The 111,675-nt window shown below is 70.5% G+C and carries 124 protein-coding genes, 1 tRNA gene and 2 pseudogenes (2 of these 127 cut by a window edge); 76 read left to right on the top strand and 51 right to left on the bottom strand.

The genetic code is table 11. The features are described from left to right. A protein-coding gene (locus LV457_RS02790; RefSeq protein ID WP_232168852.1) for a hypothetical protein crosses the window boundary here: on the top strand, positions 1 to 84 show its 3' end. It extends 900 nt beyond the left edge of the window; only the last 84 of its 984 coding nucleotides appear in the window; its start codon lies off the left edge, out of view; it ends in the stop codon at positions 82 to 84. 3 nt (positions 85 to 87) lie between these two features. Here the strand turns inward: LV457_RS02790 and LV457_RS02795 are convergent, their stop codons facing one another. Continuing rightward, entirely contained in the window at positions 88 to 582 is a 495-nt protein-coding gene (locus tag LV457_RS02795; RefSeq protein WP_232168853.1) for a hypothetical protein, read from the bottom strand. Then, the gene (locus LV457_RS02800) at positions 579 to 836 is read right to left on the bottom strand and encodes a hypothetical protein (RefSeq protein ID WP_232168854.1); all 258 of its coding nucleotides are present in this window, start codon (positions 834 to 836) and stop codon (positions 579 to 581) included. The genes LV457_RS02795 and LV457_RS02800 overlap by 4 nt, the downstream gene beginning before the upstream one ends. 49 nt (positions 837 to 885) lie before the next feature. Here LV457_RS02800 and LV457_RS02805 point away from each other — a divergent pair, with 49 nt between their 5' ends. The 33 genes from LV457_RS02805 to LV457_RS02965 all read left to right on the top strand — a co-directional run bounded on the left by LV457_RS02805 (position 886) and on the right by LV457_RS02965 (position 30,913). Next, positions 886 to 1,572: a hypothetical protein gene (locus LV457_RS02805; RefSeq protein ID WP_232168855.1), complete on the top strand. Its 687-nt coding sequence runs from the start codon at positions 886 to 888 to the stop codon at positions 1,570 to 1,572. A gap of 93 nt (positions 1,573 to 1,665) precedes the next feature. After that, positions 1,666 to 2,007, top strand: a complete 342-nt coding sequence (locus LV457_RS02810; protein ID WP_232168856.1) for a hypothetical protein — start codon at positions 1,666 to 1,668, stop codon at positions 2,005 to 2,007. Beyond that, complete coding sequence (locus LV457_RS02815; RefSeq protein WP_232168857.1) at positions 2,004 to 2,159, top strand: hypothetical protein; 156 nt, start codon at positions 2,004 to 2,006, stop codon at positions 2,157 to 2,159. Before LV457_RS02810 ends, LV457_RS02815 begins: the two co-directional genes overlap by 4 nt. Next, the gene (locus LV457_RS02820) at positions 2,156 to 2,584 is read left to right on the top strand and encodes a hypothetical protein (RefSeq protein ID WP_232168858.1); all 429 of its coding nucleotides are present in this window, start codon (positions 2,156 to 2,158) and stop codon (positions 2,582 to 2,584) included. Before LV457_RS02815 ends, LV457_RS02820 begins: the two co-directional genes overlap by 4 nt. Further along, positions 2,581 to 2,937, top strand: a complete 357-nt coding sequence (locus LV457_RS02825) for a hypothetical protein (RefSeq protein WP_232168860.1) — start codon at positions 2,581 to 2,583, stop codon at positions 2,935 to 2,937. Before LV457_RS02820 ends, LV457_RS02825 begins: the two co-directional genes overlap by 4 nt. After that, positions 2,934 to 3,305: a hypothetical protein gene (locus LV457_RS02830; RefSeq protein ID WP_232168862.1), complete on the top strand. Its 372-nt coding sequence runs from the start codon at positions 2,934 to 2,936 to the stop codon at positions 3,303 to 3,305. Before LV457_RS02825 ends, LV457_RS02830 begins: the two co-directional genes overlap by 4 nt. After that, on the top strand, positions 3,305 to 3,949 hold the full coding sequence (locus LV457_RS02835; RefSeq protein WP_232168864.1) for a molecular chaperone DnaJ: 645 nt from the start codon (positions 3,305 to 3,307) through the stop codon (positions 3,947 to 3,949). The genes LV457_RS02830 and LV457_RS02835 overlap by 1 nt, the downstream gene beginning before the upstream one ends. Before the next feature lie 379 nt (positions 3,950 to 4,328). Then, positions 4,329 to 4,904 carry an ATP-binding protein gene (locus tag LV457_RS02840; RefSeq protein ID WP_232168866.1) on the top strand — a complete coding sequence of 192 codons (576 nt, stop codon included), beginning with the start codon at positions 4,329 to 4,331 and terminating at the stop codon, positions 4,902 to 4,904. A gap of 145 nt (positions 4,905 to 5,049) precedes the next feature. Then, the gene (locus LV457_RS02845; protein ID WP_232168868.1) at positions 5,050 to 5,580 is read left to right on the top strand and encodes a hypothetical protein; all 531 of its coding nucleotides are present in this window, start codon (positions 5,050 to 5,052) and stop codon (positions 5,578 to 5,580) included. Continuing rightward, positions 5,558 to 7,306, top strand: coding sequence for a hypothetical protein (locus LV457_RS02850; protein ID WP_232168870.1), 1,749 nt, complete (start codon positions 5,558 to 5,560; stop codon positions 7,304 to 7,306). Before LV457_RS02845 ends, LV457_RS02850 begins: the two co-directional genes overlap by 23 nt. A gap of 60 nt (positions 7,307 to 7,366) precedes the next feature. Beyond that, complete coding sequence (locus LV457_RS02855) at positions 7,367 to 8,821, top strand: hypothetical protein (protein ID WP_232168872.1); 1,455 nt, start codon at positions 7,367 to 7,369, stop codon at positions 8,819 to 8,821. 15 nt (positions 8,822 to 8,836) lie between these two features. Then, on the top strand, positions 8,837 to 10,081 hold the full coding sequence (locus LV457_RS02860) for a head maturation protease, ClpP-related (protein ID WP_232168873.1): 1,245 nt from the start codon (positions 8,837 to 8,839) through the stop codon (positions 10,079 to 10,081). 35 nt (positions 10,082 to 10,116) lie between these two features. Continuing rightward, positions 10,117 to 10,572 carry a hypothetical protein gene (locus tag LV457_RS02865; RefSeq protein ID WP_232168874.1) on the top strand — a complete coding sequence of 152 codons (456 nt, stop codon included), beginning with the start codon at positions 10,117 to 10,119 and terminating at the stop codon, positions 10,570 to 10,572. 31 nt (positions 10,573 to 10,603) lie between these two features. Then, positions 10,604 to 11,542: a hypothetical protein gene (locus tag LV457_RS02870; RefSeq protein ID WP_232168875.1), complete on the top strand. Its 939-nt coding sequence runs from the start codon at positions 10,604 to 10,606 to the stop codon at positions 11,540 to 11,542. Then, the gene (locus tag LV457_RS02875; RefSeq protein WP_232168876.1) at positions 11,539 to 12,114 is read left to right on the top strand and encodes a hypothetical protein; all 576 of its coding nucleotides are present in this window, start codon (positions 11,539 to 11,541) and stop codon (positions 12,112 to 12,114) included. The genes LV457_RS02870 and LV457_RS02875 overlap by 4 nt, the downstream gene beginning before the upstream one ends. Before the next feature lie 28 nt (positions 12,115 to 12,142). Next, positions 12,143 to 12,607: a hypothetical protein gene (locus tag LV457_RS02880; RefSeq protein ID WP_232168877.1), complete on the top strand. Its 465-nt coding sequence runs from the start codon at positions 12,143 to 12,145 to the stop codon at positions 12,605 to 12,607. Beyond that, entirely contained in the window at positions 12,607 to 13,311 is a 705-nt protein-coding gene (locus LV457_RS02885; RefSeq protein WP_232168880.1) for a hypothetical protein, read from the top strand. The genes LV457_RS02880 and LV457_RS02885 overlap by 1 nt, the downstream gene beginning before the upstream one ends. After that, on the top strand, positions 13,311 to 13,562 hold the full coding sequence (locus LV457_RS02890) for a hypothetical protein (protein WP_232168882.1): 252 nt from the start codon (positions 13,311 to 13,313) through the stop codon (positions 13,560 to 13,562). The genes LV457_RS02885 and LV457_RS02890 overlap by 1 nt, the downstream gene beginning before the upstream one ends. Continuing rightward, positions 13,559 to 13,990: a hypothetical protein gene (locus LV457_RS02895; RefSeq protein WP_232168883.1), complete on the top strand. Its 432-nt coding sequence runs from the start codon at positions 13,559 to 13,561 to the stop codon at positions 13,988 to 13,990. The genes LV457_RS02890 and LV457_RS02895 overlap by 4 nt, the downstream gene beginning before the upstream one ends. Positions 13,991 to 14,006: 16 nt before the next feature. Beyond that, the gene (locus LV457_RS02900) at positions 14,007 to 14,549 is read left to right on the top strand and encodes a hypothetical protein (RefSeq protein ID WP_232168884.1); all 543 of its coding nucleotides are present in this window, start codon (positions 14,007 to 14,009) and stop codon (positions 14,547 to 14,549) included. A 29-nt stretch (positions 14,550 to 14,578) separates the two neighbouring features. Next, complete coding sequence (locus tag LV457_RS02905) at positions 14,579 to 14,944, top strand: hypothetical protein (protein WP_232168885.1); 366 nt, start codon at positions 14,579 to 14,581, stop codon at positions 14,942 to 14,944. 6 nt (positions 14,945 to 14,950) lie between these two features. Continuing rightward, positions 14,951 to 15,691, top strand: coding sequence for a hypothetical protein (locus LV457_RS02910; RefSeq protein WP_232168887.1), 741 nt, complete (start codon positions 14,951 to 14,953; stop codon positions 15,689 to 15,691). Then, positions 15,684 to 15,989, top strand: a complete 306-nt coding sequence (locus tag LV457_RS02915) for a hypothetical protein (protein ID WP_232168888.1) — start codon at positions 15,684 to 15,686, stop codon at positions 15,987 to 15,989. Before LV457_RS02910 ends, LV457_RS02915 begins: the two co-directional genes overlap by 8 nt. Positions 15,990 to 16,103: 114 nt before the next feature. After that, positions 16,104 to 20,603: a phage tail tape measure protein gene (locus LV457_RS02920; protein WP_232168889.1), complete on the top strand. Its 4,500-nt coding sequence runs from the start codon at positions 16,104 to 16,106 to the stop codon at positions 20,601 to 20,603. Further along, positions 20,600 to 21,691, top strand: coding sequence for a hypothetical protein (locus LV457_RS02925; protein WP_232168890.1), 1,092 nt, complete (start codon positions 20,600 to 20,602; stop codon positions 21,689 to 21,691). The genes LV457_RS02920 and LV457_RS02925 overlap by 4 nt, the downstream gene beginning before the upstream one ends. Next, the gene (locus LV457_RS02930; protein WP_232168891.1) at positions 21,688 to 23,430 is read left to right on the top strand and encodes a hypothetical protein; all 1,743 of its coding nucleotides are present in this window, start codon (positions 21,688 to 21,690) and stop codon (positions 23,428 to 23,430) included. The genes LV457_RS02925 and LV457_RS02930 overlap by 4 nt, the downstream gene beginning before the upstream one ends. Next, the gene (locus LV457_RS02935) at positions 23,430 to 23,996 is read left to right on the top strand and encodes a hypothetical protein (protein ID WP_232168892.1); all 567 of its coding nucleotides are present in this window, start codon (positions 23,430 to 23,432) and stop codon (positions 23,994 to 23,996) included. Before LV457_RS02930 ends, LV457_RS02935 begins: the two co-directional genes overlap by 1 nt. Beyond that, positions 23,993 to 25,129, top strand: a complete 1,137-nt coding sequence (locus LV457_RS02940; RefSeq protein WP_232168893.1) for a hypothetical protein — start codon at positions 23,993 to 23,995, stop codon at positions 25,127 to 25,129. The genes LV457_RS02935 and LV457_RS02940 overlap by 4 nt, the downstream gene beginning before the upstream one ends. A gap of 10 nt (positions 25,130 to 25,139) precedes the next feature. Then, a complete protein-coding gene (locus LV457_RS02945; protein ID WP_232168894.1) occupies positions 25,140 to 27,113 on the top strand; it encodes a hypothetical protein in 1,974 nt (657 codons plus the stop codon). A gap of 102 nt (positions 27,114 to 27,215) precedes the next feature. Next, a complete protein-coding gene (locus tag LV457_RS02950) occupies positions 27,216 to 29,066 on the top strand; it encodes a hypothetical protein (RefSeq protein WP_232168895.1) in 1,851 nt (616 codons plus the stop codon). Continuing rightward, the gene (locus LV457_RS02955; RefSeq protein WP_232168896.1) at positions 29,063 to 30,496 is read left to right on the top strand and encodes a hypothetical protein; all 1,434 of its coding nucleotides are present in this window, start codon (positions 29,063 to 29,065) and stop codon (positions 30,494 to 30,496) included. The genes LV457_RS02950 and LV457_RS02955 overlap by 4 nt, the downstream gene beginning before the upstream one ends. Before the next feature lie 10 nt (positions 30,497 to 30,506). Then, positions 30,507 to 30,728 (top strand): hypothetical protein, encoded by a 222-nt coding sequence (locus tag LV457_RS02960; RefSeq protein ID WP_232168898.1) that lies wholly within the window; start codon positions 30,507 to 30,509, stop codon positions 30,726 to 30,728. After that, positions 30,725 to 30,913: a hypothetical protein gene (locus LV457_RS02965; protein WP_232168900.1), complete on the top strand. Its 189-nt coding sequence runs from the start codon at positions 30,725 to 30,727 to the stop codon at positions 30,911 to 30,913. Before LV457_RS02960 ends, LV457_RS02965 begins: the two co-directional genes overlap by 4 nt. A gap of 166 nt (positions 30,914 to 31,079) precedes the next feature. Here LV457_RS02965 and LV457_RS20165 read toward each other — a convergent pair whose 3' ends face one another. Next, positions 31,080 to 31,274 carry a helix-turn-helix domain-containing protein gene (locus tag LV457_RS20165; RefSeq protein ID WP_232168903.1) on the bottom strand — a complete coding sequence of 65 codons (195 nt, stop codon included), beginning with the start codon at positions 31,272 to 31,274 and terminating at the stop codon, positions 31,080 to 31,082. Beyond that, positions 31,271 to 31,480: a hypothetical protein gene (locus LV457_RS02975; RefSeq protein WP_232168905.1), complete on the bottom strand. Its 210-nt coding sequence runs from the start codon at positions 31,478 to 31,480 to the stop codon at positions 31,271 to 31,273. Before LV457_RS02975 ends, LV457_RS20165 begins: the two co-directional genes overlap by 4 nt. A 427-nt stretch (positions 31,481 to 31,907) precedes the next feature. On the opposite strand from LV457_RS02975, the pseudogene LV457_RS20075 reads away from it, so the two are divergent. The 9 genes and pseudogenes from LV457_RS20075 to LV457_RS03020 all read left to right on the top strand — a co-directional run. Beyond that, positions 31,908 to 32,240 (top strand): annotated as a pseudogene (locus LV457_RS20075) (M23 family metallopeptidase); the annotation flags it as partial. Between the two features lie 111 nt (positions 32,241 to 32,351). After that, positions 32,352 to 33,218: a peptidoglycan-binding domain-containing protein gene (locus tag LV457_RS02985; protein WP_232169218.1), complete on the top strand. Its 867-nt coding sequence runs from the start codon at positions 32,352 to 32,354 to the stop codon at positions 33,216 to 33,218. Then, positions 33,218 to 34,519: a peptidoglycan-binding protein gene (locus LV457_RS02990; protein ID WP_232168906.1), complete on the top strand. Its 1,302-nt coding sequence runs from the start codon at positions 33,218 to 33,220 to the stop codon at positions 34,517 to 34,519. Before LV457_RS02985 ends, LV457_RS02990 begins: the two co-directional genes overlap by 1 nt. Positions 34,520 to 34,548: 29 nt before the next feature. Then, entirely contained in the window at positions 34,549 to 34,929 is a 381-nt protein-coding gene (locus LV457_RS02995) for a hypothetical protein (protein WP_232168907.1), read from the top strand. Next, positions 34,926 to 35,495 carry a hypothetical protein gene (locus tag LV457_RS03000; RefSeq protein ID WP_232168908.1) on the top strand — a complete coding sequence of 190 codons (570 nt, stop codon included), beginning with the start codon at positions 34,926 to 34,928 and terminating at the stop codon, positions 35,493 to 35,495. The genes LV457_RS02995 and LV457_RS03000 overlap by 4 nt, the downstream gene beginning before the upstream one ends. A gap of 4 nt (positions 35,496 to 35,499) precedes the next feature. Beyond that, positions 35,500 to 36,192: a hypothetical protein gene (locus tag LV457_RS03005; protein ID WP_232168909.1), complete on the top strand. Its 693-nt coding sequence runs from the start codon at positions 35,500 to 35,502 to the stop codon at positions 36,190 to 36,192. Next, positions 36,179 to 36,535 (top strand): hypothetical protein, encoded by a 357-nt coding sequence (locus LV457_RS03010; RefSeq protein WP_232168910.1) that lies wholly within the window; start codon positions 36,179 to 36,181, stop codon positions 36,533 to 36,535. The genes LV457_RS03005 and LV457_RS03010 overlap by 14 nt, the downstream gene beginning before the upstream one ends. Before the next feature lie 27 nt (positions 36,536 to 36,562). Then, positions 36,563 to 37,132, top strand: a complete 570-nt coding sequence (locus LV457_RS03015) for a hypothetical protein (RefSeq protein WP_232168911.1) — start codon at positions 36,563 to 36,565, stop codon at positions 37,130 to 37,132. Further along, positions 37,129 to 37,296, top strand: coding sequence for a hypothetical protein (locus LV457_RS03020; protein WP_232168912.1), 168 nt, complete (start codon positions 37,129 to 37,131; stop codon positions 37,294 to 37,296). The genes LV457_RS03015 and LV457_RS03020 overlap by 4 nt, the downstream gene beginning before the upstream one ends. 5 nt (positions 37,297 to 37,301) lie before the next feature. On the opposite strand, the gene LV457_RS03025 is transcribed toward LV457_RS03020, so the two are convergent. From LV457_RS03025 to LV457_RS03070, 10 genes and pseudogenes are all read right to left on the bottom strand, one after another. Continuing rightward, positions 37,302 to 37,502, bottom strand: a complete 201-nt coding sequence (locus LV457_RS03025; RefSeq protein ID WP_232168913.1) for a hypothetical protein — start codon at positions 37,500 to 37,502, stop codon at positions 37,302 to 37,304. Next, positions 37,495 to 37,653, bottom strand: coding sequence for a hypothetical protein (locus tag LV457_RS03030; protein WP_232168914.1), 159 nt, complete (start codon positions 37,651 to 37,653; stop codon positions 37,495 to 37,497). Before LV457_RS03030 ends, LV457_RS03025 begins: the two co-directional genes overlap by 8 nt. Positions 37,654 to 37,691: 38 nt before the next feature. Beyond that, positions 37,692 to 37,838 carry a hypothetical protein gene (locus tag LV457_RS03035; protein ID WP_232168915.1) on the bottom strand — a complete coding sequence of 49 codons (147 nt, stop codon included), beginning with the start codon at positions 37,836 to 37,838 and terminating at the stop codon, positions 37,692 to 37,694. Then, positions 37,835 to 38,539, bottom strand: a complete 705-nt coding sequence (locus tag LV457_RS03040; RefSeq protein WP_232168918.1) for a DUF4352 domain-containing protein — start codon at positions 38,537 to 38,539, stop codon at positions 37,835 to 37,837. Before LV457_RS03040 ends, LV457_RS03035 begins: the two co-directional genes overlap by 4 nt. A gap of 66 nt (positions 38,540 to 38,605) precedes the next feature. After that, positions 38,606 to 39,199, bottom strand: coding sequence for a tyrosine-type recombinase/integrase (locus LV457_RS03045; RefSeq protein WP_232169219.1), 594 nt, complete (start codon positions 39,197 to 39,199; stop codon positions 38,606 to 38,608). A gap of 18 nt (positions 39,200 to 39,217) precedes the next feature. After that, a pseudogene (locus LV457_RS20170) lies at positions 39,218 to 39,643 on the bottom strand (hypothetical protein); the annotation flags it as partial. Positions 39,644 to 39,667: 24 nt separating this feature from the next. After that, entirely contained in the window at positions 39,668 to 40,423 is a 756-nt protein-coding gene (locus LV457_RS03055) for a class I SAM-dependent methyltransferase (protein WP_232168920.1), read from the bottom strand. Further along, on the bottom strand, positions 40,420 to 41,412 hold the full coding sequence (locus LV457_RS03060; RefSeq protein WP_308192158.1) for a methylenetetrahydrofolate reductase C-terminal domain-containing protein: 993 nt from the start codon (positions 41,410 to 41,412) through the stop codon (positions 40,420 to 40,422). Before LV457_RS03060 ends, LV457_RS03055 begins: the two co-directional genes overlap by 4 nt. 39 nt (positions 41,413 to 41,451) lie before the next feature. Continuing rightward, positions 41,452 to 42,552, bottom strand: a complete 1,101-nt coding sequence (locus LV457_RS03065; protein ID WP_232168922.1) for a serine/threonine-protein kinase — start codon at positions 42,550 to 42,552, stop codon at positions 41,452 to 41,454. A 43-nt stretch (positions 42,553 to 42,595) separates the two neighbouring features. Continuing rightward, positions 42,596 to 43,594 (bottom strand): oxygenase MpaB family protein, encoded by a 999-nt coding sequence (locus tag LV457_RS03070; RefSeq protein ID WP_232168924.1) that lies wholly within the window; start codon positions 43,592 to 43,594, stop codon positions 42,596 to 42,598. A gap of 69 nt (positions 43,595 to 43,663) precedes the next feature. On the opposite strand from LV457_RS03070, the gene LV457_RS03075 reads away from it, so the two are divergent. The 5 genes from LV457_RS03075 to phoU all read left to right on the top strand — a co-directional run bounded on the left by LV457_RS03075 (position 43,664) and on the right by phoU (position 49,580). Next, entirely contained in the window at positions 43,664 to 44,260 is a 597-nt protein-coding gene (locus tag LV457_RS03075; protein WP_232168925.1) for a TetR/AcrR family transcriptional regulator, read from the top strand. A 110-nt stretch (positions 44,261 to 44,370) separates the two neighbouring features. Then, positions 44,371 to 45,366: an acyl-ACP desaturase gene (locus LV457_RS03080; RefSeq protein ID WP_232168926.1), complete on the top strand. Its 996-nt coding sequence runs from the start codon at positions 44,371 to 44,373 to the stop codon at positions 45,364 to 45,366. After that, the gene (gene dusB, locus LV457_RS03085; RefSeq protein ID WP_255701589.1) at positions 45,363 to 46,571 is read left to right on the top strand and encodes a tRNA dihydrouridine synthase DusB; all 1,209 of its coding nucleotides are present in this window, start codon (positions 45,363 to 45,365) and stop codon (positions 46,569 to 46,571) included. The genes LV457_RS03080 and dusB overlap by 4 nt, the downstream gene beginning before the upstream one ends. A 190-nt stretch (positions 46,572 to 46,761) precedes the next feature. Next, positions 46,762 to 48,840, top strand: a complete 2,079-nt coding sequence (locus LV457_RS03090) for an LCP family protein (protein ID WP_232168927.1) — start codon at positions 46,762 to 46,764, stop codon at positions 48,838 to 48,840. Between the two features lie 71 nt (positions 48,841 to 48,911). Beyond that, on the top strand, positions 48,912 to 49,580 hold the full coding sequence (phoU, locus tag LV457_RS03095) for a phosphate signaling complex protein PhoU (protein ID WP_232168929.1): 669 nt from the start codon (positions 48,912 to 48,914) through the stop codon (positions 49,578 to 49,580). Positions 49,581 to 49,741: 161 nt separating this feature from the next. On the opposite strand, the gene pstB is transcribed toward phoU, so the two are convergent. From pstB to LV457_RS03125, 6 genes are all read right to left on the bottom strand, one after another. Then, positions 49,742 to 50,518 (bottom strand): phosphate ABC transporter ATP-binding protein PstB, encoded by a 777-nt coding sequence (gene pstB / locus LV457_RS03100; protein WP_232168931.1) that lies wholly within the window; start codon positions 50,516 to 50,518, stop codon positions 49,742 to 49,744. Between the two features lie 10 nt (positions 50,519 to 50,528). Further along, positions 50,529 to 51,443 carry a phosphate ABC transporter permease PstA gene (gene pstA, locus LV457_RS03105; protein WP_232168933.1) on the bottom strand — a complete coding sequence of 305 codons (915 nt, stop codon included), beginning with the start codon at positions 51,441 to 51,443 and terminating at the stop codon, positions 50,529 to 50,531. Then, positions 51,440 to 52,489 (bottom strand): phosphate ABC transporter permease subunit PstC, encoded by a 1,050-nt coding sequence (gene pstC / locus LV457_RS03110; RefSeq protein ID WP_232168935.1) that lies wholly within the window; start codon positions 52,487 to 52,489, stop codon positions 51,440 to 51,442. The genes pstA and pstC overlap by 4 nt, the downstream gene beginning before the upstream one ends. A gap of 89 nt (positions 52,490 to 52,578) precedes the next feature. Continuing rightward, complete coding sequence (pstS, locus tag LV457_RS03115) at positions 52,579 to 53,679, bottom strand: phosphate ABC transporter substrate-binding protein PstS (protein WP_374198702.1); 1,101 nt, start codon at positions 53,677 to 53,679, stop codon at positions 52,579 to 52,581. Positions 53,680 to 53,781: 102 nt separating this feature from the next. Beyond that, on the bottom strand, positions 53,782 to 54,705 hold the full coding sequence (gene mshD, locus LV457_RS03120; protein WP_232168936.1) for a mycothiol synthase: 924 nt from the start codon (positions 54,703 to 54,705) through the stop codon (positions 53,782 to 53,784). Beyond that, on the bottom strand, positions 54,702 to 55,487 hold the full coding sequence (locus LV457_RS03125; protein WP_232168937.1) for a response regulator transcription factor: 786 nt from the start codon (positions 55,485 to 55,487) through the stop codon (positions 54,702 to 54,704). The genes mshD and LV457_RS03125 overlap by 4 nt, the downstream gene beginning before the upstream one ends. A 151-nt stretch (positions 55,488 to 55,638) precedes the next feature. Here LV457_RS03125 and lmeA point away from each other — a divergent pair, with 151 nt between their 5' ends. From lmeA to LV457_RS03155, 7 genes are all read left to right on the top strand, one after another. Continuing rightward, complete coding sequence (gene lmeA / locus LV457_RS03130) at positions 55,639 to 56,436, top strand: mannan chain length control protein LmeA (protein ID WP_232168938.1); 798 nt, start codon at positions 55,639 to 55,641, stop codon at positions 56,434 to 56,436. Then, the gene (locus LV457_RS03135; RefSeq protein ID WP_232168939.1) at positions 56,433 to 56,852 is read left to right on the top strand and encodes a thioredoxin family protein; all 420 of its coding nucleotides are present in this window, start codon (positions 56,433 to 56,435) and stop codon (positions 56,850 to 56,852) included. The genes lmeA and LV457_RS03135 overlap by 4 nt, the downstream gene beginning before the upstream one ends. A 50-nt stretch (positions 56,853 to 56,902) precedes the next feature. Further along, entirely contained in the window at positions 56,903 to 56,971 is a 69-nt protein-coding gene (locus tag LV457_RS20260; protein ID WP_374198720.1) for an Ms5788A family Cys-rich leader peptide, read from the top strand. A gap of 71 nt (positions 56,972 to 57,042) precedes the next feature. Next, positions 57,043 to 57,504, top strand: coding sequence for a DUF4395 domain-containing protein (locus LV457_RS03140; RefSeq protein ID WP_232168940.1), 462 nt, complete (start codon positions 57,043 to 57,045; stop codon positions 57,502 to 57,504). A 34-nt stretch (positions 57,505 to 57,538) separates the two neighbouring features. Further along, complete coding sequence (locus LV457_RS03145) at positions 57,539 to 58,372, top strand: sulfurtransferase (RefSeq protein ID WP_232168941.1); 834 nt, start codon at positions 57,539 to 57,541, stop codon at positions 58,370 to 58,372. A 2-nt stretch (positions 58,373 to 58,374) separates the two neighbouring features. After that, positions 58,375 to 58,677, top strand: a complete 303-nt coding sequence (locus LV457_RS03150; protein ID WP_232168942.1) for a DUF1416 domain-containing protein — start codon at positions 58,375 to 58,377, stop codon at positions 58,675 to 58,677. A 154-nt stretch (positions 58,678 to 58,831) separates the two neighbouring features. Beyond that, on the top strand, positions 58,832 to 59,482 hold the full coding sequence (locus LV457_RS03155; RefSeq protein ID WP_232168943.1) for an FABP family protein: 651 nt from the start codon (positions 58,832 to 58,834) through the stop codon (positions 59,480 to 59,482). Positions 59,483 to 59,738: 256 nt separating this feature from the next. Here LV457_RS03155 and LV457_RS03160 read toward each other — a convergent pair whose 3' ends face one another. After that, positions 59,739 to 60,581, bottom strand: coding sequence for an aminodeoxychorismate lyase (locus LV457_RS03160; RefSeq protein ID WP_232169225.1), 843 nt, complete (start codon positions 60,579 to 60,581; stop codon positions 59,739 to 59,741). A 58-nt stretch (positions 60,582 to 60,639) separates the two neighbouring features. On the opposite strand from LV457_RS03160, the gene LV457_RS03165 reads away from it, so the two are divergent. Both LV457_RS03165 and LV457_RS03170 read left to right on the top strand, forming a co-directional pair. Continuing rightward, positions 60,640 to 61,746, top strand: coding sequence for a folate-binding protein YgfZ (locus tag LV457_RS03165; protein WP_232168944.1), 1,107 nt, complete (start codon positions 60,640 to 60,642; stop codon positions 61,744 to 61,746). A 136-nt stretch (positions 61,747 to 61,882) separates the two neighbouring features. Continuing rightward, entirely contained in the window at positions 61,883 to 62,050 is a 168-nt protein-coding gene (locus tag LV457_RS03170; RefSeq protein WP_232168945.1) for a DUF3073 domain-containing protein, read from the top strand. A gap of 24 nt (positions 62,051 to 62,074) precedes the next feature. On the opposite strand, the gene purM is transcribed toward LV457_RS03170, so the two are convergent. Next, on the bottom strand, positions 62,075 to 63,145 hold the full coding sequence (gene purM, locus LV457_RS03175) for a phosphoribosylformylglycinamidine cyclo-ligase (protein ID WP_374198703.1): 1,071 nt from the start codon (positions 63,143 to 63,145) through the stop codon (positions 62,075 to 62,077). A gap of 204 nt (positions 63,146 to 63,349) precedes the next feature. Here purM and LV457_RS03180 point away from each other — a divergent pair, with 204 nt between their 5' ends. Further along, complete coding sequence (locus LV457_RS03180) at positions 63,350 to 64,714, top strand: DUF2867 domain-containing protein (protein ID WP_232168946.1); 1,365 nt, start codon at positions 63,350 to 63,352, stop codon at positions 64,712 to 64,714. Between the two features lies 1 nt (position 64,715). Here LV457_RS03180 and purF read toward each other — a convergent pair whose 3' ends face one another. The 10 genes from purF to LV457_RS03230 form a co-directional block, all read right to left on the bottom strand. Next, positions 64,716 to 66,281: an amidophosphoribosyltransferase gene (purF, locus tag LV457_RS03185; RefSeq protein WP_232168947.1), complete on the bottom strand. Its 1,566-nt coding sequence runs from the start codon at positions 66,279 to 66,281 to the stop codon at positions 64,716 to 64,718. A 215-nt stretch (positions 66,282 to 66,496) separates the two neighbouring features. Continuing rightward, positions 66,497 to 66,877, bottom strand: a complete 381-nt coding sequence (locus LV457_RS03190) for a sterol carrier family protein (protein WP_232168948.1) — start codon at positions 66,875 to 66,877, stop codon at positions 66,497 to 66,499. A gap of 566 nt (positions 66,878 to 67,443) precedes the next feature. Next, positions 67,444 to 68,079, bottom strand: a complete 636-nt coding sequence (locus LV457_RS03195; RefSeq protein WP_232168949.1) for a CPBP family intramembrane glutamic endopeptidase — start codon at positions 68,077 to 68,079, stop codon at positions 67,444 to 67,446. Continuing rightward, positions 68,076 to 69,842, bottom strand: a complete 1,767-nt coding sequence (locus tag LV457_RS03200; RefSeq protein ID WP_232168950.1) for an alpha/beta-hydrolase family protein — start codon at positions 69,840 to 69,842, stop codon at positions 68,076 to 68,078. Before LV457_RS03200 ends, LV457_RS03195 begins: the two co-directional genes overlap by 4 nt. Continuing rightward, on the bottom strand, positions 69,839 to 72,136 hold the full coding sequence (gene purL, locus LV457_RS03205) for a phosphoribosylformylglycinamidine synthase subunit PurL (protein WP_232168953.1): 2,298 nt from the start codon (positions 72,134 to 72,136) through the stop codon (positions 69,839 to 69,841). Before purL ends, LV457_RS03200 begins: the two co-directional genes overlap by 4 nt. Positions 72,137 to 72,166: 30 nt before the next feature. Next, entirely contained in the window at positions 72,167 to 73,426 is a 1,260-nt protein-coding gene (locus LV457_RS03210) for a M18 family aminopeptidase (protein WP_232168954.1), read from the bottom strand. Positions 73,427 to 73,431: 5 nt separating this feature from the next. After that, positions 73,432 to 74,031, bottom strand: a complete 600-nt coding sequence (locus tag LV457_RS03215) for a bifunctional 2-polyprenyl-6-hydroxyphenol methylase/3-demethylubiquinol 3-O-methyltransferase UbiG (RefSeq protein ID WP_232168955.1) — start codon at positions 74,029 to 74,031, stop codon at positions 73,432 to 73,434. A gap of 7 nt (positions 74,032 to 74,038) precedes the next feature. Further along, positions 74,039 to 74,713 carry a phosphoribosylformylglycinamidine synthase subunit PurQ gene (purQ, locus tag LV457_RS03220; protein ID WP_232168956.1) on the bottom strand — a complete coding sequence of 225 codons (675 nt, stop codon included), beginning with the start codon at positions 74,711 to 74,713 and terminating at the stop codon, positions 74,039 to 74,041. After that, positions 74,710 to 74,949: a phosphoribosylformylglycinamidine synthase subunit PurS gene (gene purS / locus LV457_RS03225; RefSeq protein WP_232168959.1), complete on the bottom strand. Its 240-nt coding sequence runs from the start codon at positions 74,947 to 74,949 to the stop codon at positions 74,710 to 74,712. The genes purQ and purS overlap by 4 nt, the downstream gene beginning before the upstream one ends. Before the next feature lie 66 nt (positions 74,950 to 75,015). Continuing rightward, a complete protein-coding gene (locus LV457_RS03230) occupies positions 75,016 to 75,681 on the bottom strand; it encodes an ATPase (RefSeq protein WP_232168962.1) in 666 nt (221 codons plus the stop codon). Between the two features lie 89 nt (positions 75,682 to 75,770). On the opposite strand from LV457_RS03230, the gene LV457_RS03235 reads away from it, so the two are divergent. Then, positions 75,771 to 76,409 carry an MBL fold metallo-hydrolase gene (locus tag LV457_RS03235; RefSeq protein WP_232168963.1) on the top strand — a complete coding sequence of 213 codons (639 nt, stop codon included), beginning with the start codon at positions 75,771 to 75,773 and terminating at the stop codon, positions 76,407 to 76,409. On the opposite strand, the gene LV457_RS03240 is transcribed toward LV457_RS03235, so the two are convergent. The 3 genes from LV457_RS03240 to LV457_RS03250 all read right to left on the bottom strand — a co-directional run bounded on the left by LV457_RS03240 (position 76,410) and on the right by LV457_RS03250 (position 79,416). Further along, positions 76,410 to 78,050 (bottom strand): FAD-binding dehydrogenase, encoded by a 1,641-nt coding sequence (locus LV457_RS03240; protein WP_232168964.1) that lies wholly within the window; start codon positions 78,048 to 78,050, stop codon positions 76,410 to 76,412. Positions 78,051 to 78,077: 27 nt separating this feature from the next. Continuing rightward, positions 78,078 to 78,782 (bottom strand): DUF2334 domain-containing protein, encoded by a 705-nt coding sequence (locus LV457_RS03245; protein WP_232168965.1) that lies wholly within the window; start codon positions 78,780 to 78,782, stop codon positions 78,078 to 78,080. A gap of 139 nt (positions 78,783 to 78,921) precedes the next feature. Further along, positions 78,922 to 79,416 (bottom strand): glutathione peroxidase, encoded by a 495-nt coding sequence (locus LV457_RS03250; RefSeq protein WP_374198704.1) that lies wholly within the window; start codon positions 79,414 to 79,416, stop codon positions 78,922 to 78,924. A gap of 68 nt (positions 79,417 to 79,484) precedes the next feature. Here LV457_RS03250 and LV457_RS03255 point away from each other — a divergent pair, with 68 nt between their 5' ends. Next, complete coding sequence (locus LV457_RS03255; RefSeq protein WP_374198721.1) at positions 79,485 to 81,092, top strand: DHA2 family efflux MFS transporter permease subunit; 1,608 nt, start codon at positions 79,485 to 79,487, stop codon at positions 81,090 to 81,092. Here LV457_RS03255 and LV457_RS03260 read toward each other — a convergent pair. The 3 genes from LV457_RS03260 to LV457_RS03270 are packed head-to-tail and all read right to left on the bottom strand — an operon-like array spanning position 81,089 to position 84,685. After that, positions 81,089 to 81,652 carry a TetR/AcrR family transcriptional regulator gene (locus tag LV457_RS03260; protein WP_232168967.1) on the bottom strand — a complete coding sequence of 188 codons (564 nt, stop codon included), beginning with the start codon at positions 81,650 to 81,652 and terminating at the stop codon, positions 81,089 to 81,091. The genes LV457_RS03255 and LV457_RS03260 overlap by 4 nt on opposite strands. Positions 81,653 to 81,677: 25 nt before the next feature. Continuing rightward, positions 81,678 to 83,813 (bottom strand): S9 family peptidase, encoded by a 2,136-nt coding sequence (locus LV457_RS03265; RefSeq protein WP_232169228.1) that lies wholly within the window; start codon positions 83,811 to 83,813, stop codon positions 81,678 to 81,680. After that, complete coding sequence (locus tag LV457_RS03270) at positions 83,792 to 84,685, bottom strand: phosphoribosylaminoimidazolesuccinocarboxamide synthase (RefSeq protein WP_232168968.1); 894 nt, start codon at positions 84,683 to 84,685, stop codon at positions 83,792 to 83,794. Before LV457_RS03270 ends, LV457_RS03265 begins: the two co-directional genes overlap by 22 nt. Positions 84,686 to 84,737: 52 nt before the next feature. Here LV457_RS03270 and LV457_RS03275 point away from each other — a divergent pair, with 52 nt between their 5' ends. Then, positions 84,738 to 85,379 carry a hypothetical protein gene (locus LV457_RS03275; protein WP_232168969.1) on the top strand — a complete coding sequence of 214 codons (642 nt, stop codon included), beginning with the start codon at positions 84,738 to 84,740 and terminating at the stop codon, positions 85,377 to 85,379. A 1-nt stretch (position 85,380) separates the two neighbouring features. Here LV457_RS03275 and purB read toward each other — a convergent pair whose 3' ends face one another. Continuing rightward, positions 85,381 to 86,799, bottom strand: a complete 1,419-nt coding sequence (gene purB / locus LV457_RS03280) for an adenylosuccinate lyase (RefSeq protein ID WP_232168970.1) — start codon at positions 86,797 to 86,799, stop codon at positions 85,381 to 85,383. Between the two features lie 32 nt (positions 86,800 to 86,831). Here purB and relZ point away from each other — a divergent pair, with 32 nt between their 5' ends. Continuing rightward, a complete protein-coding gene (gene relZ / locus LV457_RS03285; RefSeq protein ID WP_232168971.1) occupies positions 86,832 to 88,544 on the top strand; it encodes a bifunctional ribonuclease/(p)ppGpp synthase in 1,713 nt (570 codons plus the stop codon). Here the strand turns inward: relZ and LV457_RS03290 are convergent. Both LV457_RS03290 and LV457_RS03295 read right to left on the bottom strand, forming a co-directional pair. Further along, positions 88,541 to 89,971, bottom strand: a complete 1,431-nt coding sequence (locus LV457_RS03290; RefSeq protein WP_232168972.1) for an APC family permease — start codon at positions 89,969 to 89,971, stop codon at positions 88,541 to 88,543. The genes relZ and LV457_RS03290 overlap by 4 nt on opposite strands. A 46-nt stretch (positions 89,972 to 90,017) precedes the next feature. Then, complete coding sequence (locus tag LV457_RS03295; RefSeq protein WP_232168973.1) at positions 90,018 to 90,638, bottom strand: TetR/AcrR family transcriptional regulator; 621 nt, start codon at positions 90,636 to 90,638, stop codon at positions 90,018 to 90,020. 81 nt (positions 90,639 to 90,719) lie between these two features. Here LV457_RS03295 and LV457_RS03300 point away from each other — a divergent pair, with 81 nt between their 5' ends. Continuing rightward, positions 90,720 to 91,616 carry an alpha/beta hydrolase-fold protein gene (locus LV457_RS03300; protein WP_232168974.1) on the top strand — a complete coding sequence of 299 codons (897 nt, stop codon included), beginning with the start codon at positions 90,720 to 90,722 and terminating at the stop codon, positions 91,614 to 91,616. Here LV457_RS03300 and LV457_RS03305 read toward each other — a convergent pair. The 7 genes from LV457_RS03305 to LV457_RS03335 form a co-directional block, all read right to left on the bottom strand. Continuing rightward, positions 91,613 to 92,401, bottom strand: a complete 789-nt coding sequence (locus LV457_RS03305; protein WP_232168975.1) for an SDR family oxidoreductase — start codon at positions 92,399 to 92,401, stop codon at positions 91,613 to 91,615. The genes LV457_RS03300 and LV457_RS03305 overlap by 4 nt on opposite strands. Positions 92,402 to 92,431: 30 nt before the next feature. After that, complete coding sequence (gene purD / locus LV457_RS03310) at positions 92,432 to 93,703, bottom strand: phosphoribosylamine--glycine ligase (RefSeq protein WP_232168976.1); 1,272 nt, start codon at positions 93,701 to 93,703, stop codon at positions 92,432 to 92,434. Between the two features lie 90 nt (positions 93,704 to 93,793). Further along, positions 93,794 to 95,029 carry a hypothetical protein gene (locus LV457_RS03315; protein ID WP_232168977.1) on the bottom strand — a complete coding sequence of 412 codons (1,236 nt, stop codon included), beginning with the start codon at positions 95,027 to 95,029 and terminating at the stop codon, positions 93,794 to 93,796. Beyond that, on the bottom strand, positions 95,019 to 95,453 hold the full coding sequence (locus tag LV457_RS03320; protein ID WP_232168979.1) for a carboxymuconolactone decarboxylase family protein: 435 nt from the start codon (positions 95,451 to 95,453) through the stop codon (positions 95,019 to 95,021). Before LV457_RS03320 ends, LV457_RS03315 begins: the two co-directional genes overlap by 11 nt. A 2-nt stretch (positions 95,454 to 95,455) precedes the next feature. Then, a complete protein-coding gene (locus tag LV457_RS03325; protein ID WP_232168980.1) occupies positions 95,456 to 96,295 on the bottom strand; it encodes an NAD(P)-dependent oxidoreductase in 840 nt (279 codons plus the stop codon). Between the two features lie 64 nt (positions 96,296 to 96,359). Next, positions 96,360 to 97,121: an SDR family oxidoreductase gene (locus tag LV457_RS03330; protein WP_232168981.1), complete on the bottom strand. Its 762-nt coding sequence runs from the start codon at positions 97,119 to 97,121 to the stop codon at positions 96,360 to 96,362. A gap of 10 nt (positions 97,122 to 97,131) precedes the next feature. After that, on the bottom strand, positions 97,132 to 98,601 hold the full coding sequence (locus tag LV457_RS03335) for an aldehyde dehydrogenase (protein ID WP_232168982.1): 1,470 nt from the start codon (positions 98,599 to 98,601) through the stop codon (positions 97,132 to 97,134). A 139-nt stretch (positions 98,602 to 98,740) separates the two neighbouring features. Here LV457_RS03335 and LV457_RS03340 point away from each other — a divergent pair, with 139 nt between their 5' ends. Genes LV457_RS03340 through LV457_RS03365 form a run of 6 tightly spaced genes read left to right on the top strand, consistent with a single transcriptional unit; the run spans position 98,741 to position 103,508 of the window. After that, positions 98,741 to 99,337: a TetR/AcrR family transcriptional regulator gene (locus LV457_RS03340; protein ID WP_232168983.1), complete on the top strand. Its 597-nt coding sequence runs from the start codon at positions 98,741 to 98,743 to the stop codon at positions 99,335 to 99,337. Beyond that, positions 99,334 to 100,566, top strand: a complete 1,233-nt coding sequence (locus LV457_RS03345; RefSeq protein WP_232168984.1) for a cytochrome P450 — start codon at positions 99,334 to 99,336, stop codon at positions 100,564 to 100,566. Before LV457_RS03340 ends, LV457_RS03345 begins: the two co-directional genes overlap by 4 nt. Beyond that, a complete protein-coding gene (locus tag LV457_RS03350) occupies positions 100,566 to 101,390 on the top strand; it encodes an SDR family oxidoreductase (protein WP_232168985.1) in 825 nt (274 codons plus the stop codon). Before LV457_RS03345 ends, LV457_RS03350 begins: the two co-directional genes overlap by 1 nt. Then, positions 101,387 to 102,745, top strand: a complete 1,359-nt coding sequence (locus LV457_RS03355; protein WP_232168987.1) for a cytochrome P450 — start codon at positions 101,387 to 101,389, stop codon at positions 102,743 to 102,745. Before LV457_RS03350 ends, LV457_RS03355 begins: the two co-directional genes overlap by 4 nt. A 5-nt stretch (positions 102,746 to 102,750) precedes the next feature. After that, entirely contained in the window at positions 102,751 to 102,954 is a 204-nt protein-coding gene (locus tag LV457_RS03360) for a ferredoxin (RefSeq protein ID WP_232169229.1), read from the top strand. A 14-nt stretch (positions 102,955 to 102,968) separates the two neighbouring features. Next, entirely contained in the window at positions 102,969 to 103,508 is a 540-nt protein-coding gene (locus LV457_RS03365) for a nuclear transport factor 2 family protein (protein WP_232168988.1), read from the top strand. Here the strand turns inward: LV457_RS03365 and LV457_RS03370 are convergent. Continuing rightward, complete coding sequence (locus tag LV457_RS03370; RefSeq protein WP_232168989.1) at positions 103,472 to 104,902, bottom strand: NAD(P)-binding protein; 1,431 nt, start codon at positions 104,900 to 104,902, stop codon at positions 103,472 to 103,474. The genes LV457_RS03365 and LV457_RS03370 overlap by 37 nt on opposite strands. A 62-nt stretch (positions 104,903 to 104,964) precedes the next feature. Between LV457_RS03370 and LV457_RS03375 the strand changes: the two genes are divergently transcribed. The 6 genes from LV457_RS03375 (at position 104,965) to LV457_RS03400 (ending at position 109,596) form a co-directional block, all read left to right on the top strand. Continuing rightward, positions 104,965 to 105,360 carry an HIT family protein gene (locus LV457_RS03375; protein WP_232168990.1) on the top strand — a complete coding sequence of 132 codons (396 nt, stop codon included), beginning with the start codon at positions 104,965 to 104,967 and terminating at the stop codon, positions 105,358 to 105,360. Positions 105,361 to 105,502: 142 nt separating this feature from the next. Next, entirely contained in the window at positions 105,503 to 106,234 is a 732-nt protein-coding gene (locus tag LV457_RS03380) for a hypothetical protein (RefSeq protein WP_232168991.1), read from the top strand. Between the two features lie 25 nt (positions 106,235 to 106,259). Continuing rightward, positions 106,260 to 106,331, top strand: a tRNA-Thr gene (locus LV457_RS03385). Positions 106,332 to 106,433: 102 nt separating this feature from the next. After that, positions 106,434 to 106,784 carry a hypothetical protein gene (locus tag LV457_RS03390; RefSeq protein ID WP_308192159.1) on the top strand — a complete coding sequence of 117 codons (351 nt, stop codon included), beginning with the start codon at positions 106,434 to 106,436 and terminating at the stop codon, positions 106,782 to 106,784. Between the two features lie 120 nt (positions 106,785 to 106,904). After that, a complete protein-coding gene (locus tag LV457_RS03395) occupies positions 106,905 to 109,109 on the top strand; it encodes a DUF4185 domain-containing protein (RefSeq protein ID WP_232168993.1) in 2,205 nt (734 codons plus the stop codon). Between the two features lie 4 nt (positions 109,110 to 109,113). After that, entirely contained in the window at positions 109,114 to 109,596 is a 483-nt protein-coding gene (locus tag LV457_RS03400; RefSeq protein ID WP_232168996.1) for a hypothetical protein, read from the top strand. On the opposite strand, the gene LV457_RS03405 is transcribed toward LV457_RS03400, so the two are convergent. Continuing rightward, positions 109,593 to 110,426, bottom strand: coding sequence for an SDR family oxidoreductase (locus tag LV457_RS03405; protein ID WP_232168997.1), 834 nt, complete (start codon positions 110,424 to 110,426; stop codon positions 109,593 to 109,595). The genes LV457_RS03400 and LV457_RS03405 overlap by 4 nt on opposite strands. A 66-nt stretch (positions 110,427 to 110,492) precedes the next feature. Beyond that, on the bottom strand, positions 110,493 to 111,395 hold the full coding sequence (locus LV457_RS03410; RefSeq protein WP_232168998.1) for an enoyl-CoA hydratase: 903 nt from the start codon (positions 111,393 to 111,395) through the stop codon (positions 110,493 to 110,495). A gap of 122 nt (positions 111,396 to 111,517) precedes the next feature. On the opposite strand from LV457_RS03410, the gene LV457_RS03415 reads away from it, so the two are divergent. Further along, positions 111,518 to 111,675: the 5' portion of a hypothetical protein gene (locus LV457_RS03415; protein WP_232168999.1), read on the top strand. The gene runs 7 nt beyond the window's last position; 158 of the gene's 165 nt are visible here — the first part of the coding sequence; the start codon lies at positions 111,518 to 111,520; its stop codon lies beyond the right edge, outside the window.

Raw genomic sequence — 111,675 nt, forward strand, 5'->3', positions numbered from 1 at the left:
ACGCCGCAGCCCGCACCGCCGCCAGGAACGCAGCACGGACGCGACGGCGATCAGTGGCTCGACGCAAGATACGACGACCGCTGACGCCTACCCGTGGGGCGGTACAAATCCGAAGCACTCGCACTTGAAGCAACGGCCTCCGGGTCCCTCGTGGTGCCAGCTCGCGCAGGAGCATGCCGCGCAGGACGGCACATTCGCCTCGGGGTCGCGGTACCAGGCCAGCATTTCGGCTGCCCGCCAGTCCCGGTGCTGACGTGACCGGATGTCCATCGCGAGCCACGCAGCGGCGTCACGCGCGCCGGCGCGGCGGCATTCATCGGAGTCGTCTGTGGCGCACACCACCGTCCCGTCGAAAGCCTGCAGGCCGGGTCTCGGGCCGGCGAGCCATGGACTCAGCGACGGGGCGATCTCATCGATGACGCCGATGAGGTACTCGTAGACCTTCGCCTTCTCCTGCAGCTGCGCGTTTTCCCGCGTCGCATGGGCCAGGTCCTCTTCAGCTGCGTAGGCGCGCGCCCAGCCGATTCTGCGCTGCCGCTCCAACGCGGCCACCATGACGTCGATCGAGTCATCCGACGTCACGGCGCGACCTTGCCGAAACGCTGGTAGGCGGCCTGCCGGCTGATGCCGAGCGCGGTGCCGATCATGGCCCAGGTGTCGCCGGCCTGGCGGGCTGCGGTCACCGCGGCGAGCAGCTCGGCGTCGGCGTCGCCGAGGGCCTTCGCCGCCGCGGCGATGCGGCGCATGTGCCGGCCGTCGCGGGCGTCGGCCGGGTTGACGTCGAGGCTGTCGAGCCACGCCTCAGCACTGGTGGCCTCAGTGGTCTTGTCGCGCATCATCACCTTTCAGAGGTAGTCGTAGAACTATCGGGCGGAGCACGTCGGCGTGGATGATCCGCGCGAGCGCATCGGTCACGACGACGATTTCGAGCAGGCGACCGGTGCGGTCGGCACCGATGACGAACTGGCGGATCTCGCCGTCGTAGTCCTACTCGATGACGCGGATGGCGTTGGCGACGGCGTGCAGCATGTCGGCGTCTTCGATGCCGTGCTTCCAGGCGCTGTCCGTGAATCCGCATATGTAAATGAGACGTTTACACGGCCTCGGTTGTCAAGATGTTGTTTACAACATCGGGAGGGTTCTTCGCGGTCGGCGGACCGCCGGTTTGTCCTTCGATGTTCGCAAACTCACAGAGTGCCCAACACCACGCCGAAGCCCGCCAAGAGCACCACGGCGAAGGGCCTCGGCTACGACCACCAGGTGCACCGCGACCGGCTGCTGCTGCGCCACGTCGACGGCTCACCGTGCTGGTGGTGCGCGCACCCGATGTTCCGCGACCCGACACGGAACTGGGACGGCAAACCGCTGCACGCCGAGCACTCCCGCAGCCGCGCAGTGCACGGCGTTGCCGGCAACCGCGCCGACCGCCTCATGCACGACACCTGCAACAAGCGCCGAGGGGACGGAACCCGAGATGACCAGCGACCTGCACTCAACCCCGACCAACCCGGCGGCCTCGACAGCTCCTCCGACCTGCTCGGCGACCTCGTCTACTTCGACTGGCCCGCATGACCTCTGGCTGCTGCTGATCGCCGGCCTGTCGCTCGCCGTCCTCGTCGGCACCGGCGTCGCCTGGGCGATCATCACCACGCTGGAGGTGATCCGGTGAGCAGGGCGGCCGTCGAGCACGTCGTCACCCCGCGCGAGACACGGAACTACTCCGGGAAGCGACGGTTCTTGCCGACCTGCTCGTGCGGCTGGATCGGCATCGCCGCGAAGACCCCGGGAACCGCGGCCCGCGTCGCGGCCCGAGACCACATCGACCGGCTACCGAAGCCCTGCCCCACCCCACGGAAGCGCCGGTTCCGCACCGAAGACGCCGCCGAGCGTGCCCTCGAACTGTTCTGGCGGACCTCCGGCAAGGGCAAGACGATGCCGTGCCGCACCTACCGGTGTCCGTGCGGCGGCTGGCACACCACCGCCAAGCCGCTCAGGCAGCGCGCGTGAGCAAGGAATCGAAGCCGGCCGACCTGTGGCGCCAACTCGACAGCTCCGCCGCCGACCGGCCCCGCGAGTTCTGCCCCGGGTGCGGCTACTTCCGCGTCGCCCACGGCACCCACCGAGCCGACTGCACCGCCGAGAGGACAGCAACCCGATGACACCACCGTTCGCCCGCACCGTCGTCTACCGGCACCCGTGCGACTGCCCGACCGCCAGCCGGCCACTCAGGGAAGGCGAGCACGCCGAGCACCGCTTCGACGTCGACGGCGAGCCGTTCCCGTGGCACATCACCGAAGACGGCGCCACCTTCGCCAAACACCCGACCGGCGTCTACCTGATCACCGTCACGGTGCTCGCGATCGAACGCTCCAACAGGCAGCCGGTCCAGTTCGCGCAGAGCTGGTGGAACGACCGCAGTCGCTGGTTCACCCTCGGCGGCCGCCCGTTCCCGTGGGCAGTCGCCGGCCCCATCACCTACCGCGTCGACCCCCATTCGATCGGGCAGCTAGAGCTCACCTTCATCGCCGAGGACGTCGACGCCGACGTCGCGATCCCCGACCTCGACGAGGTGACCGTGCCGTGACCGGCGGCCACCTTCCGCGGATCGTCCCCGCCGACGACCCCGACACCTACACGCGCGGCGGCCTGCAGGTCCCGGTCCGTTTCCGGGTGCCGGTCACCGTCACCTGCGCGGCCTGCCAGTTCACGCGGCTGCGGCTGAAGGTGCTCAGCAACAGCCACCTCGGCCGCCCGGCCGCCGAGCGGCTCCTCACCGAGTACCTGACCGCCCTGGGGTGGACGCGTCTCCGCGACGGCGGCGCCGACATCTGCCCCGAATGCGCCGGCACCAGCCGCGACGTCTGCGAGTTCTGCCGCGACTACACCGGCGGACACGCACGCACCTGCCCCACCCAGCTACCCGGGTCGCTGCTGTGACCCGGGCCGCCACCCTTCCCGACGAGGTGGAGGTGTACGTCGGGCCGGACCTGGACCGCTTCGCCACCACCCGCTTCGGCCGCGTCGGGACGGCGCCGCGATTCGTCGACGGCGAACCCGTCGAGGACGTGCCGCCGATCGTGCTGTTCGTCGTCGACTGCGTCGCCGCGGCGCTACAGGACCGGCAGTGCCGCCGCTCATGGGCTCGGTGCCGCTGCCGCACCAGCGACGTGACTACCACCGCGACGCGCGACGGCTTCGTCCGCATCAGCACCGCCACCCGCACCTGGGTGTGGGAGCTGTACCCCGTCCGCTGGTCCCACGGCCGCAACCAGCCACCCTGCTACCTCGGCGTCTGGAGAGACTGATGAACTACCCGCCCGGCATGACGCTGCGCCCACTCGACGGCTGGCCGAAAGCGTTCACCAGCGACCGCAAACCGTCCCGCTTCGAGGCGAAGTTCTCCGACACGCTGGAGCTCCTCGGCCGCGAACTCCGCATGATCGACCCGGACGATCGCTACTACCCGCCCTCGGTACTGCAGATCGCGCTCCGCGAACAGGACCTCCGCCGCACCGACGGAATGCCCCGCGTCCAGGCGGTCACCGCGCACCCCGGGGTCATCCTTAACATCGAACCCCGCAACCGGCCCGCCGTCTCGTTCCCGTGCGACACCTTCACCCACTGGCACGGCAACCTCCGCGCGATCGCGCTCACCCTCGAACCGCTCCGCAAGATCGACCGCTACGGCGTCGCCGACACCGGCCAGCAGTACCGAGGCTGGCAGGCCATCGAAGCGCCGCAACAGAAACCGGTGACCGAACTCGTCGCGTTCCTTGCCGCCGTCGCCGACGAACCGACGCCCGTCGCCGACACCTCACCGGAGAACCTGCGCCGCATCCACCGCCGCGCCCAACGCAACGCCCACCCCGACCGCAACTCCGGCAGCCGACTCACCTGGAACGAGGTCGAGCACATCGCCGACCAGCTCCGCCGGATGGGCTGGCTGTGACCGCACCCCACCACCGAACCACCCCAACCAGCCGCATCCCCGCCCCCGTCCGCCGAGACCTCCACGAACGAGCCCTCGGCTGCTGCGAACTCTGCGGCCGACACGGCGCCACCAACGCCCACCACCGCATCAACGCCAGCCAAGGCGGACCCGGCCTACTCGGCAACCTGCTCCTACTCTGCGGAAGCGGCACCACCGGCTGCCACGGCTGGGTCACCGCCAACCCCCTACGCGCACGCCGCCTCGGCTACTCCGTCCGCTCCACCTTCGAGCCCTGCGACACACCTGTGCTCCGATGGTCCCGCTTCATCGGTCAACGTGAGTGGGTGCTCCTCGACCACCGCGGCGGCATCACCCCCACCGAACGCAGGCCCACACCATGAAGGGCTACTGCGCCGAGTGCGGCAAGTACCGCGACATCCTGCCCGCCAACAACCCGGCCTACGACGTGCTGTGCGTGCCATGCCGCAGACGCAAGAGCGCACGCGACCGCCTCAGCCCACCACCTCAGCGTGCAGGCCAGGTGCGCTGCACCGTGGTCATCGGCCCACCAGCATCAGGCAAGACCACATGGATACATCAGCACGCACAACCCGGCGACCTCGTCATCGACTTCGACGCCATCACCCGCGCACTCTCAGGCCCACACGCAACAGGCTGGACCGTGCCATCACCACTGATCGGCAAGGCAGCGTTCGACGCACGAGCAGCAGCCATCCGTGTCGCCTTCCGCGTGCGCACCGAACCGAACCACGCCTGGCTCATCCACGCATGCCCAACAGCAACCGCCCTGTCCGACTACCAACGACGCGGCGCGAGCATCGTGGTGTGCGACCCCGGCCGCGACGTCGTCCTCGCGCGGATCGCCGCCGAGCGCCCGGCCGACAAGGTGAAGGTGGCGCTGCACTGGTACGACGAAGCCCGTCCGAGCTACCCCGCGGGGTTGGTAGCGTGACCCTCAGCCGCCTGACGCGTGACGCCCCCGCCGCCGGCCCCCCCACCCCCGAAAAAGTTGAGGCCCCCCGTGGGCTGACTCTCCGGCGCGGTAGTCAGAATTTTTTTCAGCGGGTCGGCGATTTTTCGGCCGAGGTGGCCCCCTGATGGCCCGCAGCGGCGCGGCGGCGGACGCGCCCGCTTCGGCGCCTCCAGCGGCGTCGGCGGCCGGGAAATCGGCTGCCAGGACGGCTGCGAAACGGGCGGCCACGGGCACGAAACGGGCGGTCACCGGGCCTCGTCGGGTCCGGAAGAGGTGGGCGCCCACCGCCGGCGCCCGGCTTCGGGCCGACCTGTGGCGCGATACGGATCCCGGCGGGATCAAGGTGCTCGTCGAGCAGGCGTGCCGCGTCGCTGACCGCCTCGAAACGCTCGACCGGACGCTGCGCGGGGACGCCGGCGCGATGATGAGCCTCGACCTGGGCCGGATCCTCGTCGAGGAGACGCCGCCGGGCGACCGGAAGGCGTTCTACGTCGAGGTGGCCGTGAAGGTCGACGCCGCCGCATCGGAGGAGCGCCAGCAGGCGAAGCTGTTCGCGTCGCTGCTGTCCGACATCGCTCGGCAGCGCGCGCTGCTGCCGCCGGCGCCGACGGGCGGCGGCGACGGTGAGGGCGATGACGACGACCTCGACCTCTGAGCCGACGCGCCGGCCGCAGAAAGCGCAGGCCACGAAGAGAAAGCCGGCGCCGAGTCCTGGACGTGCTGCGGGTCGCGCGCCGCCGGCCAACCGCACCGATCAGCATGGGCCGCCGCCGTGGGTCGGGGAGTGGCCGCGGCTCGACGGCCCGCAGGATCCGCGCTACCACTGGTCGCACCCGGACGCGGCGACGGCCGACGACACCGACAGCATCAAGGCGGCGAAGTTCACCGCGCGGGTCACGCGGTCACGGTGCCTGCCCTGGCAGTGGTCGGAGCTGCGCGGCATCACGCTGCGCAACGACGAGGGACTGTGGCTGCACCGCGAGGCGTGTCTGGTCGACACGCGCCAGCAGGGCAAGACGTGGATCGTCGTCGCGCGGATCCTCTACGGCCTGTTCTACCTCGGTGAGACCAGCGTCTACTCAGCCCAGCGCGGCCAGACCGCCGACGCGGTGTTCGCCCGCGTGGTGTCGATCATCGAGAGCCGGCCGGCGCTGTTCGCGCGGCTGGTGTCCAAGACGGGCGGCAAGCAGGGCCGCGGCGACGTCGTCGTGCGGGCCCGCAACGGCAAGATCGCGCACCTGCGCTGCGGTGTTCGCTCGACCGACCTCGGCCGCGGCCTCGACCAGATCGACCTCGTGGTGTTCGACGAGGCGTACAACCTCACCGAGGCCGAGGTGGCGGCGCTCACCGGCTCGCAGATCGCCAGCTCGAATGCGCAGACGATCTACACCTCGACGGCTCCTGTCGCGTCGATCCACCCGTTCTGCGAGATCTTCGGCGGCGTGCGGGAGCGCGGGAAGGCCGGCCACCACGATCCGGAGCGCGGCGACCCGCTGCTGTGGTACTCGGAGTACTGCGCCCCTGACCCGCCGCGCGACGAGCGGGCCCGCGCCGCCGCGCGCCTCGACCGCGAATTGTGGCGGCTCGCCTCCCCGTCGCATGGCGTGATCAGCAAGGACCGCGACATCGACGCGATCCGCAAGGTGCTGTGTGTGAACGCCGCCGGCGTCGCATTGTGGGAGGCGGACTACCTCGGCTGGGGCGAGTGGCCGGCCACCGAGGAGGCCCGCGAGCCGGTCATCCCGATCGAGGAGGTGTGGGCCAACTTGGTGGACCTGGCGCCCGAGCTCGTCGGGCAGATCGTGATCGCGGTGTCCCGAACTCAGGACCGGCAGCGGTGGGCGTTCGCGGCCGGGCAGCGCACGTCGACCGGCGCGGTGGCGTTGGAGCTTGGCCGCTTCGAGGTGATGAACATCGGGCAGGCCGCCCGCTATCTGCTGCTGCTGATCCAGCGGTTCGACCCGCCCGAAGTTGTCATCGAAGGGCACGACCCGGGCGTCGACCTCGTGCCGGTGATGCGCAAGCTCGGCGTCGACATGCGCGTCACCACCGCGAACGAGTTCTCGATCGCGACGTCGGCGTTCATCGACCACGCGGTTGCCGGGGATCTGGTGCACACCGACCAGCCGATCATCCGCGAGGCGCTGGAGCGGGCGGCGATGCGCGAACTGCCACGTGGGGACCGGGTTTTCGACACCCGTGAAGGGTCGATCGCGCAGCTTGTGGCGTTCGCGTTGGCGCTGTGGGGAGTCCTGGAATTTGCCGAGGAGGACACCCCGGCCGCGTTGCCGGTGGGCGCGCACGGCACCGCGCCGGCCGACGAGTTCGCAGAATTCGGGGCGACAAGTAGCCATTTCGCGAGCTGGGACCTGTCAACCTAGCCGGTAATGGCGAATCACACGGCTGTTATTTCGCGGCCTCGGCCTAAGCCGGCGCGCTCGATGAGCGGGTTGCGGCGGCCCGAGGCGACGGCCCGTGTGCAGACCGCGATGCCGCTCGGTGAGCGCGGCTACGTCAACGGCGGCGGAAACCACAACGCGTGGCTGGCGTGGGATCCGTTCGAGAAGGTGCCGCAGCTGCAGCACCCGGAGAGCGTCGGCGTGTTCCTCGACATGGACAACGACGACTCGCGGGTGACGTCGCTGCTGGAGTCGATGAGCCTGCCGATCGTGTCGGCGAAGTGGCGGATCGACCCGAACGGCGCCAACGCCGACGCGGTGCAGCTGGTGTCGCGTGTGCTGCGGGTGCCGGTCGTCGGTGAGGACGCCGTCGCTGACGGCGGCCGACTGCGCGGCAGGTTCTCGTGGCTCGGCCACTTGCAGGACGTCGCCAGCCCGGTTCCGCAGTTCGGGCACGCCGTCTTCGAGCAGGTGTATCGGCGGGAGGCGGACGGCCGCGTCGTGCTGCGCAAGCTCGGCCCCCGTCCGCAGTGGACGATCCAGGCGTTCAACACCGCGATGGACGGCGGCCTCGAGTCGGTCCGGCAGATCGCGCCGGCGTCGAGCGAGCGGGTCCTCTACGGCCTTAACCCGTTCGACATCCCCGTCAACCGGCTCGTCGTGTACTCGCGTAACAAGCGGCCCGGCCGGTGGGAAGGCCGCTCGGTGCTGCGGTCCAGCTACAAGCACTGGCTGCTGAAGAACGAGCTCCTCAAGATCGAGACCGCGGTCGCCCGCCGCAACGGCATGGGCGTCCCGGTCGGCACCGCGAGCAAGCCGAACGACCCGGTCGAGGTCGCGGCCATGCAGCGCATCGCGTCCGGATTCATGGGCGGCCTGCACTCCGGTGTCGGCCTGGCCGCCGGCCAGTCCCTCACCCTGCTCGGCGTGCAGGGCAACCTGCCGAACATCCGGTCGGCGATCGAGTACCACGACAAGGCCATCGCGCTGTCCGGGCTCGCGCACTACCTCAACCTCGACCGCGGCGGGTCGTTCGCGCTCGCCGCCGTGCAGGAACGCCCCTTCGTGCAGGCACTCAACGCGGCCGCACTGTCGTACGCCGAGATCGCCCAGGCGCACATCATCGAGGACCTCGTCGACCTGAACTTCGGGACCGACGCCCGCTGCCCGCGGCTGGTGTTCTCCGCGATCGGCTCCCAGCAGGACAGCACCGCGGCGTCGCTGAAGATGCTGGTCGAAGCGGGCCTGCTCGCACCTGACCTGCGGATTGAGCGGGCGCTGCGCCAACTGCTCGACCTGCCCGCCAAGCCGGACCCCGACGACCCCGACGCCGAACCGCCCGCCGGCGACACCACCGACCCCGACGACGCGCCCACACGCCCGGACGACCCGGACGACGATGCCGACGGGCGCGCCGCTGACGCGCTGGCCGCGATCGGCGCGCTGCTGCGCCCGCGGGCAGACGTGTGGCTCGGCGCCGGATCGATCGGCTACTGAGGAGACGACGACACGATGCCCGACAGCACCCGCCAGTGGTTCACCTTCATCGCCGCGAAGGCCGACACCAGCAAGGACAGCAAGCGGGCGACGCTGCACATCTACGACGTGATCGGCGCTGACCTGTTCTTCGGCGGCGTCGACGTCAACGAGTGCGTCGCCCTGATCGAGGGCCTCGACGACGACACCGAGCTCGACGTGCGGATCAACTCTCCCGGCGGCGCGGCGTGGGACGGCCTGGCGCTGGCGAACGCGATCATGCGCCACCCCGGCAAGACCACCACGCACGTCGACGGGCTTGCCGCGTCGGCCGCGTCGCTGATCGCGCTGGCCGGCGACGACGTCGTCATCTCCAAGTACGGGCAGATGATGCTGCACAACGCCCGCGGCGGCCTGTACGGCACCGCCGAGGAGCTCACCGCCGCGGCCAAGCAGCTCGACAAGCTCAACGGGTCGATGGCGGCGTTCTACGCCGACCGCGCCGGCGGTGACACCGCGGTGTGGGCGCGGGCGATGAAGCGTGAGACCTGGTACGACGCCGCCGAGGCGAAAGACGCCGGCCTGGCTACCGAGATCGACGAATCCGGCAAGCGCGACGAGGTCGAGGCCGCCGCCGCGGCGTCGATCGCGAAGGCCGCCGCGCTGTTCAAGTACGCAGGCCGTCAGGCCGCCCCCGCACCGTCGGCGCGGGTAGAGGACGGGCCCACGGGCCCCGACACCAAAGGAGGGGCCTCCGTGGCTACCAGCAAGACTGTCCTCGACGCTCTCGGATTGCCCGAGGACGCCACCGATGAGGAAGTGACCGCCAAGATCGCCGAGCTGAACAAGGGCGGCGACGGCACCGGTGCGGCGGGCGGCGCGCAGCCCGACGACGACAAGGTCGACGCGGCCGAGGTCAAGCAGCTCACCGACGCTGCCGCCAAGCTCGGCCTGACGATCATCGATCCCGGCACGCTGGCTGCGCTGCAGGCCAACTCGGAGCTCGGCGCGAAGGCGCACGCCAAGCTCGAAACGCAGCGCATCACCGCCGCCGTCGACGCCGCCATCGGCCTCGGCAAGATCCCGCCGGCGCGCCGCGACCACTTCGTCGCGCTGATGCGCGCCGACGAGGTCGGCACCACCAAGCTCCTCGCCGAAATCCCGGCGGAGACCGCGGTGCCGATGACCGAACTCGGCCACGCCATGACCCCCGCGGCGCAGGCCGGGTCGGGTGACGGCGACGTCGCCGAGGACCCCAAGTACAAGGCGTGGCAGGTCTGACGGGCCGCACGGATCACTGAGGAGGACACCGAACTATGCCCGGAACCATTCAGGTCACCAAGACGGGGCCGCGGACTTACTCGCCGCTGGCCGGCCAGGTCGTGCGCGGCGGCCGGCTCGTCGAATTCGGCGCCGGCGGCCGCATCCGCGAAGCGCAGGCCGGCACGCTCAAGTACGCCGGGGTCGCGCTCACCGACGCGATCGCGCCGGAGGACGTGAACACCCAGGCGACCACCGATTCGACGGGGCGGCCGGTGCTCAACACCGCCATCCTGCCGACCACGGTCGCCTGCGCGTACGGCGGCGATGAGGTGCCCGTCATCTACGCGGCTAACGCCAATCAGGGCGACCTGCTGGTCGCCGCGGCGAACGGCACGGTCACCCCGGCCGGCGCCACCCCCGATGCCCGCACGATCGTCGGCCGCTGCACGCAGCCCGGCGGCGTGACCGTCAGCACCAACCCGCGCGGGCTCGCCCGCCTGGCGATCTGACCCCACCCGGTCGAGACAGGAGACGAAAGACATGCCCACTGGAGTCGTGAGCATCAGCGACGGACCGCGCACCACCGTCGCGGACCTCATCGGTTCGCCGATGATGGTGCCGACCAAGCAGAAGGAGCTGATGACGAATGTGTTCATCAGCGAATCGATTCTGCGCAACGTCGGCGGCAACCCCGCCGGGCTGGTCGGCTACACCGAAGGCGACCCGACGTTCCTCGTCGGCGACGTCGAGGACGTGGCCGAGTTCGCCGAGATCCCCGTCACCTACGGGGAGATGGGCGTGCCGCGCGTGGCGATCGCCAACAAGCGGGGCCTCGGCATCCGGATCTCCCGCGAGATGCGCGACGAGAACCGCATCGGCGCCGTCAACAAGCAGATGACGCAGCTGCGGAACACGTTCGTGCGCGCCGACGACCGGGCGGCGCGCGCGCTGCTGCTGTCGAACGCGGTCCCGACGATGCCGGTGGCGAACGCGTGGGACACCGCGAACGGCAACCCGCGCATCGACCTGGCGCTCGCCATCAAGGAGGTGTCGTTCGCGACGCCGACCGGCAGCGTCGCCAGCGCCGAGGAGTGGGCCGGTTTCCAGCCCGACACCATCGTGCTCAACCCGGGCATCCTGCCGGTGCTCCTCGACAACGAGAAGTTTCTGAAGGTGTACAACGGGGCCACCGCCGGCGACAGCCCGCTGCTGACCGGTCAGCTGCCCGGCTCGATCTTCGGCCGCACCATCATCGGGTCGCTGTCCTTCCCTGAGGACCGCATCCTGGTGTGCGAGCGCGGCACCATCGGGTTCTACTCCGACACCCGGCCGCTGGAATTCACCGGCGTGTACCCGGAGGGCAACGGCCCCAACGGCGGACCAACCGAGACGTGGCGCTCGGACGTCACCCACAAGCGGGCCATGGCCCTCGACCAGCCCAAGGCCGGTATCTGGCTGACGGGCCTGGTGACCCCGTGAGCGCCCCGAAGGCCGGCACCTACGTGCTGGCGGGCGCCGCGTTCTACCGCACCGAGGGCGACGGCGACGACGCCGTGCGGCGCCGCTACAAGCGCGGCGACCGGGTGCAGCTGTCGAAGGCCGAAGCCGCCCGGCTCGCGGTGCCGACGCGGCTCGCCCCGGCCGCGTTCGTGCCGGCCTCCGACGACGTCCAAGTCGTACCGGGCGATGACCTGATCAGCTCGCCGCACCCGGCGGTCAACCGGGTCAGCGAGGCCAATCAGCTCGTCGCCGAGGCGAACACCGGCCTGAACACCGTCACCGAGGGCGGCGCGGTGCTCAGCGCCGATCAGGTCGCCAGCGAGGTGTCGGCGCCGCTGGTGACCGGTGCGGGCGCAGGGAACGTCGTCCCGGTGGGCGACGTGTCCGGTGCGGCCCCGTCGCCAGTCACCGATAGCGGCGCGCCGGCCAAGAGCGCCACCCTCGACGCGTGGAAGGCGCACGCGGTGAAGGTCGGCGCGGTCACCGAGGCAGAGGCCGGCGACATGACCAAGCCGCAGCTGCAGGAGGCCGTGGCCCGCAAGGCCCGGTAGGCACTGGCACCAGGAGGAGCCCGACCGAGTGGACACCCAACCGTTCCTCACGGCCGCAGAGTTCGCGCAGCTGATCGCTCCGCGGGTGCTGACGGCCGGTGAAACGGCGCTCGTCGGGCTCCTCGTCCAGGCCGCCGCGGACTGGATCCGCGACCCGTCGCGGCGGCCGGGCCTGGCGCGCACCGACCCGCTGGGCGCCACGCAGGCCAAGCTCATCACCTACGAGGTCGTGAGCGCGGCGCTCGGCGCCGCGGGCGTCGACCCGCAGCTCGGCCCGCGGGTGCGGCAGGTGATGAGCAACACCGACGGCCGCCAGCTGTCGGTCACCTACGCCGACGCCGCGCGACTCCTCGAATTCGACGACCGGCACCTCGCGGCGCTCGGCCTATCGACCTCAGCCGCGCCGCAGGCGTTCTTCGGCAACGACCGCACCGGCGCCTACGGCGCGTCGTTCGCCGACGCGTTCACCGAGCCCGGACCGAGGCGGTGGTAGTGACCTCACCGCTGAACCTGCTGACCGCTCTCGGCCCGGACACCGTGGAGCTGGTCCGCCGCGTCCCCGTCACCGCCGGCACCCCGCCGGCACCGGTGCTCGACGCATGGAACCGCCCGCAGGTCACGAACGTCTACCTGACCAAGCACGGCTGCTCGTTCACCGTCACCGGTGGCACCGAGGAGGTGGCGGGGTCGACCATCGCGGTGCTCGACGCGACCGGCGCGCTGCCCGTCGACGCCGACACCGAGGCGCTCGCGCCCGGCGACGCGATCCGCTTCCAGGGCCGGGTGTTCGAGCTCACCACCCCCGGCGTGCGGCACGACGGCCCGCTCGGCCGGCCTAGCCACGTACGGGTGTTCGCCCGGTGGGCAGGTGAGGCCGGGCTCGGCGAGCAGGTCACCGTGATACCTGCCGGCGGCCGCCACGACGGCGTCGTCAGCCCCGACGGCGCCCCCATCGCGCTGATCGCCCGGGCGGTCATGCCCGGCAACACAACCGTGCGGTACCGCGACAGCAGCGCCGCCGCGGTCACCGCCGACTTCACCGTGGTGCTCGACGTCGACGCGCCGGTCAACGACGGCGACTGGCTGATTGTCCGCGGCCGCGAGTGCCGGGCGGTCATCGAGCGGCAGGAATCGCAGTGGGCGGCCCGCCGCGAGCTGGTCGTGCTGGCGCAGTACCGCGGCGGAGGGCGGACCTGATGGCGCCGCGCCGCCGCAAGGAGGGCTTCGTCCGCGACGCGAAAGCCATCGGCCGGATCGCCCGGCAGGACCGCGGCCTCAAGGCGTTCATCCACGACATCGCCGCCCAGGGCGCCGAACGCGCTGGCGGGCACGTCGAGGACTACGTCACCGACCGGTCGGTGTCCGCCGTCGTCGTCGGCGCCGAAGACCAGGCGAAAGACGGCGCCGCCACCAAGGCCGCCGGCGAACTCGGCTGGCCGATCCGATGAGCGGGCTGTGGGTGCAGGCCGACCCGGTGCCCGCCGTGCTGGCGCGGCTGCGGCACTTCTTCATGCTTCCGTCCACGATCGCCGAACTCGGCGGCGCGTGCCGCGTCGAGGACGGCCAGGACGGAATCCCCGACACCTGGTCCCTACGCACCGACCCACCCCTCGTCACCGTGTTCGACGACGGGGGTCCCGTCACCTACCCCTACAAGCGCGACCCAACCATCAGGGTGCTCGTGCGGGCCCGCGGATCGCGTCTGGCGATCCGCGTTGCTGCCCTCGCGGACGGCTATCTTCGCGCGCATCTACCCGATGGAATGGCAACTATCCGGCGTGGTGGCTCGGCTTTCGTGACGACACGAGATCCGGACACCGGAGCGGACCTCGCTTCGTTCACCCTGCCGGCGGTTGTCCCGACGATCGAGTACTAGACAAGGAGCAACGCCGATGGCCGGCAACCCCGCAAACGTGTCGAAGCGCCTCTTCTCCGAGGCTGACGTCCTGATCTACCCGAACGCCGTGCTGGCATCGGCCGACATCCCGGCCGCGGTCACCGACCCGTTCCCGAACACCACCGGCAAGTGGGAGTTCCTCGGCCTGCTGGTCGGCGACGCCGGCATCGAGCAGTCCCGGCAGTGGGACGAGACCGAGATCCCCGCCTGGGGGTACGGCACGATCATCGTCGCGAGCAAGGACTTCTCGCACACCACCACGGTGTCGGCTCTGGAGGACAACCCCACGGTGCAGAAGATCCTGTGGCCGGGCTCGACCGACACCAGCATCGTGGTGCCGCAGCCGCTGCACGCGTTCTTCGCGATCGAGAAGCGCACCGCCGCCGCCCAGGTGAACCGGCTGATCTCGACGATGCCGGGCCGGTTCTGGTCGGAGACCATCACCGACGCCGAGGGCAACGCGGCGCCGCGCGAGATCACCATCCGCGTGTTCCCGAACTCCGCCAAGGAGCTCTACAAGGCGCAGAAGAGCGCCTAACCACCACGGACTGAAGGAGAGAAGGAATCGTGCAGACGGTCAAGGCAAAGAAGGCGCTCCCCGGTTACACCGAGGGGTCGGTGTTCCAGGTCGACGAAAACTCCGCCGCGGTGCTCAAGGAGCGCGGCGACGTCGAATTCGTCGAGGACTCTGCGCTGACGGCGGCGGGCGGCGCGTTCAACGTGAACACCAGCCGCAACGGCGCGGTCACCCAGCTCGTCGAGGCCGACCCGCCTCCGACGGCGCCGGCCGGCGTCACCCGCAACAGCAAGCACGCCGACCTCGTCGAGGCGGCCAAGGCGGCGAAGGTCACCGGCGACGACGGGCAGCCGCTCGACGACGCCGCGGTCGAGGCGCTGACCAAGGCCGAGCTCGCCGACAAGCTCGGCCTGTAACCGGCGGTGCCGAGCGACGCCGCTCGGCTGGAAGCGCAAGGCGCCACCGACGCCGGGGTGCTGTTCCGCGGCCGCGTGATCAGGGTGCCGCTGTCTCTCGACGAGTGGCCGCTCGCCCTGATCCGCGGCGCCCGCTGGGTCGAGGCCGTCGACGCGCTCCTGGCCGGCCAGTCACCGGGCAGCGCCAACCCGCTCATCGATGACTACCGCGAGCTGTCCGACGCGATGGCCGCCGCGGTCGGCGTGGCCCGGCTACCGGAGAAACCCGACGCCCCCGACCAGTGGTTCGGCGACATCCCGCAGCTGCTGCGGCTCCTCCACGACCAGGAGGAGGACGTCGAGCTCGACCTGCGCCGCATCGGCGTCGACTACCGCGACCGGTTCCGCGGCACCCTCACGCTCCGCCAGATCTGGGTGTACATCCGCCGGTCGCTGTCGACGTCGGCGATCGCGGTCGGCGACAACGACGGCAAACACGTCTGGACAGAATCCGACTTCATCAGGGCGTCGAACTACCAGGCCCTCACCGGACAGATCTATCCCGGCCGGCCACTCAAACCGGAGGAACGCGAGCGGGCCATCGAAGCTATGCAAGCGCAGGCCGCCCACGTCGCTAAGTTGAGGGAACGCCAGGCCCACTACCAGCCGCAACCGCCGCCTGCGGCCGCACCGGGCCTACCCGCAGCAATGCAGGAGGCGGTAGCCAACCGGCGGCGCGAACTAGGAGAGACCGACTCGCATGGCTAAGAGCAACACCGCCGTCCAGGCCGTCCCCGACGCGCCCACCGAGACGCCCGAGGACCTCAACAGCGCCGTCGTCACCCTCGAATGGAAGGGCGAGACTTTCACGCTGCCCAAGCGGCGGGGCCGCTGGCCGATTCGCGCGGCGCGGGAGTTCGGCCGCGAGAACTACTTCGAGGCGATCATCGCGCTGATCGGGGAAGACGGCTACGACCGGCTCGAATGGGTGTGCCCGTACGTCGACGACATCAACGACTTCGCCGACTACGCCGGCCGCACGATCAACACCGAATGCGTGCCGTAACCCCCACCTGAAGGCGCCGGCCGCCTGCCCACTTCACCCCCTCCCTCACCCCCCACACCTCGACCCGCCCGAGAGAGCAGACACCACCGACGCGATCCCTGAAGGCGGTGACGGGTGGCGCTCGACTCCATCGGCTACTACGCGCTGCCGGTGATCCCCTCGTTCGAGGGGATGGATCGCAACGTCAACACGCAGATGCGCAAGTCGTTCGGCGGCCTGGGCAAGCAGCTCGGCCGCGACGTCGGGCTGAACGTCGGTCAGGGATTGAAGCAGTCCGCGGGGCAGGTGCAGTCCGCGGCGCGGGCGCACGTCGACGCGCTCGACAAGGTCAAGGACGCCACCGGCAAGCTGCGCGCCGAGGAGGCGAAACTGCAGGCGGCGCGCGGCAACGCCGGCGCCCGCGCCCAGGCCGTCGGCACCGCCGAACGCCGGCTGCGCGAATTGCGCGCCAGCGGCAACGCGACCGCCAAGCAGCTCGAAACCGCGGAACGGCAGGTGGCGACCGCCCGCGAGCGGGCCCGCAACGCGGCCGCGCAGGCGACCAGCGCCGAGCAGCGCACCGAGGCTCAGCGCCGCCGCGAGACAGCCGCCGCCCGCGAAGCGAAACGCGCCGAGGACGACCTCGCCCGCGCGCGCCGCACCGCCAGCTCAGCCGGATCCGCCGGCAGCGGGATCGGGAACCCGTTCAAGACCGCCGAGCGGTCGCTGTCGAGCAGCGGGTCGGGGCTCTCAGCGCTGGCCGGCGGGATCGGCACGAAGGTCGGCGGCGCGTTCATGGGCGCGATGGCCGCGGTGGTGAGCGTCGCCGCTGTCGGCGCCCTGTTCAAGAGCGCGCTCGACGTCGGCATCGACTTCGAGCGCCAGGTCAACATGTTCAGCGGCGTCACCAATAGCGGCGCCGAGGGCATGGGCAAGATGCGCGAGGCGGCGCGCGCCCTGGGCACCGACGTCACCTTGGCCGGCACGTCGGCGAGCGACGCCGCCGCCGCTATGGTCGAGCTCGCCAAGGGCGGCATGACCGCGCAACAGGCGATGGACGCCGCCCGCGGCACCTTGCAGCTGTCCACCGCGGGCCAGATCGACGCCGCCGAAGCGGCGAAGATCCAGTCCGCTGCGATCAACATGTTTCAGCTCAACGCGTCCGACGCGACGCGTGTCGCCGACTTGCTCGCCGCGTCGGCGAATGCGAGTTCCGCCGACGTCTCCGACCTGGGCATCGCGTTGCAGGCCGGCGGCTCCGCGGCGTCCGGGTTCGGGGTGTCGATCGAGGACACCCTCACGGCGCTGACGATGTTCTCGCGGATGGGCATCAACGGCTCCGACGCCGGCACGATGCTCAAGACGTCGCTGCTCGCGATCACCGACCAGGGCAACCCGGCGCAGGGCGCGATCCGCGAGCTCGGGCTCGCGCTGTACGACGCGCAGGGCAACTTCGTCGGCGTCGAGTCGATGATGAAGCAGGTCGCCGAAGCGTCGAAGCGGATGACCGCCGAGCAGTTCCAGGCGAACACGGCGATCCTCTTCGGGTCGGATGCGATGCGCGCATCGATGGTGGCCGCGCAGGGCGGCGCGGAAGCCTGGGATTCCGCCGCCGCGGCGGTCACCCGGCAGGGCGCCGCCGCCGACATGGCCGCAGCGAACATGCAGGGCTTGCCGGGTGTTACGGAAGCGCTGTCCAACGCGTGGGAGGGCTTCAAGCTCAAGCTGTTCGACGTCATCGACGGGCCGCTGATCACCATCGGGAATTGGTTCACCAACCTGATGAGCGGCGGCGGACCTGATTGGCTCCAGGAGTACGGCAACAAGTTCCGCGAGGTGTTCGGCGAGCTCGGCGACATCCTTCGGCCCGCGTTCGAGCAGATCAAGCAGGGGTTCGCCGGCATCGGCAACTTCTTCCGCGACGCGTTCGGACCCGAGTACGTCGAGCAGTTCGGCAAGATCAAGGGCCCACTGCTCGACCTCGGCAAACAGATCGTCGCCACCTATACGGAGGCGGCGCCGGTGCTGAAAGTCGTCGCCGGCATCATCGGCGGCGCGCTGCTCGGCGCGCTGAAGCTCCTCGGCACCGCCTACCCGATCATGCTCAAGGGCTTCACCGGCGGCCTGCAGGTCGCGCAGACCTTCTACGCCGGCATCAAGGCGGTGTGGAGCGGGCTGACCGCCGCGTTCAACGTCGGCAAGGCGATCTTCACCACCACGTTCGACGTCATCAAGGGCGCGATCTCCGTCGCGTGGAGCGTCATCTCGCCGGTCATCGACGCGCTCAAGGCGGCGTTCGGGTTCCTCGCCGACGCCGCCCGCTATGCGTTCGACACGGTGATCCTGCCGATGTGGCACAACCTGCAGCTCGCCTTCCAGGGCGCGATGGTGGTGCTCACACCGGTTTGGGACGCCATCAAGGCGGGACTGTCGGCGATCGGTGACGCCGCCACCTGGCTGTGGCAGAACGCGATCGTCCCGGCCTGGGAAGGCATCAAGAGCGCGTTCACCACGGCCTGGGGTGTCATCTCGCCGGTCTTCACCTGGATTAAGGACGCGTTCCAGTCGACCGCCGACTTCATCGGCGGCGTCTGGAACGGCGTAGCCGGCACCATCAAGACGGTCTTCGACAGCATCATCAACGCCATCAAGGGCCCGCTGCGGTGGATGGGCGGCATTCTGCAGAAGGTGCCGCTGAAGGTCGGCCTGATGGAGGTTCCCGGCGCGCAGATCGCCCACGACCTCGGCAACACTCTGGCCGGGTTGCGCGAGGGCGGCGTCGCCGGCCGCCGCCGCGACGGCCGGCTGTACGGGCCGGGCACCGGCACGAGCGACTCGATCCTCGGCGTCGACTCGCGCGGCTATCCGACGGCGCTGGTCTCCACCGGCGAAGGCGTCGTCAAGACCGATGCGATGAAGCGGGGCGGCAGCCCGCTGGTGAAGGCGCTCAACGCCGGCTGGGTGCCGCCGCCGGGCCTGCTGCACGCGATGCTGCCCGGCTACCGCAGCGGCGGCGTCGTCAGCGACGACGAGATCGCCCGAATGGGCGGCGGCACCGTCAACCGATCCATCCTCGAGGCGGTCCGCGAACGGAACCCGTCCGCGCGGCTCAACAGCGCGAAGACCGACCACGACGACGACGGCGGCTTCCATCCCAAGGGCATGGCGATTGACCTCGACCCGAGCCGGGAGAACCTTGAAGCGCTCTGGGCGATCCGCGACCAGCTGACCCAGATCATCTACGACGACCCCGACAAGGTCTGGTACAACGTCAACGGCGAGCGCGCCGAAGGCGCCGAGGCCCGCGCGATCTACGGCGAAGCCACGATGGCGCAGCACCGCACGCACATTCACGCCGCCGCCGCTCGCGAGCTCCGCCTGTCGAGGAGTGACAGCGGGTCGCTGCCCGGTCTCGACGCCCTCGATCCTGGCGCGGGACCGGAAGAGATCGCCCGGCACATCGCCGCCGAGGGGATGCGCCGCGGCTACGACCCCGAGACCATCAAGGCGGCGATCGCCGCCGGGCTGAAAGAGTCCGGGCTCGACCCGACCGTGACCAACGCGACTGGCCACGAGTCGCTTTTCCAGACCAGCTCCGACAAGGGCGTCGGCCACGACCCGCGTGACCAGATCAAGTGGTTCTACGACACTCTCGACAAGCTCGGCGGTCCCGGCGCCTCGTCAGGTGATCCGTACGGACTGATCGCCGACCGGGTGGAGATCGGCGGCTACTCAGGGGCCACGCTGCGCAGCGAGCAGGGCGGCCGGGCGTCTCAGCTGTACGGCTCCGTCGCGCCGGGCCTCTCGACGGTCGACCCCTACGGCGGATCGTCTTCGACCGGCGGCGACAGCAAGGCGGTCCGCGAAGCTGAGCAGCGGCTCGCCGATAAGGAGCAGGCGATCGCCAACGCGGAGCGCGTCCTGAGCGAGCGGGAGCAGAAGCTTCGCGAACTGCCTGACGACGCGAGCGAGTCGCAGCGCATGGCCGCCGAGCGCCAACGCGACGAGGCGCAACAGAAACTCGACCGCGCGAATCGGGAACGCGACGACGCGGCGAGCGACCTCGACGTGGCCCGCTCGAAGGCGGCCAGCGACACCTCGGGCAGCTCATCGACGGGCGGCGGCGGCGACAGTGAGGACAGCCAGCTCGGCGAACTGGGCTCCATCGGCAAGACGTTCCTCGACGAGATGTTCGGCTTCGGTGACCTCTTCCCGAACCCGGCCGACCTCGGGATCGTGAAACTCGCCAGCGCGCTGATGGGCATCAAGTACACCCCGCAGGGCAAGGGCTTCCCGTGGCAGACCGGGTACGCCAACGGCGACGGCACCCCGTGGTCCGGCAGCCCCGTCAACCCGCTGCAGGGCCTGGTCGACCAGGCCGCCGGCGGGCAGCTGCCGCTCGGCGTCATCCCGGGCGTCTCCTCGGTGCTGCCCGACCTCGGCTCACCTGCCGACCTGGCCGGCCAGCACGCCGGCAGTGGAGCCCCGCCGGGACCGGTCGACCAGTCCACCAACGTCACCATCAACAACCCGCAGGGCACGCCGCAGGAGAACGAGCAGCGGATCCGCCGCACCCTGCTCAAGACGCCGCGCTACGGCACCTACACGCAGAACCCCGGGGTGATGGGGACGTGACGTCAGCGCTGATCAGCGACCGCCGCGTGGTGCCGTGGCGAGACCTGTCGCCGGCGGCGCGCGCCGAAGGCGTGTCCTGCGCGTGGATCGGCTCCGACGGCCGCTACTGGCCGCTCACCGGACAGATGGCCGGCACCGAGGGCGCGTTCATCACCGGCCCGATCGACGGCATGGTGCACGTGCCGTTCGAGGGCGTGTGGACCACACCGGCGTACGGGCCGCCCCGCTTCGAGCGCACCGTCGACGGGCGCCGCGAGATCTCGTTCACCCTCGGCCTGATGTCGAACACCGAACTCGGCTGGTACGACACCGAATCCCGGTTCTGGGCGGGCTGCAAGAAGGACGCGACCGGATGGTTCACGGTCACCACCCGCCGGCACGGGCAGCTGTGGATCCCGATGCAGCTCCTCGAAGCGCCGAAGTGCGCGCTGCCTGATGACCCCGCCTACCAGCGGGTCGCGCTGCACGAGGTGATCCTCGCCGCTGACGGCGAACCGCGGTGGCGTCGCCCCGACGTCGCGCCGCCGCCGTTCATCCGGCCGGCCGGCGGCCCGAACCTCGGCAAGATCCGCATCGCGAACCGCAGCACCGAGCCGCAGTGGCCGATCTTCTTCGTCTCCGCGCCCGGCAAGGTGTGGCTGCCCGACGGCCCGAACGCCTTCACCACCGGTGAGCGCAACCCGCTCGACGACTGGCCGCGCATCGGGAAGCTGTTCGGGATCCCGTTCGTCGACGAGATCCTCGGCACGTTCACCCGCAGCCGCGACGCCAACATGATCGAAATCCCGGAGCTCGAACCCGGCGAGCACGCGATCATCGACACCGACCCCACGCACCGGATCGCGATCACCGCCAAGGACCCGGTCGACAACCTGCTCAAGAAGTTCATCCGCAAGAGCGAGCTCCTCGACTGGCTGCTCGGCGAGTACGGCGACAGCGGGCTGCCGCTGCTGCAGCGGTTCCGCGGCCAGGGATTCTCGGTGCCGATCCCGCCGCGCTCGACCGCGACGCTGCCCGTCGTGCACGAGCAGCCCGGCGGCAAGATCTGGTGCCAGCTGCCGCAACGCTTCGAGAGCGCGCTCGCATGACCGCCATCCTCGACCGCGTCGTGTCCGCGATCGGCGGCGCACTCGATCCGCGCACCGAAGCCGGCGAACTCACCCCCGAGCTGCGGATGCACCTGCTGGAGCGCCGCTTCGCCTACATGAACCGGCGCACCAAAGCGCCGCTGATCCGGCTGTGGGACAAGGAGTTCAACTTCATCGCCCGCGTCGAGAACCTCGACAAGTGGGACTGGGAGGAACTCGCCCAGGACGACGGCGAAGCGCACATCACGTTCTCCGGCCGCGACATGGACTGGCTGCGCGAGGTCCTCACCTACCAGATCGACGACGACGAGGACATCCACGTCACCATCGACCCGGACCCCGACAAGCCGCACGACTGGCGGATGCGGTGGGGCGGCAAGGTCGTCACCATCGAGGGCGAAGACACCGCCGGCGCGGCGTCCGTCACCACGCTCAACTGCATCTCGAACCGCCGTCACCTCAAGGGCATCTACCTGGCCGCGAACCCCATCTTCCCGATGGAGGTGCAGTTGCCGAAGATGTTCCTGTGGGGCGGGCCGACCGTCTCCACCTGCGCGATCTCCACCTTCATCAACTGCTTCCGGCTCTTCACCCTCAACGGGTTCTACCCGATCCCCCGGAACCTGTTCGCGCCCGAGACGTGGCTGCAGAACCTCTCGCCGCTCAACTGGCCGGTCCAGGTGATGCCGGTCAACCCGATCCTCGACCAGTCCCGCTGGTGCACCATCGGCGCCCGCTGGAAAGACGCCCACACCGTGCTCTCGCCGGTCATGCAGGACGCCGGCGTCATCTGCCGCGCCTACACCTGGCTGCCCGGCGACCCGCCGCCGTACACGATGTTCGGCGACGAGCTCGCCGAGGTCCTCAAGCCCACCCGGGCGTGCGTCATCCTCAGCTTCGAGAACAAGAGCGGCGTCACCGGCCCGACCGGCACCCTCGTCGACGGCGCGCTCAACCTGTTCGCCGCCACCCTCGACGACCTGATCACCGAAACGATCATCCCGCTCGACACCGACCGGGACACCGAGACCGACCCGTTCTTCCGCAAGCTGCTGCTCGTCGCACCGCAACCGACACCGTTCGTGCACCGCGACGTCGGCTACGGCAACGTCCGCAGCTCGAAGTTCGTCATCCACAAATCGCAGGCCACCGACATCATCGTCGGCGGCAAGAGCCCACAGTGGGTCAACCAGGCCATCACGTTCGCGATCCGCTACGGGATCTCACAACTGGCGCAGGTGGTGCTCGGCCAAGAAGCGCCGGGCGTCGAGGGCCTCGACAACATCTATCAGGGCCAGCTCGACGACGTGTTCGTCGCGTTCCAACGGTTCGTCAACCCGCTGCGCTCCAGTAAGGCCGGCAGCTACGCGTTCCGGGAGTACTTCCACCAGGGGCACGGCTCCGCCTACACCCTGAACGCAGTCCAGGACATCGCCGCCGGCGACCACGCCATGAAGGCGTACCGGTCGCAGAAGTTCGACGTCGGCGACGGGCAGCCCTACATCCTCGGCGAGGACTACTGGCTCGGCGACCGCGTCGCGGCGGAGATCCGCGGCGTCACCTACACCGAGAACGTGTGGGCGATCCGCGCCGAGGGATCACGCACCGACGTCGGCCGCCCGATCATCTCGTTCGGCGACGACACCCGCGAGGAGGACCCGGTGGCGCGCGGGTTCCGCACCATGAGCAACATCGCCAATTTCGCCGCGCTGCTGGCCGGATCCGGGGACCTGTTCTGATGAGCAAAGCGGCGCGGCTGAGGCGCGAGAAGACCAAGGGCAAGCTCGTCTTCGCGGGGTTTCCGTACGACCGGGAGTTCACCCAGGCTGAGCTCGACGGGCTGTTCGCGCGGTGGGACCGGCTCAAGGAGACGCTTCGCGACGCCGTCGGCCCGCAGGGCTGGGGCATGGGTGTGCCCGAGGACCTGCTTCAGCAGCTCGCGCTGCACCAGGCGCTCGCCGGCGTCGACGTCGACTCGGCGTACCCGCCCTACGACGACGCCACCGGCCGCGGCGCGTTCATCCGGCCGGTCCGCAACCCCGACGGTCTGCACACCGACTCGCTGCGCTGGGTGCTGACCAAGCACGACAAGCCCGGCGACCGCGAGCGCGACACCCAGGCCGAGGCGCGGGCCCGGATCAAGGCGATGCAGGAATCAGCTATGCGCGGTGTCGCCCCCGAGGTGCGCGACGCTATGCGCGAGATGTTCGCTGCCGGCACCGAATGGGCGGAAGACCAGAACAGACCCGCGGCCGATCCTGAGCCGTGGGCCGAGAAGATCGAGCGTGAGAGGAGCCCCGAGTGACGGCCCCAACACTGGGAATGATCCCCACCGAGCCCCTGTTCGTCGGCGAGCGGTTTGTGCGGCTGCTGTTCTACATCGCGCCGCGCAACCCCGGCGACCCGCAGACCATCGTCGGCACCCTCACCCTGATGCCCGGCGAAGACAACATCGTCCTCGACGCCATCAAGGGCGACAAGGGCGACAAGGGCGACCCGGCGCCGTTCTGGCGACCCGAGTGGAACTCGACGATCACCCTCGTCGCGGACCTGCCGCCGAGCTCCGGTCCGAACGCGCTCACCTCCTCCGACGCCGGCCGCGCCTGGTACATCGACGGCTACTGGCACATCTGGACCGGCACCGGCTACCGCGTGCTGCTCGGCGCGATTCCCGGCCCGCCCGGCCCGACCCCGGACCTGTCGATCACCGCGCGCGGCGTGCAGCCGCCCGCCGGGGCCATCAGCTACCCGCTGGCCCTCAACGTCGCCGAGAGCGGCACCACGCTGGCGCCACACTTCACCGTCGACGTGCCGCTCATCCCCGGCCCGCCCGGGCCTTCGACGTCGATGCTCGGCGCGCCCGACGTGTACGGCCCGTTCCAGGAGGGGCAGGGCGTCGCCTACTCGGAGACGGCGGGCGGCGCAAACAAGCCCGGGTTCAAGCCGGCGCCCGCCTCCCCGGTGGTGAAGAAATTCTCGGTTCCCGAGGCGTCGTTCGGGCCGGCGATGACCTACACCGGCACGCACAACCTGATCGCCACGCTGATCGTGCCCGGCCAGGACCGGGCCTACACGCCGGAGTTCGACGGGCACATCCGGTGGAAGCGCGGCGGGTTCCTGAACAACGCTCAGGTCGAGGTGCACGTCCGGTATCTGCCGCAGGGCTCGTCGAGCGCCCCGGAGACCGGGCAGCTGTGCGCCCGCGCGCTCTACGACCCGTCGACCCTCGACGCCGAGACCATCGCGCACGTCCGCGAGCACTGGTCGGACACCTCGGACCCGAGCCGCGCGGTCGCACCGGACAGCGCGGTGGGCCGCATCGCCGCCGGACAGGCAATGGTCTACTACGTGCTGCTCGTGCGGGTCGGCGGCAACGGATCGATCGTGTACAGCAACGTCGGGTCGCACCTGACGGCGAAGCTCTTCGCGGTGAGCTGACCGGGACCGCATGACCGCTGTCACCCGCCGCGGCGCCCACCGTCTCGCCGACCCGAACCTCGCGCGGGGGGCCGGCGAGACGTCGCTGCGCAACCCGAACCGGTCACCGCTGGACTACCAGAACGCGCTGCAGCAGACCGCGATGCGCGGCGGTGAGGCCATCAAGCAGGCGATCAGCGAGGGGACCGCGGCAGTCATCGAGCTGCTGCGCGACGCGACGGGACTCGACTTCACGACCTTCGAGACGTTCATCGCCTCCTTACGTGACCGCACCGGCCTCGACCTGGCCGAGCTCGACGGCATCCTCGCCGGCCTGATCACTTTCGACTGGCTCGACCGACTGGTGCAAGGCAGCACCGACGACCCCGGATTCCCGTACGAGCTCCCCATCACGTGGGAATGGGAGACCGGCGCGCCGCTCACCGGCGCCGCCGCCTGGTTCGTGAACTTCCGCAAGTTCCTCAACGACTTCGACCTCAGCATCGACCCGGCCGACTTCGATCCACTCGACCTCGCCGCCCAGTTCAGCGAACACATCCTCGAACCGATCGGCCGACTCGCCACCGCGACCGGGCTCAACGCCGTCGCCACGACGGTCAACCAGATCGGCGACATCGTCAACGGCCTGATCGTCACACCGATCAACACCACCGTCGCAAACTTCGCCACCTGGTTCGCGTCGCTGCTCGGGTTCCAGCAGACCACCAACCAGACCATCGTCAACCAGCAGAACCAGACGAACACCATCGTCACCGCCAGCTACCGCAACCCCGCGTGGGTGTGCCGATACCCGATCGGCGACGTCACCTACCCGGAGTTCTTCAACGCCCGCATCGATGTTCTTGGTGAGACCGATCCGGGCGGCGACGACGGCCACCAGCACGGGTTGAGCGGCTCCGACGAAAACGGCTTCTACGACGCATTCGCGGCGACCGTGAACTGGGACTTCGGTGCCGGGGTGAGCCGCGGCGGCTACATCACCATCAGCAACACCACAGTGATGGACACCGTCGGGTTCATCGGCCGCAACGTCGGCGGAACGTCGCTCAACAACGTGTTCGCCGAGGTGTTCCGGGAGACCGGGACAGGCGGGCTGGCCCGCGTCTCGTCAGTCAACGTCGCCCCGCTGTTCACTGCCGACCCCAGCTACATCGAGGCAGCCATTCCGCAGCTCGTGGTGCACGCCGGCGACCGCTATGTCGTGCGGGTGCGGAACTCGTGCACCACGCCGGGCGCCGTCGTCGGCATCACCTGCATCCGGATCACGCCGGGCATGGTCCAATCAGCGTTCGAGACCGCCGGTCCGGTGACCGCGCAGACGTCGCTGACAGCGGCCGAAGCCGCCGCGGCGCGCAACCAGCCCGAGCAGACGTGCGCGTGGGCGCTGCTGGCTGCCAGGAACATCGCGCCGACAGAGCACTCCTTCACCGACGACTTCAACCGCGGCTCGCTCGGCGGCCTCTGGGTGCTGAAGTCCGACACCGGCGCTCAGCTGACGATTTCCGGAAACCGGATGGTCAACTCGGTCGCGTTCGGCGGCAGCAAACAGACCGGCATCTACACCGGTGCGACGGTCGGCGACGGCGCGCTGGTGCAGTGCAACGTCTACGGCACCGGCTCGGCCGGCAACACCTCGTGGGCCGGCCCGCACATGCACGCCGACAGCGACCTGTCGCAACTGGTTTGGCTGGCAGTCAGCTCCGGCATCGCACGCATCTACTCCGGTGCCCACACCGCACTTGCGCAGCGCGCCACAGCGAACGTGAGCGGTAACGACGCGCTGTGGGCCCTGGTCTACTCGCCGACCACCAACACCTACACCGCGCTGAAGAACGGCCAAGAGATCGGGCTGTCGTGGACGGATAGCGGCAACGTCATCGTGCACGACAACTCACGCCGAAGCGGCGGGGCCCGGATCGAAAAGTCCGAGTTCAGCAGCGCGCCGCAGATCGACAACTGGACGCTGCGCGACTGGGCCGCATGATGACGAACAGATCGGAGCGATAGGGCCATGACGACGCCACTACGCACAAACTTTCCCACCGGCGGCTGGACCTCGCAGGACGCGAAGGACACGAATGGCCGCGTGAACACGGTTGAGGCGGCGGTAGCGCTGAAGGCGAGCGCCTCCGACGTCTCCGCGAAGTACACGAAGCCGCCGAGCGGCATCCCGTCGACGGACCTGGCTACGTCTGTGCAGGCCGCGCTCGTGGACACGCGCACACCGACTGTCGGCTCTGTCACGTTCGCGACGCTGGCTGCTGCGCTCGTCGTCACCGCAGCCGAGTCGATCGCCGCGAACAGCAACGACGCCACCATTCCGACGTCCGCTGCTGTCGCCGCGGCGATCAGCGCCGCGGTCAACGGGTTGGTCAACGGGGCACCCGGCACGCTCGACACGATTAAGGAGGTGGCGGATGCGCTCGGCAACGACCCGAACGCCGTCACGACGCTTACCGGATTGATCGCCGCGAAGTACACCAAGCCGGTCGGCGGGATTCCCCTCACCGACCTCGCCGCCGCGGTGCAGACCACCATCGACGGCAAGTACGTCAAGCCGGTCGGGGGGATACCGTCGTCGGATCTGTCGGCGGCGGTGCAGACGCTGCTGACCGCCGCGGGGACAGCACTGCAAGCAGTGCCCGCGAATAGCGTCGGTAACGCTCAGATGCAGGACGACGCAGTCGGAATCGACGAGCTGTCGGCGAGCGGCACACCGGACACCACGAAGTTCCTGCGCGGCGACAACGTGTGGGCGGTACCGCCCGCAGGCGGCGGTGGCGGCAGCGGCGTCGACTCGCTCGACGACCTCGGCGTGACGGCATCCGCCGCCGAGCTGAACATCCTCGACGGCGCGACGCTCACAACCCAGGAGCTGAACTACGTCGACGGCGTGACCGGGCCGATACAGACGCAGATTGACGGGAAAGCCGCCGCAGCCCACACGCACGGCGTCGCGGACGTCACCGGCGCCGTGTCGACCGCGAACCGTAACCAGCCGAACGGCTACGCCGGCCTCGACGGCACCGGTAAGGTCGCCGCCGCGCAGCTCCCGTCGTACGTCGACGACGTTCTGGAGTACGCCAACACCGCGGCGTTCCCGGCCACCGGTGAGGCCGGGAAGATCTACGTCGCGACCGACACCGGCAAGACGTACCGGTGGGGCGGCTCGGCGTACGCGGTGATCAGCGACACCATCGCGCTCGGCACCACCGCCGGCACCGCGAAGCCCGGCGACTGGAAACCGGCCGCGGCGGACGTCACCGACTCCACGGTTACGGGCCGGGCGGTGCTCACCGCGGCCGACGCAGCAGCCGCCCGGTCGGCGATCGGTGCCGGCACCTCCAACCTGGCGATCGGCACCACCGGCGCCACCGCGGCGGCCGGGAACGACCCGCGGCTGTCGGACGCCCGGACCCCGGCAGCGCACACCCACCTCGCCTCGCACATCACCGACCTCACCGAGGCGATCCAGGACACCGTCGCGGCGTCGCTGGCCCAAGGCGCCAACGTCACCATCACCTACGACGACCCGAGCGGCGCCATCACGATCGCGGCGTCCGGCGGCGGCGGCGCCCGCACCGTCGCCACCATCAGCACCGCGACGACGCTCGCCGCGACCGCCGGCACCGAATACATCTACCTGCTCGCCTCGGGCGCGGTACCCACCCTGCCGACCGCGGCCGGCAACACCAGCAAATACACGATCAAGAACACCACCGCCGGGCAGATCACCCTCGCCACGACGAGCTCGCAGACCATCGACGGCGCCACCAGCTACACCCTGCTCGCCCGTGAGGCGATCGAGGTGGTGTCTGACGGCTCGAACTGGTGGATCATCGGCCGCGGCGCCGAGTACGGGCTGTGGGGCGGCACCGAAGCCGAGTACACCGCGCTCGCCACCAAGCCGGCGAAGATCGTGTACGTCACGACATGAGCGTGCGGGTAGGGGCGGCGCCGATCGCGTTCTGCCGCCGCGCCGGCGCGGCGGCGTACCAGGCGGGCGGCTACCAAGCCGAGACCGACTTCACCACCAAGGCGGTGGGCGCGTTCCCGGCGGCGTCCGACGTCGGGCTCCTGAGCTTCGTCAAGACATGGAACACCAGCAGCGCGGCCGACCCCGGGATCAGCAACCCGGGCGATGGGCCGCGCTACACCATCGGTGCCACCGCAGCATCCGCCCAGGCCGGCTACGCGACGCACAATCTTGGCGCTGACGTCACCTACATGAGCTCCGTGTTCTCGACCCGCGGCGGCTCGACCACGGGTTACAACCTGGCGTTGGTGGCGTGGACCGACCCCATGCCGTCCGGGGCGCTCAGCCAAATCTCGACGCAGCAGTCACCGTGCCACTGCCCGTTTTTGAACACCGGCTACCAGCTCGCCACCTTCGAAAGGTCGGGCGGTGTGCAGGTGCGGGCGTCGCGCACCTACGCGACCGCGATCGGCAACGGCGTCACGCAAGCCGTCTCGTGCAAGATCAACCGAGCCACGGCCACGATCACCGTGGTCGGCGCGGACGGCATCTCCACCGACCACACTCACCCGAACTTCGCCTACGCCGGCCAATACGCCTGCTGCGAGATCTACTACAACAACGCCTCCACCGACCGCCGCGTCGAAGTCTCCAACTTCAAGGCGACCTCGGCGGCGAACGGTCAGCCCGGCGCCGGCGGCTGGGTGACCACGATCTCCCTCGCGAAAGCCATCTACTTGTGGGCGACGAAGGCCTGGCCGCTCGCCTTCGTCGACACCTTCAACCGCGCCGACGCCGCCGACGTCGGCGCGCCGTGGGTCGGCCACATGAACGGCTTCAAGATCCTCTCCAACCAGGCCGTCGGCAAAGTGCTCGGATCTGGCTCGAACTCGAACTCGATGCACTGCGACATCGCCCGCGACAGCGACGACCACTACATCCGGGTCATCCTCGGCACCACCGTGCCGCAGGCGTTCGCGCTGTCGATCCGCGGCGACAACTCCACCCGCATCACCAGCTACCACCAGGCCACCGGATCGCAGTCGAGCATCCGCACCTCAACAGAGGTCAGCAACTGGTCGCCGCTGTCGGGCAACACCCAGCGCGCCGCCAGTACCGGCAACGTCGCCTTCGCCCCCGGCGACGAGGTGCTGCTCGGCGCGATCGGCACCACCTACTTCACGGTGAAGCGGACCGCCGCCGAGGTGGCCGCCAACGCCGCCGGCACCGTGCTCGCGAAGTGGACCGACACCGGCGGCGCGGCGTGGGGCGCGAATGTCGGTGCAGCGAAACGCAAGTGCGGCGTGTGGGAACAAGGCACAACCGCGTCAATGGGATTCGACTCGATCGAAATCGGCGACTACCCGGCCGGCGCCACGGCACCGACGTAGGAGGACACAAGTGGGTAAGGCAGCGCGCATCAAACGGCTCCGCGGGCAACCCGCTCAGGGGCCGCTCGACACCTACGAGGCGCAGATGCGGCACGTCAACGCCGTCGCCGCGGTGCACCACGACGCGTTCGTTCGCGGCGAATGCCCCCAAGCCGTCGACGACGACGACGGGCTGGCGGTGCTGCAGTGGCTCGGCGCCGAACGCCTACACCGAGAGGACACCAGCCGATGAGACTGCTCGCCCGCCTCGACGCCTACGGGCTCGACTGGCCGTCGTCGACCGAGGGTCACCCCGAGGATCGGTGCGGGCTGTGCGGCGACCCGGTGGTGGACCATCCCGCGGTTCCGGTGACGCGGTGGCGGCACCGCCTGCACGCCGCCCTCGACCTCCTGATGCAACGCAAGGGCTGGCCGTGAGCCCCGAGTTCGATTGGAAGTTCGGCGTCACCTGGGCGCTGGTCTGTGCGGCGTGGACGGCGTTGACGGCCGCCCATATTCTTGGGTGGTTGCCGTGAGGCGGCCATGCGCGCACGGCTACTGGTTCGGCAAATGCCCGATCTGCCGATGGCTGCTGTGGTGGTGATCACCGTTTGCCGATCCATCGCCGCACGGTCATGCGGTCGACGCCGAGCTCCTCGGCGATCTGCGTCTCGGGCACTCCCTCGGCTCGCGCTGAGCGCGCCAGCACAGCGGCGAAGCGTAACGCTTCGGCCTGGGCCGCGCGGGCGCGCGCGAGTTTCCTCCCGTGCGCCCGCCGCTCCTGCTCGGTGTAGGTCACACCGCGGCCCACTGTCCGCCGGGCTGCTGCCGGTAGGTGACCCCGGCGATGACCGCCATGTCGCCGTAGGCGGGGTTGCGCCCGGCCTGCGCGTAGGCGGCGTCGGTCGCTGCCTCGTCGTAGTCGAGGCGGTAGATGACGTCCTCCCACACGTTCTCTCCGTCGTAGTCGTTGAGCTGGTCGAGTACGGTGCTGGTGTTGTTCATGTAGACCACTCTACACCAAGGGCTGTAGACCTGTCTACACAATTGACATGAAAATCTGCCGGTGGTGCGCGGTCCGGTTCGCGGCCGGTTTCGCCGTCGGCGCCGTGCTGGTCGCGGTGTGGGTGTGGGACGGCGGCCGGTGGCTGCCCGCCCCGCCGCGTTCGCCGGCTCGACGCCTACGGCAACCGACGACCCCGACTTCCGTGAAGGACACCCCGAGGACCGCTGCCCGCTGTGTGTGAGCTGCCTATCGTCGATCACCCCACCTGGCGGCACCGGCGCCGAGCGCTTTGTCAGGCGCATTGCGACGCGGTTAGGGCAAAGAGTTACAGCCCTGTAATCCGCGTCGTGCATTCGGAAAGTCGCGGCCATACCGTGACCTCTGATGAGCCAAAACGCCACCTACTGGCCCCTCGGACAGGGGCGGATGGTCACGAGCCCGTGGGGTCCGCGCGAAGACGGCTTCCACCGAGGCGTCGACTTCGGCCGCGCCGGTGGCTCAGCGGGAATGCCGGTGTACGCGTGCCGCGACGGCCAGGTGATCCACGCCGGCGCCGCCGACGGCTACGGCGGCCCTGACCCCGCCGGCTGGCTCGTCATCGACCACCCCGCCGAGGCCGGCGGCGGCTGCACCGAGTACGGCCACATCGTGCGCGAAGTTGCGCGCGGCGCCACCGTCCGCGCGGGGCAGCGCATTGGCTACATCAACCCCGACCGGCGCACCAATGCCGGCGTCGCACCGCACCTGCACCTGTCGGTGATGCCCCGCGGCTACGACCCCTCCGCCAAGGTCGACCCGCTGCCGTGGCTCGACGGCGCACTCAACCCTGGCGCACCCGCGCCCACATCCGCACCCTCAGGAGGTACCGCGATGGGATGGACCGGAGACCCGACCTGGCTCGCGGACGTCGTCCGCCCCGCGGTCGCAAAGTTCGTCGAATATCCCGGCTGGCGTGGCCGCGGCCACGGCGACTTCAAGGACATCCGCGGCGTCATGGTCCACCACACCGGCGGACCCGCGTCCGCGCGCTCTATCGCCGAGGGCCGCCCGGACCTCGGCGGGCCGCTGTCGCAGCTGCACATCGCCCGCGACGGCACGGTGACCGTCGTGGCCGCCGGTGTCGCGTGGCACGCCGGCGCGGGATCGTATCCGTGGCTGCCGACCAACATGGGCAACTGGCACCTGATCGGCATTGAGTGCGAGTGGCCGTACCGCGGCGGAATCTCGGAGGGAAACGCCGGCGCCGAGCCGTGGAACCGCGAGCAGATCCTCGCGATGCGCAACACGGTCGCCGCTATCCTGCTTCGGCTCGGCTTCGGCCCGGACCGCGTCATCTGCCACAAGGAGTACGCCGGCCGCGCCCAGGGAAAGTGGGATCCGGGCAACTTCGGGCCCGACTGGTTCCGCGACGAGGTCGGGAGGGACATGCGCGGCTTCGTGTTTCCCGGCGAGGACGGGCCGCGGCCGGTGCCTGTTGTGACGCCGGCGCCGGTACCTGCGCCGGTGCCGCCGGTCGACAGCTACGCCGGGGTGCTGCTGCACCGGGGCATGACCGGCCCGGCCATCGCGAAGCTGCAGACCGCGCTGCGCCGCTGGTACTCGAAGCTGGCCGTCGACGGTGACTTCGGGCCCGCGACCGAAGCTGCGGTGCGCGATTTCCAGCGGCTCCGGCCGCCGCTCGCCGCCGACGGCATCGTCGGCCCGGCCACCGCCCAGCGTCTCGGGCTGGTGCTCTGATGGCCGCCGGCACCTGGTCGCCGCCGTCGAAGGTCGGCGACTACGACCCCACGATCTCCGACGCGAAGCGGTACCTGCGCCGGTTCGGCTACGGCAAGCAGCTCGACGACAGCGACCTGGTCACCGCCGAGTTCATCCGCGTGCTGCAGGTGTTCGCGCCGAAGCGCAACGACGAGATCCGCGACGGCCATCCCGCTTACGCCGGCGACCCGTACGTCCGGACGGATGGCGTTTACGACTGGACCGTCAAGACGGCGGTCGGCGTGCTGGCGCGGCAGCGTCCGCCAAAGCCTGTGACGTCGCCGGCGCGCGAGTGGCGGCCGATCTTCTTCTTCTCAGCGCCCGGCTCCGGCGCGAACAACACCGTCGGCCCATCCAACGACGTCGGCGAACGCTGCCGCATCGAGCTCGGCATCAACCACATCCGCCTCACCTTCCCGATCGGCGGCTACCTCGGGCTGATGGGAGGCGACCCCGGCCTGTCGTACCTCGAAGTGATCGCCGCCGAGGACGCTGACCTCGAACGGCAGATCGACGCGGCGATCGCCGAGATTCAGCGCCGCTACGGCGACCGGTGGGCCGAGGTCATCGAGTTCTGGTTCTCGGGCTACAGCCAGTCCGCGGACGGCATGGTCCGCGCGGTGCTGAGACTGTTTGGCGACGGCGGCCGGTTCGCGTACCTGCGGCACCGCATCAACGGGCTGTTGCTGGTCGGCAACCCGGCGCGCCAGCCCGGCCCCACGAAGATCGGTAACGCACCGAAGGGCTGGGGCATTGCCCGCCTCGTCATCCCGCCGTGGCTGCAGGCGCTCGTCGTCGACATCTGCACCGATCAGGACATGTACGCCACCGCCGAGGACGCGACTCTGCTGCCGCTGCTGTATCAGCTGTTCATCCGCGCCGAGCTCGACATGTCGTTCGTCATGTTCGCCGGCGGGCTGCTGATCCCCGTCCTGACGAGCTACCTCGGCATCGTCGGCCCGCTGTTCGGCGGCCTGTTCGGCAACGTCGGCGCGCAGATCCTCGCCGGCGCGGCCGGCATGTCGACGACGTTCCTCGGCGACGTCGTCGATACCGGCGCGACCACCGACCCGGAACTCGACCAGTTCCGAGCCGAGTTCACCCGCACCCTGTCCGCCCAGGGGCTGCTGTCCGTGCAGGGCGTCACGAAGATCTCCGGCTCACTGAAGGCGTTGACCGGTCTGCAGGCGCACGGCGAGTACTGGGTGCCGAAGCCTGAATTCGGCGGCCGCTGGGGCATCCACGCCGCCTTTGATCACGTCGCCGGCTTCCGCCGCTGACGCCACCCCACCGAGAGGAACCCACAATCATGCTCACACTGAAGGATTGGCCGACCGCCCGCCAGTGGATACAGGTCGTCGCCGTCGCCGTGCTGACCGCGCTCGCCTCGTACAACATGATCGCCAACTCGACCGTCGAAGCGGTCGCCGCGTTGATCGCCGCGGTCCTGCCGCCGGCGCTGTCGGTGTTCCACAGCCCGTCAACGCTGCGGTCCTGGTTCTACGGCGCCGTCGCCGCCGTGCAGACGCTGCTCATCGTGCTCAACGTCGCCACCGAAGCGCAGATCACCCCCGTCGTGAACATCGTGCTCGCCGTCCTGGCCGGCGGCGTCGCCGTCACGCACACCCCGACGCCGCTCGCCGCCGGACCGGCCGGAGGTGACGCCGCCCGGCTGCTCTCGGCGGCGTGACGTTCGATTCGACGGCGGGCGGCGGGCAGCCGATCGCTGCCCGTCTCAAAGCGTGGTGGCTGTCGAAGCTCGACAGCGACTCGGTGCGCGACTGGATCCCGCCGTACTGCACCGCCTGGCTGGTGTGGGCGCTGTTCGCGACGTTCCTGTTCCCGCCGGTGCCGACAATCGTCGCCACGATGGGCGACGCCGGGTACTGGGCGTGGGTATGGACCGCGGTGCCGGCCAACCTCGCGCCGATCGTGGGGCTGCGGATGCGGCATGGCGGATCCGCGATCGAGGACATGAGCGACCGGCTGCTGTTCCGCGACTGGATGGGGCTGATTTTCCAGGCCACCGGTCACGCCGTGTGCTTCGTGCTGATGGTCATGTTCCAGGTCGCCGCATGGATCGCGGCCTGGACCTACGACGGACCCGCCACCTACGCCGGCATGACAATCTTCGCCGCGTCGATGCTGCTGCCCTGGACCGGAGGAACACTGTTGCTGAGCGCCCAGACCGTCCGGAAACTGCAGCGCGGCATGCAGATCGAGCAGCAGGCGCACACCGCGGCGGTGACGCGGTGACGCCGTGAACGCGTGGGCGGTCGTGCTGGTGACCCTCGCCGTCACCCTGCTGGTAGTCCTGCCGCTCGCTGGCGCGCTCACCTTCCACCCGCAGCGGGCGCGCAACGTGAAAGCGGCCGAACGCGAAGACACCGTTCAACGGCACATCACCGAGCTCGCCGTGTACCACCCCGAGATCACAAAGAAGGCCCGCCTCGACCGGCACCCCTTCTACCTGCTGCCGCACGTCGGCGTGTGGTCGTACGCCATCTGCATTTTCGCCGGCGCGCCGGTCACCAACAACGTCGCCTCACTCGGCGCCGTCACCCGGTTCACCATGGCCGTCTGCTTCATCATCGGCGCCACGCTCATCCTGACCGGCGCACTGCTCGGCGCCCGGATCGGGCGGTGGCGGGTCATGCGGCGCGTCCACAGCCACGCGACGTCGCCGCTGCTCGGCGACGACGTCAGCCTTCCCTACTGGATCGGGATCTTCGGACTGCTGTCCGTGTCGGTCAGCATGGCGATCTACTCCTCGACCAGCTTCCGCACCACCACCGGCTCCCTCGGCGGCTGGCTGACCGCGGCCCTGGCCGTCGCCGCCGCCACCACCGTGCCCATGCTCTATCAACGAATCCGAGAGTTCGACCGCAACGACACCGCCCTCATCAACGAGGTCCGAACCCGGATAGAGCGCGACGCCGATGACGTGGAGTGAAGCCGCCCTGATCATCACCGCCGTCGCCTCGGTCGTCGGCGCCGTCTGGGTGATCGTCCGTGAACGGCGCAAGCCGACCCTCGACCTCGCCAACAGCGATCAGATCAAGGCGCAGGTCAAGAAGATCAGCGACGAAACGAACGCCCGCCGAGACTTGCGCGTGCTGCAGCTGGAGAACTGGGCCTTCGAGAAGGTCCGGCCGTGGGGCCGCGACGCAGTCACGAAATTCGACCAGCAAGGCGACCTGCTGCGCGAGCTCGCGAAGGCCGTCGGCCGCGAGGTGCCCGTCATTCACCTTGACCCGTTCCCCGAGATGCCGCCCCCGATGACGCTGCCCGACTGAGCCCACCACCCCGAAGAGGAGTCCCCCATGGCTGACATCGCCGACCTGCCCTGGTTCCTGTGCAAGGGCGACTACCGCGGCGTCGTCCCCGACACCCTCGACGTCGGGATCCGCCCCGACCAGTACCGGCCATGGGCCGAGGCCACCCTCACACCGCAGCTCGTCGATACCGGCAACCGGCTCATCACCGCGCCCGCCGGCGTCCCCGAGCTCCGCCTCACCGGGCTCAACCCGCCGCTGACCGTCCTGCTGACGCCCACCACGGCTCGGATCGAAACCGGGACGCTGCGCCTGCCGCGACTGAATGCCCCCGCCGGCGAGACCACGCCGCCGACGCAGGGCCAGATCGATGCGCAGCAGACCACCGAGGGCGTTCCGCTCATCACGAACGACGCCGCAGACACCCTCGCGCTCGGCACCCGCCGCATCGCGTGGCGCGTCGACTTCGCACCGATGACCATCCTGGCCCGGGAGTACCGCTACACCGGGTTCTGGTTCCTCGGCCCCATCGTGTCGAGCTACAACCCAGCCGACGCGAACTGGTCACCGCCAGTCGTCAACCTCACCACCGTGACGAGGTTCGAGCCCACACCATGACCGAGGTGTGCGAGGTCTGGAGCGACGGCGAACTCGCCGCCCTGGTCCTCGGCACCACCGCCATCGCGTCAGCGGCGTTCCTCGGCATCATCCTGCTGTGTGTCTGGCTCGCCGGCCGCGCCGAACGCCCCGACACCGACGCGAGGCGCGATCCAGCAGCGTGACCCGCTCAGGCGGTGAGCGTTTCCTGGGGGTCGATCACGTGCGGATCATCGATCCAGTCGGCGGGATCCAGGTGCACCCAGTCACCCTCGGTGACCGTCTCCGCCACCATCGCGTCCTCGTCATCGAGCGGCTTCGGATAGAACCGGATCTCGCCGTCGCACGTGCCGCACCGACCAGACCGCTGCCGCCGATTGAAGTCAGGCACTCCGAACCTCCCCCGCCGCGCGCCGGCGGATCTCGGCGTCGCGGTCCGCCTCGTCGATCCAGCGCCGCAGCACACGGACCTGCCACCGCGCCAACGGCACCGGCAGACCTGCAGCGGGCCGGCCGCCCAGCGGGCACAACGACACGATCATGCCGTCAGTATGCGCGCACCAGCAGACGATCAGCGGCGTTAACCGTCGAGGTCAGCGCGACTGCGCTCGTCGAGCAGCGCATCGATAGCCGCAGTAGTTGGCCGGCCGCCCTGCTCCCGGCAGGCGGCGCGCACCGTCGCCAGGAGCCGCAGCTCCCGGTCGATCGTCTCTTGATCTCGGGTCAAGCCAGGCGCACCTTCACGCCGCCGGAGAATGCGGAATCGTGCAACTCCAGCTCGGCCGGCTGAGTGCCCGGCGGCACGTCGAAGGCCATCTTGACTTCGATGGAGTTGCCGGGGTTGATCTCGCCTAGAGCGTTGCCGCCCGCGTTTAGGTACAGGTCGGCGTCGCTCGACACGCCGTACTCGCGACCGGCGGCGTCGAACAACTTCTGATTCTGGCCGAAGTAGGACTGCTGTTCGTCGCCGACGTTGCGCACCGACACGATGAGGACGATGAACTCGCCCTGCGCCGTAGCCGTCATGTAGGGGTTACCGGTCGGGTCGCTCACCGTCTTCGACCGTGTGAGGTTGACAACTTGGAACTCGAACTTGCCGTCCCGCACAGCGGATCCGACCGCCGCGACGTCACTGTCACTGTCGTTGCTCGGCGCTGCTGGCTGTCCGCTAGAGGGCGCCGGCTCGCCGCCGCCCGATGCCGACTGCTTGTCGTCGCCGCCGCCGCCGAAGATCGCACCGAGCAGGATGATCGCTAGCAGCACACCACCGGCGATCAGCAGGATGCGACGCATCCCGCGCTTGCGCTTCGGAGCCACGCCAGGCGGCGGCGCGGCGGCCGGCGCGTAGTTCTCAGTCCACTGCGTGCCGTCGAAGTACCGCTGCTGACCTGATCCGGCCGGATCAGGATGCCAGCCTGGTGCGCTCATAAACTCCCCCTGTTGTGCGTGTCCGGTGACGGCGCTCCGGCTCTATGGCCGGGGATGGTAGCCGAGCTACGCAACGCCCCGCCAAGGATCGAGCCGGTTGATCGCCTCTCGTCGGCGCTCGTCCGAGACCTTCGTATAGATCTGCGTAGTCGCGACGGAGGCGTGTCGCAGCAGCATCTGCACGGTGCGCAGGTCGGCGCCGTCATCGAGGAGTGTGGTGCCGTACCAGTGCCTCAGGCTGTGCGGAGTACCGCGGACGTCCGCGCGGCGCATGGCCTGGCCGATGATGTCGGAGACGCTCTTGCTGCGGACGTGGTCGCCGGGCCGGCGCGCGTTGGCCGGGAACCACCAGCCGCGCCGCGCCATAGTCGGCACGGTCTCTGCGATGAGGGGGTGCATCGGCACCCAAGCTCGTTTGCCGTTCTTCCCGTCGACGTGAATGCGCGCAGCACTGGCGTCGATGTCCTCACCGCGCACCTTCGCGATCTCCGACACCCTCATACCGGCCAGGGATGCGAGGAGGATCATTACGCGCGTCCGGTGATGCATTCGCGTCGTGAGCAGACGAATGAATTCGTCATCAGGTACCGGGCGCGGCACTCTTTCCGGATAGCGCGGCGCGCCGACCTTCACCATCGGATTGTCCTGACGGTAATCCATCAGGCAAAGCCAGTTGAACCACGCGCGAAGGTAGCTGTGATAGGTCGCCGCCGTCGACGCGGACCACTCGGTGTGAGTGCCTAACCACCTGACAACGTCGATAGGACGTGCGGTTTGGAGGCTGTATCCGCCTGCAGCTATCTCGTCGGAGAATTGCGCTAGAACTCGCACCCGTTCGTTGACAGTTACTTCTGAACGGCGCGCAGCTAACTGCCACAGCATCCATTCCTCTAACAGTGGGTCGCTCGTTATCGCCCCCATGGCCCCCCTCGGTCCGTTCACGGTGACGTGAGGGTTAATTCGTACCACGCGCATCTGACAGCGACTCTCACCAGTATTTTTCCGCAACTTAGGCGGCGTTCTTCGCTCTTCTAATCCGCAGGTCCCAGGTTCGAGCCCTGGTGGGGGCACCAAACGGCGGACGCAGGTCAGCGGCGGTGTCATCGCCTCTCCGCCCACAACGGCAGGTCAGCGCCGCGACAGCACCAGCAGCTCACCGGTCACCTCCTGATCGCGCAGCAGCCGGCCCATGCGCGCGGACTGCTCCTCGGCAACCTGCCACACCTCCTCGTGGCCGTGCCGCTGGGCGAGCAGGTCCTCAACCGCCTGCACACGCTGCTGCCACTCGTCCGGAGCGGACGGCAGCTCGGCGGTGCCCGACCAGCTGTCGATCCGCAGCGACGCGTCGCTGATCAGCTGCTTGAGCGACGCGACGGTCGGGAATTTGTTGCCTTCGGGCTGGCCGTCGGGATCCGAGCTGGTGGCGACGAACACCAGCAGCCCGATGCGCCCACCGGGCCGCACGACCCGTCGCAGCTCGGTCAGCAGTTCGAGCTGGGCGGTCATCGTGCACATCACGCCCAGCGACCAGCCGGCGTCAACGCTCGCGTCGGCGATCGGCAGCGCGTCCGCCGAACCTTGCACGACGGGGTAGCCGAACAGCGTCCGCGCCGCTCGGCAGGCGCCGGCCTCCGGCTCGACCAGCACCGGACGCACAGATCGGCGGTGAGCCGCGTAGGCGGCGGGTCCGCCCACCCCGGCGCCGCAGTCGAGCAGCGTGGCACCGTCGGCCAGCTCGAGCCCGTCGATGAGCCACTCGAGCGCGGCCGGGCTGCCGCTCCCCCGGCAGCCTGCGGGAATGTAGTGCTCGGGGCCGAGGGCGCGAGCAGCCTCGGCGGTCCATTCGGCCACGGTGTCGAACTCCGCCGACATGGGATCGGTCACGACGCGAACTCCGCGCGGATCCGTCGGCCGACCTCGGCCTTGATCTCCGATCCCACACCGGTGCCGCTCGCGGACGCCGACCCGGAGAGGTTGACGCCCTCGATGCCGTCGATCGCGAGCAGCGCGCGGGCCTCGGCAACCGCGGCCTCGATGCCGGCTTCCACGGGGTCGGGCGCCGCGAGCACCGACGCGACGACGTTCTCGTCGAGCGCCAGCCCCGGTAGGCCCTGCAGCACCGCGGCCGACACCAGGTCGGTGAACACGGCGACCGCGCCGACCACCGGCATCGTCAGCCCCGCCGCACGGGCGGCGGCCATGAACTCCGCCACCGTGGCCGGCGACGTCACGTGATTGAGCACCGCCAGCCGCGCTCCGGCGCGCTGCTTCTCGACCAGCCGCGCCGGCCGGGCGTGCACGGGCGGCGCGGTGGGCGTTTCGGGCACCGCGGCCACCATGCCGAGCGACGCGGCCAGCGCGACGAGCCGCGGCCCGTCCAGGTCGAAGGTCTGCGTCACGTCGGGCCGCACGTCGTAGGCGCGGCCGTCGCCGGTCACGCAGAACACCGTCTCGACGCCGATGAGCTGCAGGCCGCGCAGATCCTGCTCCAAGATGATGCGGTTGCGGTCCCGGCACGTCAGCGTGATCCACGGCCGCACCCCGCTGTCCAGCAGCAGCCGGCCCATCAGCGCGGGCGGGAAGTCGGGCCGGTTCTGGTGTTCGCCGACGAGCACGGCGTCGCACGCATCGCGCAGCGTCTCGGCGGTCGCGGCGACGTCGGCCGGGTCGAACGGCGCGCAGCTGAAGTCGGTGAGGATGAGCGGTGCGACGGCCGCGGCACCGGCCGCGGGCGGCCCGGACCACGGCACGACGTCGGGAAAGGCGCAGGGCCCGGCCCGCATCTCGCACTGGCCGTCGGGCCGCACGCCGCCGCAGGGGCCGAACTCCATCCGCTTCGGGCACGCCTCGCGCTCGTCGACACCAGCCGTCACGAGCGGTCAGATACCCGGCGGTCACCGGCCGCAACCCGCTCAGCGCTGACCGTCGTCACCCGGCTCCTTGATGTCGGGCATCTTGCTCAGCGGCGCACCCGAGGTCGTGTCGACGGTGCTGGTGCTGCGGGGCGACGTGCCGGCGGGCGGATCCGAGGACGACGAGGTGCTGGTGACCAGGACGACGACCACCGCGATGAACAAGGCGGTGAGGGCGACGGCCACCGTGGCGAGCAGGCCGGTGCGACGGCGCGGTGGCGGGACGAAGTACGGGACGAAGCCGGGTGGCGGCGCCGCAACGGCGGGCGGGGTGACCGGCGGGGGTGGCCCGGCGACGGGTGCGGCCAGCGCGGCACGCATCTGCGCCGCGGTCGCGAAGCGGTGGCGGACGTCCGGGGCGGTCGCCCGGTCGATCACCGCGACGAGGGCCGGGTCGACGTCGGGACGCAGCGCGGCCAGCGGTGGCGGTCGCTCGTCGCAGATCGCGCGGGCCAGCACGACCAGGTTGTCCTGCGGGAACATCCGCCGCCCGGTCAGCGCCTCGTAGCCGACGACGCCGAGGGAGTAGACGTCGTCGGCCGGCGTCGCGGGCAGCCCCTTGAGCCGCTCGGGGCTGAGGTAGGCGCCGGTGCCCATCACCTGGCCGGTCATCGTGTGGCTGACCTCGTCGAGCTTGGCGACGCCGAAGTCGGCGATCTTGGCCTGCCCGGTCGCGGCGAACAGGATGTTGGCCGGTTTGATGTCGCGGTGCAGGATGCCGGCGGCGTGCGCGGCCTCCAGGCCCGTCAGCACGTCTTGCAGCACGGCCCGCACCCGATCCGGGGCCAGCGGTCCGCGCGCGATCTCGTCAGCAAGCGTGACGCCGGGCAGCCGCTCCATCACGATGAACGGCGCGCCGAACTGCTCACCGATGTCGTGGATGGCGACGATGTTCGGGTGGTTCAGGCCGGCGACGGCCCGCGCCTCGGCCTCGAAGCGCATCCGGTTCTCCGGATTGCCGGCAAATTGCGGATACATCAGCTTGACGGCGACCGGCCGGCCGAGCCGGATGTCCCAGCCGTCCCGCACCTCGGCCATGCCGCCACGGCCGAGCACTCCTCGGAGCTCGTAGCGACCGCCGAGCAGTTCGGGCGCCGTCATCGCCACAACCGTAGTCGACAGCCGCCGATCCGCCGGGCGGCGCTCAGACCTTCGGGGAGTAGTGGTGTGGGCTGTCGCGGTACTGCACCGGCGGCAGGTTGCGTCGCGGGGTGTGGACCAACGGCGCGTCGGCGGGGATTCGCCCCGCGGCCTTGTCCCAGGCGGCGCGGGCGCGCGGGTGGTAGCGCCGGCGGAACGGCACCAGCTTCCACACCAGCGCGACCAGCCGGCCGAACAGCCGATGCAGCCGTTCGTCGCGACGAGACCAGCTGTAGCCCATCAGTTCTCGCACCGGCGGGTCATACAGCCCCACGGTCACCCAGACCGCGAAGGGGCCGAGCACCCGCAGCTGCGCCCGCCACAGCGCATCCGGAAGCCAGTGCAGCGACGGCGGTTTCGGCATGGTGGCGAGGTTGAGCACCTCGCGGGCGGCCCAGGTGTTCTCCAGCACGTTGCGGCACATGTGGTCCCAGTACTCGCAGAACTCCTCCCAGCTCTTCGGCACCGGCCGCATGCTCATGCCGTACATGCGGTACCAGGTGATGTGCTCGTCGAACAGCTGGCGTTTCTGCGCTTCGGTGAGGCGAGAGCCGAAGCGCTCGGCGGTCAGGATGGTGCCCATGAAGAACGTCGCGTGCGCCCAGTAGAAGACGTCGGGGTTGAGCGCGCTGTAGCGGCGGCCGCGGTCGTCGACCCCCTTGATGCCGATGTGGTAGTCGCGCACCTCGGCGCCGGTCTGTGGGGCGCGGTCGCCGTCGAACACCACGCCGCCGATCGGGTACAGCGAGCGCAGCAGCCGCGGGATGCGCTCCATGAAGAAGATCGAGTGCTGCTCGACGGCCGCGCCGAGCTGCGGATGCATGTTCTGCATCGACCCGGCCCACGGGCCCTGCAGCAGCCCGCGCCAGTCGCCGAAGAGCTTCCAGGTCAGCGAATCGGGCCCGAGCGGGTCGGGCGGGGCGTCGTAGCCGCCGGACACCGGGCAGCCGCCGGCGGGCTTGTCGGTGCCGACCGACCTGGCTTCGGTCGTATCTTGAGTCATTGGCGAGGGATCCCATCGCGAGCACAGATTGACTACATGCGTTGTCAGTATGACAGACGAGGAGCGTCGGTGTCTTCGGGTGAACGACGCGGCCGCTGGGCCGGCGTCCCGCTGGCGGATCGGCAGGCGCTGCGCCGCGACGGGCTGATCGACGCCGGCGTGCGCCTGCTCGGCGGGTCGGGCGGCCCGGCGCTCACCGTGCGCGCGGTGTGCCGAGCGGCCGGCCTCACCGAGCGCTACTTCTACGAGAGCTTCACCGACCGCGACGAGTTCGTCCGCGCGGTGTACGACGCCGTCTGCAACCGCGCAATGGAAACGCTGGCGGAGGCGACCACGCCGCGCGACGCGGTCGAACGCTTCGTCGCGCTGATGGTCGATGATCCCGAACGCGGCCGGGTACTGCTGCTGGCGCCGGAGGCGGAGCCGGAGTTGGCCAAGTCCGGTGCGGAGTGGATGCCCAGCTTCATCGCCCTGCTACAGCGAAAGCTGACCGCCATCGCGGACCCGGCCATCCAGGAGATGGTGGCGACCGGGCTGATCGGCGCCCTCACGGCGCTGTTCACCGCCTACCTCGACGGTCGGCTGACAGCCACCCGCACCCAGTTCGTCTACTACTGCGTCGACATGCTGCTCCGGCGGGTATCCGAGTACTCGACGCCGCGGTAACCGCTGCCACAGTGGGGCGTGGCGGCTTGAATGTCACCGCGGTACACAGATACATTGAGTGCTACCGCGGGGCACACATACCTCGCGCAGTGAACGATTGAGGAGGGGCCATGGCGGAGCTGACCGAACTCCAGCTGCTTCACGAGCTCGAACCGGTGGTCGAGGCGAACCTCAACCGGCACCTGCGGATGCGCAAGGACTGGAACCCGCACGACTACATCCCGTGGTCGGACGGCAAGAACTACTACGCCCTCGGCGGCCAGGACTGGGATCCAGAACAGTCGAAGCTCTCCGAGGTCGCGCAGACCGCCATGGTCCAGAACCTCCTCACCGAGGACAACCTGCCCGCCTACCACCGCGAGATCGCGATGAACTTCGGCATGGACGGGCCGTGGGGCCAGTGGGTCAACCGCTGGACCGCCGAGGAGAACCGGCACGGCATCGCCCTGCGCGACTACCTCGTCGTCACGCGCGCCGTCGACCCCGTCGAACTCGAAGAGCTGCGCATGGAGCAGGTCACCCGCGGGTTCTCCCCGGGCCAGAACCAGCAGGGCGACCTCTTCGCGGAGAGCCTGTTCGACTCCGTCATCTACGTGACGTTCCAGGAGCTGGCCACCCGCGTCTCGCACCGCAACACCGGCAAGGCGTGCAGCGAGCCCATCGCGGACCAACTGCTCGCTCGGGTCTCGGCGGACGAGAACCTGCACATGATCTTCTACCGCGACGTCAGCGCGGCGGGCCTCGACATCGCCCCGAACCAGGCGATGAAGTCGCTGCACCGCGTGCTGCGCAACTTCAAGATGCCCGGCTACACGGTGCCGGAGTTCCGCCGCAAGGCCGTCGTCATCGCCGTCGGCGGCGTGTACGACCCGCGCATCCACCTCGAGGACGTCGTGATGCCGGTGCTGAAGAAGTGGCGCATCTTCGAGCGCGAGGACTTCACCGGCGAGGCCGCCGCCCAGCGCGACGACCTGGGCAAGCTCATCGAGGAGCTGCAGGAGACCATCGACAAGTTCGAGGTCGCCAAAGAGCGTCGCCTCGAGCGCGAGCGCAAGATGGCCGAGAAGAAGGCCATGAAGAACCTGTTGGTGTCGTCGTCGGCATGACGGCCGCCGCTGGGCTGGCTGCGTTCTCTGCCCTCCGCGATTCCCCCCGTCGCTACGCGACCACCCCCGGGGTCGAGATCGGGCCGTTGGCGCTGCGCAGTCCGGTCGTGCTCGCGCCGATGGCCGGCGTGACCAACGTGGCGTTCCGCATGCTGTGCCGCGAGTTGGAGCTGCAGCGCGCCGGCACCGTCAGCGGGCTCTACGTGTGCGAGATGGTGACCGCCCGCGCGCTCGTCGAACGCCACCCGGCGACCCTGCACATGACGACGTTCGCGTCGCAGGAGCAGCCGCGGTCGCTGCAGCTGTACACGGTCGACCCGGACACCACCTTCGCCGCGGCGCGGATGATCGCCACCGAGGGGCTTGCCGACCACATCGACATGAACTTCGGCTGCCCGGTGCCCAAGGTCACCCGCCGCGGCGGCGGGGCGGCGCTGCCCTACAAGCGGCGGCTGTTCGGGCGCATCGTCGCCGCCGCGGTCCGCGGCGTCGAGGGCACGAACATCCCGGTGACGGTGAAGTTCCGCATCGGCATCGACGACGCCCACCACACCCACCTCGACGCCGGCCGCATCGCCGCCGAGGAGGGCGCCGCCGCGATCGCGCTGCACGCCCGCACCGCGGCTCAGCGCTACTCGGGCACCGCCGATTGGGCGCAGATCGCCGCGCTCAAGCAGCACGTCACCGGCGTGCCGGTGCTGGGCAACGGCGACATCTTCGACGCCTCCGACGCGCTGGCGATGATGGCGAGCACCGGCTGCGACGGCGTCGTGATCGGCCGCGGCTGCCTCGGCCGGCCCTGGCTGTTCGCCGAGCTGTCGGCCGCGTTCACCGGCCGCCCGATACCCACGCCGCCCACGCTCGGCGAGGTGGCTCAGATCATGCGGCGCCACGGCGAACTCCTCGCCGACCACTTCGGCGAGGACAAGGGCATGCGCGACATGCGCAAGCACATCGCGTGGTACCTGCACGGCTTCCCCGCCGGCGCCGACCTGCGGCGCGCACTGGCGCTGGTCACGACGCTCGACGAGCTCGACGCGCTGCTGTCGCGGCTCGACGCGGAAGTGCCGTTTCCGCCGGCGGCGACGGGACCCCGCGGACGGCAGGGCTCGCCGTCGTCGGTCACGCTGCCCGAGGGCTGGCTCGACGATCCCGACGACCTCGCGGTGCCGGCGGCCGCGGACGTCATGCACTCGGGCGGTTGAGCCGAGCCGCCATATCGAGACCCGGTCGATACTTTGGCCGGCTAGTTGTTTCTCAGGAACGCTCAGTAGCATGTGATGCGTTGCATCTCGCTCCGGTGGCGGATTCCAGGCCGGTGCTGCTAGAGACGAAGGGCACGCGGAAGCCAGCCGCGCCGGTGCACACATTCCCAGCTCGGAGGCAGGTACGGACATGAGTGACGGCGATAGCGCCACTCCTGGCCGGCGTCGTGCACCCGAGCCCGCAGCCGACAATCCGTGGGTCACCCGCACGCCGCCGCCCTCCCCGTTGGCGGCGCCGTGGGAGCGGGCGCGTGCCGCAAGTGCGGATCCCGGCGCCGACCGGCCGCGGCACGCGGACCCCGGTGAGCCCGACGACGAGCCGTCCGGGCAGCACACCGACGGCCGCGGCGTCAGCGTCGCCGATCTGATCGCGAAGGTCGGCTCCACCCCACACCGGCGGCCGCGCCGCCGAGCAGCGCCCGATCCCGAGCCCGAGGAGCCGCCGGCGGCCGCCGCGGACGTCCCGGGTGACGACGCCGCCACGGCACTGCTGCCGACGATGGCCGCCGACGACCTGCCCGACTTGACGGCCGCCTCCGACCGCTCGGAGGTCCGCGGGGAGCGGCGGCGCCGTCCCGAGCAGATCGACGCGACGGCCGTCATCCCCAAGGCCGAACCGAAGCGGGAGCGACGCCGCATGCTGGTGGCCGGCCGGGCCCTGGCCGCGTTGTTCGCCGTCGGCGCGCTCGCCGTCACCGGCGGGGCGTATCAGTGGCAGTCGGTCAAGAACCAGAGCCTCAACAACGTCGCCGCCCTGGACCCGGACTCCCGCGACATCCTCGACCCGAACGCCCAGTTCGGCGACGAGAACTTCCTCATCGTCGGCGTCGACACCCGCGCGGGCGCCAACAGCGAGCTCGGCGCCGGCGACCAGTCCGACGCCGCGGGCGCCCGGTCCGACACCGTCATGCTCGTCAACATCCCCGCCAACCGCCAGCGCGTGGTCGCCGTGTCGTTCCCCCGCGACCTGCAGATCGAGCCGATGAAGTGCCAGGCCTGGAACGCCGACACCGGGCAGTACGGGCCGGTCTACGACGAAACCACCGGCAGCTACGGGCCCGACGAGTGGTACACCGAGACCAAGCTGAACTCGGCGTACGCCTATGGCGGCCCGAAATGTCTGGTCAAGGTGATCCAGAAGCTCTCCGGCATCAACATCAACCGCTTCATGGCCATCGACTTCGCCGGGTTCTCGAAGATGGTCGACGCGCTCGGCGGTGTGGAGGTCTGCAGCACCACGCCGCTGGAGGACTACGAGCTGGGCACCGTGCTCCCCAACGCCGGCAGGCAGGTGGTCGACGGGCACACCGCGCTGAACTACGTGCGCGCCCGCCAGGTGACCACCGAGGTCAACGGGGACTACGGCCGCATCAAACGCCAGCAGCTGTTCCTGTCGTCGCTGATCCGGTCGATGATCTCGCGTGAGGTGTTCTTCAGCCTCAACAAGCTGAACAACGTCGTCAACATGTTCATCAACGACAGCTATGTGGACAACATCCAGACGAAGGACCTGGTGCAGCTGGGACAGTCGATCCAGGGCATCTCGGCGGGCCGCGTCACCTTCATCACCGTGCCGACCACCGGCGAGACCGACGAGATGGGCAACGAGATCCCCCGCGAGGACGACATCCGCGCGCTGTTCGACGCGATCATCCAGGACAAGCCCCTTCCCGGCGAGGACACCGGGCGCAGCTCGACGCCGTCGCACACCCCGACGCCCACGAGCGACAGCTCGAACTCCGGCGATGTCAGCACGGCGGCGAGCAGGTCCACCGAAACGCCGCCGGCGCAGGTGGTCAACGCGGTGACCACGGTGCCCGGCGACGTGACGGTGCGGGTGTCCAATTCGACCGGCCGCACCGGGCTCGGCGCCACGGCGGCCAGCGAGCTGCAGCAGCACGGCTTCCACGTCACCACACCCGACGACTATCCGAATTCGCTGCCGGCCACCACCGTCTTCTTCTCCGCCGGCAACGAGCAGGCCGCCGCGACCGTCGCCGCGGCGCTGCCCCACCCGCAGGTCGAGCGCGTCTCCGGGCTCGGCGGCGTCGTCCAGGTGGTGCTCGGTCCGGATTTCAGCGCCGTGTCCGCACCGCCGCCCAGCGGCTCGACGGTGCAGGTCGAGGTCCACGACGGCCCGTCGACGCTGCCCACCGACCTGCCCGAAGATCTGAGCGTCACCAACGCCGCCGACACCAGCTGCGATTGACCGCCCGGCATTCACCCGGCGTTCACCGGGTGAGCCGTGACTCGATGTGACAACCGCCGTAGGCTGGCTCCATGCGGACCGCCTACCACGAGCGTTTGGCTGCGCTGACCACGCAGCTCGGGGACATGTGCGGCCTGGCGGGGGTGGCGATGGAGCGGGCCACGCAGGCTCTCCTGCAGGCTGATCTCGTGTTGGCCGAGCAGGTCATCACCGACCACGAGCAGATCACCACGATGAGCGCCAAGGCGGAGGAGAGCGCGTTCGTGCTGCTCGCCTTGCAGGCCCCCGTCGCCGGCGATCTGCGCTCGATCGTCAGCTCCATCCAGAACGTCGCCGACGTCGACCGGATGGGTGCGCTGGCGCTGCACGTCGCGAAGATCGCCCGCCGCCGCCACCCGCAGCACGCGCTGCCCGAGGAGGTCAACGGCTATTTCGCCGAGATGGGCCGCGTGGCCGTCGAGCTCGGTCACAGCGCCCAGGAGGTGCTGCTGTCCGGCGATCCGGAGAAGGCCGCGCAGATCCGCGAAGAAGACGACGCGATGGACGATCTGCACCGCCACCTGTTCTCGGTGCTCATGGACCGCGAGTGGAAGCACGGCGTGGTCGCGGCCGTCGACGTGACGCTGCTCAGCCGGTTCTACGAGCGCTTCGCCGACCACGCGGTCGAGGTGGCCCGCCGGGTGATCTTCCAGGCCACCGGCCGGTTCCCGCAGGAAGACGAGCTGCACACCGTCCGCTGAGCGGTTTCCGGCGCGGCCGATTCGCGCGGTCCCGCGTGCGCGATCACTCGTGGCGCGGCCACTTCCACATCAGGGCGATGATGCTCACGCCAGGGCGGAATTTCGGCCGTATTTTCGCCTTGAGGCGAAGATCAACGCCCACAGGTGAGACCCAACGGGCGTCAGCCGAAGCGGCCCGAGATGTAGTCCTCGGTCGCCTTGTTGCTCGGGTTGGAGAAGATCTTCTCGGTGTCGTCGATCTCGATGAGCCTGCCCGGCTTACCGGTGGCCTCGAGGTTGAAGAACGCCGTCTGGTCGCTCACCCGGGCGGCCTGCTGCATGTTGTGCGTGACGATCACAATCGTGAAGTCCTGCTTGAGCTCTGCGATCAGGTCCTCGATCGCCAGCGTCGAGATGGGGTCGAGCGCCGAGCACGGCTCGTCCATCAGCAGCACGTCGGGCTGCACCGCGATGGCGCGGGCGATGCACAGCCGCTGCTGCTGACCGCCGGACAGCCCGCCGCCGGGCTTGTCGAGCCGGTCCTTCACCTCGGTCCAAAGGTTCGCGCCGCGCAGCGAGCGCTCGGCGGTCTCGTCGAGCACCTTGCGGTTGCGGACGCCCTGCAGCTTCAGGCCGGCGACCACGTTGTCGCGAATGCTCATGGTGGGAAACGGGTTCGGCCGCTGGAACACCATGCCGATGGTCTTGCGGACGCCGACCGGGTCGACGCCCGAGCCGTAGATGTCCTCGCCGTCGAGCAGCACCGACCCTTCGACCCGCGCGCCCGGGATCACCTCGTGCATGCGGTTGAGGGTCCGCAGCACAGTCGACTTGCCGCAGCCCGACGGGCCGATGAACGCGGTGACGCTGCGCGGCGGCACCGACATGGTGACGTCGGAGACGGCGTGGAACGAGCCGTAGTAGATGTTGACGTCTTTGAGATCGAGGCGCTTGGCCACGGGGGAGCTCCTATATCTTCTTGGGCGAGAAGAACTTGGCGACGACCCGCGCGCCGACGTTCAGCACGGCGATCAGCAGGATGAGTGTCAGGGCGGCGCCCCACAGCCGGTCGGTCGGGATGGCGTTGACGCCCGCGCCGGCCTGCGTCTGGTCGTACATCATGCCCGGCAGCGAGCCCTGGAAGCCGTTGAACAGGTCGAAGTTGATCGACGACGCGTAGCCCACGAGGATCAGCAGCGGAGCCGTCTCGCCCATCACGCGGGCCAGCGCCAGCATGATCCCGGTGACGATCCCCGACAGCGCGGTCGGGACGACGATGCGGGCGATGGTCTTCCACTTCGGGACGCCGAGCGCATAGCTGGCCTCCCGCAGGTCCATCGGCACGATGCGCAGCATCTCCTCGGTGGCGCGGACGATCACCGGCACCATCAGCAGCACCAGCGCCAGCGATACGGCGAAGCCGCTGCGCGGGAAGCCCAGCGTGGCCACCCACAGCGCGTAGATGAAGAGCGCCGCCACCACCGACGGCACGCCGGTGAGGATGTCGACCATGAAGGTGGTGGTGCGGGCGAGCCGGGAGTTGCCGCCGTACTCGACGAGGTAGATCGCGACGAACACGCCGACCGGGATCGAGATCACCGCGCACACCAGGCCCTGCAGCAGCGTACCGATCAGCGCGTGGTAGACGCCGCCGCCGGGGAGGAAGGCCGTCATGCCGGATTGGGAGTTGAACCACCACTGTTGGCTCAGCACGATGCCGACGCCCTTGCTGACGACGGTCCACAGCACCCACACGAGCGGCACCAGCGCGACGAGCACGGACGCGGTGACCAGCACCGTGGCGACGTTGTTGGTGATCTTGCGCCGGGTGGACAGCCCCTGGAACGTGGGCGCCTTGACGGGCCGGTCGAGCGTCGAGGTCACGTGACGGCCTTTCCGGCGACCGCGGCGCGGGCCAGCGAGTTGACGAGGAACGTGAGGACGAACAGCACGAGGCCGGCGGCGATGTACGCGCCGGCCTTGTATTCGTCGTTGAACTCCGCGACCGAGGACGCGATCTTGCTGGCGAACGTGTAGCCGCCGTCGAACAGCGACCAGCCGAACGCCTGCTGGGTGCCGCGCAGGATGATGAGCAGCGCGATGGTCTCGCCGAGCGCGCGGCCGAGGCCGAGCATCGCGCCGCTGATGTAGCCGGACTTCCCGAACGGCAACACGGTGGTGCGCACCACCTCCCAGCGCGTGGCGCCCAACGCGAGCGCGGCCTCGATCTGTCCGCGCGGCGTCTGCATGAACACCTCGCGGGTCACGGCGGTGATGATCGGCAGGATCATGACCGCGAGCACGATGCCGGCGGTGAAGACGGTGCCGCCGCCGGACACCGAGACCGTGCCCGTCGAGAACAGGAAGATCCAGCCGAAGTGCTCGTTGAGCCACTCCGCGAACGGCGTGATGACCGGCGCCAGCACGTACAGGCCCCAGACGCCGTAGATGATCGAGGGCACCGCGGCGAGCAGGTCGACGAGGTAGGCGAGCGGTCCGGCTACCCGCTTGGAGGCGTACTGCGTCAGGTAGATGGCGATGCCCAGGGCCACCGGCATCGCGAGCAGCAGGGCGAACACCGACACGAACACCGTCACCTGCAGTAGGTCGAGGATGCCGAAATGCATGGCCGAGGTGTCGGTGGTGATCCAGTTGCCACCGAAGGTGAAGAAGTTCTCCTCGTTGCGGCGCAGCGCCGGAACGGCCCGCCACACCAGGAAGAAGCCGATGGCGCCGATGAGCACGACGACGAAGATGCTCGCGCTCTCGGCCAACCCGCGGAACACCCGATCGCCGAGTCGCTCGCTGGCGTTTCTCGACGGATCTGTGGGGGTCGGCGTCGGTTCGGGGATCGGCACTGCGAGCGCCTCACCCGAGCCGGCGCCGAGCGGATTCGGAGTCGTCACCTCAGCATCAACCCTATCGGTCATCGGCCGACATCCATTGTCGCGCGCCGACCCGGCGCCACGCGATGTGACGCCGGGTACTGCGCCGCGCTCCGAACCACCGCCGAGATCCGTCAGGCCGAGATGGCGTCGATGGCGGTGACGAGGCGCTGCTTGAACGCGTCGGGCAGCGGCACGTAACCCGCCGCGGACAGCGACGCCTGACCCTGTCCGGCCGCCACCTTGAGGAACGACTTGACGGCCGCGGCGGTCTCGGCGTCGTACCCCTTCGAGCACACGATCTCGTAGGTGGCCAGCACCAGCGGGTAGGCCCCGGGCTCCTTGGTGGCGTACAGCGACTTCAGGTCCAGCACCAGGTCGTTGCCCTCACCGGCGAACTTCGCCGCGCTGATGGCCTTGCCGGCGGTCTCGTCGGTGAGCTCGACCGCACCGCTGCCGGTGTCGATCTGCGCCGCGCTGAGATTGCCGACGTAGCTCTTCTCGACGTAGCCGATCGAGCCCGCGGAACCGGCCACGGCCTGCTGCACGCCGGCTGAGCCGTTCGCACCCTCGCCGACGCCGCCGTTGAAGGTGCTGCCGGCACCCTGCGTCCAGGACTGCGGCGCCGCCGCCGCGAGGTACTTCTGGAAGTTGTCGGTGGTGCCCGACTCGCCGGTGCGGAAGATCGGCACGATCGGCTGGCTGGGCAGCGACTTGCCGGCGTTGAGCGCCGCGATGGCCGGGTCGTTCCAGGTCTTGATGCCGCCGTTGAAGATCCGGGCGATCACGTCGGCGTTCAGCACCAGGCCGTCGACGCCCTCGACGTTGTAGACCAGCGCGACCGGGCCGAACACCACCGGCAGGTTCCATGCCGGGTTGCCGCCACAGCGCTGCGCGGCCGGCTGCACCTGGTTCTCGGCGAGCGGGGAGTCGGAGCCACCGAAGTCGACGTTGCCGGCGATGAACTGGTTGCGGCCCGTGCCGGAGCCGGTGGCGTTGTATTCCAGCGTCTTGCCCGGGCAGGCCTGCCCCCACGCGGCGATGAAGCCGTCCATGGCGTTCTTCTGGGCCGACGAGCCCTCCGCGGTCAGCTTGTCCTTGCCGTCACAGTTGGCGTCGCCGGAGGCGCCGGACCCGCCGGCGTTGTTGTCGCTGCCGCAGGCGGTCAGGGCCGCCGCCATCGTCGCCGCGGACAACGTCGCGAGGAACGCCGTACCCAAGCTGTTGCGCTTCACCTGTCTCACTTTCCGGATTGCTGGAAGAGCCGTTGCACGCCGAAGCTAAGCGGCCGGAGTGGCCGCTTGTGCTATGCCAGGTGAACGACGGGTGAACAGCGCTCAGTGATCGCCGCGGGCGGCGTAGGCGGTGTCGACCGCGAAGACGGTGAAGCCCAGCCGCTGGTAGGTGCGCACCGCCGCGGCGTTGTCGGATTCGACGTAGAGCATGACGGTCGGATCGTCGGCCGGTGCGAGAACCGTTGCGAGGTGGTGCAATCCGACGAGCGTGAGGTAGTGGCCGAGCCGCCGGCCCTGCGCTGCCGGATCGACGCCCACGACGTACACCTCGCCCAGCGCGGGGCCGCGGACATCGCCGCGGGGCACGGTATGCACCTTCGTCCAGTGGAAGCCGAGCAGCGCGCCGGTGTCGCGGTCGAACGCCAGGAACAGCCCGTCCGGGTCGAACCACGGCTCGCCGCGCCGCTCGTCGAGGTCGGCGTCGGTCCAGCCGCCCTGCTCCGGGTGCCAGGCGAACGCGGCGTTGTTCACCCGCAGGAGCTCGGCGTCGTCCTCCGGCCCGCGGTAGGTGCGCAGCATCACCCCGGCCGGTTCGTCGACGGGCGGCAACTCCGAGAGCGGCCGGCGCATCTGCAGCAGCTCGCGGACCGCCACCAAATCCAGCGCCGCCGCCAGCCCGCGGGCGGCCGGCAGGGTGCCGTGCGCCCACGCCCGCGTACCGGGCCCGCCGCGGGCCAGCGCCGCCCGCAGCAGTGCGGTCCCGGTGCCGCGGCGGCGCGCCGCCGGATGCACGACGAGCTCAGCCATCGCCGGGTCGTCGCCGTCGGCCGCTGCGAGGTTCAGGTAGCCGACGACGTCGTTCCCGTCGGTGGCCAGCAGGTGGGCGGTGTGCTGTGTCCGCAGCGCGCGCAGCACCTGCTCGCCCACCGGGGCGACGCCGTCGGTGTCGCGCGCCGCCGCGATGACTTCGGTGACCCGCTCCCGCTGTGCGTCCGAGAGCGCGTCGCGCCAATCGACCGCGGTCACCGCGCGCGCAACGGATCCGGCCCGCGCAGCGCGTCGGGCAGGTCCTCCGGCAGCTCGTCGGGGCCGAAGTCCTCGTCGTCGTCGAAGTCGTCGGCCGCCGACGCCGCGCGGCCCCGGGCCGGCCGGACCGCCTTGTAGCCGACATTGCGCACGGTGCCGATCAGCGCCTCGTGTTCGCTGCCGAGTTTGGCGCGCAGCCGGCGGACGTGGACGTCCACGGTCCGGGTGCCGCCGAAGAAGTCGTAGCCCCACACCTCCTGCAGCAGTTGGGCGCGGGTGAAGACGCGGCCCGCGTGCTGCGCGAGGTATTTGAGCAGCTCGAACTCCTTGTAGGTGAGGTCGAGCGGCTTGCCCCGCAGCCGGGCGGTATAGGTGCCCTCGTCGATGACCAGCTCGCCGAGCGTCACCTTGCCGGCGTTTTCCTGGTTCGCGGCGCCGCCGCGGCGCCCGACCACGAGGCGTAACCGGGCGTCGATCTCGGCGGGGCCGGTGGAGGGCAGCAGGATCTCGTCGAGACCCCACTCGATGTTGACCGCGACGAGCCCGCCCTCGGTGACCACCGCGACGACCGGCACCGACGTTCCCGTGGTGCCGAGCAGCCGGCACAGCCCGCGGGCGGCCGCGAGGTCGGTGCGGGCGTCGACGATCGCGACGTCGGCCGAACCCGCCTCCAGCAGCGACGACACCTCGCTGGGGGCGGTTCGGACGGTGTGCGGCAGCAGCGACAACGACGGCAGCACGTTCTCCGGTTGCGGATCGACCGTCAGGAGCAAAAGGTCCAATGCAGCCTCCAGCGCATCGGGTGTCCGACGTCCGGGCGTACGGCCGATGTACTCCCGGAACCAGACGACGAATTCCCCCACGATAACGCGTGACCAGCAGTTCTGCGGTGCCCGGGCAGTGCGGTGCGGCGCGGTCGGCGACAATGTGCGGGTGCGGACGCTGGCGATCTCGGTGGGTGCGACGCTGCTGGCGGCGATCGTCGCGGTGGTGGGCGCCGACTTCGGCGCCGCGATCTACGCCGAGTACCGGCTGTCGCGGACCCTGCGCACGGAGGCGGGGTTGACGGCGGATCCCACCGTCGCGATCCTCGGGTTCCCGTTCACGACGCAGGCCGCGGACCACCGGTACGGCGAGGTGGAGCTGCGCGCCGCGGCGGTGGATGCGCCGGTGGTCGGCCGGTGTTCGCTGGAGGCGACGCTGCACTCGATCGACCTGCACACCTCGTCGTGGCTGATCCGGCCGGACGCGGTGCTGCCGGTCGAGAAGGTCGAGAGCCGCATCATCATCGACTCCCGTCATGTCGGGCGTTTCATGGGCATCACCGATCTGATGGTGGAGGCACCGTCGGCCGACACGAACGACGCGACCGGCGGCACCACGGAGTCGGGCATCTCCGGCAGCCGCGGCCTGGTGTTCACCGGCACTCCGCGCTCGGCCGGCCTCGACGAGCGGGTGAGCGTGTCGGTCGATCTGTCCATGGCCGGGCCCGACCAGACCACGCTGGTGTTCACCGGCACCGACGTCCTCACCGGGCCCGGCACCGCGAGCCGCGAGGTGTCCGACGCGGACCGCGCCGCGGTGCTGGCGGCGTTCAGCACGGCGCTGCCCGGCCAGCGGCTGCCGTTCGGCATCCCGCCGACGAGCCAGGGCGTGCGCGGCTCCGACGTGATCATCGAGGGCATCGCCACCCGGCGCGCCCTGCGACTCGACGAGTTCCGGCAGCCGTGACGGCGCAGTGGACCGTCGTGGTCGGCGCGATCGCTGCCCTGGCGGTGGCGGCGGCGCTCGGGGTGGTGGCCACCCGGCGCAACGGCGTGCTGCGGCCCGCTGCCGCGGTGCGGGCGGTCGACACCGGTGACCTCGGCCTCTCGGATACCGGCCCGACCGTCGTGCACTTCACCGCGGCGTGGTGCGGGCCGTGCGCGGGGGTGCGTCGGGTGATCGAGGCGGTGACGACCGAGCTCGGTGGCGTGGCGCACATCGAGATCGACATCGACGCCGACCCCGATGCGGCCCGCCGATTCTCGGTGCTGTCGCTGCCGACCACCCTGGTGTTCGACGCCGACGGCCGGCAGCGCTACCGGGCGAACGGCTCGCTGAAGGCCGCTGACCTGCGGGCGGCGTTGGCGCCGTTATTGGCCTGAGCAGGCTGTCATTGGGTATGGTGGGCGCCGTGTTCGCCCGCCTTGAGCTGATGCTCACCAAGCGCCGCGCAGTCGACCTGTGCCGCGTCGCGGGTTGTTGCTGTTGTCGTTGTCGCTGATCCGGCGCGAGCGCGCGCGGAGCGCAGTCCGTCCGGCCTGCCCCTCAGCCCATTCCAACAGGAGCACCATCATGTCCCGCAGTACCCGATCGGCAGAGGTCGACGTCCGTGGTCCGCGCTTTGCTGCCTGGGTGACCAGCGCCGTCCTGCTCGCCGGTCTGCTCGTCGCCGGTGTCGATGCCACGGCGGCCGCGGTGATCCTCGGCGCGCAGGCGGTGGTCTTCGCCGTCGGCGCCGCCGCCGGACCGCGCCGCCACCCCTACGGCGCGGTGTACGCCCGCGTCGTCGCCCCGCGGCTCGGGCCGGTGACCGAGACCGAACCCACCGCGCCGCTGCGCTTCGCCCAGCTGGTCGGGCTGGTGTTCGCGGCGGTCGCCACGGCCGGCTTCGCGGCCGGCGCCTTCCTCGTCGGTGTGGTCGCGACGGCGTTCGCGCTCGTCGCGGCCTTCCTCAACGCGGCGTTCGGCATCTGCCTGGGCTGCCGCCTCTATCCGCTGTTCGTCCGCTTCCGACGGTCGCCGTCCCTCGCCTGACCGTCGAACGACCCCTCTCCGAAAGGACCCTTCCATGGCCCGCTCCGACGTCCTGGTCACCGCTGACTGGGCCGAGCAGAACCTGCACGCGCCGAACACCGTCTTCGTCGAGGTCGACGAGGACACCAGCGCCTACGACACCGGCCACATCGAGGGCGCGGTGCGGCTGGACTGGAAGACCGACCTGCAGGACCCGGTGCGCCGCGACTTCGTCGACGCCGAGCAGTTCTCGAAGCTGCTCTCCGACCGCGGCATCTCCAACGACGACACGGTGATCCTGTACGGCGGCAACAACAACTGGTTTGCGGCTTACGCCTACTGGTACTTCAAGCTGTACGGCCACGAGAAGGTCAAGCTGCTCGACGGCGGCCGCAAGAAGTGGGAGCTGGACAACCGCCCGCTGTCGACGGAGCCCGTCACCCGCAAGCCGACGTCCTACACCGCGAAGCCGCCGAACAACGCGATCCGCGCCTTCCGCGACGAGGTGATCGCGGCCATCGGCGAGAAGAACCTCGTCGACGTGCGCTCCCCCGACGAGTTCTCCGGCAAGATCCTGGCGCCGGCGCACCTGCCGCAGGAGCAGAGCCAGCGGCCCGGGCACATCCCCACCGCGATCAACGTGCCGTGGAGCAAGGCGGCGAACGACGACGGCACCTTCAAGTCCGACGAGGAGCTGGCGAAGCTGTACGCCGACGCCGGCCTCGACGGCGAGAAGGAGACCATCGCGTACTGCCGCATCGGCGAGCGCTCGTCGCACACCTGGTTCGTCCTGCAAGAACTGCTGGGCCACCGGAATGTGAAGAACTACGACGGCAGTTGGACGGAATACGGCTCCCTGGTGGGCGCCCCGATCGAGTTGGGAAAGTAACTATGTGCTCTGCACCGAAACAAGGCCAGACCCTGCCGGCCAGCGTCGACCTGGAGAAGGAGACCGTCATCACCGGTCGGGTGGTCGACGGTTCCGGTCAGGCGGTGGGCGGGGCGTTCGTGCGGCTCCTCGACGCCTCCGACGAGTTCACCGCCGAGGTCGTCGCGTCGGCCACCGGCGACTTCCGGTTCTTCGCCGCGCCGGGCACCTGGACGCTGCGGGCGCTGTCGAAGGTCGGCAACGGCGATGCGGTGGTCGCGCCGAACGGCGCCGGCATCCACGAGGTGGACGTCAAGGTCGCCTAGCGCCAAGGAGCTGGGCAAGGCGAGCTCAGCCTGAGCCGACCGGCGGTTAGACTGGGGTCGTGGTCCTCTTCTACGAACTCCTGCTGGTCGCGTGCACCGTGGTCATCACCTGGTTCGCGCTGTACGCCGTCTACCGGCTGATCACCGACGAGTCGTGACCTCGGGCGAACCGACGCCCGGATCCGGCGACCGCGCGGTCGCGGCGGCCGCCGAGCGCGCCAAGGCCACGGCCGGCCGCAACATCCCGGTATTCGACGACCTTCCGCTGCCCGCCGACACCGCCAACCTGCGCCAAGGCGCCGATCTGCACGACGCGCTGCTCGCGCTGCTGCCGCTGGTGGGGGTGTGGCGGGGCGAGGGCGAAGGCCACGACGCCCGCGGCGACTACCGGTTCGGCCAGCAGATCATCGTGTCGCACGACGGCGGCGACTACCTGAACTGGGAAGCCCGGTCCTGGCGGCTCTCCGAGCAGGGCGACTATCAGCAGCCGGACCTGCGGGAAACCGGGTACTGGCGGTTCGTCGTCGACCCGGCCGATCCCAGCGAGTCGCAGGCCATCGAACTCCTGCTCGCGCATTCGGCCGGCTACGTCGAGTTGTTCTACGGCCGGCCCCGCAACCAGCTGTCGTGGGAGCTGGTCACCGATGCGCTGGCGCGCAGCCGGTCCGGCGTGCTCGTGGGCGGCGCCAAGCGGCTCTACGGCATCGTCGAGGGCGGCGATCTCGCCTACGTCGAGGAGCGCGTCGACGCCGACGGCGGCCTGGTGCCGCACCTGTCGGCGCGGTTGTCCCGCCACGTCGGCTGAGCACGCGGTCCGTCGCGGATCTGACCCCCGAACATGAAGCGGCCCCCGAGCCGTACGTCTCATCTGGACAAACGATGAGGGCTCGGGGGCCGGGTGACTGCGGGGAATTCGCCAGCGCCAACACGCTCAGTGATTCCTCGCGGCGGCTGCTAGCCGGCAGTCACCTCACGAGTCCATAAGTCACACAATTTCCCGGACCACCTCCTTTCCCGTGTACCAGCGAAGGTACCCGCGGAAGCGGCGGCCGACAACCGATTTACGCCCCGGCGACCGCCGCGTCGACGAGTTCGGCGAACCGCGGCGTCAGCGGTGCCGGACGCAGCGGCTCACCGTCGAGCGTGTGCACCCGCGCCTGCAGCGTAATGCTCGATACCAGCCAAACCCCTTCTGCCGCAACGAGATCGGCGACGCGCAGTGGCCGGTACTCGCACGGGTGACCGGCGGCGGTGGCGACGTCGAACAGCGCCCGCTGGGTGGTGCCGTGCAGGATCGGCTGCGTGGGCGGCGGCGTCACCAGCGTTTCGCCGAGGGCGATCACGACGGTCGAGCGCGGACCTTCCAGGACGTAGCCGTCGGAGCTGACGAACACGACGTCCCCGGCGCCGCGCGCGGCGCCGTAGCGCAGCGCCGCCATGTTCACCGCGTACGACAGCGTCTTGGCGCCGGCGAGCAGCCACGGCGCATCCGACGCCGACGTCGCCAGTCCACGATCGAGTGTCAGCGCCGCCAGCCCATCGCGCCGCACGGCGTGCACCCGCTCGGGCACGGCCGCGACGGTCAGGTAGGCGGTCGGTGGTCCGCCGCTCTCCCGGCCGCGGCTGTAAACCAGCCGCAGGGCGCCGTCGCCGTCGTCGCAGCGCGCCCACCGGTCGGCGGCCAGCAGGGCGGCGCGCCGCCAGGCGTCGAGGTCCGGCGCCGGCAGCTCCAGCTGGTCCGCCGACCGGCCGAGCCGGTGCAGATGCGCGTCGAGCCGGCACGGTCGGCCGTCCCGGACGAGCAGCGTCTCGAACACCCCGTCGCCGCGCACCGCCGCCAGATCGTCGGCGTGCAGCAGCGGAGCGGATGGATCGCAGCTCTCGCCGTCGGCCGTCACCACCACGCGAATACCGGTCACGCGCAGCAAGGGTAGCCGTGACGCCCGGTCGTAGAGTTGAGGTGTGTCGACCTCCCCTCATGCCGTCCCCGCTCCCGACTCGAGCCCAGACGCGGGCGCGGTGTGGCACTACGGCGATCCGCTGGGCGAGCAGCGCGCCGCGCTGACCGACGCCGTGGCCGTCGACCGCTCGCATCGCGCGGTGATCACGCTGACCGGCGGCGAGCGATTGAGTTGGCTGCACACCATCTCGTCCCAGCACGTCAGCGGCCAAGCCGACGGCACGGCGGTGCAGAACCTGAGCCTCGACGGGCAGGGTCGGGTGGAGGACCACTGGTGGCAGACGGAATCCGGCGGCACCACCTATCTCGACACCGAGCCGTGGCGGGGTGCGCCACTGCTCGGCTACCTGCAGCGCATGGTGTTCTGGTCGGATGTCACGGTGACGGCCGCGGCCTACGGTGTGCTGTCGCTGCTCGGGCCGGCGCTGCACGAGCCCGCCGTCCGCGAGGCGCTCGGCGTCGGGGCGCTGCCGGCGCCGTTGGTGGCCGTCGAAACCGCCGACGGTGGCCTGGTGCGCGGCATGCCGGTCGCGGCCGGCGGACCCGGCGCCGCGGTGGACGTGCTCGCCCCGCACGACCGGATCGCCGACCTGCGCCGGCGGCTGGCGGACGCCGGCGTCCGACCGGCCGGGGTGTGGGCCTACGAGGCGCACCGCGCGGCGGCCGTGCGCGCGCGGTTGGGCGTCGACACCGACGACCGGACCATTCCCCACGAGGTCGGCTGGATCGGCCCGGCCGTCCACCTGGACAAGGGCTGCTACCGCGGCCAGGAGACCGTCGCCCGGGTGCACAACCTCGGCAAGCCGCCGCGGATGCTGGTGCTCACCCACCTCGACGGCTCCGCCGGTGACGGGCGTCGGCCGGCGCCCGGGGATCCGGTGCTGGCGGGCGGTCGCACCGTCGGCCGACTCGGCACCGTCGTCGACCACGTCGACCTCGGGCCCATTGCGCTCGCGCTGGTCAAGCGGGGCATCCCCGCCGACACTGCGCTCACCAGCGGCGGCGAGGTGGTCGCCGAGCTGGTCATCGACCCCGACACCGTGCCCGGCGACGACGGCGTGGGCGCCGGCCGGCTCGCGGTCGACCGGCTGCGAGGCGTCACGCGGTGACCTGCGCCGCATCCCCAGGCCGTGCCAGCAGATCGGGCGTCAGCACGCTAAAGTGTTGGCAGGACTAACAAACAGACACTCATATCGGAGCCGCCCCTCATCGGGCCGCTCCGTTATTGCGCGAGGGGGTTCCCCCATGGGCCGCGGCCGGGCAAAGGCGAAGCAGACCAAGGTTGCACGTGAGTTGAAGTACAGCTCGCCGCAGACCGATTTCGAGCGTCTCCAAAAGGAACTGGCGGGGGCGGACTCCGCCGATGTCGGTGTGCCCGATGGCTGGGACGACGACGACGACTGGCGTCGCTGACATTTCTACCGCGTCGATTCCGCGCTAAAAGCGGGGGTGGCGTCCCACGAGCTCGGCCCGCGCAGCGTCGCGGTGCCCCTTCTCGATCGTTCCCAGTACCCAGCAATTGACGTGCCGGGCCGTCAGGATGGCCAGCGCCCGATCGGTGTCGGCCGGGCTCACGACGGCCACCATCCCGACGCCCATGTTGAACGTCCGCTCCATCTCCTCGGGATCGATGCGGCCGCGATGGGCGATCATGGCGAACACCGGCGCCGGCGTCCACGTCCCGCGGTCGAGCTCGGCGCGCAGCCCCGTCGGCACCACCCGCTCCAGGTTGCCGGCCAGCCCGCCGCCGGTGACGTGGCAGAACGTCCGCACCTCGGTGTCTGCGGCCAGCGCGAGGCAGTCCTTGGCGTAGATGCGGGTGGGCTCCAGCAATTCCTCGCCTAGCGTGCGGCCGAACTCCTCGACGTGGCCGGCGAGGTTCATGTGGCCGATCTCCAGCAGCACGTGGCGCGCCAGCGAATAGCCGTTGGAGTGCAGCCCGCTGGCGGCCATCGCGATGACCACGTCGCCCGGGCGCACCCGGTCGGGGCCCAGCACGTCATCGGCTTCGACGATGCCGACGCCGGTGGCCGAGATGTCGTACGCGTCGGGGTCCATCAGGCCCGGATGCTCGGCGGTCTCGCCGCCCAGGAGCGCGCACCCGGCCTGCACGCAGCCGTTGGCGATGCCGCTACCGATCGCGGCGATCCGCTCCGGAACCGTCCGCCCCACCGCGATGTAGTCCTGCAGGAACAGCGGCTCGGCGCCGCACACCACCAGGTCGTCGACCACCATCGCCACCAGGTCGATGCCGACCGTGTCGTGCTTGTCCATCGCCTGGGCGATCGCGACCTTGGTGCCCACACCGTCGGTGGACGCGGCGAGCACGGGTTCGCGGTAGCCGCCCTTGAGCGCGAACAGCCCGGCGAACCCCCCGAGTCCGCCGATGACCTCGGGGCGGGTGGCCCTGGCGGCGAGCGGTTTGAGTAGTTCGACGGCGCGGTCCCCGGCTGCGATGTCGACCCCGGCAGCGGCGTAGGAGGCGCCGAAGTCCGCGGGGTCTTTCACCGCGCACTCATTCGATCGGTGCAGTCCGTCATCGCGCACAAGGGTACCGGTAGCGGTGCGGGCCGGCGGGGGCACGCAGCACACCGCAGCACATGTTCACCCGGCGCCCCGTCGAACGGACGTTTGCCGCGGGGCCGCACGGGGCAATCCGCACCGCGTCTCGCTCCGAATAGGCCTACGAGCGGACGACGGAGGGAGTCACGGTTGAACGCGCAGGACACGCGGTGCCTGGTCACCGGCGCGACGGGCTACATCGGCGGCCGGTTGGTCCCCCACCTGCTCGCGGCGGGTTACACCGTCCGCGCGATGGCGCGTACACCGGAGAAGCTGGCCGACGCGCCGTGGCGCTCCGACGTCGAGGTGGTCCCCGGTGACCTCGACGACGCCGACTCGCTGGTCAAGGCCTTCGACGGCGTCGACGTCGTCTACTACCTGGTGCACTCGATGGGGTCCTCGAAGGACTTCGTGGACGCCGAGCGGCGCGCTGCCGAGAACGTTGTCGCCGCGGCCCGCCGCACGGGCGTGCGCCGCATCGTCTACCTCGGCGGGCTGCATCCGAAGGACACCAAGCTCTCCGATCATCTGGCGTCGCGCACTCAGGTGGGCGACATCCTGCTCGAGTCCGGCATCGAGACCGTGGTGCTGCAGGCCGGCGTGGTCGTCGGCGCCGGATCGGCGTCGTTCGAGATGATCCGTCACCTCACCGACCGGCTGCCGGTCATGACGACGCCCAAGTGGGTGCACAACAAGATCCAGCCCATCGCGATCGACGACGCGCTGCACTACCTCACCGGCGCCGCGTCGGCGGCGGTGCCCGAGTCGCGGACCTGGGACATCGGCGGCCCCGACGTGCTCGAATACGGCGACATGATGCAGGTGTACGCCGAGGCGGCACGGCTGCGGCCCCGACGGTTCGTGGTGCTGCCGTGGCTGACGCCGTCGCTGGCGAGCCGGTGGATCGGTCTCGTCACGCCGATCCCGCCCGGGCTCGCCGGTCCGCTCATCGAATCGCTGGAGTGCGACGCGGTGGCGAGCGAACACGACATCGACGCCGTCATCCCGCCGCCGCCGGGGGGTCTCACCCCGTACCGCGAGGCCGTCGAGGCCGCGCTGCGCAGCATGCGGACCGGGGATCTCGAACCCGATCCCACCAGGGCGGCACCGGCGGACCGGCTGCCGAGCGACCCGGCGTGGGCCGGTGAAACGGTCTTCCGTGACGTGCGTTCGGCCGTCACCTCGGCGAGCCCCGACCGGGTGTGGAAGGCGATCGAGGCAGCCACCCAACAGCCCGGCGGCTGGTTCAGTTATCCGCTGGGCGTCTCCGCACGGCGGTGGACCGTGGAGGCGCACGAGCACGGCAGCCGGATACGCATGCGCGCTACGGGCTTCGGGCCGGGTGAGGCGTGGCTGGAGCTCCGGGTGACTCCGGACGACGGCGGCGCCCGCTACGAGCAGCGCGTTACGTTCGTGCCGCACGGCCTGGGTGGGCTGGCGTACTGGTACTCATTGTTGCCGCTGCACCGCCTCGCGTTCCGGCGGCTGCTCGACTCGGTGCTGCGCGACCGCTGAGCTACGGCCGCCGCAGCGCCGACGCGTTGTCGTTGACGTCCTGCAGCGGCAGCCCGGTGCGCGCCGCGGTGGCGAGCATGTGTTCGATCACGTTCTTGCCCAGCGCCGATTCGCCCGGCAACTCGATCGGATAGTTGCCGTCGAAGCAGGCCGAGCACAGCCGCGACGTCGGCTGCTCGGTGGCGGCGATCATGCCCTTCTGCGAAATGTAGCCCAGCGTGTCGGCGCCGATGGCGTGCCGCACCGCGTCGAGCATCTCCCGGTGGTCGTCGCCGGCGGTGTTGGCGGCGTTGGCGATCAGCTCGGCGGGTGAGGCGAAGTCGATGCCGTAGAAGCACGGCCACTTGACGGGCGGCGAGGCGATCCGGACGTGAACCTCCAGCGCGCCGGCTTCGCGCAGCATCCGCACCAGCGCGCGCTGGGTGTTGCCGCGCACGATCGAATCGTCCACCACCACAAGCCGTTTCCCGCGGATCACTTCCTTGAGCGGGTTCAGCTTCAGCCGGATGCCCAGCTGGCGGATGGTCTGCGACGGCTGGATGAACGTGCGCCCGACGTAGGCGTTCTTCATCAGCCCCTGCCCGAACGGGATGCCGGACTCCTGGGCGTAACCGACGGCCGCGGGCGTGCCGGACTCGGGCACCCCGATGACGAGGTCGGCATCGACGGCGCACTCCCGCGCCAGCCGGCGGCCGATGTCGACGCGCGTGGAGTGCACGGATCTGCCGCCGATGACGCTGTCGGGACGGGCGAGGTAGACGTACTCGAAGACGCAGCCCTTGGGCTGCGGGTTGGCGAAGCGGGTGGACCGCACGCCGTCGGCGTCGATCGCCAGCAGCTCGCCGGGCTCGATGTCGCGGACGAAGGAGGCGCCGACGATGTCCAGCGCCGCGGTCTCGGACGCCACGACCCAGCCGCGGTCCAGCCGGCCGAGCGACAGCGGCCGCACGCCGTACGGATCGCGCGCCGCGTACAGCGTGTTCTCGTCCATGAACGTCAGGCAAAAGGCGCCGCGGACGGTCGGCAGCAGTTCTAGGGCGGCCTGCTCCAGGGTGGCGTCGGCGGCGCCGTGCGCGAGCAGCGCGCCGAGGATGTCGGAGTCGGTGGTGGCGGCGCCGGGCACCCGCGGGTTGAGCAGCCCGGCGTCGCGCGCACGGGCGGCGAGCTCGGTGGTGTTGACGAGGTTGCCGTTGTGGCCGATCGCGACGCCGGTGCCGGCGGCGGTGTTGCGGAACACCGGCTGCGCATTCTCCCAGGTCGTGGACCCGGTGGTGGAGTAGCGGCAGTGCCCGACGGCGACGTGGCCGGGCATGGCGGCCAGCGTCTGCTCGTCGAACACCTGGCTGACGAGGCCGAGGTCCTTGAACACCAGCACCTGCGAGCCGTCGGCGACCGCGATGCCCGCCGCCTCCTGCCCGCGGTGCTGCAGGGCGTACAGGCCGTAGTAGGTGAGCTTGGCGACCTCCTCGCCCGGCGCCCAGACGCCGAAGACGCCGCATTCTTCGCGGGGCGGGTTGTCTACGTCGTGCGAGTTGGCTACGTCGTGCTCCGGCGATGCACAGGTCACGGTGCGGGCTGCTCCTCGCGAAAAAGAGGGGGTCGGCGTCTGTGAGTCTACGGCGCCCACTCGACTATTCATGCATCGTGCGACGGTGCCACCGCACACAACGTCCATCGGGCTTCCGCTATTTCCGGGCGTTAACCACTCCGGGCAGCAGCTGCGCGTTTAGGGGTGACTTGACGCGAGGCCTTCCTCGTTCAGCGAGCTTGTTCAGCGAGCCGCTACAGCGGCACGACCGGTAGCCACCGCGCGATCTCGCCCGCCCGCGAGCCCGACATCGTCAAGTGGTCGGCCGCGGCGTCCTCGACGGTCAGCAAGCCCGTCGCCAGCAGCAGCCAGGTCCGCGGATCGGCCTCGACGACATTGGGCGGATTGCCGCGGGTGTGCCGCGGGCCGGGGACGCACTGCACCGCGACGAACGGCGCGACCCGCACTTCGACGCTGGCTCCCGGTGCCGCCTGCGCGAGCGTGCGGGCGGTCAGCCGGACCGCCGCCGCCAGCTCCGGGCGACCCGGCGTGGGCTGCCGGTCGTCGTGCAGCCAGTCCGCGACCGCCGCCACCGCGGCCCGGGTCGCTGCGGGATCGACCGAACGAGGGGGCATGGCGCCGCCATCGTAGCGTCGAGGTGGCACTTGAGCCCGGTCGTCACCGCTGTCCCAGGCGTCACGAGCGCGGATCGATGTCCGCACTGCCCGCCTCTGAGCGACAGCCGGGCGTCTGTCGAGGCGGCGACTACCCTGCTTGGCCACTGACCTCCACGCCTCGGCGTTCACTTTCACACCTCGGCGTTCACTTCTACACCTCGGCGTTCGCTTCCACATGTGGGCGACGACACGCCGACGCAGGCCGCCGTGAGGTGAACGTCGAAGCCCAGGTGTGGAGCTCAGCGCCGGCGTGTGGAGATCGACACCGAGGCGTGAGAGTCGACGCCGAGGCGTGCACGTCGACACCGAGGCGTGAGCGTCGGCGCCGAGGCGTGAGAGTCGACACCGAGGCGTGCAAGTGAGCGGGCGAGTCCGTAACCGTCCGTCGACGAGCACGGGCGTCGTCGCGACGCCACACCGACGCGGAGCGCGCCTATCCCCGCTCGTTGTCGCTCGGAGGCGGGCACTCGCACGATTGGGTCCGCCGAGCGACGGGTGTGGCGCATGTGACAGCCGGCTACCGCTTACCGACGGGCTCGCCCGCGCACCCACAGCGCCGCGACGGCGCCCGCCTCGTTGGCGGCGAGGTGGGCGAGCAGCGGCGCCGCAAGGCTGCCGGTGCCGCGGCGCAGCTCCGCGAACACCCAGCCCGCCACCGCGGTCACCGCGACGGTGCCGATCACGGATTCGCCCGCCGCGCGCGCATCGGCGATGTGCCAGGTCCCGAACACCGCCGCCGAGACCAGCTGCCCGGCACGGCGCCCGAAGGCCTCCTCGGCCACCGATCCCAGCGCGCCGCGGAACGCCACCTCTTCGGTCCACGCGGTGCCAAGCGGGATGCGGACCACCAGCCACTCCCAGGCCGGCTGCGGCGTGGCCCGCGCGGCCATACCCGCGCGCACGGCGGGGATGTTCACCGCGACCGCGGCTCCGGTGCCGACCAGCGCGGCCGCCGTGATCCCGACGCGCAGTCCGCGCCACAGCTCGGGCGGTCGCAGGCCGAGCCGCGAGTGGGTGAGCCGCAGCAGCGCGGTGGCCCACGCCGCGAAGATCACCGGCCGCCAGCGCTCGGAGATCCGCGGCTTGACGGCCACACCGAACGCCGCAAGACCCCCGGCGAGCGCCAGCGCGCGGGCGACGGCGGTAGGCCGCGCCTTCATGCCGAACCGAACTGTCGCTGCTGCAGGACGGCTCGCACGCGCTCGGTGTCGGCGGCGGTCCAGCCGGCGGGCGGCGCGACCGCGGCCCAGCCGTCGAGCACCGTCAGCCCGTAGTTGTGGCCGTGGCCGCCGGGCACGCCGACCGCGTTGGTCATGTCTGCGCCGACCTGCCAGAAGGTGACGATCGGATACCACCGCATCGCGCTCGAACGCCCCGGCGGTACCGGCTCTTTGAGCCAGTCGGGTTTCTTGAACAGCAGGTCCGGCGACCACCACACGATCGGATCCGACGGGTGCTGCAGGAAGAGCACGCGGGTCCCCGGCCACGGCGGCTTCGCGACGGCCGCGATCTCCGACGGCGGATCGCCCATGCTGAAGCGCACGGTGCGGCCGCCGTCGTAGCGCGGCTCGACCTCGAAGGTGCCCGGGTCGCGCCGGTCGGTGAGCGCCCGCCACAGCGAGCTGGCGTTCGGTGGCCCCACCCACAGCACCGAGTCGAAGCCCAGCTCGGAGATGTCGGGCAGGAAGCCGAATGCGCCCTGCCCGGCCATCGATCCGAGGCTCTCGCCGTACAACGCCAGGCGGGGCCGTCGATCCGGGGGGAGCGCCGACCACCAGCGGTGCACGGTGGTCACGAGCAGTCGGCCGGCCGCGACCGCCTTGTCCTTATCGGCAAGGAACGAGATCCAGCTCGGCAAGTAGGAGTACTGCGAACCCACGATTGCGGTGTCGCCGTTGTACATCATCTCCAGCGATGCCGCGGCGACGGGGTTGATCCAGCCCGTCCCGGTGGTCGGCGAGATGACCAGGATCTCGCGGTCGGCGGCCCCGGTGCGGTCGAGTTCACGCACCAGCGTGTTCATGCGACCCTCGTCGGTGTCCGCGGTCCCCAGCCCGGCGTAGATCCGGACGGGTTCGCGGGCCCCGGGGCCGTTCAACGCGGTGAGGTCGGCGACGCTGGGTCCGCCCGCGACGAAGTTGCGGCCCTGGTAGCCGAGGCTGTCCCAGGACGCGAACGACGCCGGGCTGCCGGATCTTTCGGGCGCCGTGGGCTGCGTGACGCCCGCCCGGGTCTGTTCGTCCTGCGGCCGTGCCGCCGCTGCGGTCACCGCGAAGAAGCCGCGGATGAGCACACCGTTGACGAGCATCACCACCAGCGCGACGACGATCGCGACGCCGAACAGCAGCGCCACCTCGTCGTGCATGTGGAAGCGACGCTTGAACAGCCGGGTGAGCAGCCGGCTGAGGTCGCGCAGCACGCGCGCTATGCCGATCACCAGCGCTCCGACCGCCACCGAGACCAGGACCGTGCGCAGGTAGCCCGGCGTCTGCGGACCTTCGACGCCCATCAGCTGCGAGATCTGCCGCTGCCAGCGCGCGGCGGGGATGAGCATCAGGATGCAGGCCGCCGCCGAGACCGCGACGACCCCGGCCTTCAGCACCGACAGCACCCAGCCGGCCGGCGGCCACCACGCCCGGTCGCGGAACACGAACGCGAACAACACCTTTCCGACCAGGACACCCAGGCCGTAGCCGATCGCGGCGTTGACGCCGCCGATCAGGCCCTGGAAGAGCCAGTCACGCGGCAACAGCGACGGCGTCAGCGACAGGCAGAAGAACAACGCCCCGAACGGGATACCGACGAAGTCGAGCCGCAGCAGGCTCCACGCCCACCGCAGGAACGCACCGCGGTGTCGCTGCCGGGCGTCGGTCTCAGCGGCGGCCGGAGTTGCCGTCGTCGCCGTCGCGTCCTCGGTGGTCATCCGAACAGCGCGGGAAGGACGCCTTCCGACGTGGCCCGCAACTCCGCCAGCGCGACGGTGAACAGCCCCTGCACATCGACCGCGTCGGAGCCCTGGTCGACGACGCCGATGCGGGTCAGCGGCACGCCCCGCGCCTTGCACATCGACCGGAAGCGGCTCTCCTCGGTCCGCGGCACGGCGACGAGCACCCGGCCTGCCGACTCGGAGAACAACGTGACGAAGGGATCGGCGCCCTCGGGAATGAGGACGCGGCAACCGGTTTCGCCCGCCAGCGCCGACTCCACGACCGCCTGGATCAGCCCGCCCTCGCTCAGGTCGTGGGCCGCTGAGACCAGGCCGTCGCGCGACGCCGCCGTGAGCACCTCGGCGAGCACCTTCTCGCGGGCCAGGTCGACGGCGGGCGGCACCCCGCCGAGGTGGTCGCCGGTGACCTGCGCCCAGATCGAGCCGTCGAACTCGTCGCGGGTGTCGCCGAGCAGCAGCAGCGTCTCGCCCGGCTCGGTGCCGAGCCCGGTCGGGATGCGGCGCCGGACGTCGTCGATGACGCCGAGCACCCCGACCACCGGCGTCGGCAGGATCGCGGTGGCACCGGTCTGGTTGTAGAAGCTGACGTTGCCGCCGGTCACCGGAATGCCCAGCGCCGCACAGCCATCGGCGAGCCCGCGCACAGCCTGCGAGAACTGCCACATGACCGCCGGGTCCTCCGGAGAACCGAAGTTCAGGCAGTTCGTCACCGCGACCGGGGTGGCGCCGGTGACCGCCACGTTGCGGTAGGCCTCGGCGAGCGCGAGCTGCGCGCCGCGGTACGGGTCCAGCCGGGTGTAGCGCCCGGACGCATCGGTGGACACCGCGACGCCCCGGCCGGTCTGCTCGTCGATGCGCAGCATGCCGGCGTCGGCGTACTCGGCCAGCACGGTGTTGCCGCGCACGTAGCGGTCGTACTGCTCGGTGATGTAACCGCGGCTACACAGGTGTGGGCTGCCGATCATGGCCAACAGCGTCGCCCGCAGCTCGTCGCCGGTGGCGGGGCGAGGCAGCGCCGCCGAGGTGTCGGCGTTCAGCGCGTCCTGGTCGGCGGGCCGTTCGACGGGCCGCTGGTACACCGGGCCTTCGTGCGCGACGGTCCGCGGCGGCACGTCGACGACGGTCTCGCCGCGCCAGGTGATGCGCAGCCGGTCACCGTCTGTGACCTCGCCGATCACAGCCGCGAGCACGTCCCACTTGCGGCACACGTCGAGGAACCGCTCGACGTTCGCCGGCGCGACGACCGCGCACATGCGCTCCTGCGATTCGCTCGACAGGATCTCCGCGGGCGTCATGTTCTTCGCGCGCAGCGGTACCGCGTCGAGCTCGATGTGCATGCCGCCGTCGCCGGCCGACGCGAGTTCGCTGGTGGCGCAGGACAACCCGGCGCCGCCGAGGTCCTGGATGCCGACCACCAGGCCGGCGGCGTAGAGCTCCAGGCAGCACTCGATGAGCACCTTCTCCATGAACGGGTCGCCCACCTGCACGCTGGGAAGCTTCTTGCGGCCGGGCCCGCCGCCCTCGTCACCGCTGAAGGTGTCCGATGCGAGCACGCTGACACCGCCGATGCCGTCGAGGCCGGTGCGGGCGCCGAACAGGATGATCTTGTTTCCGGTGCCCGACGCGAACGCCAGGTGCAGATCCTCCTTGCGGAGCACGCCGACGCACAGTGCGTTCACCAGTGGGTTGCCGGCATACGACGCGTCGAACACGGTCTCGCCGCCGATGTTCGGCAGGCCCAGCGAGTTGCCGTAGCCGCCGATGCCGCGCACCACGCCGTCGAGCACGCGGCGGGTGTCGGGGGCGTCCGCGGCGCCGAAACGCAGCTGGTCCATCACCGCGACCGGGCGGGCGCCCATCGCCATGATGTCGCGGACGATGCCGCCGACGCCGGTGGCCGCGCCCTGGTAGGGCTCGACGTAGGACGGGTGGTTGTGCGACTCGACCTTGAACGTGACGGCCCAGCCGTCGCCGATGTCGACGACGCCGGCGTTCTCGCCGATACCCGCCAGCATCCCGGCGCGCATCTGGTCGGTGGTGGTCTCGCCGAAGTATCGCAGATGCACCTTCGACGACTTGTAGGAGCAGTGCTCGCTCCACATCACCGAGTACATCGCCAGTTCGGCGTCGGTGGGCCGGCGACCCAGGATCTCGCGGATGCGCTGGTACTCGTCATCTTTGAGGCCGAGCTCGCGGTAGGGCTGCGGCTGGTCCGCGGTGGCGGCGGCCCGCTCGACCGTGTCGATGGTCCTGGTGAGCTCAGACGTCACGCACGACAGTCTAGGTTGCGGGTGTCCGGGTCAGCTCGGTGACAGAAACGCCTGCAGCGCCGCGGCGTAGGCGGCGACGTCGTGGGCGCCCATCAGCTCGCGCGCCGAGTGCATGGCCAGCTGCGCGGCACCGACGTCGACGGTCGGGATGCCGGTGTTCGCGGCGGTCATGGGCCCGATGGTGGAGCCGCAGGGCAGATCGGCGCGGTGCTCGTAGCGCTGCAGCGGCACCCCGGCCTGCCGGCAGGCCAGCGCGAACGCCGCAGCCGAACGGCCGTCGGTGGCGTAGCGCAGGTTCGGCTGCACCTTGAGCACCGGCCCGCCGTTGACCTCGATCGGGTGGCCGGGTTCGTGCCGCTCGGGATAGTTCGGATGGGTGGCGTGCGCCATGTCGCCCGACGCCACCACCGAGGCGGGCAGCAGCCGCAGGTAATCCTCCCGGCCGCCGCCCGCGGCGAGCACGATGCGCTCCAGCACGGTGGTCAGCAGGGTCGACTGCGCACCGTGGTCCGACGTCGATCCGACTTCTTCGTGGTCGAACAGCGCGAGCACCGGAACGGAGGCGCCCGGCTGCGCGCCCAGCAGCGCCGCCATGCCCGCATAGCAGGTGGCCTGGTTGTCGAGCCGCGGCGCGCTGAGCATGCCGCCGTCGGCGCCGACGATCCGCGACGGCGCGGTGTCGTGGGTCATCAGGTCGAAGCCCAGGACGTCGCCCGCCGGCACGCCCGCGGTGTCGGCGACGTGGTCGACGAAGCGGCCCGCCCCGTCGCCGGTGGCCCACACGGCGTTGACGTGCCGCTGCGGGTCGAGGGTCAGCGACCGGCGGTCCTCGGCGAGGTGGATGGCCAGCTGCGGCACCCGGAGGATCGGTTCGTCGATGCGCACCAGGTGCTCGGCCACCCCGTCGCCCGACCGGACCAGCAGCCGGCCGCTGATGCCGAGGTCGCGGTCGAGCCAGGAGTTCAGCCAGACCCCGCCGTAGGGCTCCAGCGCCACGACGGCCCAGCCGGCGGCCGACCGGTCGGGCTGCTGCTTGACCCGCAGGTTGGGGCTGTCGGTGTGCGCGCCGACCACCCGGAACGGCCGGCCGGGCGCGCCGTCGCCGTTCCAGGCGACGAGCGACCCGGACCGCACCGTGAAGTACCGCCCGCCGGCCGCGGGCCAGGTGTCGGATTCGGCGAGCTCGGTGTAGCCGGCGTCGCGCAGCCGCCCGGCGACCGTCGCGCACGCGTGGTACGGCGACGGCGAGGCGTCGATGAAGTCGCAGAGCTCGGTGGGACCGGCAGCCATGGCCGTCATCCTCGCAGGACGGTCACCGCGAAGTCGGCGTCCGGGGTCCAGGGCCGCAGATCCCAGGTCGCAAAGCGGATGTCGACGGAGAGCCCGGCCGCCGCGGCGTGGGTGTCGAAGTCAGCGAGCTCGTAGCCGCGTCCGGCGCCGAAGCCCACCACCACCGGTCCCCCGGCGACCACGTGCGCCGCCACCTGCCGCAGCACGTCCACCTCGGTGCCGGGCGCCACGAACGTCATCACGTTGCCGGCCAGCACGGCGCCGTCGAAGCGGCGGCGGGACCCGTCCTCGGCGCGCAGGTCGAGTTCACTCAGGTCGCCGACCTGCCACTTTCCGCGCGGGTGGTCGGCAGCGGCCGCGGCGATCAGCGCCTCGTCGGCGTCGACGCCGAGCACCGGGTGGCCGAGGTCGATCAGCGCGGCGCCCACGCGGCCGGTGCCGCAGCCGGCGTCGAGCACCGACGCGCCCGGCGGCAGCAGCGCGTGCAGGAAGCGGGCCTCCCCGCCCAGGTCGGCGCCCTCGGCCGCCAACTTGCGGAAGCGTTCGATGTACCACTGCGAGTGCCCGGCACGGGTGTCGGTGACCCAGCGGGTAGGAGGCGCCACGGCCGGCTCAGACGGTGAGGACCGCGTCGAACACCGAGAGGAACATGCCCAGCCCGTCGTCGGACGGGCCGGTGAGCGCCTCGGTGGCGTGCTCGGGATGTGGCATCAGGCCGACGACGCGGCCGTTGGCGGAGCTGATGCCGGCGATGTCGCGCATCGAGCCGTTGAGGTTCTCGCGGAACCGGAACACGACCCGGCCCTCGCCTTCGAGCTCGTCGAGCACCGACTCGGGGGCCACGTAGCGGCCCTCGCCCGATTTCAGCGGGATCAGCAGGTCGGCGCCTTGCTCATAGCGCGACGACCACGCGGTGGTGTTGTTTTCGACGTGCAGCCAGACGTCGCGGCAGATGAAGTGCAGGTTTTGGTTACGGGTGAGCGCACCGGGCAGCAGCCCGGCTTCGCACAGCACCTGGAAGCCGTTGCAGATGCCCAGCACGGGAAGACCGCCGCGCGCTGCGTCGACGACCTCGCCCATCACCGGCGCGAACTTCGCGATGGCGCCGGCGCGCAGGTAGTCGCCGTAGGAGAAGCCGCCCGGCACGATCACCGCGTCGACGCCCTTGAGGTCGGCGTCGGCGTGCCACAGGCTGACCGGTTCGCCGCCGGCCAGCCGCACCGCCCGTGCGGCGTCGACGTCGTCGAGTGATCCGGGGAAGGTGATCACACCGATGCGCGCGCTCATACCTGCTCCCTGCTCACCGACCAGTCCTCGATCACCGTGTTCGCCAGCAGCGACTCCGCGATCTTCGCGACCGCCTCGTCGTCGATGCTGTCGTCGACCTCGAGCTCGAACCGCTTGCCCTGCCGCACGTCCGACACCCCGCCGTAGCCGAGCCGTCCCAGCGCGCGGGCGATCGCCTGGCCCTGCGGGTCGAGTATTTCCGCCTTGGGCATGACGTTCACGACGACGCGGGCCACGCGCGACTCCTACGAGTTCGGTACGGATTTGCCACCTGAGCCTACCGGCGGCGGCCGGTTGCGGCCCTATCGGCACGACCCGACGTAGGCGCCGCACAGCGGTGCGACCAGCGCGTCGAGCAGCTGCGCGTCGTCGACGGCCGGCCAGGCGACGGCCGGCGGTGACGTCGACCACATCGCAAGCTCGACCAGGCTTCCGCTGCGCGGGTGGGCCGCCACGTATTGCCGCAGCACACCGCGGACCGGATCGGTGACCACGCCGGCGAGCCGGTTCGCGCGGTCGGTGGTGACCACGGGCGGCGCGCCGCCCAAGCAGCTGCGCAGCGCCACGGCCGCGGTGCGCATCACCTGGTCGACCAGCATCCCGGTGTGCTGGGTGTCGCCACGCCAGTGCAGCACCTGGACCTGCAGCTGCCACTGCCCGGACGGTTGGGGCACCACCGCCGTGGCGGCGACGGCGTAGCTGCGCGGATCGTCGGGGCGCGGCGGCGTATAGCACCACTCGTTGAACCGGAACACCGGCGCGGCGACCGGCGTCGCGCGCTGCGCGAGCGCCGGCCACCCGTAAACGCCGTTCAGCGGCAACACCGCCGGCGCGGGCCAGGCGGAGGCCGGGATCCGGTCGCACACCGGCGGGCAGCGCTCGGGTTCGGCGACAGCGGCGCCGGCCGCCAGCAGTCCCCCCACCGCCAACGACGCCGTCACCGTGACCGCGGTCAGCCATCGGATCACTACAAGTCCCTCCCTGGCGGGAGGATACTCACCGACGACGCGGCCGCAACGTCCTTCGCGCAACCCGGCGCAGGCAGCACAATCGGCGCATGCAGCTCACTCACTTCGGGCACTCGTGCCTGCTCGCCGACATCGCCGGGACCACGCTGTTGTTCGACCCGGGGGTGTTCTCGCACGGCTTCGAGGGCATCACCGGCCTGTCCGCGGTGCTGATCACCCACCAGCACCCCGACCACGCCGACCCCAAGCGGCTGCCGGCGCTCATCGACGCCAACCCCGGCGCCGCGTTCTACGCCGACCCGCAGACCGCGGCGCAGCTCGGCGAGCCGTGGCAGGCGGTCAATGTTGGTGACCGATTCTCCGTGGGCGGACTGGACATCCGCGGCGTCGGCGGTGCGCACGCGATCATCCACCCCGAGATCCCCAACATCGACAACATCTCCTACCTGGTCGGCGACGGCCAGCACGCCGCGCGGCTCATGCATCCCGGCGACGCGCTGTACCTGCCGGGTGAACCGGTCGACGTGCTCGCGCTGCCCGCCGCCGCGCCGTGGATGCGCATCTCCGAGGCCGTCGAGTACCTGCGCGGCGTCAACCCGCGCGCCGCGGTGCCGATCCACCAGGGCATCGTCGCGCCGGAGGCCCGCGGCATCTACTACTCGCGGTTCACCGAGATGGGCCGGGCGCAGTTCCGGGTGCTCGACGAGGAGAACGGCACCGAGCTGTAGTCAGACCGCTGCGGCCGCGGCCCGGCCCGCCGCCCGGCCGGAGAAGATGCAGCCGCCCAGGAACGTGCCCTCCAGCGATCGGTAGCCGTGGACGCCGCCGCCGCCGAAGCCGGCCACCTCGCCGGCCGCGTACAGCCCGTCGAACACCTCGCCGCCGGCCTTGAGGACCCGGGCGTCGAGGTCGGTCTCGATGCCGCCCAGCGTCTTTCGGGTCAGGATGTGCAGTTTGACGGCGATCAGCGGGCCCGCCTTGGGATCGGTGAGCCGGTGCGGCGCGGCGATGCGGAACAGCCTGTCGCCGAGGAAGTTCCGCGCGGTGCGCAACGCCGCGATCTGGGCGTCCTTGGTGAAGGTGTTGACGATCTCGCGGTCGCGGGCGACGACCTCGGTCTCGACGGCGGCGTAGTCCAGCGGCACGACGTCGGGCAGCTCGTTCATCGCCGCCACCAGCTCGGGAAGCGTGTCGGCGCTGACGAAGTCGACGCCGCGCTCGACGAACGCCCGCACGGGCGCCGCGGGGCCGGGCCGCACCCGCGAGAGCACCTTGGCGATGCTGCGGCCGGTGAGGTCGGGGTTCTGCTCCTGACCCGAGAGCGCGAACTCCTTTTCGATGATCTTCTCGTTGAGGACGAACCACGTGTAGTCGTGCCCCGACCGCGCGATGTGCTCCAGCGTGCCGAGCGTGTCGAAGCCGGGATACAGCGGCGCGGGCAGCCGACGGCCGGTGGCGTCGAGCCACAGCGACGACGGGCCGGGCAGGATGCGGATGCCGTGCGACGGCCAGATCGGGTCGTAGTTGGTGATGCCCTCGGTGTAATGCCACATGCGGTCGCGGTTGATCAGGTTCGCGCCGGCCGCTTCGGTGATGCCGAGCATCCGGCCGTCGACGTGGGCGGGCACACCGGCCAGCAGCTGCTCGGGCACCCGGCCCATGCGGGCGGGCCAGTTCTGCCGCACGGCGTCGATGTTGCCGCCGATACCGCCACTGGTGACGATCACGGCCTGCGCCCCGAACGTGAAGTCGCCGACCACGTTCCGCGAGCTTGCGACGCCGCGGGCGGCCGTCGAGGGTTCGAGCACCGCACCGCGGACGCCCGTCACGGCGCCGCCGGTGACGATGAGCTCGTCGACCCGGTGGCGGTGCGCGAACCGGACGTTCGGCGCATCCCGCAGCGGGCGGGCGAACATCTCGACGAGCGCCGGCCCGGTGCCCCAGGTGATGTGGAAGCGGGGCACCGAGTTGCCGTGGCCGCGGGCGTCGTAGCCGCCGCGCTCCGCCCAGCCGACCAGCGGAAAGATCTTGAGGCCGCGGTCACGCAGCCAGCGGTACTTCTCGCCCGACGCGAAGTCGACGTAGGCGTGCGCCCATTGCCGCGGCCAGTGGTCCTCGGGCCGGTCGAAGGTGGCCGAACCCAGCCAGTCCTGCAGCGCGAGGTCGTAGCTGTCGCGGACGCCGAGCCGGCGCTGCTCCGGGCTGTCGACGAAGAACAGCCCGCCGAACGACCAGTAGGCCTGCCCGCCGAGGTTCGCCGCGTTCTCCTGGTCGAGGACGAGCACCCGCTTGCCGGCCGCGGCCGCCTCGCCCGCGGCGACCAGCCCGGCCAGCCCCGCTCCCACCACGATGACGTCGGTGTCACTCACGCGGCCCACGCTAGCCGCCGGAGTCGATCAGGCGGCGTCGACCAGCGCGGCTTGCGGCTCCCAGCGGTAGACGTCCGGCACGGACCCGTGGTGCAGCGCGAGCTCGATCGCGTCGAGCATGGCGTGGCGCACCGCCGGCTTGCGCAGCTGCTTGGCGGTGGTGGCCAGCCGGACGACACCGCCGCGGCGGGCGGTGCGCTCGACCGACAGCACCAGCGTGCGACACCACCAGGGTTCGGTGAGGAAGCCGTTGCCGATGCCGAGGACGCGGGCGCGCAGCGCGGTCTGGCGAGTCAGATCCGTGACGGCGTCGATGCCGGCCAGCAGCCGGAAACCGTTGCGCGGCAACGTTTTCACCGTTCCGGACGACACGGTCCAGCCCGGCGCCGCGAACAGCCGGGTGCGCAGGCCCAGATGCTCGAGCACCCGGTCGGCGGCCATGATGCGCAGGTTCGCCTCGTGGGCGGGCAGCGCCGCGAACTCCGGGCGCCGCTTGGCGGTGGCTGCCTCGTCGTAACCGTGCAGCACCACCGCCGCGCCGGCCGCCCGCTGGTCACGCAGCCAGGCGACGGTCGGCTCGTCGTCGGCCAGCCGGTAGCCCCCGCCCAGCCGGGGCGCCACCAGCAGCGACACCGGGACGTCGCGCGCGGCGAGCGTCTGCCGGAACTCCGCGACGTCGGCGAGGGTGCGGTCGCGGATACCCGAGATGGAGACGATCAGCTGGCCTGCCATGGCCCCGAGTGTGGCGGCGGCAGGTGACGAGACGGTGTCGCACACGCTGCCGACAGGTGATATCCGTCGCTCACCTCAGTGCGCGATCCCCCGTCGCTTCGCTCGCCTCAATGCACGATCCCCCGTCGCTTCGCTCGCCTCAGTGCGCGGGCAACACCGCCTCGATGGCCTCGATGACCTCCGGGGCGTCGGGCGCGGTGCGCGGCCGGAACCGCCCGGCCACCACCCCGCCGGGCGCGAGCAGGAACTTCTCGAAGTTCCACTGCACGTCGCCGGCCTCACCGCCGGCGTCGGGTGTCTGTGTCAGCTCGGCGTAGAGCGGATGCCGGTCGGGTCCGTTGACGTCGGTCTTCTCCAGCAGCGGGAAGGTGACACCGTAGGTGGTGGAGCAGAACTCGCGGATCTCCTCGGCGCTGCCCGGCTCCTGACCCATGAACTGGTTGCACGGCACGCCGATCACCGTCAGCCCGCGGTCGGCGTAGTCGCGGGCCAGCCGTTCCAGCGCCGAATACTGCGGCGTCAGACCGCATTTCGAGGCGACGTTGACGACGAGCACCGCCCGGTCGGCATAGGCCGCGAGCGACGTCGGTTCGCCGTCGAGGGTGGTCAACGGAATGTCGAGCAGGCTGGTCACGCGCACCTCCCGGGCGTCGGAGCCGATCGTGCGGGAAGTCTAGCGACCCGGTTAGGCTCGGTGCGGTGGTGCACCGCGTGAGCAATCCCCGATCGCGGACGACGACCGCCGGCGCCGACGACGCGCCACCGGTCACCCCGTCCGACCACGACTACCCCGACCACCTCGACGCCCGGCTGCTGCGGATCGCCGGCGTCTGCGTGCTGGCATCGGTGATGGCGATCCTCGACGCGACGGTGGTGAGCGTCGCCCAGGGCGAGTTCCAGCGCATCTTCGCCAGCACGCAGGCCGTCGTCGCCTGGACCATGACCGGCTACACGCTGGCCCTGGCGACGGTCATCCCGCTGACGGGCTGGGCCGCGGACCGGTTCGGCACCAAACGGCTGTTCATCGCGTCGGTGGCGTTCTTCACCCTCGGCTCGCTGCTGTGCGCGCTGGCGCCCAACATCACGCTGCTCGTCGCGTTCCGGGTGGTGCAGGGCCTCGGCGGCGGCATGCTGATGCCGCTCACCTTCACCATCCTGACCCGGGAGGCCGGCCCGCAGCGACTGGGCCGGTTGATGGCGGTGCTCGGCATCCCGATGTTGCTTGGACCGATCAGCGGGCCGATCCTGGGCGGCTGGCTGATCGACGCGTTCTCCTGGGAGTGGATCTTCCTGATCAACCTGCCGATCGGCGTGCTCGCGCTCGTGCTCGCGGCGGTGGTGTTCCCGCGCGACCGGCCGACGCCGTCGGAGAGCTTCGACTTCATCGGGATGCTGCTGCTCTCCCCGGGGCTGGCCAGCTTCCTCTACGGCGTGTCGTCGATCCCCGAGCACGGCACCGCGGCCGATCCGGAGGTGTGGGCGCCCGCGACGCTCGGGGTGGCGCTCATCGTCGCGTTCGTCTTCCACGCGCTGCTGCGCGCCGAGCACCCGCTGATCGATCTCCGGTTGTTCGCCAACCGGGGACTCACCGTCGCCAACGCGACGATGTTCCTGTTCGCGATCGCGTTCTTCGGCTCTGCCCTGCTGTTCCCGCTGTACTTCCAGCAGATCCTCGGCCAGGACACCTTCCAGTCCGGCCTGCACCTGATCCCACAGGGCCTCGGCGCCGTGCTCACGATGCCGATCGCGGGCCAGCTGATGGACCGCCGCGGGCCCGCCCGCATCGTGTTGGTCGGCATCACGCTCATCACGGCGGGCATGGCGATCTTCGCCTGGGGCGTCTACCACTCCTACGCCTACAACCCGGTGCTGCTCGTCGGGTTGCTGGTGATGGGGATGGGCATGGGCGCCACGATGATGCCGGTGTCGGGTGCGGCGGTCCAGACGCTCACCCCGCAGCAGGTGGCGCGCGGGTCGACGCTGATCAACGTCAACCAGCAGGTCGCCGGCTCCGTCGGGACGGCCCTGATGTCGGTGATCTTCACCAACCAGGTCAACGACAGCCCCGCCGTCGCCGAGGCGGGCCGGCTGGCCGGTGCGCTGCAGGCGGCCGAGCAGGGTCGGCCGGTGCCGTTGCCGCCGCCGGACGTGATCGCCGAGGTGTTGGCCGCCGGCCGCGACGAGCTGTCCCGGGCGTTCTTCGTGGTGTTCGCGGTGGCGGTCGGCTTTATCGCCGCGACGATCGTCCCGGCGTTGTTCCTGCCCAACCGGGCGCCGGCCAAGACCGCGCCGCCGGTGCTGCTGCCTTAGCCGCCGAACAGCATGCGGGCGATCCGCTCCGCGGTGTCCCGGGGGCTCGCCCCGGTGAAGGCCTGCGGCGCGGCGCCGTTGTTCCACAGCATCGCGAACCCGTGCACCAGCGACCACGCCGCCAGTTCGGCGCCGGCCGGATCGTCGACGGCGCGCGGATCGGTCAGCGTCGCGACGCCGCGGGAGAGCTGCTCACCGGCCGCCGCCTGGGCGCTGCGCAGCTCCGGATCGCCGACGTCGACGAGCGTCCGGTCGAACATCACGGCGTAGTGGCCGCGGTGCGTCGTCGCGAAGGTGACGTAGGCCGTCGCCTGGTTCTCGAAGGGCGCCGGCGCGGCGGCCAGCGCGTCGGCGAGCTTGCGGAAGCCTTCGGCGGCCAACGCGGTGAACAGCCCGCGCCGGTCGGAGAAGTGGTGCGCCGGGGCGGCGTGGGAGACACCGGCCTGGCGCGCGAGTTCCCGCAGCGACACCGCGTCCGCGCCGCGCTCGGCGATGGTCTTCGCCGCCTCGCCCAGCAGGACGGCACGCAGGTCGCCGTGGTGGTAGCGGCGGCGGGTCACCCGGCGAATCCTATCTTGGCAGCGCCTAGTTGGTGGGGTGCCCGTCGGCTCCCGCGGTGTCGAGCAGCCAGGCGTACTGGAACGCGGTCTCGCGCCACCGCTCGTAGCGCCCGCTGATCCCGCCGTGCCCGGCGCTCATCTGCGTCTTCAGCAGCACCGGGCGGTCGTCGGTCTTCGTATGACGCAGCGCCGCCACCCACTTGGCGGGTTCAACGTAGTAGACGCGGGTGTCGTTGAGCGACGTCATCGCCAGGATCGCCGGATAGTCCTTGGCGTCGACGTTCTCGTACGGCGAGTAGCTCTTCATGTACCGATACACCGCCTCGTCGGCCAGCGGGTTGCCCCACTCGTCCCACTCGGTGACGGTCAGCGGCAGCGACGGGTCGAGGATGGTGGTCAGCGGGTCGACGAAGGGCACCTGCGCGAGGATGCCGGCGAACAGCTCGGGCGCCAGGTTCGCAACGGCGCCCACCAGCAGCCCGCCGGCGCTGCCACCCATCGCCACGAGCTGGGCGGGCCGGGTGACTCCGGTGTCCACGAGGTGCCGCCCGACGGCCACGAAGTCGGTGAAGCTGTTCCGCTTCTTGAGGAGCTTGCCGTCTTCGTACCACAGCCGCCCCAGCTCGCCGCCACCGCGCACGTGCGCCACCGCGAACACCATGCCGCGGTCCAGCAGCGACAGCCGGGCGATCGAGAACCGCGGATCCTCGCACATCTCGTAGGCGCCGTAGCCGTACAGCAGCGTCGGCGCCGGCAACTGGGCGTCGGCGCGGTGGATGAGCGAGATCGGCACGCGCGCACCGTCGTCGGCGATCGCCCAGTCACGGCGTTCCACGTAATCCTCGCGGCGGTAATCCCCCAGCACCGGCTGTTCGCGCAGCAGTCGCCGCTCGCCGGTGACGGGGTCGATGTCGTAGATGCGCACCGGCGTCACGAACGACGTCGCGCCCACCCGCAGCACCGGCGCGTCCCAGTTCGGGTTGGCACCCAGCCCCGCCGACGTGAGCTCCGAGTCGAACGCGATCTCCTGCGGCTCGCCGTAGCCGTCGCCGGTGATCGGCCACAGCTGGATGCGGGGCAGCGCCTCGCGGCGGTAGCTGACCACCAGCTGGCCGGCGAACGCGTCGACGCCGTCGAGCCGCACGTCGTCGCGGTGCGCGATCAGCGTGCGTTGCGCGGCCGGATCCGCCACCGGCGCCTCAGTGAGCGTGAAGTTCACCGCGCCGTCGTTGTGCAGGATCAGGAAGACGTCCTCCCCGCCGGTTGCCGTTGGTTTGACGGCGTGTTCCACCGAGTACTCGACGCCGTCGCGGCGCGGCAGCACCAAGCGCAACTCGGCCGCCGGATCGGCGGCGTCGGCGACGAACACCTCGGACGTGATCGCCGAGCCCGCCGCGATCACGATGTAGGCGTCGCTGCGGGTGCGCCCGACGCCGAGCCAAAACCGTTCGTCGGCCTCGTGATACACCTGCTCGTCCGGCCCCTGCTCCCCGAGCCGGTGCCGCCACACGGTGTCGGGCCGCCACGCCTCGTCGACGGTGGTGTAGTACAGCGTGCGGTTGTCGGCGGCCCAGGTTGCGCCCGCGCCGATACCGCTGATCTCGTCGGCGTAGCGCTCACCGGTGCGCAGGTCGACGAACCGCAACGTGTACCGCTCGTCGCCGCGGGTGTCCACCGAATAGGCCAGCGTGTGGCCGTCCAGGCTCACCGTCGCCGCGCCGAGCGAGAAGAATTCGTGCCCGTGCGCTTCGACGTTCTCGTCGAGCAGCACCTGCTCGCCCGGGATCTCGGTCTGCTCGTCGAGCGTCGGCGGCCGCCAGTCGGCGGCATCGGCCACCGGGCACCGGCAGTGCACGCCGTACTGTTTGCCCTCGAAGCTGCGCGCGTAGTACCACCACTCCCCGCGGCGGGTGGGCACCGACAGGTCGGTCTCCTTGGTGCGCGCCTTGATCTCGTCGAAGATGTGCTGCTGCAACGGCAACAGGTGCTCGGTCAGCTCGTCGGCGTAGGCGTTCTCCGCCTCCAGGTGAGCGATCACCGCCGGGTCGGCCTTGTCGCGCAACCACTCGTAGGGGTCGACGAACACGTCGCCGTGGTGGACGCGGCGGTGCTCGACGCGCCGCGCCACCGGTGGGGTGCTCACTGCGTCGGTCCGATCCAGTCGGCGAACGCCCGGCCCGAGATGCGTTCGTAGGCATCGACATACCGCTGCCGGGTGGCCGCGACGATGTCCTCGGGCAACGGCGGCGGCGGGCTGTCACCGGCGCGGTCCCAGCCGGACTCCGGGCCGGTCAGCCAATTGCGCACGAACTGCTTGTCGAAGCTGTGCTGCACCACGCCCTCGCGGTAGTCTTCGGCCGGCCAATAGCGCGACGAGTCGGGCGTCAGCACCTCGTCGGCGAGCACCAGCGCGCCGTCGGCGTCGACACCGAACTCGAACTTGGTGTCCGCCAGGATCAGTCCCCGCTGCAAGGCATGCTCGGCGGCCTCGCCGTAGAGGCGCAGCGTGGCGTCCCGCAGCGCCGCGGCGCGCTCGGCGCCCACCAGCGCCACCGTGTCGGCGAACGAGATGTTCTCGTCGTGGCCGCCGAGCTCGGCCTTCGTCGCCGGCGTGTAGAGCGGTTCGGCGAAGCGGCTGGCCTCCACCAAGCCGCTCGGCAGCGCGATGCCGCACACCGCGCCGGTGCGCTGGTAGTCGAGCAGCCCGGAGCCGGTGAGGTAGCCGCGCGCCACGCACTCGACCGGCTGCATGTCCAGCCGCCGCACCACCAGCGCGCGGCCCAGCACCTCGGCCGGGATGCGCGGGTCGTCGGGCGGGCCGGCGAGGTGGTGCGGCGCGTCGAGGTGGTCGAACCAGAACACGCTCATCGCGGTGAGCACGCGGCCCTTGTCCGGAATCGGCGTCGGGAGCACGTGGTCGAACGCCGAGATGCGGTCGCTGGCGACGAAGAGCAGATGACCGTCGTCCACGCGGTAGATGTCGCGGACCTTGCCGCTGCCCACATGGTCGTAGTCGCTCAGAGCCGGTCGCACCGACTCAGCCTATCGGCGCACCGGGCGCGGTCATTGTGCTGGGATCGGGCCCATGACGCCCGGTCCTGCTGTCCCGTCGCGCCGGCTCGCCCGCCTGCTGCGCTACGCCGCGTCACCCCGGCGGCTGCTGCTGCAGCTGATCAGCGACGCCGTCGTGGTCGTGTGGACGTTCGGCTGGCTCACGATCGGCATGGCCGTGCACGCCGCCGTGTCGGCCATCGCCGAGGTCGGCCGGCAGGTGGAGAGCGGTGCCGACGGCATCGGCGGCAATCTCGACTCGGCGGGCGAACGGGCGAACGGCGTGCCGTGGATCGGCGACGACCTGAGCAAACCGCTCGAGGCCGCGGGGCGGGCCGCCCGCGACCTCGCCGACGCGGGCCATCAACTCGACACCACCGCGAGCTGGCTGGCGGTGGTGCTGGCGATCGCAGTGGCGGCGCCGCCGATCCTGGGCGTTGCGGTGCCGTGGCTGTACCTGCGGCTGCGGTTCTTCCGGCGCAAGCGCACGGTGATCGACCTGGCGGCGACGCCCGCCGGCCGGCAGCTGCTGGCGCTGCGCGCGCTGGCGAACCGGCCGCTGCGCACGCTGACCCGCATCGACCCCGACCCCGTCAGCGCCTGGCGCCGCGACGACCCCGCGATCGTCGGGGGCCTCGCGGCGCTGGAGCTACGCAGCGCCGGCCTGCGCCGCTGACTCAGAGGATGGCGCCCGGCTGGTAACGCGCGGCGTCGGGATGGCGGGCGACGAGCTGCTCGACGGCGGCGACCACGGCGTCGACCTGATCGCCCGCCGCGCCGGTGAACGCCGCCTTGTCCGCGAGCGCGGCGTCGAGCGCGGCCCGGTCCAGCGGCAGCCGGTCGTCGGCGGCGAGCCGGTCCAGCAGGTCGGGCTCTGCACCGCGCTCCCGCATGGCCAGCGCCACCGCGACCGCGTGCTCCTTGATCACCTCGTGCGCGGTCTCGCGGCCCACCCCGGCGCGCACGGCGGCGATGAGTATCCGCGTGGTGGCAAGGAACGGCAGGTACCGGTCGAGCTCGCGGGCGATCACCGCGGGGTAGGCGCCGAATTCGGCCAACACGGTCAGGAACGTCTCGAGCTGCCCGTCGATCGCGAAGAACGCGTCGGGCAGCGCCACCCGGCGCACCACCGAGCAGAACACGTCGCCTTCGTTCCACTGTGCGCCGGCCAGCTCGGCGGCCATCGAGGCGTAGCCGCGCAGCACCACCTGCAGGCCGTTGACCCGCTCGCAGGATCGGGTGTTCATCTTGTGCGGCATCGCCGAGGAACCGACCTGCCCGGGCGCGAACCCCTCGGTCACCAGCTCGTGGCCGGCCATCAGCCGGATGGTGTGCGCAAGCGACGACGGGCCCGCCCCCAGCTGCACCAGCGCCGAGCAGACGTCGTGGTCCAACGACCGCGGGTACACCTGCCCGACGCTCACCAACGCGTCCGAGAAGCCCAGGAAGGCCGCCACCCGTCGCTCCAGTTCGGCCAGCCGCGCCGTGTCGCCGTCGAACAGGTCGAGCATGTCCTGGCCGGTACCCATCGGCCCCTTGATGCCGCGCAGCGGATAGCGGGCGATCAGCTCCTCGATGCGCTGCAGCGCCACCAGCGTCTCCTGCGCCGCCGACGCGAACCGCTTGCCGAGCGTGGTGGCCTGCGCGGCGACGTTGTGGCTGCGGCCGGCCATCACCAGATCGCGATAGGACGCCGCCCGCTCGGCCAGCCGGGCCGCGACGGCCACCCCGTGGGCGTGTACGAGCTCAAGGGAGCGCCGGATCTGCAGCTGTTCGACGTTCTCGGTGAGGTCGCGGCTGGTCATGCCCTTGTGGATGTGCTCGTGGCCGGCGAGCGCGTTGAACTCCTCGATGCGGGCCTTCACGTCGTGGCGGGTGACGCGCTCGCGCGCGGCGATCGAGCCGAGGTCGACGTGCTCGACCACCCGCTCGTAGGCGTCGACCACACCGTCGGGCACCGGTGTCCCGAGCTCGATCTGCGCCCGCAGCACCGCGATCCACAGCCGGCGCTCGGCGACGATCTTGGCCTCCGGCGACCAGATGGCCGTCATCGCCTCGCTGGCGTATCGATCGGCCAGCACGTTCGGGATGCTCACGGGCGTCGAGCCTAATGCGGCAGGGTGGAGCGGTGAACTTCGTCGGACTCGACCTGGCCTGGGGTGAGAAGAAGCCGACCGGCGTGGCGGTGGTGGACGAGTCGGGTGCGCTGGTGCACGTCGCGGTCGCCGGCACCGACGACGAGATCGTCGCCCAGTTGGCCCCGTACACCGCGGGCGACTGCGTCGTCGGCATCGACGCCCCGCTGATCGTGGCGAACGCCACCGGCAACCGGCCCGCCGAGGCGGCGCTCAACCGCGACTTCCAGCCGTTCCAGGCCGGCGCGCATCCCGCCAACAAGACCAAACCCGAGTTCGCCGGCACGCCGCGCGGCGCCCGGCTGGCCGCCGCCCTGCAGCTGGATCTCGACCCGGCGTCGCGACGGCCGCGCCGGGCGATCGAGGTGTATCCGCACGCCGCCACGATCGCGCTGTTCCGGCTGCCCCGGACCCTGAAGTACAAACCGAAACCGAAGCGGCCCTTCGAACTGCTGCAGTCGGAGCTGCTGCGGCTGATCGGCCTCGTCGAGAGCCTGGCGCACGCCGAGCCGCCGCTGCACGTGACGGGGTGCGACGCCTGGGCGCAGCTGCGCCGCGACGTCGAGAACGCCACCCGCAAGAGCGACCTGCGCCGCGCCGAGGATCCCGTCGACGCCGTGCTGTGCGCCTACATCGCCCGCTACGCGACCCACCGGCCCGACGACGTCACGACCTACGGCGACCTGGCGACCGGCTACATCGTCACCCCGACGCTCCCGGCCGGCCTGACGCCGGCTCCCGGCGAACCGCGGACCGCCCGGGCGGTCGCCGAGTACGCGCGGCGCCGGCCGGCGCTGGTGGCCACCACCGAGCACTACCTGAAGCTGGTGACGGCGCTGCTCGACGACGCCGGCATCAACTACCTCAGCGTCACGGCGCGCACCAAGACCGTCGAGTCGTTCGCGGCCAAGGCCGATCAAATGGTCGACGGAAGAGTGGCTCGCCGGCTCTACAGCGACCCGCTGGTGGAGATCACCGACCAGGTCGGCCTGCGGGTGATCACCTATCTGCGCGAGGACGTCGACGCGGTGGCGACGCTGCTCGCCGACGAGCTGCGGCTGCTCGACGACCGGGACATGGGGCAGGAGACGGCGCGGGAGGGCCGCTGGGGTTACGCCAGCCGCCACCTGCTCGTCGGCGTCGAGGGTGAGCAACAGCCGGCGTCGGTGCAGGTGCGCACGGTGCTGCAGCACGCGTGGGCGGAGTTCGAACACGACATCCGCTACAAGGGCGCCATCCCGGCCGAGCACGCGCCGGAACTGGACCGCCGCTTCACGCTGGCGGCCGGGCTGCTCGAGCTCGCCGACCGCGAGTTCACCGCGATCCGGGAGCGGCTGCGCGTCACCATGACGGACCACGACGCGCAGCCGTCGACCGAGGCCGGTATCGCGATCCCGGTGCTGGCGACCTATCTGGGCAACCGGTACGCCGACGCCGGCTGGTCACGCACCGACCACTACGGCTGGATCTCCGGGCTGCTGTCGGAGCTCGGCGTCGACTCACTGGTGGAGCTGACGGCGCTGCTCGATTCGGTCGACGCCGACGCGATCAACGCCGCGATGGACTACCGCTACCCGCCGGGTGCGGTGCGGCGGCTCGACGACGTGTTGCTGGCGGTGTTCGGCGACCGCTACATCGGGTTGCGGGGCAACGCGCACCGGGTCGAGCGGCTGCGGCAGCGGCTGGCCCGGCTGCCGAACCGCTAGTCGGGGGCCGAGTCCAGCTCCGCCGGGTCGATGATGCGGGCCTCGCGGATGCCGAGTTGCCGGTTGACGAGCCGGGTCAGCAGGTACAGGACGACGCCGACGAGCACCAGCGCACCGGCGACGAGGTACTGCGACAGCGGGCGGCCCGACGTCGGCAGCACCAGGTAGGCCGACGCCAGGCACCCGATCACCGGCAACGCGGTCGGGGTGGTGAAGTGGCCGCCGCCCGCGCGCACGTCGCGCCGCAGCACCAGCACCGCGATGTTGACGACGGCGAACACGGCGAGCAGCAGCAGCGAGGTGGTGCCGCCGAGCACCTCGACCGCGCTGTCGCTGGCGAACAGCGACACGTAGACGATCAACCCGAAAGCGATGGTGGTGGTGAACAGGATCGCCACCCACGGCGAGCGGCGGGTGGCGTGCACGGTGCCGAGCGGTCGGGGCAGCACCCGCTGCCGGGCCATCCCGTAGATGAGCCGGCTGGCCATCAGCATGTTGATGAGCGCGGTGTTCGAGACCGCGATCATCGTGATGAACGGGAACAGCGTCTCTATCGGGATGCCGACGTCGGCCGCCGCCACCACGTCGACCAGCGGGGTGCTGCTGGTCCGCAGGTCGCCGACGGGAACGAGCGCGACGGCGACGATCGACACCAGGATGTAGACGAGGCCGGCGATACCGAGGCCCGTCAGCAGCACCTTGGGAAAGATGCGCACCGGATCCTTGGTCTCCTCGGCCATGTTCACCGAGTCCTCGAATCCGACCATCGCGAAGAACGCCAGCGAGGTCGCGGCGGTCACCGCGAGGAAGGCGTTCTTGTCGCCGGCGGTCTCGAAGGCGACGACGCGCGAGAAGTCGACGTCCCCGCCCTGCGTGAACGCCCACAGCCCGGCCAGCAGCACCGTGGTCAGGCCCGCGATCTCGACGATGGTGAGGACGACGTTGAGCCCGACGCTCTCGGTGACGCCGCGGAAGTTGACGGCGGCCAGCACCGCCATGAAGCCGAGCGCGACGAGCGCGACGCCGACGCGGCTGCCGTCCTCGCCGGTGATGCCGCGGAAGAGGTTCTCGCCGAACACCTGCGACGCCGTGGACGCCGAGGTGATGCCGGAGCACATGACGACGAAGGTCACCAGGAACGTGACGAAGTGGATGCCGAACGCCTTGTGGGTGTAGAGCGCGGCGCCCGCCGCCTGCGGATACTTCGTGACGAGCTCGAGGTAGCTGAACGCGGTGACGGTGGCGATCGCAAAGGCCAGCAGGAACGGCAGCCAGGCGGCGCCGCCGACCTGGCCGGCGATCTTGCCGGTGAGCCCGTACACACCGGTGCCCAGGATGTCGCCGACGATGAACAGCAGCAGCAACCCGGGCCCGATCACCCGTTTCAGTTCGGGCTCGGAGTCTTTCGTGGCGGCGGCCTGCGTCATGGCGCTCCTCGGGTCAACGGGCCTTCATCATCGACCAGCGCACGCCTCACCGCACCGGCAACCGCTGATCCGGCGGTGCCAGCGCGTCGATGACGTCGACGAGCGTGGTGCGGGCGGTTTCCCGGGCCGTCCCGCTGTCCTCGACGAGCGCCGACACGACCGCCCCGTCGACCGCGCACAGCAGCGCCGCGAGCCGACCCGCCGGCACCGAACGACCGGATCGCGCAACGACTTCCATGACCGCCTCGGCACGCAACCGGCGCAGCCGGCGCTGCATGTCCCGCAGCCGGGGCTGCCGCGCGCAGGCGATGTAGCGCTCGTAACGCGAGATCAGCTGCTCGCTCGACGGGGTGTTGCCCAGCAGCAGGTCGACGAGGACGTCGGCGATGGATTCGGCCCCGCGCCGCCGCCGCGGCAACGCGTCGACGCGCGCCCGCAGCTGGGCGGTCTCCAGATCCGACACGTGCGCTATGGCGTTGTCGATCAGGTCGTCCAGAGACGAGAAGTAGTAGGTCGTCGACGCCAGCGGCATGCCGGCGCGACGGGCGACGGCGCGGTGCCGCACCGCGTCGAAGCCACCCTCGCAGAGCAACTCGGCGGCCGCGCTGACCAGCGCATACCGCCGGCGTTCGCCCTTCGGGGTGACCGCTGCCGTCACGCGGATCATGCTGCCAGGCGGCCGGTTGCCGCACGTGCGTTTCGCGCCGAACGGCACCGGTCTGAGCTGACCCCGCCGCTGGCCGATGGCATGATTGCCCTCATGCGTCCCCTCACCCGTCGCGAGGCGTTGCGGCTCGGGGTCGGCGTCGTCGCCGGGGCCGCCGGCGCGTTCGCCGTCGGTGTCACCGTGCGCCACACCCCGACCGCCGTGCCGGTGACATGGACCGGCTTCGGGACGCCGCGGCTGCCGCTGCCCGCCGAACCCGCTGCGGGACAACCGACCATGGTCCGCGGGTCGTTCGCGTCGGCGGCCCGGGGTGGTGTCGAGACGAACTGGGCGATCGCGCGGCCGCCCGGCCAGACGGCGCCGCTGCGGCCGGTGATCGCGCTGCACGGCAAGGGCGGGGACGCGGCGAGCGTCATGGCCGGCGGGGTCGAGCCCGGTCTTGCGCAGGCCGTCGCCGCGGGCCTGCCACCGGTGGCGGTGGTGGCCGTGGACGGCGGCGGGAGCTACTGGCACCGCCGGGAGTCCGGGGAGGACACCGGGGCGATGGTGCTCGACGAGCTGCTGCCGCTGCTCGCCCACCAGGGTCTGGACACCTCACGGGTCGCGTTCCTGGGCTGGTCGATGGGCGGCTACGGCGCGCTGCTGCTGGGCGGCCGGTTGGGCCCGGCGCGCACCGCCGCGATCTGCGCGGTCAGCCCGGCGTTGTGGACGTCGCCGGGCGCGACGGCGCCGGGGGCGTTCGACAGCGCCGAGGACTACGCCGCCAACAGCGTCTGGGGTCTGCCCGCGCTGGGACAGATCCCGCTCCGCATCGACATCGGCAACGACGACCCGTTCGCCGGCGCCACGCGGGAGTTCATCGCGCAGCTGCCGAAGCCGCCCGCGGGCGGCTTCTCCCCCGGCGGCCACGACGGCGCGTTCTGGTCGTCGCAGCTGCCCGGCGAGCTCGCCTGGATCGCCCCGTTGCTGACGGCTTAGCGCTTCGGCAGCACCGACGACATCAGCTTGTTGCCCTTGGCCGTGACGGCGTCGGGCAGCAGCCGGTTGGTGTTGAACAACAGCTTCGACACCAGCGACGACGCGACGACCTTCTGCTTGTCGTCCATCAACGCCTGGAAACCTTTCGCCGCCACCTTGGCCGGGTCGTCCTTGGGCATGCGGCCCATCACGGTGTCGCCCATCCGGGCGCGGTCGAAGAAGTTCGTGTCGGTGGCGCCGGGCATGAGCGCGGTGACGGTGACGCCGGAGTCCTTGAGTTCGTCGCGGAGCGCCTCGGCGAACGACTGCACGAATGACTTCGAGGCGTTGTACACCGGCTGTTTCGGGCCGGGCATCGTCGCGGCGACCGACGACGTGAACAACACCTTCCCGGCGCCGCGCGCCGCCATGTCCCGCACCACCAGCTTCGCGAGTAGCACCGTGGACCGCACGTTGAGGTCGATGACCGCCAGGTCCTGCGCGATGTCGGTCTCGACGAAGAGGCCGCCGCTGCCGATGCCGGCGCCCAGCGCCGCGGCGTCGAGGTACCGGCCGCCCGAGGTCGCCGTTTCGTAGAGCGTCGCGGGACCGTCGGGTTCGCCGAGGTCCACCTGCACCGCCTCGATCCGGGTGCCGTTGCGGGCGAGTCTCTCGGGCACCGCGTGGATGGCGTCGTCCTCGGCGGCGACGATGACGTCGTAGCCGTGCTCGACGAATTCACGGGCGAGTTCGAAGCCGATGCCGCTCGACGCGCCGGTCACCAGTGCCCACTGCGATTGGCTCATCGCCGTCGGCTACCCCGCGGTCCGCGACCGCTAACGCCCGATGCCGACGCGGCCCTGCGCGGCGGCCAGCGCGATGTCGGTGCGGTAGTGGCCGCCGGGCAGCTTCACAGCGCCCAGCAGGTCGTAGGCCGCCGTGCGGGCGGCGGCGAGGTCGGCGCCGGTGCCGACCACCGACAACACCCGGCCGCCCGCCGAGACGATCGTCCCGTCGTCGCGGCGGGCGGTGCCGGCGTGCAGCACACCGGGCGCGTCGGCGCCGGTGATGACGTCGCCGAGCCGCGGCCGGCCGGGATAGTTCTCGGCGGCGAGGACGACGGTGACCGCGGCGCCGTCGGCGAAGCGCGGCGGCGGGGCGGTTGCGAGCGTGCCGGTGGCGGCGGCGAAGAGCAACTCGGACAGCGGCGAGTCGAGCAGCGCCAGCACGGCTTGGGTCTCGGGATCACCGAATCGGCAGTTGAACTCGACGACCGCGGGCCCGCTCGAGGTGATCGCGAGCCCGGCGTACAGCACCCCGGAGAACGGCGTGCCGCGCGAGACGAGTTCTGCGGCAACGGGTGTCACGATGTCGTCGACGATGGACGCGAACGTGTCGGCGGGCAGCCAGGGCAGCGGCGCGTAGGCGCCCATGCCGCCGGTGTTGGGGCCGCTGTCGCCGTCGCCGACCCGCTTGAAGTCCTGCGCGGGCGGCAGCGGCACCACCGTCTCGCCGTCGACGACGCACAGCAACGACACCTCGGGCCCGTCGAGGAAGGATTCGAGCAGCACCGGGTGCCCGCCGTCGAGCAGACCCGCGGCGTGCGCCCGGGCGGTATGGCGGTCGGCGGTGACGACGACGCCCTTGCCGGCAGCGAGCCCGTCGTCCTTGACCACCCACGCCTGATCGCCGGGCGGACCGAACCGGTCGAGCGCGGCATCGAGGTGAGCGGGATTGTCGACGATCTCGCTGCGAGCGGTCCGCACGCCGGCGGCGGTCATGACGTCCTTGGCGAACGCCTTGGAGCCCTCGATGCGGGCCGCGTCCGCACTGGGCCCGAAACAGGCGATGCCGGCGGCGCGGACCGCGTCGGCGACCCCGAGCACCAGCGGCACCTCCGGCCCGATCACGACGAGGTCGGCGCCGACGTCGCGGGCGAGCGCGGCGACGGCCGCACCGTCGGTGATGTCCACCGACCGCTGGTCGGCGACCGCGGCGGTACCGGCGTTGCCCGGCGCGATGGACAGCCCGTCGACCCCCGGGTCGCGCCGCAGGGCGCTCACCAGCGCATGTTCCCGAGCACCGGAACCGATCACCAGGACGTGCACGGCGTTCACCCTAACGACCCCGCCGCGAGAACACCGTTCTTGCCGTCACCAGGCCGGAAGAGCGGCGAGAACAGTAGTCTCGGCGATCGATCAGACCACCGTCAGCGGCAGCGAATGCCGCGGCTCGAACTCGAACGTCGCTCCCCCGCTGACCTTGGCCACCGCGACCTCGCCGAACTCCTCGGCGGGCGCCTCCCGTTCGACGACCCGGGCGGTCCAGTCGGTCGGTGTGCCCGCAAGCTCGACGTCGAGGCGCGGGTCGACCGCGCGGACGGCGGCCTGCAGCGGCCGCACCTCGTCCGGCGTCACCAGCGACACCCAGGCACCGTCGTCGTGGGCGGGTGACGGCCGCACCGTCACACTGTCGGGCCCGAACTCGGCGTCGACGTAGGCGGCGGGGTTGAACAGCGGGTGCACCCGCAGCACCTCGACCGCGCCGTCGACGCCTTTCGGCAGGCCGAGCGCCCGGTGGATCCGCTCGGCGGCGATCCCCGCGAGGCCGATCAGCTGTCGGGTGCAGATGTCGTGCGCCACCGCCGCTGCATCGTCCAGGCCGCCGGCGCGCTTGCGTACCGCGATCCCGAACGACAGGTTCAGCAGGTGCATCTGCAGGCACACCTCGTCGGCCATGCGGACCAGCGCCGCGTGCGAGTAGGCGGCGAAGTCGAAGTCGGACAGCAACGGACCGGAGTAGTCGGCCCGGCCGTCGCCGGCCGGCTCGATGGGGTCCAGCTCCAGGTTCGCGGCGGCGCTGGCCTGCACCTGCGCCAGGTGCGGGTGGTCGGCGACCTCCGGGTGCGACTCGTCGATGGTCACCGTCCACGCACAGTGCGGATGCCGGTCGGCGGGTACCCGCGGTGGCCGGTGGATGGGCCGGATCCGGCAGCGGCGGTTGGTGGCGACGGCCGTGGCGTCGAAGGTCGGGTCCTCGATGTCGTGGCACATGCCGCGGACGTAGTCCTCGCCCATCGGTTCGACGTCGAGCAACGCGCCGCAGTGGTCGAGATGGAACTCGCCGTGCCAACGGTCGTGGACGACGTAGCGGAAGTCCATGAACTGCGGCGGCGCGCCGATGTCGAGCTGCAGGCCCTTGAAGATGGTGATGACGTCGTCGCCGACGTAGTTCAGCGCGCGCTGCATGCGACGGGTGTAGATCGGGCTGGCACCCATCCACTCCTCGATGGCGATCTGCAGCATTTCGGGACGGCCGAACCTGCTGATGCACCACGCCATCCCGGACCGGTCGATCAGCTGCCCGATCAGCAGCAGCTCGGGCACCAGGGTGGCGAGCCGCCGGCGGGACAGCGCCGCGTACCTACTGCTCATCGAGGCTGCTCCCGGAGTGCATGTGCAGCGCGGCGTTGACGTTCGCCTTCTTGTCCTCGCCCTGCGGGGCGGCTTTCCGCCGCTGCTTGGCCACCTTCGTCACCACACCGTCGAGCTTGGACCCGAGCGGGAAGCCGAGGTAGTGGGTCAGGAAGATCGCCATCTCCTTCAGCTCGTCCTCGGTGAGCTCGTCGTTGGCGAGGGCGGCGTTGGCCTGGATCTCCGCCAGGTCGGTGATGCCGAGCGCGGTGACGACGGTCAGCGTCATGATCCGCTTGTCCCGCATCGAGAGCCCCGGCCGCGTCCAGATGGTGCCGAACAGGTGGTCGGCGGTCAGCGCGAAGTAGTCGCCCGGCATGTCCGGCATCTCCCAGCCGTACACCTCGTTCATCCTGTCGAGGCCCTTGCGGCGCAGTTCGTCCATCGCTACTCCTTCGTGTGCGGTACGCCGAGGCCGGCGGCCAAACTCTGCCGCGCCAACTGCGCCAGCGGCAGGTCCACCCCGGCGCGCTCACCGAGCGCCAACGCCAAGCCGAGGTCCTTCTCACCGAGATCGCGCGCGTGCGTGAAGGATCCGTACAGGAAATGGTCGGGCGCCAGGTCCGACATGTCGTCGCGCACCATGATCGCGCCGGGTCCGCCGGTCAACGCGTCGGTGTGCCGCACGACGCGACCGAGCTGCTGCAGGTCGATCCCGTTGGCCGCCGCCAGCGCCATCGCCTCGCAGGCCGCGGCGTAGCCGGTGAAGGACAACATGTTGCGCGCCAACTTCATCCGCGTGCCCGCCCCCGGCGCACCCGCGTGGATCACCATCGACGCGAACTGCTTGAACGCCGGCTTGACGCGCTCGTAGACCGCGCGGTCGGCGCCCACCATCACGGCCAACTCGCCGTTCGCCGCGGCCGCACCGCCCCCGGACACCGGGGCGTCGACGACGAAGATGCCGCGCGAGTGGTGCTCGGCGGCCAGCGACTCCGCGGTCTCGGGGCTGATCGTCGAGTGGATCGCGATCACCGTGCCGGGCGCAGCGTGCGCCGCCAGCTCCGCGACCACGCTGCGCACCTGCTCGTCGTCGAGCACCGTGACGCTGATGATCTCGGCGTCGGCCACGCCTGCGACGTCGGCCGCCGCCGCTGCGCCCGCCTCGACGAGCGGGGCCATCGCCTCGGCGCGCAGGTCGAAGACCACCAGCCCGCCGGGCCAGCCGGTCAGCCGCGACGCCATGGGCGCACCCATGTTCCCGAGGCCGATGTAGCCGTACGTCATGAGCGCCGTCCATTGCTCTTCGCGCAAGCGCTCATCGGGAGTCCATTGCTCTTCGCGCAAGCGCTCATCGGATGATCTGCCCGCCGTCGACGTTGAAGATCTGCCCCGTGATCCAGCTCGCCTGGTCGCTCAGCAGGAACAAGCACATGCCGACGAGGTCCTCCGGCTCACCCATCCGGCTCAGCGGGATGTTCTTGACGATGTCGGCCACCATCTCCGGTGGCGTCGTGGTGCGGTTGGCCTCGGTGTTGATGGGTCCGGGCGCGATGGCGTTGACCCGGATGCGCTGCCCGCCCAGCTCGGTGGCCAGCTGCTGCGTCAGCCCGTTGATGCCGACCTTGGCCAGCCCGTAATAGTTCGAGTACAGCCACGCCGCGGTGGACGACTGGTTGACGATCGCCCCGCCACCTCGCTTGGCCATCTTGCGGTACACCGCCCGCGTGCACACCAGTGCCCCGTCGAGGTTCACGCTCATGAAGCGCTTGTAGTAGTCCCAGTCGACGGTGATCAGGAAGTCCAACTTCATGCCGCCGAAGATCGCCGCGTTGTTCACCAGGTAGTCGATGCCGCCGAACTCCGAGAGCGTCTGCGCGGCCATCTCTTTCGCCGACTCGGGATCCGACACGTCGACCCGGACCGCGAGCGCGCTGCCGCCCTCACCCTTGATGCCGTCGACGACGCGCTGCGCGCCCTCGACGTTGATGTCGGCTACGACGACTGCGGCGCCTTCCCGCGCGAGGCCCTCGGCGTACGCCTGTCCGATGCCGCCGCCGGCGCCGGTGACGATGGCTACCTTGTCCTGAAAATCGTTGCCGTACCGGCCCACTGGCGTTCTCCTAGTTCGCTGCCCTGGCTATGGCCTTGATCTCGAGGTACTCCTCGAACCCGGCGAGCCCCATCTCCCGGCCGATGCCGGACTGCTTGTAGCCACCGAACGGCATGTCCGCCGAATACCAGACGCCGCCGTTGATGTTGACGGTGCCGACCCGCAGGCGCGCGGCGACACCGGCCGCGCGGTCCTCGTCGCCGGAGAACACGGTGCCGCTCAGGCCGTAGGGCGAGTCGTTGGCGATGCGCACCGCGTCGTCGTCGCCGTCGTGGCCGATCACCGTCAGCACCGGACCGAAGATCTCCTCGCGGGCGACCTTCGCGGTGTTGTCGAGCCCGGCGATCACCGTCGGCTCGATGAAGAACCCGCGGTCGCGGTCGGCGGGACTGCCTCCGCCGCAAGCGAACCGGCCACCCTCGGCGACCGCCGAGTCGAGGTAGCCCTGGACGCGGTCACGCTGGCGCGCCGAGATCACCGGGCCGCAGACGGTGCCGGGATCGTTCGGGTCGCCCGGCCTCAGACCCGCCATCGTGCCCGCGGCGGCGTCGACGGCCTCGTCGTACCGCCCGCGCGGCACCACGAGCCGGGTGGTGATCGCACATCCCTGGCCGGCGTGCATGGCCGCGGTGAACGCCGCCATCGAGCAGGCGCCCGCGAGGTCGGCGTCGTCGAGCACCAGGAACGCCGACTTGCCGCCGAGTTCCAGGAACACCTTCTTCAGCGTGGCGGCGCTGTCCGACATCACCGCCCGCCCGGTGTTCGTCGACCCGGTGAAGGACACCATGTCGACGCGGGGATCCGTCGACAGCAGCGCGCCGACGCGGTGATCGCTCGAGGTGACGATGTTGACGACACCCGGCGGGAAGTCGGTGTGCTCGACGATCAGCGCCCCGAGCACCGCGGCCGCCCACGGGGTGTCGGGAGCGGGCTTGAGCACCAACGTGTTTCCCGCCGCGAGCGCCGGCCCGATCTTGGCCAGGTTGATCTGGTGCGGGAAATTCCACGGGGTGATCGCGCCGACCACACCGACCGCCTCCCGCGCGACGGTGCGATGGGTCTTGATGCCCATCGGTGCTGCGATGCCGAGATCGGTGGTCCAGGAGTAGGACTCGGCGGTGTCGGCGCAGAAGCTGAGGTCTTCGACGGGCCCTTCGAGCTGGGCCGCTGAGGTCAGCATCCGCGGGGCACCGACCTCCGCGATCGTCAGCTCCCGCAGGTCCTCGATGTGGTCGCGCATCGCCTGCTGCAACTGCCGGATGCATCGCACCCGCAGCGCGGTGTCGGTGGACCAGGCCGTGGTGTCGAACGCGGTGCGCGCGGCCTCGATCGCGCGGTCCATATCGGCGGCGTCGGCGTCGGCGGCGACGCCGAGCACCTCCTCGGTGGCTGGGTTGCGGGTCTCGAACGTGCCGGCACCGCCGCCGACCAGTGCGCCGCCGATCAGCAGGTCGCTGCGGCGGTCGGGCAGCAGGGGCATGGCGGTCTCCGATCGAGGATGCTGGACAACTGTCCGGCGTAGACGGCTCGAAGATAGCCCTCACCACCAGCCTGTCGCAAGCATCAGGTGGATGAGCTGCGGGGTTGCCCTGGATATCCGGGTCCGCTAATTTGGACATGTGTCCAGCAAGCCGGTGGTGGCGATCACACGCGAGACGGGCGACCCCCGGCGCAACCGGCGTCAGCAGGAGACGTTCCGCAGGGTGCTCGCCGCCGGTGTCGAGATGCTGCGGGAGTCGTCGTATTCCGATGTGACGGTGCGCGCGGTCGCGGCGCGCGCCAAGGTCGCCCCGGCGACGGCCTACACCTACTTCTCGTCGAAGAACCACCTGATCGCCGAGGTGTACTACGACCTGATCAAGCAGGTGCCGTACTTCACCGACGTCAACGACGCCAAGACCACCCGCGTGGTCAACGCCCTGCGCACGCTCGCCCTGGTGGTGGCCGACGAGCCCGAGGTGGCGGCCGCGTGCACCACCGCACTGCTCAGCAGCAGCGACCCCGCGGTGCACCGGGTCCGCGACCGGATCGGCGGCGAGATCCACCGCCGCATCACCTCGGCGATCGGGCCCGACGCCGACCCGCGCACGGTCGCCGCGCTGGAGATGATGTTCTTCGGCGCGCTCGTGCAGGCCGGCAGCGGCGTGGTCGGTTACCGCCAGATCACCGACCGGATGGCGTATGCGGTCGGCATCATCCTGGGAGACAGTGCATGAGCGGCAACGCTGCGGGCGGCACCGTAGACCTGGTGCTCGACCCCTACGACTACGACTTCCACGAGGATCCGTACCCCTACTACCGCCGGCTGCGCGACGAGGCCCCGCTATACCGCAACGACCAGCTCGGCTTCTGGGCGCTGTCGCGGCACGCCGACGTGCTGGCGGGCTTCCGCAACAGCGCTGCTCTCTCCAACAAGTTCGGCGTCTCCCTCGACCCGGCGTCGCGCGGTCCGCACGCATCGAAGACCATGTCGTTCCTGGCGATGGACGACCCGGCGCACCTGCGGCTGCGCACGCTGGTCTCGAAGGGCTTCACGCCGCGCCGCATCCGCGAACTGGAACCCCGCGTCACCGAGATCGCCCACCACCACCTGGACGTCCTGCTGGCGAAGGCCGCGTCGTCCCCGGGGAGCACGGTCGACTACGTCGACGAGTTCGCGGGCAAGCTGCCGATGGACGTCATCTCCGAGCTGATGGGGGTGCCGCACGCCGACCGCGACCAGGTGCGCGCGTGGGCCGACGGCGTCATGCACCGCGACGAGGGCGTCACCGACGTCCCGCCGGCCGCGATCGAGGCGTCGCTGAACCTGATCGTCTACTACCAGCAGATGGTCGCCGAACGGCGCACGCACCCCACCGACGACCTGACGACCGCGCTGCTGCACGCCGAGATCGACGGCGACCGGCTCACCGACGACGAGATCCTCGGCTTCATGTTCCTGATGGTCATCGCCGGCAACGAGACCACCACCAAACTCCTTGCCAACGCCGCGTTCTGGGGCCACCGCAACCCAGACCAACTGGCGCCGGTCTACGACGACCTCGATCGGGTGCCGCTGTGGGTCGAGGAGACCCTGCGCTACGACACCTCCAGCCAGATCCTGGCGCGTACCGTCGTCGGCGACCTCACGCTGTACGACACCACGATTCCGCCGGGTGACGTGGTGCTGCTGCTGCCCGGCTCGGCGCACCGCGACGAGCGGGTGTTCGACGCCCCCGACGACTACCGCATCGGCCGCGAGATCGGTTCCAGACTCCTGAGTTTCGGCAGCGGCGCCCACTTCTGCCTCGGCGCGCACCTCGCGCGCATGGAAGCGCGGGTGGCGCTCGCCGAGTTGTTCAAGCGAATCCGCGGATACGAGGTCGACGAGGCCAACGCCGTCCGCGTCCACTCCAGCAATGTCCGCGGATTCGCTCATCTTCCGATCAGCGTGGAGGCCCGGTAATGCCCCGTTTCGACCCGCTGCCCGACCGCCGGCCCGCGATCGTGGCCGGCGCCTCCTCCGGGATCGGCGAGGCCACCGCGATCGAACTGGCCCGCCGCGGGTTTCCGGTGGCGCTCGGCGCGCGGCGGGTCGAGAAGCTGGCCGAGATCGTCGGCAAGATCAACGCCGACGGCGGCGAGGCCGTCGGCTTCCACCTCGACGTCACCGACCCGAGCTCGGTGACGTCGTTCGTCGCGCAGGCGACCGAGGCGCTCGGCGACATCGAGGTGCTCGTCGCCGGCGCGGGCGACACCTATTTCGGCAAGCTCGCCGAGATCGCGGGCGACGAGTTCGAGTCGCAGCTGCAGATCCATCTGGTTGGCGCCTTCCGGCTGGCCTCGGCGGTACTGCCGGGCATGCTGGAGCGCCGGCGGGGAGACCTGATCTTCGTCGGCTCCGACGTCGCGTTGCGTCAGCGTCCGCACATGGGCGCCTACGGCGCCGCGAAGGCCGCGCTGGTGGCGATGGTGAACAACTTCCAGATGGAGCTCGAAGGCACCGGCGTCCGCGCGTCGGTCGTCCATCCCGGGCCGACGAAGACGTCGATGGGCTGGAGCCTGCCCGCCGAGAAGATCGGTCCGGCGCTGGAGGATTGGGCGAAGTGGGGTCAGGCGCGCCACGACTATTTCCTGCGCGCCGCAGACCTTGCGCGCGCGATCACGTTCGTCGCGCAGACACCGCGCGGCGGCTTCATCGCCAACATGGAGCTGCAGCCGGAAGCACCACTGGCGAGTGCTCCCGCCGACCGCAAGCAACTGAGATTGACCGAGGAGAACCGGCCATGACCACTACCGCGACCGTCCCCCGGGTCTCCGGCGGCGCGGAGGAGCACGGCCACCTCGAGGAGTTCCGCACCGACCCGATCGGGTTGATGAAGCGGGTGCGCGAGGAGTGCGGGGACGTCGGCTGGTTCCAGCTCGTCGACAAGCACGTGATCCTGCTGTCGGGCGCCGAGGCCAACGAGTTCTTCTTCCGGTCGTCCGACGAGGATCTCGACCAGGCCGAGGCGTATCCGTTCATGACGCCGATCTTCGGCAAGGGCGTGGTGTTCGACGCCAGTCCCGAGCGGCGCAAGGAGATGCTGCACAACTCCGCGCTGCGCGGCGAGCACATGAAGAGCCACGCCACGACCATCGAGGGCGAGGTGAAGAAGATGATCGCCGGCTGGGGCGACGAGGGCGAGATCGAACTGCTCGACTTCTTCGCCGAGCTGACCATCTACACCTCGACCGCGTGCCTGATCGGGCTGAAGTTCCGCGAGCAGCTCGACCACCGGTTCGCCGAGTACTACCACGACCTGGAGCGCGGCACCGATCCGCTGTGCTATGTCGACCCGTACCTGCCCATCGAGAGCTTTCGGCGCCGCGACGAAGCGCGCGTGAAACTCGTCGCGCTGGTGCAGGAGATCATGGACCAGCGGGTTGCGAACCCGCCGCGGGACAAAGCCGACCGCGACATGCTCGACGTGCTGGTGTCGATCCGCGACGAGGACGGCAACCTGCGCTTCTCGGCCGACGAGATCACCGGCATGTTCATCTCGCTGATGTTCGCCGGGCACCACACCAGCTCCGGAACGTCGTCGTGGACGCTGATCGAGCTGCTCCGCCATCCCGACGTGTACGCCCGGGTGCAGGCCGAACTCGACGAGCTCTACGCCGACGGCCAGGAGGTGAGTTTCCATGCGCTGCGGCAGATTCCGATGCTCGACAACGTCGTCAAGGAGACACTGCGGCTGCACCCGCCGCTGATCATCCTGATGCGCGTGGCGCAGGGCGAGTTCGAGGTCGCCGGCTTCCCCATCCACAAGGGCGATTTCGTCGCCGCGTCCCCGGCGATCTCGAACCGGATCCCCGAGGACTTCCCGGACCCAGACGCGTTCCGGCCCGAGCGCTACGACAAGCCCGAGCAGGCCGACCTCGCACACCGCTGGACGTGGATTCCGTTCGGCGCGGGCCGGCACCGCTGTGTCGGCGCGGCGTTCGCCACCATGCAGATCAAGGCGATCTTCTCGGTGCTGTTGCGCGAGTACGAGTTGGAGATGGCCCAGCCGGCCGACAGCTACCGCAACGACCACTCGAAGATGGTCGTCCAGCTCGAGCGGCCGGCGAAGGTCCGCTACCGCCGGCGCCGCAAGGCCTGATGACGATGGGGTTCCGGATCGAGCTCGACCGCGACCTGTGCCAAGGCCACGCCATGTGCGAACTGGAGGCGCCGGACTACTTCCGGGTTCCGAAACGCGGCACGGTGGAGGTGTTGGCGGAGACCGGCCCCGACGAGGACCGCGACGACGTGGCGCGGGCCGTCGAGATGTGCCCGACGCAGGCGCTGCTGCTTCGGGATCAGGACTAGGGAAGGGATCGGCGATGGCGAGTCGAGAGCAGCTCGAGGACTGGGTGCAGCGGTGGCTGGACGCCAACCGTGAAGCCGAGCGCATCGGCGACTGGCGGGGGCTCGCAGAGTTCTACGCCGAGGACGCCACCTACGGCTGGAACATCGGCCCCAAGGAAGACGTCATGTGCATCGGCCGCAACGAAATCCGCGACACCGCACTGGGTTTGGAGATGGAAGGCCTGGAGAACTGGGTGTACGAGTACCAAAAGGTGCTCATCGACGACAAGCAGAACGAGATCGTCGGCTTCTGGAAGCAGATCGCCCACCGCTCCGACGGCACGCAAACCGAGATCTACGGCATCGGCGGCAGCTGGTTCCGGCTCGACCACCAGCTCCTCATCGAGTGGCAGCGCGACTTCTTCGACTTCGGCCACGTGCAGAAGGCGTTCCTGAAGCTCATCGAGTCCGGCGACCTCACGCCGACGATGCAGAAGCGCATCGAGCGCAGCCTGGCCGGCGAGAAGCTGCCCGGCTACTACCCGATCGGCGAAGCGCCCGTACCGATCTGGTGATCGGCGCCCAGTTCCGCCGCCAGCGCTTCGAGCTTCTCGTTGGCGGCGGTCAGGGCGCCCCGCATCATCTCCATCGCCCGGTCACGGACGCGCGGACGCGCCAGCGCGGGTCGGAACAATTCGGCCAGCACGTTGAGTCGTGAGCCCACCAGCCAGTCCATCAACTCCGGCTCCAAGCTCCAGCGGATCTCGTTGCGCTGCTCGCCGTGGGTCATCGGGATCCAGTCGAACCAGTGGTACGGCAGCCGGATCACCTGGCACAGGTCGTTTCTGACCGCGTCGTCGGCGTAGGCGAGCTCGACGTGCGCGATGAACGCCGCGGAGAAGATCTGCTGGCAGGCGCGCACGCTCTGCGGCGTGATCAACGGGCCGTCGAACACCGGCAGCTCCGGGCGGGGCCGCAGCCCGTCGCTGGTCGCGTCGACGAACAGCGTCGTGGCCGCGTCGGCGGGCACCGTGCCGCCGGTCAGCTCGATGCGGTCGGTCTCGATGCTGCGCACATGCCCGAGCCGCACCACGTCGGTGACCCGCCGCAGCTGCGCCACCTCGGCCTGCGTGACGGTGGCGCAGCGGTACATCGTCGGCTCGACGTTGGTGTCCAACCGCAGCAGGACGCCGCCGGCCTCCAGCCGCGCGTACAGGTCCGGCACCGACGTCGCGGCCATGATGGCCTCGGTGCGGGCGCCGACCGACGCGCGGAACTGTTCGACGAACTCGGCGCCGGGCTGCACGTTCGCCCGGTCCAGCAGCCAGGCGTCGCGGGCGACGATCCAGGTGATGCGGTCGGGTGAGATGCCGTGGCGCAGCAGCCACAGCAGCGCGTCCATGCCGGTCTTGCCGCCGCCGACGATGACGTAGCGGTCGTGGCCGCGGGCCGTCGCGGGCAGCAGGTTGACCGCGACGCAGGTGACGCGCGGTGCCACGGACCAGGCCGGCGGGCGCATCGACGGCACGACGACGTTCGAGTAGGTGGTGTCGACGACGCGGCGGGCCACGTCGACGGTGTACTGCTCGCCCGCGAGCGTGGTGAAGCGGCCGTCGCCGTCGTACTCGCTCATCGGGAAGTAGCTGACGCGGCCCGTCGCGATGAGCGCGCGCATCACGCGGTCGAAGTAGGCGCGGATCTCGTTGGCGGTCGCCAATTCGTACATGCCGGCGTTCAGGCCGTCGGTGTCGATCCGGCCGGAGTCCAGGCGCAGCGAATTCACGCCGTAGTAGGCGGACGGCTGGTGCAGCCGCACGAAGGGATAGGCGGTGTTCCAGTGGCCGCCCGGCTGGTCGCCGCGGTCGACGACCACCACCGTCGCCTCGCTCTCGGTGACGAGCGTGTCCAGGAACGCCATCCCGACCGCCCCGGCGCCGATGACGAGGTAGTCCGCTTGCAGTGTCGGCATCGCAGGCGAGCGTAACGGGTCGTTTCTTGCGTCCTCGCCGGGCGGCCAGCATGCTCGTGCGCATGGCGACCGTCTTCACCAAGATCATCAACGGCGAGCTTCCCGGCCGCTTCGTGCACACCGACGACGAGTTCGTCGCGTTCCTGACGATCGCGCCCGTGACGCAGGGGCACACGCTCATCGTGCCGCGCGCCGAGATCGACCAGTGGCAGGACGTCGATCCGGACGTCTTCGGTCGCCTGATGGCGTTGTCGCAGCGGATCGGGCAGGCCGTGATGCGCGCCTTCGACGCACCGCGCTCCGGGCTGTTGATCGCCGGGCTCGAGGTGCCGCACCTGCACGTGCACGTGTTCCCCGCCTACTCGATGGGCAACTTCGACATCTCCGGCGCCGACCCCAACCCGACGCCGGAGTCCCTCGACGAGGCGCAGGCGAAGATCAAGGCCGCCCTCGCCTGACTCCCGACTCTCCCGATGTTCCGCGAGCGTGCGTGTCTGTACGGCGACACGCCGCGGGGGCGTACACCGAGCGCACGCTCGGGGCCGACGAGCTCGCTCGCCGGTCGTCCGCGGCGGATGTGACGCGGCATACACTCGAACGATGGACGTCGGCAGGAGCCTGCTCGCACTCGCCACAGCGCCGATCCGGATCACGGTCGCGGTCGCCGACACCGGGCTGGAGATCGCGTCCGGTGCCATCGAGCTGACGCGCCGCTCGCTCGGCGACGCCGGCCGGCAGGCACCGCCGTCGATGGCGCACCTGCTCGGCCTCGACACCACCATCGCGCGGGCCAACCGCATCGCCGGACTCATCGACGACGACGCGCCGCTGGGCCGGGCACTGGCGCCCGACGGTCCGATCGACCGGCTGATGCGCCCCGGCGGGCTCGTCGACCAATTGACCGCTCCGAACGGTCCGCTGGACCGGCTGACCGCCCCGGGCGGCCCACTGGAGCGGGCCCTGGCGCCCGGCGGGCTCCTCGACCAGCTGCTCGACGAGGACGGGCTCTTGGAGCGGTTGCTCGCCGAGGACGGCCTGGCCGACCGGCTGCTGGCCGAGGGCGGGCTCGTCGACAAGCTCACCGCCAAGAACGGCCCGCTCGATCAGCTCGCCAACGTCGCGGAGACGCTCAACCGGCTGGCGCCCAACCTGCAGGCGCTGGCCCCCACCGTCGACGCCCTGCACGACGCCGTCGACGGGCTGACAAGCGTCGTCAACCCGCTGAGCAACATCGCCGACCGCATCCCGCTGCGGCCGCGGCGCAGCCGCTACGCCCCGCGTCCCGTGCGGTCCGAGCGCATCATCGCCGCCAGCGAGGACGACGAGCTCTGACCCGTTAGGCTTGCTGCGACCCATTGCCTCCTTAGCTCAGTGGTAGAGCACTCGCCTTGTAAGCGAGCGGTCGTCAGTTCAATCCTGACAGGGGGCTCCGCCCTCGCGCCGCGGTTCACACCGCGATCAGCGCAGCCACGACGCACAATGAGCGAGACCCGCAGCGGAGGGAGACGTCGTGGCGCAAGCCGGATTCTGGGTGGCGTGGGGCATCCCGACGCTCGGCCGCGAACGGCAGGCGCTCGCCTTGCTGCAGGAGTCCCGCGACTATCTACGCGGCCTCGAGGACGCCGGCACGATCGAGAAGGCGAGCATCGCGGTACTGCGCCCGCAAAGCATCGAGCTCGGCGGTTTCATCCTCATCGAAGGCTCCGTCGCCCAGATCGACGCGCTGCGCCGCGACGCCGATTTCAGCAGCTGGCTCAATCGGGTGCAGCTGGTCGCCGGCAAAGTCGGCTTCGTCGACGCCTGGGTGAACGACGGGCTGGACGAGGCAATTGACCTCTACGACCGCGCACTGCGGCGCCTCGACGGTAACGAAACCGGCTGAGCCGAGCGAAAGCCCTTGTGAAAGGTGAGCAATCTGAGCTTTCACCTGCGCCTTCCGTTGCTCGTGCGTTTCAATGCACATCGGGGAGGGTGAGGCACGCGCGACTCAAGGGGAACGGACATGGCAGCCGCAACGTATGTCGGACGGGTCGGCGGGCTGGCCGTCGCGTTGGGAGTCGGCACCGCGATCGCCACCGGAGGCGCCGTCGCGTGGGCCGACGACGCCGGTTCGTCGGCCGCCAACACCTCGAGCGCGTCGAACGACACGAAAACCTCGAACGACACCAAAACCTCGAACGACGTCAAGGACACGACGTCCGGCGGCAAGGACACGAACGCATCGGCGACCGGCGCCGACGCCAAGACGTCGGGTAGCACCGCGAACGCCGCATCGTCCGGGAGCACCGCCGACGACGCCGCCGAGAAGGCCGCCCGCGATCTCGCGAAGGAAGCCGCCGGCAGCGTCACGGCGGCCCCCACCACCCCGGAACCCCCCACCGCCCCTGAACCGACCAAGACGGCGGAGCCGACCAGCACCCCGCAACCGACCAAGACACCGGAGCCGACCACCGCCCCGCCACCAACCGGCACGCCGGAACCCGCCGCGGAACGCAAGCCCACGGCATCGAAGGCCACGGAGCCCGGCAAGGCGTCGGACCCGGCGCGCGTCACGATCGACCAGCGCACGGTCACCGTTCCCGACGCCGCCCAGACCCGCCGACTCGCTGATCCCGGCACACTCGACGCGCCGCAGACCGCCGCCATCGCGGTGTTCGGCAACGTGCAGACGCTCGCCCAGGCATCGACGGCCGACCAGCGGACGGCCACCAGCCTCCAGCCCGCCGTGTCGCCGCCATCGCCGTTCAACCCGATCGCCGCCGTCACGACCGTGGTGAGCGGCGTGGTCGACTTCCTCACCGGCGCCGTGGCCAACGTGCTCGCCGGTACCAACCCGGCAGGTGGCGCGCAACCCACCCTGGCGTGGGCGCTGCTCGCGGCCGCGCGCCGCGAGATCGACCGGTTCCTCAGCCCGACGGTCGCCACCACCTCGACGGAGACCATGGCGCTCACGGCCGCCCAGAGCGGCAACTACCTCATGGCCGCGGCGGCCGCCGCACCGGTCTGGCCGGCCGCGGGTGCGGTGGTGAGCCCGTCGACGTCGGTGGTGAACTGGCTGACCGGCCCGAATTCGGCGCAGAACACTCTCACCCGGTGGGGGATCTCCGGCACCGACGTCGGCGTCATCTGGGACAACGGCATCGCCGACAATCCGCTGACACCGCAGAACGAACACCAGGTGCTCATCGCATTCGGCGACACCTTCGGCAACCGGCTGGCCCCCGACCAGCAGTGGCGCTGGAACACGCTGTTCCGCAGCCCCGACATGAACCTCGCGGACGGCATCTTCGTGCCCGACGGTGAGTTCGGCAACGGCAACTGGTTCGGCGGGTCGGCGCTGTGGGATGTGCCGCCCGGCTACCAGGGCACCTACCGCTGGTATTCGCGGCAGCTCCTGGGCCTGGACAAGCTGCCGCCGGGCTTCCCCAGCAGCATCACGATGATCCCGACCGCCGGCGTCGCCCTGCCCTCGACCGACCCCCGCGCCGTCGGCGGCACCGCGCAGTACATGAACTTCATGGCGGTCTCGCAGTGGGGCCAGTCCGGTTCGTGGACCACCGCGTACAGCGCGGTCGCCAGGTCGTTCAACAACGGTGAAGACTGGGAAATCGTCCCGTCCACCGTCCGCTACAACCAGCCGTGGACGGGCAACCAGAACTTCCAGCAGGCCGCCTACGTCCGCCCCGGCGACGGCTACGTCTACATGTACGGCACGCCGAACGGCCGGCAGGGCGCCGCCTACCTCGCGCGGGTGCAGGAGAAGGACTTCCTCGACCTCACCAAGTACGACTACTACAGCAAGGGCACCACCGGCTGGTTCGGCAGCACGCCCGCGGGCTGGTACCGCAACAACCCCGGTGCGGCGACGCCGGTGTTCGGTGCACCCGAGCAGGGCGCCTGCGGGGCGTCCAACCCCGGTGTGAACGTCAGCGAGATGAGCGTGCAGTACAACAGGTACCTCAAGAAATACGTGGTGCTGTACGGCGATTCGGCCAACAACATCGTGATGCGGACCTCCGACACTCCGCAGGGCACCTGGTCGGCGGCCAAGGTGTTGATGACGCAGCAGACCGGTGGCATCTACGCGCCGATGATGCACCCGTGGTCGCCGTCCACCCTGAACACCGGCACCGACCTGTATTGGAACCTTTCGGTGTGGAACGACTACAACGTGCTGCTGATGAAGACCGACCTCACCAAGGTCTGACGCCATGCGCCGCTGGGGCGCGGCGGTCGCCCTCACCCTGCTCGCAGCCACACCCGCCGGCGTGGCGCGCGCCGAACCGGTTGCGCCCCAGCCCGGATCGCCGTGCGCGGCGGAGCAAACCGGTGCGCTCACCTGGGTGCCCGACGACCGCGTGCCGCTGGAATGCAACGGTGTCTGGCAGGAGTCGACGGCGGCCTATCCGGTCAGTGACCGCTGGCTCTCCTACGGGCCTGCGCTCAAGCTCTACGGCGAGGGCCGTCGCGTCGCCAGCGTCGCCTCGGGCTCGTGGACCGGCACGCCGACCAACCCTGCGAGCCGCTGCCGCGCCGAGCAGTACGCGGTGGTCTATGGGACGCCCACCGTGGGGCCGCCGCTGGTCTCCGAGGGCGCTGTCGGGCAACCGCTCGCCGTCACGATCGTTCCGCTGCTGTTCACGGTCAGCTTCAGCGGCGAATGCCTCTGGGTGAAGGACGCCGGAAACCGCTAGGAGCTGACCACGCCCCGCAACGCGTCGGCACCGAAGACCGGCTCGAGCATGGCGGAGATGTCGGGCCCACGCCGCAGACCGTGGCCGCCGTCGACGTTGATCGTCTGCCCGGTGATCCACGACGCCGCGTCACTGAGCAGGAATACCGCCAGGTTGGCGATGTCGGTGACCTCGCCGGGCCGCGGCAGCGGCGTGCACGCCGCGTAGTCGCCGCTGATCTCGGGCGACTCGAGTACCGGCGCCACCATGTCGGTCTTCGTCAGGCCCGGCCGGATGCTGTTGACGCGCACCCAGCTCGGGCCGAGCTCGTCGGCGGCCAGCTTCACCAGATGGTCGAGCGCCGCCTTGGCGACGCCGTAGGCGCCGAACCAGCGGTGGGTGTTGCTCGACGCGATCGACGAGATCGCCACGATGGAGCCGCCGCCGCCGCGCACCATCTCCCGCCCGGCGTGCTTGAGCACGTACATGCTGCCGTTGATGTTGAGATCGACGGTCTGGCGCCACAATTCGGAGTCCATCTGGGTGATGGGCCCGATGGTGGTGGCGCCGCCCGCGGAGTGCACCACGCCGTGCAACCGGCCGTGCCAGGCGGCGGCCGCGTCGACCGCGCGGCTCACCTCGTCCTCACGGGTGACGTCGGCCGGCTCGTAGCGCACCGAACCGGGTCCTCGGGCGGTGAGCTCGTCGACCGCCGCCGCGAGCTTGTCGGCGTTGCGGCCGACAAGCATCGCGCGCCCGCCCGCTTCGACGATCGCGGCGGCCGCCGCCTTGCCGATACCGCTGCCTCCGCCGGTGACCAGATACGTCCGGTCCGTCAACGACACCTGCACGCCGACTCCTTCGTCGTCGAAAACTGCAACACGTTGCAGTATCGAACCACGGCCGGGGTGGCGCCGCTAGGGCGCGTCCTTCTGCGCGGGCCGGGTCGGCGGCGCGCTGCGCCAGTCGGGCACGTCGGGCGGCTGCCCTATTGGAAAACCGTTCTCGTTCTTGGCGGCCCAGTGCGCGTGGCCGAGTTCGTGGATGTGGAAGCCGTGCTTGAGCGCTTCGGTGAAACCCATCGAGTCGGCCGCGGCGTTCACCGAGTCCTTCACCAGCATCGCCGCCATCGTCGGCACGGCGGCGATGCGCCGGGCGAACTCCAGCGTCTTGTCGGTCAGCTCGTCGGCCGCGAACACCTTGGACACCATGCCCAGCCGGTGCGCCTCGTCGGCGTCGATCGAGTCACCGGTGAGCAGCAGCTCCTTGGCCTTGCGGGGTCCGAACTCCCAGGGGTGAGCGAAGTATTCGACCCCGGGCATGCCGAGCCGCACCGCGACGACGTCGCTGAACTTCGCGTTGTCGGCGGCGACGATGAGATCGCACGACCAGATCAGCATCAGCGCCGCGGCGATCGCGTTGCCCTGCACCTGCGCGATGGTGATCTTCCGCAGGTCCCGCCAGCGGCGGGTGTTGTCGAAGTAGTAGTGCCACTCCTGGTGGTAAAGCAGCTCGACCATGCCGTCGCGGGTGGCGCCGTTCATCCGGAAGCTGGGGTGCTGGTTCGGGCCGGGCGTGCGCTCGGCGAGCTGCGCCTCCGAACCGAGGTCGTGGCCCGCGGAGAAGTTCTTGCCGCGCGCGGCGAGGATCACCACGCGGACGGTGTCGTCGGACTCGGCACGCCCGAACGCCTCGTCGAGCTGCACCAGCATGCCCCGGTTCTGGGCGTTGTGCGCCTCCGGGCGGTTCAGCCAAATCCGGGCGATGGTGCCGTCGTCGAGGGTCTCGTAGGTGACGAACTCGGGTTGTGGGCTGGTCATGCGCCACCTGCCTTCGTCGCAGTGGTCGATAGGTCCGGAAAGCACTTTACGACTGCGGGGCATAATGTCACGCCCGGCCCCATCGCCCGCAGCGGGTTGGCCGCGTCGCTTAGAGTTGTGACATGCCCGCCACCTCAGATCCCGCCGCCGAGATCGGCGACGTCGAGCCATTGGCCGACAGCACCGCGCGACAGGCGCGTCGCGTGGTCGCCACCTATGCCACCGACGCCGACGAGTGCCGGATGTTCCTGTCGATGCTCGGCATTGGACCAAAGCACGA

The sequence above is a fragment of the Mycobacterium sp. MYCO198283 genome, from assembly GCF_021213805.1.
Lineage (GTDB): Bacteria > Actinomycetota > Actinomycetes > Mycobacteriales > Mycobacteriaceae > Mycobacterium.

What these genes read in the sequence shown, in the direction of transcription:
- LV457_RS02800 (WP_232168854.1), bottom strand. Translation starts at nt 836, where the DNA reads ATGCGCGACAAGACCACTGAGGCCACCAGTGCTGAGGCGTGGCTCGAC.
- LV457_RS02820 (WP_232168858.1), top strand. Translation starts at nt 2,156, where the DNA reads ATGACACCACCGTTCGCCCGCACCGTCGTCTACCGGCACCCGTGCGAC.
- LV457_RS02835 (WP_232168864.1), top strand. Translation starts at nt 3,305, where the DNA reads ATGAACTACCCGCCCGGCATGACGCTGCGCCCACTCGACGGCTGGCCG.
- LV457_RS02840 (WP_232168866.1), top strand. Translation starts at nt 4,329, where the DNA reads ATGAAGGGCTACTGCGCCGAGTGCGGCAAGTACCGCGACATCCTGCCC.
- LV457_RS02845 (WP_232168868.1), top strand. Translation starts at nt 5,050, where the DNA reads ATGGCCCGCAGCGGCGCGGCGGCGGACGCGCCCGCTTCGGCGCCTCCA.
- LV457_RS02850 (WP_232168870.1), top strand. Translation starts at nt 5,558, where the DNA reads ATGACGACGACCTCGACCTCTGAGCCGACGCGCCGGCCGCAGAAAGCG.
- LV457_RS02855 (WP_232168872.1), top strand. Translation starts at nt 7,367, where the DNA reads ATGAGCGGGTTGCGGCGGCCCGAGGCGACGGCCCGTGTGCAGACCGCG.
- LV457_RS02860 (WP_232168873.1), top strand. Translation starts at nt 8,837, where the DNA reads ATGCCCGACAGCACCCGCCAGTGGTTCACCTTCATCGCCGCGAAGGCC.
- LV457_RS02865 (WP_232168874.1), top strand. Translation starts at nt 10,117, where the DNA reads ATGCCCGGAACCATTCAGGTCACCAAGACGGGGCCGCGGACTTACTCG.
- LV457_RS02870 (WP_232168875.1), top strand. Translation starts at nt 10,604, where the DNA reads ATGCCCACTGGAGTCGTGAGCATCAGCGACGGACCGCGCACCACCGTC.
- LV457_RS02890 (WP_232168882.1), top strand. Translation starts at nt 13,311, where the DNA reads ATGGCGCCGCGCCGCCGCAAGGAGGGCTTCGTCCGCGACGCGAAAGCC.
- LV457_RS02895 (WP_232168883.1), top strand. Translation starts at nt 13,559, where the DNA reads ATGAGCGGGCTGTGGGTGCAGGCCGACCCGGTGCCCGCCGTGCTGGCG.
- LV457_RS02900 (WP_232168884.1), top strand. Translation starts at nt 14,007, where the DNA reads ATGGCCGGCAACCCCGCAAACGTGTCGAAGCGCCTCTTCTCCGAGGCT.
- LV457_RS02915 (WP_232168888.1), top strand. Translation starts at nt 15,684, where the DNA reads ATGGCTAAGAGCAACACCGCCGTCCAGGCCGTCCCCGACGCGCCCACC.
- LV457_RS02930 (WP_232168891.1), top strand. Translation starts at nt 21,688, where the DNA reads ATGACCGCCATCCTCGACCGCGTCGTGTCCGCGATCGGCGGCGCACTC.
- LV457_RS02935 (WP_232168892.1), top strand. Translation starts at nt 23,430, where the DNA reads ATGAGCAAAGCGGCGCGGCTGAGGCGCGAGAAGACCAAGGGCAAGCTC.
- LV457_RS02945 (WP_232168894.1), top strand. Translation starts at nt 25,140, where the DNA reads ATGACCGCTGTCACCCGCCGCGGCGCCCACCGTCTCGCCGACCCGAAC.
- LV457_RS02955 (WP_232168896.1), top strand. Translation starts at nt 29,063, where the DNA reads ATGAGCGTGCGGGTAGGGGCGGCGCCGATCGCGTTCTGCCGCCGCGCC.
- LV457_RS02965 (WP_232168900.1), top strand. Translation starts at nt 30,725, where the DNA reads ATGAGACTGCTCGCCCGCCTCGACGCCTACGGGCTCGACTGGCCGTCG.
- LV457_RS02975 (WP_232168905.1), bottom strand. Translation starts at nt 31,480, where the DNA reads ATGAACAACACCAGCACCGTACTCGACCAGCTCAACGACTACGACGGA.
- LV457_RS02985 (WP_232169218.1), top strand. Translation starts at nt 32,352, where the DNA reads ATGGGATGGACCGGAGACCCGACCTGGCTCGCGGACGTCGTCCGCCCC.
- LV457_RS02990 (WP_232168906.1), top strand. Translation starts at nt 33,218, where the DNA reads ATGGCCGCCGGCACCTGGTCGCCGCCGTCGAAGGTCGGCGACTACGAC.
- LV457_RS02995 (WP_232168907.1), top strand. Translation starts at nt 34,549, where the DNA reads ATGCTCACACTGAAGGATTGGCCGACCGCCCGCCAGTGGATACAGGTC.
- LV457_RS03010 (WP_232168910.1), top strand. Translation starts at nt 36,179, where the DNA reads ATGACGTGGAGTGAAGCCGCCCTGATCATCACCGCCGTCGCCTCGGTC.
- LV457_RS03015 (WP_232168911.1), top strand. Translation starts at nt 36,563, where the DNA reads ATGGCTGACATCGCCGACCTGCCCTGGTTCCTGTGCAAGGGCGACTAC.
- LV457_RS03020 (WP_232168912.1), top strand. Translation starts at nt 37,129, where the DNA reads ATGACCGAGGTGTGCGAGGTCTGGAGCGACGGCGAACTCGCCGCCCTG.
- LV457_RS03030 (WP_232168914.1), bottom strand. Translation starts at nt 37,653, where the DNA reads ATGATCGTGTCGTTGTGCCCGCTGGGCGGCCGGCCCGCTGCAGGTCTG.
- LV457_RS03040 (WP_232168918.1), bottom strand. Translation starts at nt 38,539, where the DNA reads ATGAGCGCACCAGGCTGGCATCCTGATCCGGCCGGATCAGGTCAGCAG.
- LV457_RS03045 (WP_232169219.1), bottom strand. Translation starts at nt 39,199, where the DNA reads ATGGATTACCGTCAGGACAATCCGATGGTGAAGGTCGGCGCGCCGCGC.
- LV457_RS03065 (WP_232168922.1), bottom strand. Translation starts at nt 42,552, where the DNA reads ATGACGGCGCCCGAACTGCTCGGCGGTCGCTACGAGCTCCGAGGAGTG.
- LV457_RS03070 (WP_232168924.1), bottom strand. Translation starts at nt 43,594, where the DNA reads ATGACTCAAGATACGACCGAAGCCAGGTCGGTCGGCACCGACAAGCCC.
- LV457_RS03080 (WP_232168926.1), top strand. Translation starts at nt 44,371, where the DNA reads ATGGCGGAGCTGACCGAACTCCAGCTGCTTCACGAGCTCGAACCGGTG.
- dusB (WP_255701589.1), top strand. Translation starts at nt 45,363, where the DNA reads ATGACGGCCGCCGCTGGGCTGGCTGCGTTCTCTGCCCTCCGCGATTCC.
- LV457_RS03090 (WP_232168927.1), top strand. Translation starts at nt 46,762, where the DNA reads ATGAGTGACGGCGATAGCGCCACTCCTGGCCGGCGTCGTGCACCCGAG.
- phoU (WP_232168929.1), top strand. Translation starts at nt 48,912, where the DNA reads ATGCGGACCGCCTACCACGAGCGTTTGGCTGCGCTGACCACGCAGCTC.
- pstC (WP_232168935.1), bottom strand. Translation starts at nt 52,489, where the DNA reads ATGACCGATAGGGTTGATGCTGAGGTGACGACTCCGAATCCGCTCGGC.
- LV457_RS03140 (WP_232168940.1), top strand. Translation starts at nt 57,043, where the DNA reads ATGTCCCGCAGTACCCGATCGGCAGAGGTCGACGTCCGTGGTCCGCGC.
- LV457_RS03145 (WP_232168941.1), top strand. Translation starts at nt 57,539, where the DNA reads ATGGCCCGCTCCGACGTCCTGGTCACCGCTGACTGGGCCGAGCAGAAC.
- LV457_RS03150 (WP_232168942.1), top strand. Translation starts at nt 58,375, where the DNA reads ATGTGCTCTGCACCGAAACAAGGCCAGACCCTGCCGGCCAGCGTCGAC.
- LV457_RS03170 (WP_232168945.1), top strand. Translation starts at nt 61,883, where the DNA reads ATGGGCCGCGGCCGGGCAAAGGCGAAGCAGACCAAGGTTGCACGTGAG.
- LV457_RS03190 (WP_232168948.1), bottom strand. Translation starts at nt 66,877, where the DNA reads ATGCCCCCTCGTTCGGTCGATCCCGCAGCGACCCGGGCCGCGGTGGCG.
- LV457_RS03195 (WP_232168949.1), bottom strand. Translation starts at nt 68,079, where the DNA reads ATGAAGGCGCGGCCTACCGCCGTCGCCCGCGCGCTGGCGCTCGCCGGG.
- LV457_RS03200 (WP_232168950.1), bottom strand. Translation starts at nt 69,842, where the DNA reads ATGACCACCGAGGACGCGACGGCGACGACGGCAACTCCGGCCGCCGCT.
- LV457_RS03210 (WP_232168954.1), bottom strand. Translation starts at nt 73,426, where the DNA reads ATGGCTGCCGGTCCCACCGAGCTCTGCGACTTCATCGACGCCTCGCCG.
- purQ (WP_232168956.1), bottom strand. Translation starts at nt 74,713, where the DNA reads ATGAGCGCGCGCATCGGTGTGATCACCTTCCCCGGATCACTCGACGAC.
- LV457_RS03235 (WP_232168963.1), top strand. Translation starts at nt 75,771, where the DNA reads ATGCAGCTCACTCACTTCGGGCACTCGTGCCTGCTCGCCGACATCGCC.
- LV457_RS03245 (WP_232168965.1), bottom strand. Translation starts at nt 78,782, where the DNA reads ATGGCAGGCCAGCTGATCGTCTCCATCTCGGGTATCCGCGACCGCACC.
- LV457_RS03275 (WP_232168969.1), top strand. Translation starts at nt 84,738, where the DNA reads ATGACGCCCGGTCCTGCTGTCCCGTCGCGCCGGCTCGCCCGCCTGCTG.
- LV457_RS03290 (WP_232168972.1), bottom strand. Translation starts at nt 89,971, where the DNA reads ATGACGCAGGCCGCCGCCACGAAAGACTCCGAGCCCGAACTGAAACGG.
- LV457_RS03295 (WP_232168973.1), bottom strand. Translation starts at nt 90,638, where the DNA reads ATGATCCGCGTGACGGCAGCGGTCACCCCGAAGGGCGAACGCCGGCGG.
- LV457_RS03300 (WP_232168974.1), top strand. Translation starts at nt 90,720, where the DNA reads ATGATTGCCCTCATGCGTCCCCTCACCCGTCGCGAGGCGTTGCGGCTC.
- LV457_RS03305 (WP_232168975.1), bottom strand. Translation starts at nt 92,401, where the DNA reads ATGAGCCAATCGCAGTGGGCACTGGTGACCGGCGCGTCGAGCGGCATC.
- LV457_RS03315 (WP_232168977.1), bottom strand. Translation starts at nt 95,029, where the DNA reads ATGAGCAGTAGGTACGCGGCGCTGTCCCGCCGGCGGCTCGCCACCCTG.
- LV457_RS03320 (WP_232168979.1), bottom strand. Translation starts at nt 95,453, where the DNA reads ATGGACGAACTGCGCCGCAAGGGCCTCGACAGGATGAACGAGGTGTAC.
- LV457_RS03325 (WP_232168980.1), bottom strand. Translation starts at nt 96,295, where the DNA reads ATGACGTACGGCTACATCGGCCTCGGGAACATGGGTGCGCCCATGGCG.
- LV457_RS03335 (WP_232168982.1), bottom strand. Translation starts at nt 98,601, where the DNA reads ATGCCCCTGCTGCCCGACCGCCGCAGCGACCTGCTGATCGGCGGCGCA.
- LV457_RS03345 (WP_232168984.1), top strand. Translation starts at nt 99,334, where the DNA reads ATGAGCGGCAACGCTGCGGGCGGCACCGTAGACCTGGTGCTCGACCCC.
- LV457_RS03350 (WP_232168985.1), top strand. Translation starts at nt 100,566, where the DNA reads ATGCCCCGTTTCGACCCGCTGCCCGACCGCCGGCCCGCGATCGTGGCC.
- LV457_RS03355 (WP_232168987.1), top strand. Translation starts at nt 101,387, where the DNA reads ATGACCACTACCGCGACCGTCCCCCGGGTCTCCGGCGGCGCGGAGGAG.
- LV457_RS03360 (WP_232169229.1), top strand. Translation starts at nt 102,751, where the DNA reads ATGGGGTTCCGGATCGAGCTCGACCGCGACCTGTGCCAAGGCCACGCC.
- LV457_RS03365 (WP_232168988.1), top strand. Translation starts at nt 102,969, where the DNA reads ATGGCGAGTCGAGAGCAGCTCGAGGACTGGGTGCAGCGGTGGCTGGAC.
- LV457_RS03370 (WP_232168989.1), bottom strand. Translation starts at nt 104,902, where the DNA reads ATGCCGACACTGCAAGCGGACTACCTCGTCATCGGCGCCGGGGCGGTC.
- LV457_RS03375 (WP_232168990.1), top strand. Translation starts at nt 104,965, where the DNA reads ATGGCGACCGTCTTCACCAAGATCATCAACGGCGAGCTTCCCGGCCGC.
- LV457_RS03380 (WP_232168991.1), top strand. Translation starts at nt 105,503, where the DNA reads ATGGACGTCGGCAGGAGCCTGCTCGCACTCGCCACAGCGCCGATCCGG.
- LV457_RS03395 (WP_232168993.1), top strand. Translation starts at nt 106,905, where the DNA reads ATGGCAGCCGCAACGTATGTCGGACGGGTCGGCGGGCTGGCCGTCGCG.
- LV457_RS03400 (WP_232168996.1), top strand. Translation starts at nt 109,114, where the DNA reads ATGCGCCGCTGGGGCGCGGCGGTCGCCCTCACCCTGCTCGCAGCCACA.
- LV457_RS03410 (WP_232168998.1), bottom strand. Translation starts at nt 111,395, where the DNA reads ATGACCAGCCCACAACCCGAGTTCGTCACCTACGAGACCCTCGACGAC.